We start from the raw sequence: 82,495 nt of genomic DNA on the forward strand, positions 1-82,495 counted from the left end.
CAGCAGCCGGCGGCCGGGCGGCAGGGCGCGCTGGGCGGTGAGGAAGAGGTGGTAGAAGGCGGTGGAGCCGCCCGCGACGGTGACGTGGTGGCGGCGGTAGGCGGCGAGCGAGCCGGGCAGCGCGAAGTGCTCCAGCAGGAGGGCGGGGATGCCGTGCAGGAGCAGCATGACGGTGTAGTCCGGGCCGGCCACATGGGCGTAGGGGAAGGCCATGGAGCCGACGTCCGAAGGGCCGATGCGCAGCGCGCCGGCCAGGCAGCGGCCGGCGGTGAGCAGGCTGCGGTCGGTGTGCAGCACGCCCTTGGGGCCTGCGGTGGTGCCGGAGGTCCAGTAGATCCAGCGGACCTCTTCGTCGTCGTCGGGCGGCGGGGGCAGGGTCGCCGGATCGGCCTCGGGGAGGGCGGCGCGGGCGTCGATGACGGTGAGCGGCCCGGGGATTTGCGTGGCCAGGCGGTGCGCCATCGCGGCGTGGTCGAAGCCGCGCCAGATGCCGGGGACGGCGAGGAAGGACGCCCCCGTACGCCGCAGCACCTGGCCGACCTCGTGGTCGCGGTAGAGCGGGACGACCGGGCTCTGGACGGCGCCGATGCGGGCCAGAGCCAGGCTGAGCACCACCGTCTCGATGCGGGTCGGCAGCTGCCAGACGACCCGGCTGCCGGGGCGTACGCCCCGTGCGTACAGGCCGGCGGCGACGCGTTCCGCGCGCCGGCGCAGGGCGCCGAAGGTGAGGCGGCGGTCGTGCCGTGCGGAGTCGGCTCCTTGGATGAGCGCCGGGGCGGACGGGGTGCGTGCCGTGCGCCACGCGACCAGGCCCCAGAGCGTGCTGCCGGCCATGCGGGCCTCCCCATGACTGACGGGCCGTCAGATGTGGCCCAGAGGGTAGCCGCGGACGCCTTGTCGGTCCAGGGGGGGCGGGGCTAGGCTACTTTCTGACGGTGCATCAGATATGGCTGAGGGGAACCGGATGGAGCCACCGCACGTCGACCCGACCTTCCCGGTGATGCGCGGCAGCGCCGTTCACATACCGGGCCCCGACCTCGACAAGCGCGCCGCGTAGCGGGCCCGGCATGGACCTGACCTGCACCGAGGAAGAGGAAGCCTTCCGGGCGCGGCTGCGCCGGTGGCTCGCGACGGTGCTGCCCCGGCTTCCCGCCAAGCCCGCCGCGACCGACTGGCCCGCCCGGCGGGCGTACGACGCGGCCTGGCAGCGCATGCTCCACGACGCCGGATACGCCGGTCTGCACTGGCCGCGAGACACCGGCGGGCAGGGCGCGACCCCCACCCAGCACCTGATCTTCCTGGAGGAGACCGAGCGCGCCGGGGCGCCCTACGTCGGCGCCAACTTCGTGGGTCTGCTGCACGCCGGGCCGACCATCGCCGCCGAGGGCACCGCCGACCAGCGCGCCCGCTGGCTGCCGCCGATCCTGCGCGGCGCGGAGATCTGGTGCCAGGGCTTCAGCGAACCGGACGCGGGTTCGGACCTGGCCGCGCTGCGCACCAAGGCGGTGCGCGACGGCGACACCTACGTGGTCAGCGGCTCCAAGATCTGGACCTCGCACGCGGAGGTCGCCGACTGGTGCGAGCTGCTGGTCCGTACCGACCCCGCGGCCCCCCGGCACCACGGCCTGAGCTGGCTCGCCATGCCGATGGACGCGCCGGGCGTGACCGTCCGGCCGTTGCGCACCCTGGCCGGGTCCACCGAGTTCGCCGAGCTGTTCCTCGACGAGGTCCGGGTGCCGGTCGGCAACCGCGTCGGGGCGGAGAACGACGGCTGGCGGGTGACGATGGTGACCCTCTCCTTCGAGCGCGGCACCGCCTTCGTCGGTGAGGTGGTGGCCTGCCGCCGGGTGCTCGGCGCGCTCGCCGGCGCCGCCCGCGCGAACGGCCGCTGGGACGACGCCGTACTGCGCCGCCGGCTCGGCCGGCTGAACGCGGAGTTCACCGCGCTGTGGCGGCTCACCCAGTGGAACGTGAGCGGCGCGCAGCGCAGTGGCGGCGTACCGGGAATCGGCGGCTCGGTCTTCAAACTGCGCTACTCGCACGCCCGTCAGGAGCTGTACGACGCGGCGGCGGAGGTGCTGGGAGCCGAAGCGCTGGACGCCGACCACGCCTGGGTCGCCGACCGGCTCTCCGCCCTGTCGTACACCATCGCGGCCGGTACCTCGCAGATCCAGCAGAACATCATCGCCGAGCGGATCCTCGGCCTGCCGAAGGGGCGGTGACCCACGCCGTGGACTTCCACCTCACCGACGATCAAGAGGCGTTGCGCGCCGGCACCAGGGAGCTGCTGGCGGGCCGGTTCGGCCGGGACCGGCTGCGCGCCGCCGTAGACGACCCCGCGCTGGACCGGACGCTCTGGCGCGAGCTGGGCGACGCCGGTTTCTTCGCCCTGCGGCTGCCGGAGGCGGCCGGCGGGGTGGGGCTCGGCCTGCCGGAGGCGGTGCTGGCCTTCGAGGAAGCCGGGCGGGCGCTGCTGCCGGGACCGCTGGCCGCCTGCCAGCTGCTGGCGGGCACGGTGGACGGCGCCGCGACCGGTGAGCGGATCGTGGGGCTGTGCGACGCCGCGGCCGCCCCGACGCTGTGGGAGCACCCGTGCGACTGCGATGAGTTGATCTTGGTGGACGGGTCGCCCGACGCGGGCCGCGACGGCGGGGCGTACCGCAGCGCCGCGCCGGCCGTGAGCCGTACCTCGCTGACGTCCGTCGACCCCCTCACGCCGCTCGCCCGCGTCACGGACCGCCCGCAGGGCACGCCGCTGCCGCTGGACGTGGCCCGGCTGCGCCGGGAGGCCGCCCTGCTCGCCGCCGCCCAGCAGCTGGGCAGCGCGGCCCGCACCGTCGAGATGGCGGTGGCGTACGCGCGGGAGCGTGAGCAGTTCGGTGCGGCGATCGGCTCGTTCCAGGCGGTCAAGCATCTGTGCGCCCAGATGCTGGTCCGCGCGGAAGTCGCCAGGAGTGCGGTCTATGCGGCGGCCGTGACGGAAGGGGCGCTGGAGGTCACCGGGGCGAAGCTGCTCGCCGACGACGCCGCGGTGCGCAACGCCAGGGACTGCCTCCAGGTGCACGGCGGGATGGGCTTCACCTGGGAGGCGGACGTCCATCTGCATCTCAAGCGTGCCTGGCTGCGGGCCGAGAGCTGGGGTACCGCGCGCGAGGCGGAGCAGCTGCTCGCCGAGGGGCTCGTGGCGTGACGACCGGCCACTGACCGCGGGTGGTGATGCCGAATGACCGTCCATGTCAGACTCACGCAACCTGTGTGCGAAATGTCGGACTCACTACACATAAGTGGTCACGGACAGTCGATATCGGGTTGTGTCCTAGGTGTGACTCGTCACAGGGGGGAGTCACGCCTTGCCTCGGGTACGCTCCGTTGGGTGCGAGTGGTTCTGTGGCGCAACGACCGCGGTGCCGTCGGTAGGACGGCTCCGGGATGCGGACTGCACACCGCTCGTTTCGGGCCGGGGCCCGGTATTTCCCCGTGTTCGACTCCCCGCAAAGTGCGTCGCACAGTATGCAGCACGCATACTCCCTTGCGCTGGAATATGCCCGAAGCGCTTGTTGCGGTGACTGAACGTCAACCATGCTGTGCTTCGCCGGGGTCACGCACCGTGACTCCGTGGAGGCGCGAGGCGATGTTTCCGCCGGTTCGGATGGTGTGAGCGGTGCAGGTGCTTCAGGTGCAGTTGGAGGTGCGGCCCGACCCCGCGGAGGTGGGGCGGGCCCGACGGTGGGCCCGTTCGCGGCTCGTGGGGTCCGGAATAGGAGCCGACGAGCCCTTGGCGGAGACGCTGATCCTGTTGATCTCCGAGCTCGTCACGAACGCCGTGGTGCACACCGGCTCCCCGGCCGAGCTGCGGATGTGCTTCTCCGGCTCGGGTGCCGTGGTCGGCACGGTCCGCGTCGAAGTGGCCGACGCCAGCGCCCGGCCACCACGCCAGCGGCACGCCGAGGGCGACGACACCAACGGCCGCGGCCTCGAACTGGTCGACGGACTCGCGGACCGCTGGGGCTGGCAGCACGAGGGCGCCGGCAAGCGGATCTGGTGCGAGGTCGACCGGGGGCAGCCGTTGCTGATGGCGGCGGGCGCGGATCTGGGGGCGTACGAAGCGCCTCGTGTCATGACGCGTCGCGCCTGAGGTGATGCGCCCGACCGGGCGTCGCGGGGTGTGCCCTGTGGCCCGGCGGGTCAGAGCACGGCGACGGGCGCGACGGGCGTGCCGGACCCCCCGACGAACGGTTCGGCCATCGCGGACAGGAAGAACGTGCCGCTGCCCCGCTCCGCGCAGGCCGTGGACAGCTCCTCCAGATTCCAGTTCTGACCCTGGAGCATGCCCATCTCGACCAGATGGAGGGCGTGCACCGGCAGCCACAGGTTCTCGATCTCCGGCGGGAAGATCTCGAAGGTCAGGGTGTCGTTGGCGACGGCCGCGACATCGCGGGAGTGGAACCACTCCGGGGTGCGCACCGACAGGCCGGGGGAAGGGAACGCGTACGCCTCGCGGTCGCCGGCGAGGTAGTGCTGCACCTGACCGGTCCGTACGAGGACGAGGTCGCCCGCGCGCACCGTGGTGCCCGCCAACTCCTCGGCGGCGTCCAGGTCTTCGGGGGTGACGGCGTGTCCGCCCGGCAGCCGGTCGCTGCCGTGGGCGCGCGCCACGTCGAGGAGGACGCCGCGGGAGGCGATCGGGGTGGCCTTCTCGATGCCGAGACGCGTGGCACCGGCGTGCGCGGTGACGGAGTCGGCCGGGCGGTTGTTGTAGAGCCGGCCGGCGTACGACACATGGGTGAGGCCGTCCCAGTGGGTGGCGGCCTGCAGGCCCATGGTGACCGCGTCGTCCGAGGTGGCGACCGTGCCGGGGCCGAAGATCTCCTGGTTGATGGCGGTCATGGTGTGCAGCGGATTGACCCGGCCCGGGATCATGCCGGTCTGTACGCCGTCCTGTCGGAGCAGCAGGGCGAGCGGGATGCGCCGGCCGGTGCGTACGCAGCCGACGGCGTCCCGTACGGCCTGCTCGGTGATCAGGTTCAGGGTGCCGATCTCGTCCTCGGGCCCCCAACGGCCCCAATTGTTCACGCGCTCGGCGATCTCGTGGAACTCCTGCGGCAGGGGCATGGGCCCTCCTTGGCGGGTTCGGCCCCGGGTCTTGTGTTCGGACCGGGTCTGCTCAAAAATCTAACGGTCCGTCAGAAACTGCGGGAAGGGGCGCGACATGGGGAACTTCTTGGCCGGCAAGGTGATCGCCGTGACGGGGGCGGGGCGCGGCATCGGCCGGGCGGTCGCCCTCGCCTGCGCGGCGCAGGGGGCGAAGGTCGTCGTCAACGACTACGGGGTCTCGATCGAGGGCGGCGAACCGAGCAGCGAGGTCGCCGAATCCGTGGTGAAGGAGATCGAGGCGGCCGGCCACATCGCGACGGCGGTCGCCGACGATGTGTCCACCATGGCGGGCGGGCAGCGGATCGTGGACACCGCGCTGGCGCAGTACGGCCGGATCGACGGGGTGGTGTGCGTCGCGGGGATCCTGCGGGAGCGGATGCTGTTCAACATGTCCGAGGAGGAGTGGGACCCGGTCGTCGCCACCCACCTGAAGGGCACCTTCACCGTCTTCAAGGCGGCGAGCGCGGTGATGCGCCGGCAGGGCTCGGGCACGCTGGTGGGCTTCACCAGCGGCAATCACCAGGGCAGCGTGTCCCAGGCCAACTACTCGGCCGCCAAGGGCGGGATCATCTCGCTGGTGCGCAGCGCGGCGCTGGGGCTGCACAAGTACGGCGTCACGGCCAACGCGGTGGCACCGGTCGCCCGCACGCGGATGTCGGCGAATGTGCCGATGGAGCTGACGGAGATCGGGGAGCCGGAGGACGTGGCGGCCCTGGTCGTCTATCTGCTGAGCGAGCGGGCCCGCGAGGAGGGCATCACCGGGCAGGTCTATACCGTCGCGGGCCCGAAGATCGCGGTCTGGGCGCAGCCGAGGGAGCTGCGGTCGGTGTACGCCGAGGGCGGCGGATGGACACCGGAACGGATCGGCGAGGTGCTGCCGGGGTCGGTCGGGACGGACCCGATGCCGATGCTGGCGCAGGTCGCGGCGATGGCGGCGGCCGCCGCGGAGAAGGCACGGCCCAACGCCTAGGGCGTGTCCGCGATGTCCATGCGCCCGCCGGAGGCGGCGCGGGGCCGCGGGAGGAGCGGGACCCGCGCAGAGCGCGGGCGGCGGCGGGAGGCCGACGTGGACTTCGGGTTCGCAGGTGAGGACGAGGAATTCAGGGGGGAGGCGCGGCGGTGGCTGCGCGAGCATCTCGTGGGCGCGTACGCGGACGCGGCGGGGCGTGGCGGGCCCGGCAGCGAGCACGAGGCCCCGCGGGCGCGCCGGGAGTGGGAACGCGAGCTGGGGTCCGGCGGCTGGATCGGACTCGGCTGGAGCGAGGCGTACGGAAATCGCACGGCGACGCTGACGCAGCAGGTCGTGTGGGCCGAGGAGTACGCCACGGCGCGAGCCCCGGGGCGGGTGGGGCACATCGGGGAGAACCTGCTGGCGCCCACTCTCCTCGCGTACGGGGACGACGCGCAGAAGCGACGCTTCCTGCCGCCCGTCGCGCGAGGTGAGGAGCTGTGGTGCCAGGGATACAGCGAGCCCGACGCCGGCTCCGACCTGGCCGGAGTGCGGACCGTCGCCGTCCGGGACGGCGACGTCTACCGGGTCACCGGGCAGAAGATCTGGACCTCGCTGGCCGCGGAGGCCGACTGGTGCTTCGTCCTGGCGCGGACCGATCCCCGCGAGCGGCGGCACCGGGGCCTGTCCTTCCTGCTGGTGGCGATGGACCAGCCGGGGCGGATCGAGGTGCGGCCGATCCGCCAGATGTCGGGGACGGCCGAGTTCAACGAGGTGTTCTTCGACGGGGCCGTGGTGCGGGCCGCGCATGTGGTCGGCGCGGAGGGGGACGGCTGGCGGGTGGCGATGGGGCTGCTGGCGCGGGAGCGCGGCGTCTCGACCCTCGTCCAGCAGATCGGATTCGCGGCCGAGCTGGGAGAGGTCGTCGAGGCCGCGATCCGCTCCGGGGCGGTCCGTGATCCGGTGTTGCGCGACCAATTGGTGTGCCAGTGGGCCGAGTTGAAGGTCATGCGGTGGAACGCGCTACGGACCCTGGGCGCGGCCGGTGACGCGGGAGCGCCGAGCGTGGCGAAACTGCTGTGGGGCGGCTGGCACCAACGCCTCGGGGAGCTGGCGATGCGCGTGCGCGGGGCTGCCGCCGCACTGGGGCCCGCGGACTGGACCGCCGGGACGCCGTACGCGCTGGACCCGACGCAGCGGCTGTTCCTGTTCACCCGGGCCGACACCCTCTACGGCGGCTCGGACGAGATCCAGCGCAACATCATCGCCGAGCGCGTGCTCGGCCTGCCCAGAGTGGAGCGGTGATGAGAGGCGTCATTTTCGACGGTGAGCAGCCCCGGGTCGTGGACGATCTGGAGGTGCGCGACCCGGGCCCCGGCGAGGTGCTCGTCGGTATCCGGGCGGCCGGTCTCTGCCACAGCGATCTGTCGGTGGTCGACGGGACGATCCCCTTTCCGGTGCCGGTGGTGCTGGGGCACGAGGGGGCGGGGGTGGTCGAGGCCGTCGGTGCCGGCGTCGGCCATGTGGTCCCCGGCGACCACGTCGCGCTGTCGACGCTGGCGAACTGCGGGGCCTGCGCGGAGTGCGACCGGGGTCGGCCGACGATGTGCCGGAAGGCGATCGGGATGCCGGGGAGGCCGTTCCGCCGGGGAGGGACGGAGCTGTTCCAGTTCGCGTCGAACTCGGCGTTCGCGGAGCGCACCGTCGTCAAGGCCGTGCAGGCGGTGAAGATCGCCCCGGACGTTCCGCTGACGTCCGCGGCGCTCATCGGGTGCGGCGTGCTGACCGGGGTCGGGGCGGTGCTCAACCGCGCGAAGGTGGACCGCGGCGACTCGGTCGTGGTGATCGGCACCGGAGGCATCGGGCTCAACGTGCTCCAGGGCGCACGCCTCGCCGGGGCGTCGACGATCGTCGCGGTCGACACCAACCCCGCGAAGGAGGCGGTGGCACGGCAGTTCGGGGCGACGCACTTCCTCGACGCGTCGGCGGTGGGGGACAGCGTCAGAGCGGTCCGGGAGATCCTGCCGACCGGAGCCGACCACGCCTTCGAGTGCGTGGGCAGCACGCGGCTGATCCGGCAGGCGATCGATCTGCTCGACCGGCACGGTCAGGCGGTGCTGCTGGGCGTGCCGCCGGCCACCGCGGAGGCGTCGTTCCTGGTCTCGTCGATGTATCTGGACAAGTCGATCCTGGGCTGCCGCTACGGCTCCTCGCGGCCACAGCGGGACATCGCGCTGTACGCCGCGCTGTATCGCGAAGGGCGGCTGCTGCTCGACGAGTTGGTGACCGAGACCTACCCCGTCGAGGACTTCGCGAAGGCGGCGGACGACGCGTACCACGGCCGGGTGGCGCGGGGGGTGCTCACCTTCGACTGAGGAGGCGCAGGGCCGGCCTCACCGCTCGGCCCCCGGGTCGAGCACGGGCTTCACATCGATGACGGGCGTGGCGTCCAGCGCCTCCAGATTCCGTACGCGCACCCGCAGGCCGTCGAACGCCGCGACAGTCACCCGGTGCAGCCCGACCGGGTTCGGCCGGTCGGGTGAGCGGGTGAGGAACACCCCCGTCTCCGGGCGCAGTTCCTCCCCGCGCGGGTGGACCACCAAAACGTCGCGATGCGCACGATCGAGCCAGGTCAGCACGATGATCTCCGCGCCCACCCGCAGATCGCGCAAGCCCTCGCGGACGCCGGGGGAGAACACCAGCCAGGCATCGGGCGCGCCCTCGTCGCCCTGCTTCGGTGCCGTGGCGCGGTCCGTCAACGGCGACTCGACCCACCCGATCGGCCGGAGCACGTACCCTTTCTCGTCCATCACGTCTCCCTCCCCTCCCACCTCTGCCGCTCCGTACCCTGTCGTTCTATCGTCCCCACCAGCCTCGGTCCGGCCACCTACTGGCCCGATCCTGGCGAACCATGGCCCTCTGGCCACTCGTTCCGGCCGGGCGCCACGGCCAAGCTGCTCGGGTGACCCAGATACCCGAACTGCCCCTGACCGTCGCGGGCTCGACGGAACGGGCGGCCCCCGACGCCACGGCTCCTGGCGCCGCGGCTCCCGAGGCCGCGGCTCCCGAGGCCGCGCCGCGCGTCCCGGCGCCGCGCCGCCGGCGCCCGCACCGGGCCTGGGCGGTGGCCGCCGTCACCTTCCTCACGATCATCGGGGCGGCCGGTTTCGCCTCCCTCCCCGGCCTCCTCGTCGAGCCGCTGCACGCCGAGTTCCACTGGTCGCGCGGCACCATCGGCTTCGCGGTCTCGGTGAACCTCGCGCTGTACGGCCTCACCGCGCCGTTCGCCGCCGCCCTGATGGACCGCTTCGGCATCCGGCGGGTGGTCGCCGCCGCCCTGTCGGTGATCGCGGCCGGCGCGGCGCTGACCGTCTTCATGACCAGCAGCTGGCAACTCGTCCTCTACTGGGGCGTCCTGGTCGGCCTGGGCAGCGGCTCGATGGCACTGGCCTTCGCCGCGACGGTCACCGGCCGCTGGTTCACCGAGCGGCGCGGCCTGGTCACCGGCATCCTCACCGCGGGCGGCGCCTCGGGGCAGTTGGTCTTCCTCCCGGTCCTGTCCTGGATCGTCGACCGGCACGACTGGCGCCCGGCCGCCGTGACCGTCGCCCTCGCGGCCGTCGCGGTCGTCCCCCTGGTGTGGCTGCTGCTGCGGGACCACCCCGCGGATGTGGGCCTCGCGCCGTACGGCGCGACGGAGTTCGTGCCGAAGCCGCCCCCGCAGCGGGGTGCGGCCCGGCGCGCGGTGCGGGCCCTCGCCTCGGCGGCCCTCCCCTCCCGGCTCCGCTCGGGCGGAGGGACACCGGCGGGCCCGTTCTGGCTGCTGGCCGGCACCTTCGCGATCTGCGGCGCCACGACGAACGGCCTGGTCAAGACCCACTTCGTGCCTGCCGCACACGACCACGGCATGCCGATGACGGCGGCCGCCTCACTGCTCGCGGTGATCGGTGTCTTCGACATCGCCGGCACGATCGCCTCGGGCTGGTTCACCGACCGCTTCGACACCCGCCGGCTGCTCGCCGTCTACTACGGCCTGCGCGGTGTGTCCCTGATGTTCCTGCCGCTGCTGCTCACGGACACCGTTCGTCCGCCGATGCTCTTCTTCATCGTCTTCTACGGCCTGGACTGGGTCGCGACGGTCCCGCCGACCCTCGCCCTGTGCCGCGAGTACTACGGCGAGGACAGCGCGATCGTCTTCGGCTGGGTCCTGGCCGCCCACCAGGTCGGCGCCGCCGCCATCGCCTTCGTCGGCGGCCTGGTGCGCGACACCTTCGGCAGCTACGACCCGGTCTGGTACGCCTCCGGTGCCCTGTGCGCCGTCGCCGCCCTGATGGCCCTGGTCATCCGGAGAAAGCGGGTGGAGGACGCGCGGTAGGTGCACGCGGAGGCTGCACCCGGGGAAGGTGAGCGGGTCGAGTTGCGGGCGGTGGGCGTGCCGGGTGTGCCGGTCAGGCGCTGAAGCGGCCGAAGGCGCCCCGGTGGAAGAGGAGCGGGCCGGCCTCCGCGGCGGCCGGGTCCGCGCCGAGAGCCTCGACGCGGCCGACCACGATGAGATGGTCGCCACCGGTGTGCACCGCCTGGATCGTGCAGTCGACCCAGGCGGGGACGCCCGGCAAACGGGGTGAGGCGGTCACCGGGGCCGCCACGTACGGGACACCGGCGAACTTGTCGCCCCCGCTGACCGCGAACCCGCGGCACAGCTCGCCCTGTTCGGCACCCAGAACATTGACGCAGAAGACGCCGGCGCGGGCGATCCGCGGCCAGGTTGTCGAGGTACGCGCCACCATGAACGTCACCAGGGGCGGGTCGAGGGAGAGCGAGGCGAACGACTGGCAGGCGAAGCCCGCGGGCCCGTCCGCACCCGGCGCCGTGATGACCGTGACGCCGCTGGCGAAGTGCCCGAGGACCGTGCGGAACTCACGCGGGTCCACGGGCGCCCGCTCGCCGTCGCGGACCGCGCGCAGCGCAGGCCGCGGCAGCGGGGTGGCGGAGGGTGCCGCCGATGGCGCGGCGGACGTGGTCGGCGCACCGACCGAGCGCAGATACCGCACGGCCGTGGCCGCCATTCCCGCGTGTCCCATCATGTCTTCATTGAATCTGATGCAGCGTCAGATGTGAAGGGAGGGGACCCGGGGAGGTGGCGAGGGGCGGGCGAGAAGGGCGCGTGGCAGAGGCGAGAAGGAGGGCCGGGGGAGGGCTCTCGGGCGCGGCCACCCGCAGGGGTGGTTTGAGGGTGCCCAGGGGGTGACCGGCGGCGGATGCGGAGGGGCAGGCAGCTCGGTTGCTGGTTGGCTGCCATCCGTACGGGTAGCTTCCACCCCGGCCGCGCCCGTAGCCAAGCACGGGGAGAGTTCCGGTTCATGGCCGATGCGACGCCGTCGTCACCCTCGTCCACCGCCTCACCCACCTTCGACGAGGTCTTCTGCGGGCTGTTGCCCCGGCTCTACCGGCGGGCGGTGATGCTGGCAGGTTCGAGACAGTCCGCGGAGGATGTGGTGCATGAGGCGTACCTCAAACTCGCCGCGCGTCCGCAGCGCTTCCTGGCCCATCCGGAGCCGTACGCCTACGCCTTCACCGCCGTGCTCAACGTCGCCCGCGATGCCTACCGCAAGGACCGCCGCCAGGTGCTGGTCGACACGCTGGAAGGCGTCGAAGAGGTCGGCGCGGGCGGGGTGTCCGGCGGTGCGGGAGCCGGCCTCGGCGCGGCGTCCGGTGGCTGGGACGGCGGCGTGGGCCGACGACAGGCCGAGCTGGAAGTGGTCCGGTTATTGGGGCGGTTGTCGCATCGCCAGGCCGGCATCGTCATCCTCGTGGACCTCGACGGGTACACCATCGACCAAGCCGCGAAGATCATGAAGGTGCACCGCGGTACGGCCGCCCGGCACCGGGCCCGCGCGTTGGACAGGCTGCGCGCCTACCTCGTTGAATCGGAGCACGGACGGGCGGGGAGGTGAGCGACACGGTGGGCGCGGGGCCGAGGTACGGCGGCGAGGCGAAGGGCGGCGCGAACGGGCCCGAGGGCGGTTCGGAGGCGGACGACGGCCTCGGTGGCGGCGGCGGAGCCCATGGCGGCGGGCGCCGGGGCTTCGACGGCGGTCAGGGAGACGGTTTCGGGGACGACGCCGAGGCGCTGCTGCGTGAGCGGTTGCGCCGCGCCGACGAGCAGATCGAGATGCCGCCGGGACTGTGGGCCCGCATCAAGGAGCCGGGCGTGGAGGCGGCGGCGCCCGCTGTGGTCACACTGCCGCGCCGCCACCCGTACGTCATCGCACTCACGGTCGCGGCGACGGTCGCTGCCGTGGCGCTGGGTGTGTGGTGGCTGGTGCGGGCGGGCGCCGGCACCTCCCAACCGGCTGCCACCGGTCCGACGGTGCCGCTCACCGTCTACAACAGCGAGTCGGCCTGCCGCGCGACCCGCTCCCTGGAGTGCGCGCTGCGGCTGGCCAAGGATCCGTACGCCAAGTACGCGGCGCGGGACAACGCCGCCGGCCGGGTCTGGCACGGCGATGCGCTCGCCGCGCGGTGTGTGATCACCGACGGCCGGCTGGTCCGTGACGAAGCGGGCGTGACCTCCACGCGCTGGTATCGGGTGCGCAGCGCGGAGGGCGTGGCGGGCTGGCTGCCCGGGGTGCGTACGCGCAACACCCGCGAGGTGCCGGTCTGTGGCGCCGAGGAGACGTGATCGCGGGGAAGCGAGGGCGAGGCGGGCGCGAGCACGGGGTGATCCGGGTCACCCCGACCGGTGTCATACGAGGGCGGGGCGTCATCCGTGTTCCGAGTGAACGGCTCCGGTGCGGGGCCGGCGGACACGGGAGTCGACGATGAAGTCAACTGACAGGCTCGGCGACGCCGTCCGGGCCGGCGTCCTCGCGGCCGGACTGCTGGTGTGGGCCGGCGCGGCCACGGGCAGCCCGGCGCCGACGAGCCACGGACAGGCGCGCGTGGCAGGCACACAGGGAGAAGAACGACCGTCCACGTCATCGTCGGCTGCGAGCCGGGGGAGCGAGGACGGCCGTGGGCGGGGGAGCGAAGGCGTCGGTGCTGATGTCGGTGGCCGATGACGGTGGGGGCCGTCCGTCCGCCTTCCCGGAGGGTTGCGCCGCCGCTTCCGGCCGTGCGACTCGGGCGCGTGCGCCGTCGGTGCGCTTCGGGCCCGTACGCCGTCGGCCTACTGCCCCCGGTACGTCGGAGAGCGGCGTTCGACGAAGGACGCCACGCCCTCCTGCGCGTCCGCGGTGGCCATGTTGATCTCCTGGGCGGTTGCCTCCGCGGCGAAGGCCGCGGCCCGGTCGGTGTCCAGCGACGCGTTGACCAGCTGTTTGGTGAGCGCGAGCGCACGGGTAGGGCCGGCCGCCAGCCGTTCTGCCCACTCCCGTGCGGTCTTCGCCAACTCACCATCCGGGACGGCCCGGTTGACCAGTCCCAGACGCTCCGCCTCGGCTGCCGGCAGTGCGTCGCCGAAGAACATCAGCTCCTTGGCGCGCTGCGGGCCGATCAGCCGCGGCAGGAGATAGGCCCCGCCGCCGTCCGGTACCAGCCCGCGGCGTACGAACACCTCGACGAAACGCGCCGATTCGGCGGCGAGCACCAGGTCGCAGGCGAACGCGAGATGCGCGCCGAGGCCGGCCGCGGTGCCGTTGACGGCGGCGATGACGGGCTTCTCGCAGTCCTGCACCGCGGCGATGAAGCGCTGGGCGCCGCGCCGGATCATCCGGGCGACATCGCCCGCCACCCGGTCACCGGTCGAGGGGGATCCGCGCAGGTCCGCCCCGGCACAGAATCCCTTGCCGGTTGCGGTGATCACGACGGCTCGTACGTCCGGGTCCGCCGAGGCGTCGGCCAGCAGGCCGATGATGCGTTCGCGCTGGTCCCAGGTGACGGCGTTCATCGCGGAGGGCCGGTTGAGCGTGATCCACGAGACGCCGTTGTCAGTGGCATGGAGTACCAATGAGTCGACGGGGGCGTTGTTCGGTCCGGGGGAGGGCGTCATGGGGGAGCGGCTCCAAGAGGTGCGGTCGGGGAGCTTGCGGTGGGGCTGTGCTCAGTCGTCAGCGCGCGTGGTGCGGGTGCTGCGGGCAGTGCGGGTGCGGTTGTCGCTTCTGCTGTCTCTGGTGCCTGTGAAGTGGCCGCGGCTGCCCTCCCGTCGGCGCGCTCAGTGGCAGATGGCGAGCGCGTCGAGAGCCACGGCGCCCTGCCCGCGCGGCAGTACGACCAGCGGGTTGATGTCCAGCTCCGCAAGGTCGTCGCCCAGTTCGAGTGCCATGCGCTGCACGCGCAGTACGACTTCGACGAGCGCGTCGACGTCCGCGGGCGGGGCGCCGCGTACGCCTTCCAGCAGGGCGTGGCCGCGCAGCTCACCGAGCATCGCGCGGGCGTGGTCCTCCCCGAAGGGCGGTACCCCCACCGCGACATCGCGCAGCACTTCCACCAACACCCCGCCGAGGCCGACCGTCACCGTCGGGCCGAAGAGGCTGTCGTGGGTGACGCCCACGACCATCTCGACACCCGGTTCGACCATCTGGCAGACCAGGACACCGTCCAGCGGGATGGCCTCGTAGCGGGCGATGTCGGTGAGTTCGCGGTAGGCGTCGCGGACCTGGCTGGCGGAGGTCAGCGCGATCTTCACGAGCCCGAGTTCGCTCTTGTGCCCCAGCTGCGGGCCCGATGCCTTCATGACCACCGGATAGCCGACCAGGCTCGCCGCCCGTACGGCCGCCGCGGCGCTGGTCACCAGCTGTTCGCGGGGGACGCGGATGCCGTAGGCGCGCAGCAGCTGCTTGCCCGCGTGCTCACTGAGCTGCCGGCCGGGACGGATCAGTGCCTGCGCCTTGCGGGCGGAGGGCGACGGCACGCGCGGGGCGTCGTCGAAGGGGGAGCGGTAGCCGGCGGTGAAGCGGTGGTGGTCGAGATAGGCGCGGACGGCGGTGATGCAGTTGCCGAAGGTGCGGAAGGTCGCCACCCGCGAGGAGCCCAGGAGGGTGGTGCGGTAGGCGTCCTCGGTGCCGACCGGCGAGCCCCACACCACGCACACCAGCTTGTCGGTCTGCTCCGCCGCCTCCACCAGATCCTTCGCGAGCTTGTCGCTCATGGGCGGGAACGGCCCGGTGATCGGGCAGATCAGCACGCCGATGGACGGGTCGGCGAGGATCGCGTCGATGATCTTGCGTCCTCGCCAGTCACCGACCGGGTGGCCGCCGTTGTCGATGGGATTGGCGACGTGCAGATAGTCCGGTATCCACTGGTGCAGCTCGCTCTGCTTGGCGTCCGGGAGGGCCGGCAGCCGCAGTCCCGCGGCGGTCGCCAGGTCGGCGAAGTGCGCACCGGTGCCGCCGGAGATCGAATAGACGGCGACGCCCTCGGCGGTGGGCTTCTTGGCGCGGGCCAGCAGCGCCGCGGTGTCCTGGAGTTCGTCGAGGCCGTCCACCCGGATCACGCCGAACTGCCGCATCGCGGCGTCCACCACACCGTCCGCGCCGGTGAGCTTGCCGGTGTGTGAGGCGGCGGTGCGGGCGCCGGTCTCGGTACGGCCGACCTTCACGGCGACGACGGGCACCTTGTTGCGGGCAGCGCGGTCGGCGGCGAGCAGAAAGCTGCGGCCGTCCTTGAGACCTTCCACGTATGCGGCGATGGCGCCGACCTCGGGGCGGGAGGCGAAGTAGGAGAGAAAGTCGGCGGTCTCCAAATCGGCCTCGTTGCCGGTCGGGGCCCAGTGGGAGAGGCGGATGCCGAGTTCCTGGAGCGTGAAGACCGGGCGGCCCTGGTGGCCGGACTGGGTGATCAGGGCGATGGCCGGACCGTCCAGGTCGTCGCGAAACTTCTCGAAGGCGTTGAGGTTGGTGTTCGGGCCGAGCAGCCGCAGTCCGGAGCGCTCGACGGCCTCGGTCAGCCGGGCCTGGGCGGCCGCACCGTCGGCGCCGGTCTCGGCGAAGCCGGAGGCGAAGGCGACCGCGAACTTCACCTTGGCCTCGGCGAGTTGCTCGATGACCGGCACGGGGTCGGCGACCAGTACGACGCCCAGGTCGACCGGTTCCGGCAGGTCGCCGACGGCGGCGTGGCAGGGCAGGCCGAAGACGTGGGAACGGCCCGGGTTGACAGGGTGGAGCCGGGCGCCGACGCGCTCCGCCCAGTCGATCAGCTGCCTGGTGATGCCGGCGTTGGGGCGGCCTTCGCTGTCCGAGGCGCCGATGACCGCCACCGAACCGGGCCGGAAGAAGCGGTCCAGATCGGGCACCACGGCGTGCAGCGGGCGGCCGCTGACGTCGAGGTCGACCGCTTCGTCGGCGCGCTGCCCGCCGCTACCGTCGAGCGGGTCGCGCACGCCATGGACGGTGTGTGGTGGTTGCTCCCCACAGGCCACGACGCGGGCCGGCCGGGAGTGCGTGGTGAGGGTGCCGTGAGTCGATCCAAGCATCGCAGACGCCCGCTCCTGTGTGACGGCTCTCATTACTTGACCTGACGCATAGTCAGATTACTGAACTGACGGCCCGTCAGGAATGGGGCTGCACGGTAAAGCTTTCCCGCGACGGGCGGGCGGCGGAACCCCCGGGCTGCGCTTGGTGGGACTTCGGGGGGCTTCGGGGGGTCCGGTCGTGACTCCGGGCGGCGCCCTTGGAGGTCCGGGGCGGCCGGTAGGGGGCGTGGGGGGTGATGCGGCTGCGCGTCGGGCCGGGCGTCGTGCGGCGTGTGTCGAGTGGCGGGAGGTGCGCTCCGCGAATCGCGGGACCGGGGTGGATTGGTGGGGTGGGTTGGCGGGGGTGGTGCGGGCTGCGCTTCAGGGCAGTTGGCGTGCGGGTGGTGGTGCTCGCCCTCTTGCGCAGCGCGACGGCTTCGGCTGAACTGACGTACCGTCAGAAACGAGCGGGTGGCATGGGCACTGTGTGGTTGTGCCATGTGGTTCCCAGTCTCGGGTGGGTCAGCGGGAAGGGCGTGCGGGATGCAAACGATCTGGCTCGACGGCGCCGAATGGCAGGCCGTGCTCCGTATAGGTCTCGGTCTGTGGTGGCTGGAGAGCTGGCGGCACAAGGACAAGAAGGACTGGTTCGAGGGCAAGGGCATCGCCTGGGCGGCGGAGGTGGCGGGTAAGCACCGCTGGGATGTCGTGCGCGGAGGTTTCGACAGAGTCGTGCGTCCGCGCCCGAAGGCGATGGCGTACGTCGTCGCCTACGCGGAACTCGCACTGGGGCTCGGCCTCGTGCTGGGCTTCCTCACGCCGGTCGCGCTGGTCGCCGGTCTGCTGCTCAATCTGATCTACCTCGTGCTGATGATCCACGACTGGGCGGAGCAGGGGCAGAACGCGATGATGGCGCTGATCTCCCTGGTGGCCCTCTTCGCGATGAGCTGGCAGGTCTGGTCGCTGGACGCCGTGGTGGGAACGTTCCTGTGAGCAGGCGCTCGGGGTGGGGAGATCCCGCGCGGGACGCCCCTGTCCGGGAGGCTCAGGCGACGGTCTCGGTGGTCGGTGTCGGCGGTCGGTGTCGGTGAAGGCGGGCGTCGGAGGAGGGCGAATGGGGAGTGCGGTGCGGTTCGATCTGCCGGAGGTGGATGCCTTCACCCGGCCGTACTGGGAGGCGGCGGCCGAGGGGCGGTTGTTGCTGCGCCGGTGCCATGCCCGAGGGTGCGGGGCCGCTCACCACTACCCGCGGGAATTCTGTCCGTACTGCTGGAGCGAGGACGTCAGCTGGGAGACGGCCGGGGGTCGCGCCACCCTCTACACGTGGTCCGTCGTGCACCGTAACGACCTGCCGCCTTTCGGGGGCCGGGTCCCTTACGTCGCGGCCGTGGTCGACCTTGCGGAGGGCCCTCGGATGATGACCGAGATCATCGACTGCCCGGAGGCGGACCTGCGGATCGGTATGCCGCTCGTGGTGTCCTTCCGCGCGGAGAGGGCGGAGAGGGCGGAGAGTACGGAGAGTACGGAGAGGGCGACGGTGAATGGCGGCGGGGCTGCGGCAGGCAACGGAGGGACTGCGGGCGAGGACGGGTTGGCAATCCCCGTCTTTCGGCCCGCGTAGAGATCACGGGCGATCCCGAGCGATCACGGGCGATCCGAGTGATCCGGAGCGAGCCCGAGCGATGCCGAGCGATCTGGAGCGATCCGAGTGATCCCGAGGCGGGGAACGTCATTCGTGAAGAGCCCACCGGCCGGTGGGTGCACCCGCGACCTCTGGCCCAGGCCCCGGCCGCGCTATGTCTGGCCTGGCCCCGGCCCGGGCGGCCAGGCCCCGGCCCCGGGGCGGTGCGAAATGGCGTTGGCGTGCCGTTCGTGTGCGCGGCATGCTGGGATGGTGCTGATTCGTGAAGCGACCGCGGCCGACTGGCCCGCCATCTGGCCTTTCCTCCACGCCATCGTGGCCGCCGGGGAGACCTACACCTACCCGCAGGACCTCGATGAGTCGACCGCCCGGGAGCTGTGGATGCTCCAGCCGCCCGGCCGTACGGTCGTCGCCGTCGACGAATCAGGCACGGTTTTGGGTACGGCCAAGATGAACCCCAATCACATGGGCCGCGCCTCGCACATCGCCGGCGCCAGCTTCATGGTCGATCCGCAGGGCGGCGGGCGCGGCGTCGGACGGGCTCTGGGTGAGCACGTACTGGCCTGGGCGCGCGCCGAGGGCTACCGCGCCATGCAGTTCAACGCGGTCGTGGAGACCAACACCGGCGCCGTCGCCCTCTGGAAGTCCCTCGGTTTCGAGATCGTGGCCACCCTCCCGGAAGGCTTCCTTCACCCCACCGAGGGCTATGTGGGGCTGCACATCATGTACCAGCAGCTGTGAAGCGCGCCGTGGCTCAAGGCCACAGCAGTTCCTGCTGCCAACCACCCTTCTCGCGAAGGTAGTTGAGGCGGATGTGCCGTCGCTGTGCGTCTCCCTGGAAGAACTCGACCTCTTCCGCGTGCAGGACGTAGAGCGTCCAGCTCGGGACGGGGGCGTCCGGCTCGCGCCGGGCACGGTCCCAGGCGGCGGCCGAGGCCCGGTCGAGCTCCTCGGTGGAGGAGAGCACCTCGCTCTGGTGTCCGACGAGCGCAGCGGCCAGTGCCCCCGTCGACCGGCGGTGGAGATCGGCCGCGCTCTCCTCAGGGCCCGCCGTAGTGACCGTGCCCCGTACGCGTACCTGGCGTCCGACCGCAGGCCAGTAGAAGCCGAGGGCGGCCCGCGGCCGGGCGGCGAGTTCACGGCCCTTGCGGCTGCCGCGGTGTGAGGCGAAGTGCCAGCCCTGCTCATCGGCGTCGTGCAGCATGAGCGTCCGCACGGACGGGTCGCCGGTCGCGTCGGCCGTTGCCAGTGTCATCGTGTGCGGCTCGGGAACCCCCGCCTCCGCGGCCTCCCGCAGCCACTGACGAAAGAGCGCCAGAGGCTCCGCCGGCGCACGGGACGGGTCGAACGCCGGCAACTCGTTCTCCCAGACCCGCAGCCCGCGCAGCAGGTCGTGGAACGCGCGGGCGGCAGCAGCGTCGGTGTGGCGGTCGGCGGCGCCGGCGGGGGCGTCGTCGTCCGGAGTGTCCTGGTGCGCGGGAAGATCGGTCATGTCAGGCAGCGTACGACGGGTCCTCCAGATGCCTGAGGGGTCCTCTCGGTGGCGAGCCCGCGACAGCAGGTGACGGTGCGGGCGATGCCGGTATCCCAGGACGCTGCTGCCGGCGATGCCCGCGTACGGCCTGGACAGCTGCCCGCAGGGGCCGGCCGGACCGCCCTCGACGCGAGCACGACCTCTCACTCTCGGGCAGCGGCCGGCGAGGGGCTGGGGCCGGGTCTCGATCCGGAGGCGGTGGCCCCTGCCGAACCCGGAGTCGGTGTCGCCGCGGAGGCCGGTGCCGCCGCGCGCAGCGGATAGTCCTTGAGCGTGATGGCGTGGGCGGCCCGCTGCACCTCTTCGGCGATCTTCTTCGCGATCAGCTTCTTCCACGGCAGGTGCGGCAGGATGCGCAGCATCAGATGCCGCAGCCGGATCTGCCATCGGGAATTCACGGTCATCTCCTTCGCGTACTTCCGCGCCAGCGCGTGATTGACCGCGACGTAGCCGCGCATCGCCGTCTCGTACCGCTCGAACGCCGCCACCGGGTCGCCGTCGGCCGCCGCCAGCTCCCCGGCCAGGATGTACGCGCCGACCAGCGCGATCCCCGTGCCCTGCCCCGAGGCCGGTGACGCGCAGTGCGCGGCATCGCCGAGCAGCACCACGCGCCCGCGTGACCAGCGGTCCATCTCGATCAGGCTCATGGCGTCGAAGTAGAGGTCGGGTGCCTCGCGGGCCGCTTCCAGCAGTCGCGGCACCTGCCAGCCGTCCCCGGCGAACGCGTTCTCCAGCAACGCCACTTGCTGCGTGCGGTCGCGGTGGTCGTACGACAGGCGCGGCGCGCGGAAGGCGAGCAGGCCCTTCGCCGCCGGGTCCCCGGCCGAGCTGTAGGCGCACACCATCTTGCCGGGGATCAGGTGGTACAACTCCTCTCGGTCCAGGGCGAGTTCGTTGGGCATGGAGAACGCCGAGATATACGCGCCCAAGTGGCGTACGAACGGCTCCTCCGGGCCGAAGGCCAGCCGCCGCACGGTCGAGTGCATCCCGTCCGCGCCGACGACGAGATCGAAGCGACGCGGCGCGCCGCGCTCGAAGGTGACCTCCACGCCGCCCTGCCCGGTGTCGCGGCCGTCGGCGCCGTCCTCGTGTTCGGTGAGTGAGGTGATCGAGTCGCCGAAGACGTACTCGACGTCCGCCTTCGTGCGGTCGTGCAGCAGACGCACCAGGGCGCTGCGCATGATCTCGTCGTCGCGGCCGACCCGGGCGCCGAAGATGTCGGCGGGGAGGGTCGCGATCCGTTCGCCGTCGTCGTTCACGTAGGCGCCGGTCTGCATGTCCGTGCCGGCGCGCCGGACATCCGGCAGGAGCCCCATCCGCTCGACGACGTCGATGGCCACGCCCCGGATGTCGACCTTGTAGCCGCCGGTCCGCAGCTCAGGGGCGCGTTCGATGACGGTCACCGCGAAGCCGTGGCGATGCAGCCAGAAGGCGAGAGCGGGCCCGGCGATGCCGGCGCCGGAAATGAGCACGGTCTGAGGGGTGCGCAGGGGTGAACCGGGTCCGGACATGGCGGTGTTCCCTTTCGTCGTGGTGCTCCTGGGTGGGGCGGGCCGTCAGTGGCGGCGCCCGTTCGGTGCTCGCGCCGCGGGGTGGATGCGCGCGTCGCGGAGGGGGTGCTCGCGCTTCCCGGCAGGGCCGGTGGCTCGCGCCGCCCGCCGTGGTGAACCGACTGTACAACCGTCCTAGACGCTTGTCTATGACAGCCGTATAGATTCGGGGGTGGGTCGGGCTGTCGCCCTCGGCGGGCCGGAGTCGGGCACCGCAAGGGGCCGGAATTGACCCGGGTCGCGGACCGGAACTGTCCTCGATGCTCTTTAGCGTGGTCTGTGTCCACGCGGATCCATCACCTCCGAGGAGCCTCTGATGAGCGAGGTCACCACCAACCAGCCGTACGGCACGCCCACGTGGATCGATCTCGGGGTGGCCGACATCGACCGGGCGAAGGCGTTCTACGGAGCACTGTTCGGCTGGACGTACGAGGAGAGTGCCTCGGCGACCGGGCCCTTCACGATGTGTCTGCTGCGCGGGCGGCGGGTGGCGGCGCTCCGGCCACGGTCCGTCGCGGACCCCGATGGCGAGTCGTGGTGGCACATGTACCTCGCGGCGGATGACTGCGACGCCGCGACCGAGCGCGTTAGGGCCGGCGGCGGATCGGTGCTCCAACCGCCACAGGACGTAGCGGAGTTGGGCCGCACCGCCGCTGTCGAGGACCCGGTGGGAGCCCGGTTCAGCCTGTGGCAGGGGCGTGCCCTCGCGGGCTGTGAATTCGTCAACGAGCCCGCCACGCTGGTCCGCAACGATCTGGCCACGTCCGCCCCCGAGCCCGCCCGGCGCTTCTACGGGGACACCTTCGACTTCACCCTCGACGGCAACAAGGACCTCCCGGACTTCGACTTCACCTTCCTGCGCCGGCCGGACGGTCACGAGATCGGCGGTGTCTTCGGCGATCCAGGGGCGGCGGCTTCACGCTGGCGGACGACGTTCGAGGTCGCCGGAACGGACGAGGCGGCCGCACGCGCGGTCGCCGCCGGCGGCACGGCATCGGCTTCGACGGACACCCCGTACGGGCGGATGGCCGATCTCACCGACCCCTTCGGCACGGCCTTCGGCGTCATCACCCGCCTGCCCGCCGGACGGGACGTGGCGGCCAGGGGGTAACGGGAGGGCGCACAGCGACTGTTGGGCAGGCGGCCAGGCGGGGCAAGGAGAGCAGACGGGCGGCCGACAGTCGGGCAGGCGGCTGCGGTAGCGCGTACACGGCGACGACGGCGACGGCAGGGACGGCGGCGGTTGGTCGGGGTAGCGGCAGCTCCCGGCCCGCCGCAGGGGCAGGCGCCGAGACCGGGCAGGGCGAGCGGCGAGCGGCAGAGCAGGGCGAGCGGTGAGCGGCGGAGGGCGCCGGCCCGGCCGGAAATAATCCCTTCGCCCGATCCCCGGCGCGCGTCTACTCTTCCCGTATGCAGTTTCTCCAGATCTACGGCTGAGACGCCCGAGGGCGCTCTTGCCGCCCCGCCGCCCGTACCCACCTGTGCCCTGCGCGCGACCGGCTCAGCCGTCGTCGTCGCCCTGGTTCCGCTCGGTCCGGGCTTCCGTCCTCATCCGCCGTAGCTCTGTACCGAAGGACATCCCATGATGCGTCGCATTCGTCCTGCCCACGACGTCCACGAGGCGCACAGCGCCTCCACCCGCCAGGCCCGTCAGGGCATCGGCGACTCCCACCGGCCGGCCGCTCACATCGCCATGATCGGTACGCCGATGGTCAGTCATGTGATGCCCGGTCTGGGCATCATCCGGGAGCTGGTGGCCCGCGGTCATCGCGTGACGTACGCCAACAGCGACCACGCAGCCGAGCTGATCGCGCCCACCGGCGCCGAGTTCGTCCCCCTCACCACCACCCTCCCGGTCGCCGACAACAACTGGCCGCAGGATCCGATCGCCGCGTCGTCGCTCTTCCTCGACGACGCGATGGCGATGCTGCCGCAACTGCGCGCCGTGTACGACGACGACCCCGCCGACGTGTACCTCTACGACGTCGGGGCCTACGCCGCCCGCGCCCTGGCCGAGGCCCAGGGCAGGGACGTCGTCCAGCTGTCGCCGACTTTTGTGGGCTGGGAAGGCGCCCAGGAGGAGTTCGCCGCGGCGTTCGCCGGGCTGCCGGGGGCCGACGTCTACCGCGCGCGGTTCGCGGCGTGGCTGGCGGAGTGCGGTGCGGTCACCACGGACGTGGACGAGTTCTCCGGGCGGCCGCGCCGGGCGCTGGCGATGATCCCGCGGGCCATGCAGCCGCATGCGGACCGGGTGGACGAGGAAGCCGTGACGTTCGTCGGGCCGTGCTTCGGTGACCGGCCGCGGGAGCAGGAACAGGGCGCCTGGACGCGGCCCGCCGGCGCCGAGAAGGTGCTGCTGGTGTCCCTGGGGTCGGCGTACACCCGGCAGCCGGAGTTCTACCGGAGTTGCGTGGCTGCCTTCGGGGAGCTGCCGGGTTGGCATGTGGTGCTGCAGATCGGCAAGTACACCGATCCGACGGAGCTGGGGGACGTACCGCCGAACATTGAAGTGCGCTCCTGGGTACCGCAGTTGGCGATCCTGGAGCAGGCGGACGCGTTTGTGACGCATGCGGGTATGGGAGGCAGCAGCGAGGGGCTGTACGCCGGTGTGCCGATGATCGCCGTGCCACAGGGCGCCGAACAGTTCCTCAACGCCGACCGGCTCGTCGAGCTGGGCGTCGCCCGCCGTATCGACACGGCGGATGCCACGGCGGAGGCGCTGCGTACGGCCCTGGAGGAACTCACCACGGACGAACGCGTCGCCGCACGCTCGGCCGAACTCCGAGCCGAGGCCCGCGCCGAGGGCGGTGCGAGTCGGGCCGCGGACCTCATCGAGCAGCGGATCGGGAGGCGCTAGCCCGGCGGGCAGCGGCCGGGTGGGCTGGGCGGCGCGGCGGGCGGCAGGTGGTCAGGAGAAGATCGCGTGCACCTGATCGACCGCTTCCGGCCCGTAGCCCACCGTCCCCACCGGGACCGCACCGTCGATCGCCTCGATGATGCGACCTGCCCACACCGGCCCGAACCCGCCGCACAGCTCGATCAGTTGCACGCCCTCGTCCACCAGTCGGCGCGCGACCTCGACGGCTTCCTCAGGCTTCGCCACCCCGACGAGCACGGTGCGGCACTCACCCGTGTCCACGGTGTTGACATCGCCTCCCGCGGCGCTGCCGGCCGCTGTGTAGATGAATCCCCAGTGCGTGAGCGCCATGCGCGAACCCCCTGTGTCCGTCGAAGCCACCAGCCAAGCAGAACCGGGCCGGGGCCGTACCGGATCGGGGGCGACCCGTGAGTGATCCGCGCCTCATGCCCGGAGCCGGGCTCGCGGTACCGGTCTGACCCGACCCGGCAACTAGGCACTGTCCGATGGATCGTGTGATCAGGCCGGCATTCACATCGCATCGTTCGGATGAGGCGCCGGTACCTGCCGGACAGTCCTTGGGCGCGTCCGTCAACGTCGGTCAGTAGCCGATGGTGAAGCGGCGTTGGACGAAGCGCGGCAGCTCGGCCTCGTCGACGAGGGCGACGGCGGCGTCCTCCATGGAAATGCGACTGAGCCCGTCGGCGTCGCGGACCGGCTGGTCGCCGCCGATGCGGAATCGGCCGGTTCGCTCACCGGGCGCTATGTCTTCCGCGGGGCTGAAGTAGGTCCAGAGCCGGTTGGAGGTGCGCAGGACGTTCAGGCCGTCCCGGGCGCCGCGCACTGAGGCTGCGTACCCCCTCGGCAAACCGACCAGATCGAGGGTCTTGTTCAACTGCTCGTCGGTGTCAGCCAGTACGAGTCCGGGTTCGACCTCCAGACTGCCGGCGCCGCCGATCACGATCAGCCGGGTCCGCGGGTGGCTGTCGAGCGCCTTGAGCAGCGCCCGTGCGGCGGTGACGTGGACCGTGGGATCGGCGATCGAGCGCTCCAGCGTATCCACGAGGTCCTTGGCCGCATTGCCGGGCTGGAATCCGCTGATCAGCACGTCCAGACCAGGTATCACCGCGGTGACGCTCGCGGCATCGAGGATGTCGACACTCTGCCAGGCGATGTTGTCCCGGTTGTCGCTGATCTTCGTGGCGTCGCGGCTGAAGGCCGTGACGTGGTGCCCCCGGCCGAGGGCTTCGGTGACGACGCGACTGCCGATACCACCTGTGGCCCCAATGACTCCGATGTGCATAGCTCTCCCCAGGTAGCTGTTCATATCGCCGCTCTAAATTCACGGCATGCAGAGACTATATGGTGTGCAGTTTGAATACGGCACCTAATATGTTTGACGCTGTAGAGTGCGTGGCCATGGGAAGCGAGGGAAGCATCAAGGGGCGTCGCGAGCGGTTGCGAGCCGAAACGACCGCCGAGATCAAGAAGGTTGCGCTGGAGCTGATGGCTTCGGGCGGGCCCGGCGCGATCACGCTGCGGGCCATCGCTCGAGAAATGGGCATGACGGCCAACGCCATCTACAGCTACTTCGCCACCCGTGACGACTTGGTCACTACGCTGATCGACGGCGTCTACACTTCGCTGGCCGACGCCGTGGACGCCGCGTGGGACGCCGCCCCCGCCGGGGACCCGGCCGCCCGGATCCAGGCATGGGCCTGTGCATTCAGGAACTGGGCGCTGGCCAACCCTGAGGGCTTCCGCCTCATCTACGGCGACCCTGTGCCCGGCTACCGGCCCCCCGAGGGCGGCGCCGCCCCCGACGCCGCCCACCGCCTATGCACCGGCATCACCGCACTCGCGGCCGCCGCGTGGGTGCACGCCGGCCCCCATAACGCGGACAGCGACTTCACCTGGTCCGACTTCGCCCCTGGCCTGCTGGACAAAGTCCGCCCGGCCTTCCCCGACCTGCCCCCAGCCGCCGTGGCTCTCGCCATGCGAATCTGGAGCCGCCTGCACGGCTTGGTGTCACTCGAGATCTACGGCCACCTGCAGGCCCAGTCCCTCAGCCCAGAAAAGCTCTTCCGCGAAGAACTGGCCCAGCTCATTCGGTCCCTGGGACTCGAACCGCAGAGGTAACGGCCGTGTGAAAGCGGCCAGATGTAGGGGTGCCTCGCCCCCGCCGACAAGCAGCCACTGCCAGGCTGTCGATTCCACCAGTCTGCTCGCGCTGGTACGAAGCGAGTCGGGGGCGCCCGCGCGATCAGCGCACCTTCGCCCGCTTGACGGACGAGACCCTCCGCAACTGCCTCCAACGTGGCGCCGGGCCACACGTCGCCGTCAGGCCCGACACGCACGACGCCTCGGGCAGGCCCTAACCCCGACCCAGCACCACCGTCCCCGACGAGCAGAACCAGCCGCCGGTGCCGGAGGCGACGGCCAGCTGGGGCAGGCTGCCGTCGGGTCGGTGGACCTGGCGGTCGGGCCCTGCCTCGCCGCGGAGTTGGCATACCGCCTCGACCAGGAGGAACAGGCCGCGCATGCCCGGGTGGCAGGCGGCCAGGCCGCCGCCGTCGGTGTTGACGGGCAGTGCGCCGGCCCGCAGCAGTCGGCCCTTCTCCACGAACGCCCCGCCCTCGCCCTTGGCGCAGAAGCCGAGGTCCTCCAGCGTCACCAGGGTCATGTAGGTGAAGGCGTCGTAGAGCTCGGCGAGGTCGATCTCCGACGGGCGGACGCCGGCGCGTCGGAAGGCGAGGCGGCCGGAGACCGCCGCCGGTGAGACCGTGAAGTCCGCCCACTCGGACATGGTGGTGTGGGAGACAGCGGTGCCGGAGCCGAGCACCCACACCGGGGGTTTGGCGAGGTCGGCGACGTAATCCGCGGCGACGAGCAGGACCGCGCAGCCACCGTCGGAGCGGATGCAGCAGTGCAGCTTGGTGAACGGGTCGGCGATCATCGGGCCGGACAGCACGTCATCGACGGTGATCGGGGCGCGGTACATCGCGTCCGGGTTGGCAGCCGCGTTGGCACGCGCCTGAACGGCGACCTCCGCCAACTGCTCCAGCGTGGTGCCGTATTGGTGCATGTGACGGCGGGCGGCCATGGCGTATTTGGCGATCAGGGTGTGGCCGTAGGGGACCTCGAACTGAAGGGGGCCGCGGGCGCCGAACGAGAGATTCGAGGTGCGTCGCCCGGCCTTGATGTCGGCGCGGGCCGTGGAGCCGTAGACGAGGAGGACGGCGTTCGCATGGCCGGCGGCGATCGCGTCGGCGGCGTGCGCGGCCATGACTTCCCAGGTGGAGCCGCCGACCGAGGTCGAGTCGACCCAGGTGGGGGCGAGGCCCAGGTATTCGGCGACCTCGACCGGCGCCAAAGTGCCGAGACCGGCCGAGGCGAATCCGTCGATCACCGAGCGGTCCAGGCCGGAGTCGGCGAGCGCGCGGCGGGCGGCCTGGGCGTGCAGGGCATAGGGGGTGGCGCCGTCCACGCGTCCGCAGTCGGACAGGGCAACTCCGGCGACGGCGACCTTGCGATTCCCGGAAGGGCTCCCTGAAGGCATCATCTGACGGTACATCAGATTAAGCAGGGTGGGCAGAGTGCTGCCAGGTGAGGGTGCCGGGAGGCGTTCCCCATAGATCTGCCGCCACCTTCGCGAGAGCCTAGGAAAGTGCGCAGGACATCCCTACGATGACGGCCCGTCAGTTCTGGCTGCCGCGTGACGTGCCACGAGCCGTGGCCGCGTACGGGTGGCCGCCGCGCTGACGGGCCTTTGTCGCACGGCCGGGAGGAGCCCGCCGATGGATGCCGCGTTCACCGAGGAGCAGGACGAGATCCGCCGCACTCTGCGCGAGCTGCTGCACAAACACTGCGGCCCGGACGAGATCAAGGCGGCGGTGCGTACCCCGCCGGGTCACGACGAGGGGCTGTGGCGCCGGCTCGCCCAGGAACTCGGGCTGCCCGGCCTCGCGCTGCCCGCCGCGTACGGAGGAGTGGGGTGCGGGCCCACCGAACTCGCCCTGGCCGGCGAGGAGACCGGCCGTGCGCTGCTGCCCTCGCCGCTGGTCGCGACCGCGGCGCTGGCCGCTCCGCTGATCCTGGCGCTGGGCACCGCACGGCAGCGCACCGCACTGCTGCCCGCCATCGCGGCCGGGCAGATGACCGGGACGCTGGTCGTGCCCGGCGGGCAGCTGACGACCGCGCTCGCGCTGACCGGGGCCAACGACGGCGACTGGGCGGGCGGCGGCCGGTCCGGCGGAATACAGGCACGGGCCGACGACGGGGGCTGGCGGCTGTACGGGGAGGCCGAGCAGGTCCTGGACGGTCATACCGCCGGCGTGCTGGTGGTGGCCGCTCGCACGGGCGGCTTCGCCCGCGGCCGCACGCTGCTCTTCCTCGTACGGACGGATGGCCGGGGTGCGGACCGGGACGCCCGCGGCGCCGTACCCGCCGAGGTGGCCGGCCTGTCGCGGACCCGGCAGACGGTGATGGACGAGACCCGGAGCCAGGCCCGGGTGGAACTCCGCGATGTAGCTGCCGAGTTGCTGGGGGAGTCCGGCGACGACGGAGCCGCGGTGGCCGCCGCGCTCTCGGCGACGGGGGCGGTGGCTGCCGCCGTGCTGGCCGCCGAGGCGGTCGGCGCGGCCGACGCGGCGCTGGCCCGCACCGTCGCCCACGTCCAGGCGCGCGAGCAGTTCGGCCGGCCCATCGGGTCCTTCCAGGCGATCCAGCACCGGCTCGCCGACCTGTACGTCACGGTGCAGGCGGCTCGCTCCGCGGCGTACTACGCGGCGTGGACGGTGGGTGGCGACCCGGCCACCGGGGCCCGCCGCGCCGCAGAGCCGGGCGTGTGCGGTCTGGCGCTCGCGCAGGCGCTGGAAACGCTGCGCACGGTGGCGGCGGAAGCGGTGCAACTGCACGGCGGCATCGGCTTCACCTGGGAACACGACGCGCATCTCGTCTTCAAGCGGGCCGCCTGCGACGAACTCCTGCTGGGGCCCGTACACCGGCTCCGGGCGCACGCCGCGCAGCAGGCCGGACTGTTCACGCCCGGCACACGAGAGGCGGTCGGAGCCTGATGCCGCCCGGTCTGCGGATGGTGCAGAAGGTCTCCTCGACCCGTACGTTCGCGCGGGTCGCGCCGCACCTCATCCCCGCGCTGGACCGCGCGGTGCACCGGCTGACCCGAGGCAAGGTCCTGCTCAGCGCGCAGATGCTGCCCGGGGTGATTCTGACCGCGACGGGCGCCAGGAGCGGGCAGCCGCGGCGTACGCCGCTGGCCTGCATGCCCGAGGAAGGGGGCAGCTGGCTGCTCATCGGCAGCAACTTCGGGCGGCCCGGACACCCTGCCTGGACCGGCAACCTCCTCAAGCAACCGGAGGCACAGGTGAGTTGGCGCGGCACGGACATCGCGGTACGGGCCCGGCTGCTCACCGGGGAGGAGCGGGAGCGGGCGTGGCGGGCGGCGCTGGCGTTCTGGCCGCCGTGTGCCGCCTATCAGGCGCGGGTCGAGCGGGAGATCCGGCTGTTCCGGCTGGAGCGGCGCTGACCTTCCCGGGCGATGAGGCGCCGGGTGGCGTGGCTCGCGGTCAGCGCCCTGCCGGGTGTGCCACAGCGGTGCCGGCGCACGCGCAGCAGGTGCCGTTCGAACCCCCGAGGGGCCGGACGGCACCCGCTGTGTGTGCAGCTGTGCGGCTATGGCAGGACGGACACAGGACGGATCGCGAACTGTCCCGGGTGGGCCGGGAGATCGGGGCACACCGTGTGAACACGATGGCGCCTCTTGTTACTTCGTCGGCTTCTTGCCGGTGACACCGAGGTGCACCAGCAGCGCCAGGTTCGGCTTGAGTTCCGCCTGCTTGACGCCCCAGCTCTGGAAGCCCTTCTGGTGCCCGGCAACCGCCGCGAGCATCGCGACGATCGAACCGGCCATGGCCGCCGGGCTCACGTCCTTGTCGACCTTGTTCTTGCTCTGGAGCTCCCGGATGGACTCCGCAAGGGAGTTGTTGACGGCGTTGAGGATCTTCATGCGGATCTTGTAGAACCGCTTGTCGCCCTCGGCCGCGCCCAGGTCCACTACGCGCAGAATCGCGTCGTGCTTGCGCCAGAAGGAGAGGAAGCCATCGACGAGCTCCTCCGCCGTCTGCCAACCGGACTTGCCCACCCAGGAGCGCCCGGCGACGAGATCGGTCAGAGTTGCGCCTTCTTTGGCCATCTCCTCGGCGATTTCGAGGACGGCGCCCTCCACATCCGGGAAGTACTGGTAGAACGTAGCGGGTGAAGTGCCCGCCTTTCGGGCCACATCGATGACCTTGACGTCCCGATACGGGGATGAACTGAGCATTTCGCTGAGGCAGTCGAGCAGCTTTTGCCGCGTTGCCTGCCCGCGGCGGCCGGCAACTCTGCCGTCGACGGTTCGCACTTGTCCTGTCATGCCGTCAGCTTACCGAGGGGTGATCGGAGCGCGATTTGGCTGCCTGCAAATGGGGATGCGTGGAGTTCATGGCGCCCCGGTCCGGCTGCCGCGCTGGTGGCAGCCCCGCGGGCGGTCATACCGGCGATCGCGGGCCTTCCGGCGGGGTGCTCCGCCCGCCCGTGACCGGCCCCTGAAGGGCGGTGCGCGGCGATTGGCCCGAACTGGTGAATGGTCTTATCAACAGGCTGTGGAAAACATCTGTGCGTAAGGCGCGGTGCTGCGCGACGCCCGCGCGGCAAGTGCGCGCCACGGGCCGTTCGTTGAGCGCCTGGCCGACCATTTATCGATCATGTGTACGAATAATTCGCCGGGCGGGGCTCCCGGACCGGCGCTAGCGTGGACGCATGACCGCACTCGTGGACGGTTGCGCCGTGCTGGGCGGACGCGCTGCTGCCCGACCTCGACGAGGGCGAGAGGTTCTACGGTGAGCTCCTCGGCTGGACCTTCTCCGAGAGCGTCCCGAGTTCGGCGGCTGCACCCAGGCGTTCCGTAGCGGCAAGAGGGCGGGACTGACCCCCAAGCCGGATGGGTCGATGCCCGCGACCTGGGGGCTCTACTTCGCGCCCGGCGGCATCAGGCGACCGGGGCCGCGATCCGCGACGCGGGCGGGGAGATCTTCTCGCCGCCGATGGTGGTCGGCGATCTCGGCTCGATGATGATCGCCGTCGACCAGGCAGGAGCACCCCCATGGAGAGCCCTGGCTTCCTGCCCTGGCGGGTCCCGGCCTGTCCGGTGGGATCGGTTGCCCCGGGGCGATGGACGCACCGCGACCCGTCTCGGCGGCAGCGTCATGGTCGCCCCGTTGCCCACCCCTGGCGGCTCGTTCGCGGTCCTCGGTGACAATCAGGGCGCCACCTTTGGCGTCATGGCCACGAAATAGCCTCCGGCACCGCAGAATTGAAGAAGCGTTCGCGCACGGACGCGGAGGTGCACGGGCAGGCGACGGCAGGGATGGCATGACCGGTAGGGGATGGGCGCGCGGCCGGAGGGCCGCGGCGGTGACGAGGCGGGCGGTACGGGCGGTGGCCCGCGGCGGGAGAGCGGCCGGCCGGCCGCCGCGCTACGGAATACCGGCGGCGGGCGCCCGGCCGGTGTGACGCCGGAGGCCGTCCGGGACGGTGAGTGCGCATGTTTTCGGCCACACCCGTCGGCTTCACCACCGCTGCGGGCGGGCGGTGAGGGTGTACGTATCGGGCACGGCGACATCTGCGGACGATCCACAACCGACCGGTAACCCCCTGGCAACCGCACCTCGGCGGACGTATCGGAGCACGTCAGGCGGGGGTGCGTTACGCCAGGTAACGACCTCGGTGCGTACCGCTGGGGGTGAGTCGTGACACGACGCATGGGCCCCGGGTTCGCAACCGTCGGCTCGGCCAGGAAGAATCAGCTCGCGTACGGCCGTTTCGGCCAGGCGATGAGACGCTGCACGGGGCGGTGGCTCTCGGCGGCAAGTGGCTATTGAGAGTCTTTTATTCGCCCCACGGGGAGGTGGCAGGCAAGTGGTGGAGCAGCTGACGCAGCTGACGCAGCACGATCCCCGGCGGATCGGCCCGTTCGAGGTGCTCGGCCGTCTCGGGGCCGGCGGCATGGGTCTGGTCTATCTGGCGCGTTCGGCGTCCGGCCGGCGCGTGGCGATCAAGACGGTGCGCACCGAGCTCGCGGAGGACCAGCTGTTCCGGGTCCGCTTCACCCGTGAGGTCGAGGCCGCGCGCGCGGTCAGCGGCTTCTACACCGCCGCGGTGGTGGACGCCGACCCCCGGGCGGCGGTGCCCTGGCTCGCGACCGCCTACGTCCCCGCGCCCTCCCTCGAGGAAATAGTCAATGAGTGCGGGCCGTTGCCGGCCCAGGCGGTGCGGTGGCTGGCGGCCGGGATCGCCGAGGCGCTGCAGTCCATCCACGGCGCCGGCCTGGTCCACCGCGACCTGAAGCCCTCCAACGTCCTGGTCGTCGAGGACGGCCCCCGGGTGATCGACTTCGGTATCGCCTCCGGGGTGTCCAACACCCGTCTGACGATGACCAATGTGGCCGTGGGCACGCCCGCCTACATGTCGCCCGAGCAGGCCCGCGACTCGCGCAGCGTGACGGGCGCGAGCGATGTCTTCTCCCTGGGCTCGACCCTGGTCTTCGCCGCTACCGGGCACGCGCCGTTCCACGGCGCGAACCCCGTCGAGACCGTCTTCATGCTGCTGCGCGAGGGCCCGGACCTGGCCGGACTGCCCGACGAGCTGCGTCCGCTGATGGAGTCCTGCATGCAGATGGAGGCGCCGCACCGGCCGTCTCCCGCCGACCTGCAGTCCCAGCTCGCCCCCCATCTCTTCGGGTCAGGCAGCGACGACAGCGGCACGGCCTCCGCCTGGCTGCCGGCCGGCGCGGTGGCGCTCATAGAGGGGCGCCGCGGCGGCCGTCCTTCCGTTCCCAAGGCCGCACCCCAGCGCGCCAACTCCGGCCAGGGGCGCGGCGCCGGCCGGGCTGCGCCCGCCGCGGCGGCCCCGATGCCGCCGCAGCCCGTGCAGCCCCCGCCGCGGCCCGACGGCCCGCCGCCCGCCGGTTGGCCCGACCGGATCGGCGCGGGCCCCGGTGCGCACCGCGGGGGCGACCCCCGTGGCGCCGCCCCCGGCCCGATGCCGCCGCAGGTCGCGTCGCTCGGCCCGGACGTCTCGACGGCCCGGATGACCCCGGTCTCCGCGCCGGCGCCGGCCACCGCGCTCTCCTCCGCGCCGGAGGGCCCCGGCGGCCCCGTACGGCTCGGTGGCTCACCCTCCCCGATCGGTCCGGGTCCGCGCGCCGCGGACGCCCGTGAGCCGCAGCCGCACGCCCATGCCGGCCCCGCGACGAACTGGGTGCGACCGCCCGGAGGCGGCCCGACGACCGGAGTTCCTCCGCAGGGCCCCTCGGCCAACCAAGGCCCCGCGGACGAGCCCGCGCGCCCCGACGCGGCGCCCACCGAGGCGCCCGCCGCGGAGCCGGGCCGCTGGCGCCCCTGGCGGTTCCGGATGTCGAACGACGTGTGGGGCACCCCCGCCGTCGCCGACGACCTGCTGTACGTCACCTCCTTCGAGGTGCACGCCCTCGATGTGGCCAGCGGGCGGCGGAAGTTCAAGACCCGCGACGTCGCCTGGGCGATGGCCGTCGCGGACGGCCGGATCCACGCCTCCGACGGCCCGAGCCTCTACGCACTCGACGCCGAGGACGGCTCCGAACGCTGGCGGCTCAACACCGAAGGCTGGGTCTACGCCCTCAAGGTCGACCGCGGGACGGTCGTCACCAGCACCCGCGGTGGCGGCGTCCAGGCGTGGGAGGCCGGCAACGGCGAGCTGCTGTGGGAGATCGGTGGCGTACAGACCGACTTCGAGACCGCCGAGGCCGCGCCCGTGGTGCACGACGGCACGGTGTTCGTCTGGGCCGATGCGCGGCTGAAGGCGCTGGAGGCGCGCACCGGCGCGGAACGCTGGTCGTACCCGGTGGGGGACGCGGCGTCCTGCGGCGGGGTGCCGATGCGGCTGCTGCCCGCACCGGACGGCGTGGTCTATGTGGTGGCCGGCACCCGGGTGCTGGCGATCGACATCGCGCGCGGCGATGTCCGCTGGCACTTCGAGGCGCCCGCGGCGTTCCTGAGCCCGCCGGCCTTCGCCCCCGGCCCGGCCGTCACCGGCGGCGGGGTCTATCTGGCGGACTACCTCGGTACGGTCTACGCGCTGGACGCGGCGGACGGCCGCGACCGCTGGCGCATCGCGACGGAGGCACGGCAGTCCACCGAGCCGGTGCTGGTCGCGCACGGCGCGGTCCACCTGGGCAGCGGCAAGGCGCTCTACACGCTGGACGCGGTGACCGGCACGCCCCGCTGGCGGTTCCAGGCCGGCGCCGAGGTGGTGGGCGCCCCTGTCGTCGCGGAGGGCCGGGTGCACTTCGGATCCGCCGACCACTGCCTCTACACGCTGGATGCGATGGGCGGTCAGCTGCGCTGGAAGCTGGCCACCGGCGGCGAGATCACCGGCTCCCCGGTGGCGGTCGGCGGCGTGGTCTACGCGTGCAGCAAGGACCGCTGTGTCTACGCGCTCGACGCGGCCAAGGGGACGGGGCTGGCCCGGCGGTCGTAAGGCTGCCGGTTGCCGGGAGGATCTGCCGCGGGTGCGGGTGCGGGTGCGGGTGCGGGTGCGGGTGACCGACCCTCGCCGCGCGCCCGTTGCCGGTGCCGTGCCTCCGTCGCCCCTTACCGCCGTTCGTCGTGCGGGTCTTGGCGCGGGTCGTGCGGGTGCGGGCGACGAGGTTGCCGATGTTCCTTGCCCCACTGCACCGGGGGCGTGGGCGGTTGGGGATGCGCCGGCCGGGTCGGCTGCTCCCAGGTCTGCTGCGGCGGTTCCGGCCACGGTGCGGTGGGTTGGCCCTGCGGCGGATACGCCCCGCCGGGCGGGGGCTCGGCGGCGGGCCCGGCGCCGGTGGGGTACGGCCGCTGACCCCGGTCGTCGGCCACCGGGTGGTCCTGGACCAGGGGTTGGGGGGCGGTCGGCCGCTCCTCGTCGTAACCGTCGTCCCGGCTGTACCGGTCGTCCCCGGCGTACTGGTCGTCCCGGGCGTACTGATCTTCCCGGCCGTATCGGTCGTCCCAGCCGTACTGGTCCCGCTCGGGCCGCCCGTAGTACCCGTCGTCGTAGCGGCCGTGGCCGTCGTCGACACGGTGGCGCCGCCCTCTCATGATCAGCGCGGCGAGCAGGAGCAGGGCGCCGCCCCCCAGGGCCGAGGCCGCGCCGACACCCAGACCGCCGTCGGTGCCTGCGGTGAGTTCGCCCGCGGCCTGGCCCTGGCGGACCATCCACAAGACGGTGAAGCCGAGCACCACCACACCGGCGAGCGCCACCATGAGGCGTGCGCGCAGCATGACGCCGATCAGTGTCAGCACGGCGGCGAACAGCATGGGCAGCAGCAGCGAGCCGAAGAGTTCGGCGCTGTCGCCGGTGATCCCTCCGAAGAGGTCGTCGATCCGGATGTCGCTGCCGTGACGGCCGTCGTACCAGGGACGGAAGGGGCTCCAGACGGCGGCCGCCGCTCCGATGAGGGCGACCAGGCCGCCGAGTACGTTACGCACCACTGGCGTCGCCTCGTTTCGCGTCGTCCGGTCGTCCTCCGTGACCGACGCTACGCCTGACCGCACCCTCTCGCTAGACATATGCCTCCTTATGCGGCATTCCCTGCACTTTAGGGGTGAGCGGGGCCTTTTTGCCTTCCCTTCGGCTGCTTCCGTCGCTTGCGCGCCACGCGTCGCAGGGCCTCCTCCGCGGCCGGGAGCGGTTACTCCTCAGTCGCCCCGGCGCCGTACGGGCGGGCCCCGCGCCCTTGCTATGGTGCCGTGCACGCGTCAAGTCGAGCGCCGGCGCGGCACATACGTTTTCACGGGGGACGGGCACGCGATGAACGAGCACACACGCACGTACAGGGGCTTCCGCAGAGGTACCCGGGCGGCCGTCGCGGCCGGCCTGGTGCTTGCCACGGTCGCCGTGGTCGGCGGCTGCGCGCGCGGTCACGGCCGGGGCGGGTTCATCGGCGGCATCGGCGGGGGCTCGGACCACACCGTCGCCGCGCCCTCCTACTCCTACTCGCCGACACCCGACCCGTACGAGACCCCGACGTACGAGCCGTCGTACTCGCCGTCGCCGACGCTGGAGACCTTCGACCCGGACGGCCGGTCGGACGTCGACGGCAGCGGCTGCGACTACTCCGAGTCGCTGCGCCAGTTCTCCTACTCGGTCTCGGTGACCAACCCGTCGAGCTCCGACACCTTCTCCTACGACATGGCCGTCAACTGGATGAAGGCGAAGCCGGCGGACGGCAAGGCCTACGGGCTGCACCAGCGCAGCATCGTCGTGGGCCCGGGCGACACCGAGACCTACACCGCCCGCTACACCATCAACCAGGCGTCCGTCGGGCAGTTCTGGTTCACCTGCCAGATCACGAGGGCGCAGAAGACCCGGATGTGACGCCGCCGGACTCGGGGGCGCCCCGGGGCGCGCGGGTCACCGCACCCTGACGTCCGTGGCCGCCGTGCCGTCCCGGCGCCGTGCGGCGAACAGCTCGGCCTGGCGCTCCGGCGGCAGATTGCCCAGGGCGATCAGCTGCGGCGCCTGGGCCAGGGCCTGCGACCTGGCCGCCTCCTTGGCCGCCCACAGGGCGCGCACGGTGCCCTGGACCGCCTCGGTCGGCTGCGCGGCGAGCACGGCCGCGCAGCGCAGGGCCGCCTCGGTCGCCGCGCCCGGCTCGGTCAGCTCGGAGACCAGCCCGATCTCGTACGCGCGCGGTGCGCCCAGCCGCTCCGCCGTCCCCATCAGCGACAGCCGGGCGATCTCCCCCAGGGGCATCCGCTGGGCCATGGCGATGGTCTCGTAGGCGCTGACCATCCCGTAGGTGGTGTGCGGGTCGAAGAAGGTGGAGGGCGTGGAGGCGATGATGAACTCGGCCTCGCCCAGGAGGTAGAAGGCGCCGCCGCAGGCCATGCCGTCCACGGCGGCGATGACGGGTTTCCACAGGTCGTTGGCCTTCGGCCCGATGCGGAGCAGCGGGTCGTCGAGTGAGTAGGGCGAGGTGGGCTGGGGGACGTCGACGGAGCGGTCGATGCCGGTGCAGAACGCCCGGCCGCCCGCTCCGGTGATCACCGCCGCCCGCACGGAGTCGTCGCAGCGCAACGCCCGCCAGGCGGACTCCAGTTCACCGGCCGTCCGCAGGTCGATGGCGTTGTGCCGGTCGGGCCGGTCGAGGGTGACCAGCGCGACCCCGGCCTTGATCTCGGTGCGCAGCGTCATGGCCGCTCCAGGAGCCAGCGCGGCACGGTGACGCCTCCGGGCATGGTGTGGAACGTGACCTTCACCGGGGCGCCGATGCGCAGCCGCGCCGGGTCGACGGAGTCGAGGGCGGCGTCGGCGGAGCTGACGAGGTTGCCGACGAGGCGGATGCGCGGGGCGTCGGCCAGCTCCACGACGATCGCGTTGTACGGCGCCTGGGCCGCGTAGGCGGGGAGCAGTGGCGGGTGCGGGACGACGTAGGACCAGATGCGGCCGCGGCCGCTCATGCGCTGCCAGTGGGCGGCGAAGGACTGGCAGTGCGGGCAGCAGGGGCGGGGCGGGAAGCGCGGCGCGTCGCAGTCGGAGCAGGTCTGGACGCGCAACTCGCTTCGCGCCGCGTACGACCAGAAGGGTGCGCCGTCGTCATCGGGGACGGGAAGCAGCAGGTCATCGCTGCCGTCGGGCTGGTTGTCAGTGGCGGGTGCCACGATCGTGACGACGGATTCACGACCGGACTCACGAACGGTTTCGCCGATGGATTCACGAGCGCTCATCGCGTATCAACTCCTCAGCAGCAGGGCCGAGGTGGGCACGCCCTCGCCCGCGGTGACCAGACAGGTGGCGGCGTCCGGAACCTGTGCGGTGCTGGTGCCGCGCAGTTGTTTGACGCCTTCGGTGATGAGGTTGAAGCCGTGGACGTACGCCTCGGAGAGGCCGCCGCCGCCGGTGTTGAGGGGCAGTCGGCCGCCGATCTCCAGGGCGCCGCCCTCGGTGAAGGCCGCGCCCTCGCCGCGTCCGCAGAAGCCGTAGCCCTCCAGGGAGAGCGGGATCAGGGGGGTGAACGCGTCATAGATCTGGGCCACGTCGACGTCCTGCGGTCCGAGGTCGGCGCCTTTCCAGAGGTGCCGGGCGGCGGTCCAGGCGGGGCCGGTGAGCGGGTCGTCGTTCCAGTAGTTGACCATGCCGTGGTGCTGGGCGGGCAGGCCCTGGGCCGCGGCGTGGATGTAGGCGGGCCGGTGGCGGCAGTCCCGGGCGCGTTCGGCGGAGACGACGACGCACGCCAGCGCCCCGTCCGTCTCCAGGCAGTTGTCGAAAAGGCAGAGGGGCTCGCTGATCCAGCGGGCGGTCATGTACATCTCGCGGGTCAGCGGGCGTTCGTACATGATCGCGGCCGGGTTCTGGTTGGCGCGGTTGCGGCAGGCGAGCGCGACGTTGAAGAGGTGGTCGCGGGTGGCGCCGTATTCGTGCATGTAGCGGCGGGCCAGCATGCCGATCTCATCGGCCGGGCGCAGCAGTCCGAAGGGCCGGGTCCACTGCCCCGGGGTCGGCAGCTGGGCCTGGGTGTTCTTCCAGGGGCGCGGTCCCGAGCCGCGTTTGCGCGACCGCCAGGCGACGCCGACGCTCGCCTGGCCGGTGGCGATGGCGGCGGCGAGATGGGCCACCGTCGCGCAGGAACCGCCGCCGCCGTAGCCGACCTTGGAGAAGTGGGTGACGTCTCCGGCCCCGATGGCCTTGGCGATCTCGACCTCGTCGGTCTCCTCCATCGTGTACGAGGCGAAGGCATCCACCTCGGAGGGGGCGATACCGGCGTCGTCGAGCGCCGCGAGGATCGCCCGGCAGGCCAACGTCTTCTCCGACTCGGGGAGTTGTTTGGCGAAGGGCGTCTGTCCGATGCCGGCTATCGCCGTAGCGTCCTTGAGGGTCGCCCCCATCGCCACCTCCGTGGTCGGTCGTCCGTGCTGACAGCGGAGGAGGCTACCGCTAATCTGACGGGTAGTCAGCTCTTTCGCGGGAGGTAGTGCGATGTGCGATGACCTGGAAGCGCGGGCGGACCTCGGGTACGGCACCCTCCCGCGGCTGGTGCGCGCGGCGGCCGAGCGGTACGGACCCCGCGAGGCGGTCGTCGACGGCCGCACCCGGCTGTCGTACGCGGAGCTGGGGGAACGGGTGGAGCGGGCGGCCGCCGCCTGTATCGCCTCCGGCGCCGCGCCCGGTGACCGCGTCGCCGTCTGGGCGCCCAACACCGTCGACTGGATCGTCGCCGCCCTCGGCGCCGTAACGGCCGGCGCCACCCTCGTTCCGGTCAACACCCGCTTCAAGGGCACCGAGGCCGCCTACGTCCTGCGCCGTACCCGCGCCAAGCTGCTCTTCGTCACCGGCACCTTCCTCGGCACCTCCTACGTCGCCTCGCTGCGCCGCGCCGCCCAGGAGGGCGAAGGGCCCGGCCCGCTGCCGGGGCTGCCGCAGCTGGAAAAGGTGGTGGTGCTCTCCGACGACGCCCCCGCCGACTTCGTGACCTGGCGGGACTTCCTCGCCGCCGGGGAGGCGGTGCCCATGACGACGGTGCGCGCCCGCGCCGACGCCCTGCGCCCCGACGCTCCCTCGGACATCGTCTTCACCTCCGGCACTACCGGCCATCCCAAGGGCGCGGTGATCAGCCACGCGCAGACACTGCGCGCGTACGACGTCTGGAGCGAACTGGCCGGCCTCCAGGAGGGCGACCGCTATCTCATCGTCAACCCGTTCTTCCACACCTTCGGCTACAAGGCCGGCGTCATCGCCTGCCTGCTGCGCGGCGCGACGATGATCCCCCAGCCGGTCTTCAGCGTGCCGGCCGCGCTCGCCAACATCGCCGCCGAACGGGTCTCCGTCCTCCCCGGGCCGCCCACCCTCCTTCAGCAGATCCTCGATCACCCCGACCGCGAGCGGCACGACCTCTCCGCGTTGCGCGTGGTGGTCACCGGCGCGGCCGTGGTCCCGCTGCAACTCGTCGAGCGGCTGCGCGATGACCTGAAGGTCGCCACCGTCCTGACGGCGTACGGCCTCTCGGAGAGCTCCGGCATCGTCACGATGTGCCGCCGCGGCGATCCCCCCGAGGTCATCGCCTCGACCTCCGGCCGCGCCATCCCCGGGACGGAAGTACGCGTCGTCGACGCGGCGGGCCGCGCGACGGCACCGGGCGACCCCGGCGAGGTGCTGGTACGCGGATACCACGTGATGTCCGGCTACTTCGAGGACCCGGCCGGCACGGCCCGCGCGATCACCCCCGACGGCTGGCTGCGCACCGGCGACGTCGGCGTCCTCGACGCCGCCGGCAACCTCCGGATCACCGACCGCATCAAGGACATGTTCATCGTCGGCGGCTTCAACGCCTATCCCGCGGAGATAGAGCAACTCCTGGGAAGCCACCCGGATCTCGCCGAGGTCGCCGTGATCGGGATACCCGACGCCCGGCTCGGTGAGGTCGGCAAGGTCTTCGCGGTCCGCCGCGCCGGCTCCTGCCTCACCGCCGACGACCTGATCGCCTGGTCCCGCCGGGAGATGGCCAACTACAAGGTCCCCCGGGAGGTCGTCTTCGTCCCGGCCCTGCCGCGCAACGCGAGCGGCAAGATCCTCAAGACCCGCCTGCGTGACGGCATCCCCGGGCCGACGGGCGCCACCGCCTGACCGCCTGACCGCCCGCCGGGGCCGTCCGGGGCCAGGCGCCTGCGCCCGGGTTCGCGCCTGCACCCGCCGTCGCGGCGCCGGGCACGCCCGCCGGGCAGGTGGCGTAGGGGCCGCGCTATGCCCCCGCGGGTGTCCAGCCGGGCCGGCGGCCGCTGAGCCCCACCACCCGGTCGAGGAGCGGCGCGTCGTCCGGGACCGGGACAGGCGGGCCGAACAGGGGCTCGTTGCCTTCGCCCTCCGACGAGGGCGCGAGCATCGCGTAGGAGACCTCAAGGCTCGCCCGGTCGGGCGCGTACTCCTGGCCGGTGGCGCGAGCGAGATCCCAGCCGTGCAGCACCAGCTCGTTGAGGGCGATCCGGCCGGCGATGGGCGCGGGCAGGGCGATGCCGCCCGCCTGGGTGTCGCCCTCCCAGGCGTCCGGGGCGCGCCATGCCTCCGTCAGCGCGGCGAGGTTGCCCTCCAGCGTGCCGCGCCAGCCGGGTTCCACGTCCGGCACGGTCTCGCCGGGGGCGGTGTTCGTCGACGGCCCGAGGTCCTTGCGTGCGGCGTCGCGGAAGGCGGCGGTCAGGCCCACGAGGTGGCCCAGCACCTGGCGCACCGCGTACTTCTCGCACGGCGTGGGCGCGTCGAGCTGTTCCTCGGTGGTGTGCTCCGCCAGCCGTGCCACCAGCCGGGCCTGTGCGTCGAAGTCGATGGTCTCGGTCATGTCGGGGTCCTTCCGTCCTACCGGGGCCGTCCGTATCGGGACGGGCCGCACGGGCATTCCGGCCCGTACTCAGTGAAGACTTCCGCGGCGAGCGGAACTCATCGCCTTTCACCGGGCCGGTCACCCCAGCGGGCGGCGCACGGCCCACAGCCGTCCCGGTCAGTGCCCAATCCGGCCCGGTCCGCGGTCGGCGCGCGGCGCCCACCGCGCTCGCTCCGCACGCCGCTGCGTCAGTCCGCGTACCTCGCGCGCAGCGCCGCCTTCAGCACCTTGTTCAGCGGGCCGCCGCGCGGCAGCTCCGCGACGGTCTCCAGCTGCTCCGGCAGTTTCTGCGTCATCAGCCCGGCCGCCCGGAGGTGCGCGGTCAGGCTCTCCGGTGTGGGCGGCGGGGCGGCCGGGTCGGCGAGCGTGATCACCGCGCAGACCCGCTCGCCCCGGACCGGGTCGGGCAGCCCGATGACCGCCGCGTCCGCCACCGCGGGATGGGTGCGTACCAGGTCCTCGATCTCCTGCGCCGAGATGTTCTCGCCCTTGCGGATGATGATGTCCTTGAGGCGCCCGGTGAGGACGAGATGCCCGTCCGGGCGCAGCAGGCCCAGGTCGCCGGTGCGGAAGTAGCCCTCGGCGTCGAAGGCGTCCGCGGTCAGCGCCGGGTCGGTGTAGCGGCGGAAGACCATCGTGCCCTTGAGCGTCACCTCACCGGTCTCCCCGGGCCCGGCCTCCGTGCCGTCCGCCCGGACGATCCGCACCCGCGCGCCCGCGACCGGCCTGCCCACGGTCCGCGACAGCTGCTCGTCGCTGTCGTACGGCGTCCCCATCGCGATCATCGGGCACTCCGTCATCCCGTACCCGTGCACGATGGCGCACTCCAGCTCCCGGCCGGCCGCCGTGTACAGCTCCGGCGGCATCGGCGCGCCGCCGCCGGAGAGCAGCCGCAGGGAGGGGATCAGCCGTCCCGCGTGCGGCTCTTCCTGCCGGTAGCGGCGCGACGCGTCCAGGAAGGCCTGGTAGAACGCGGTGCTCCCGCCCGCCATCGTCACCCCGCGCCGCCGGTAGACCTCCGCCGCGCGGCGCGGCTCAAAAGCGTCAAGGAGGACCGCGGGGAAGCCGCTGACCAGCATGGCGATGACGTAGTCCGGGCCGGCGATGTGCGCGTAGGGGAAGGCGATCGAGCCGATGTCGTCAGGTGACATGCCCAGCGCGGTGGCCAGTCCGACGCCGCCGGCGATGAGCGTGGCGTCGGTGTGCTCGACGCCCTTGGGGGACGCGGTGGTGCCGGAGGTGTAGTAGATCCAGGTGGTGGCGTCGTGACGGTCCTGGTCCCGGTCGCTGGCCGGTCCGCCGGAGCGTGCGCCCGCGGGCTCGTACGGCCGTGTGCCATCGCCGTCGGGGTCGGCCTTCGGCAGGCCGTCCTCGACGGAGATCACCCGTACCCCGTCCCCGGCCAGCTTCCGCACCATCGCGGTGTGGTCGAACCCCCGCCACTCGCCCGGTACGAGGACATACTCCGCGGCCGACTCGGCGAGGATGAAGCCGACTTCGCGCTCGCGGTGCAGCGGGATGATCGGTGTCTGGACGGCGCCGAGCCTTGCGAGGGCGAGCGAGGCGATGACCGTGTCGATCCGGGTCGGCAGCTGCCAGGCCACCCGCGAGCCGGCCTCGATCCCCAACTCCCGGAAACCGGCCGCCACTCGCAGCGCCTCGTCCCGCACCGCGTCGAAGGTCACGGTCCGCCCGTCCCCGTCGAGGAACATCGGTCTTCCGCGGGAGGCCCGCGCGCGGTACTCGACCAGCTCCCAGAGCGTCTGTATACGAGCGGAATCGAACACGGCGCGCCTCCTGGCTGCGAGCGGGGCGGAGCGGGGGCCGAGGCCCCCGGCGTGCCTGCCTGCACGGCAGGGCCGGGCGGCGCGACTCTAGCAGCGCAACTGACGCTCCGTCAGGAGGTGTGCGGGCCCGGAATTCCACGGACCCCGGACATGCCGCAGGGGCCGGCCTCGATGGCTCCCCTCCTGCCATCAAAGCCGACCCCTGCGATCCCCCGGATTCACCCGGTGAAACTGGTGACCGCGTGGTGCCGGTCTCAGTTCTTCGGGTCGCCCAAGGGAAGGTGCTTGTCCTTGGGCTTCACCGCGCCGTCGACCGGCGCCGCGAGCGTGCTGTCCGCCGCGGTCGCCTCGATGCCGACGATCGGGCGGTGGCTGTCGAGCGGTTTGAGGATGTCCTTGTCGTCGCCTGCCTGCTGAGCGAGGTTCTCGCTGCTCAACGCAATCAACTCCTGTATGTGGGCACTGATCGGTCCTCCCGGCCGGCAACTCCCCCGAGTATCGCCGGACGGGCGGACCTTGGCCGGGCACCATACGGTGGGGCCTCGTCACCGAGCCGCTTGCCCCCCGAGGCGGCGGATCGGTATGAGGAAGAGAATGGCCGGTGGCGATGAACGATCGATAAACGCCGTTGATTATGCCGTTGACCTGCGGTGATGCAGCTATGCCGCGGTGGCCACGGTCAGCAGCCGTTGCACTCTGACGCTCTCGGCCGAGCCGAGCCGCTCGTAGACAGCGAGCGCCTCCTGCCAGCACACCCGCGCCCGGCCGCTGTGCCCGACGCCGTTCAGTGCGCGCCCGAGGGCCGTCAGCGCGTTGGCACGCCACAGCTCACCACCGGTCACCCGGAGGGTGGCCAGCGCCTGTTCGGCGTGGTTGGCGGCCTGCGTGGGCCGCCCGGCAGCAAGGTCGACCTCGGCCAGCCGGAAGTACGTCATGCCTTCCCAGAACCTCTGCCGGCTGTCGCGGAAGATGTGCAGCGCTTCGAGGAGCTGCTGCGTGGCGTCGTCGAGGCGCTGCGCGAGGGTGAAGGCCACGCCCAGTGCGTACATCCCGTTGGCGAGCCGTCGGGTGGCGCCGATCTGGCGGTATATGGCGACGCCCTGCTCGGCGAGCTGGATGGCGCTCGCCACCCTCCCGGTGTCGAGGTGGACCCGGGAGAGGTTGCACAGCGCGCTGGCCTCGGACTGCTTGTTGTCGTCGTCCCGGAACGCGTCCAGCGCCTGGCTCAGATACCCCTCCGCGTCCGCGTGCCGGCCCTGAATGCTCGCGATGATGCCGCGGTCGTTGGGCGCATAGGAGGAGGAGAAGGGATCGTTGGTGGCCAGGCCCAGCAGCATCGCGTACTTGGCGTTCTCGTCCGCCCCGTCGAGCCGGCCCGCCAGGGTGCGGGCGTAGCTGAGGGCGGTGTGGATGCGTGCCTCGGCGTGCTGGTCCCCCAGCTCGCGGGCGGCGGCGAGCAGGGCCGTGTTGACCTGCTCGTACTGCAGGGCGTACGCACCGGACTCGGCGAGGTCCTTGGTGAGCAGGAGCAGGTCCGCGGCGCGGCGCAGGGTGTCGCGGCCGTTGGACTGCTTGGCGCAGGCGAGCAGGCAGCCGGCCTCGCTGAACAGCCACTCCAGGGCAGGGGTGCGGTCGGCGAAGACCAGCCCGGGGTAGTGGGTCGGCTCCATGTGGTCGACGAGCCGGTCACCGGGACGTTCGAGGAGGTACATATGGGCCGCGGTCGCGGAGTAGAAGTCCAGCAGCCGTGACAGTGCGGCGTCCCGCTCGGTCGGCGGGTGCTCGTCGCGCTCGGCGCAGGAGCGGGCGTAGAGCCGGACCAGGTCGTGGAAGCGGTAGCGGCCGGGGGCCGCGGATTCCAGGAGGCTGGCGTCGACGAGGGATTCGACGAGATCCTCCGCGTCGTCGAGGTCCATGTCGAGGATCGCGGCCGCCGCGGCGAGGGAGATGTCCGGGCCGTCGGCGAGCCCCAACAGGCGGAACGCGCGGGCCTGATGGGGCTCGAGCTGGCCGTAGCCCAGCTCGAAGGTGGCCTTGACGGCGAGGTCGCCGGCGCGCAGCTCGTCCAGCCTGCGGCGCTCGTCGGCCAGCTTGCGGGCCAGGATGGAGACCGTCCACGTCCGGCGGGCGGCCAGCCGGGAGGCGGCGATGCGGATGGCCAGCGGCAGAAAGCCGCAGGCGCCGACGACGGCCATGGCGGCCTGCCGTTCGGAGGTGACGCGCTCCTCGCCCACGATGCGGGTGAAGAGGGTCAGCGCCTCCTCGGGGCTCATCACATCGAGGTCGATGAGGTGCGCCCCGGCGAGGTCGATCATGCGGGCACGGCTGGTGATCAGAGCGGCGCAGCCCTCCGCGCCGGGGAGCAGGGGACGGATCTGCGCGGCGTCCCGTGCGTTGTCCAGTAAGGCCAGTACGCGGCGGCCGGCGAGGGTGGAGCGGTAGAGGGCGGCGCGCTCCTCCAGGCCGTCGGGAATGGAGGAGTCGGGCGTGCCCAGGGCGCGCAGGAACGCGCCGAGGACGGCTACCGGCTCGGACGGGGTGTGGCCGGCGCCCTGGAGGTCGGCGTAGAGCTGCCCGTCGGGGAAGTGCTCGCGGGCGGCGTGCGCGACGTGGACGGCGAGGGTGGTCTTGCCGACGCCGCCGATGCCGGTGAGCGCGGAGACCGCCATCACGCTGCCCCCGGCGGTGGCGAGCTGTTCGCCGAGTTCGGCGACGAACGGGGCACGGCCGGTGAAGTCGGCGACCGTGGCGGGGAGTTGCTGGGGTCGCACGACGACCTTGTCGGCGGCGTCCGGGTCGTCGTCGATGACCGGCGGTGCGTCCAGTTCGGTGTCGGCGCGCAGGATGCGCTGCTGGAGATCGGAGAGCGAGGCGCAGGGGTCCACGCCCAGCTCGTCGGCGAGCAGTCGGCGGGTGTCGGCGTAGACGGCGAGTGCCTCGGCCTGCCGGCCGCTGCGGTACAGCGCCAGCATGAGCAGTTCACGCAGTCGCTCGCGCAGGGGGTGGGCGGCGGTCAGCGCCGTCAGCTCGGAGACCACCTCGGCGTGGTAGCCGACCTCCAGGTCGAGTTCGAGGCGGGTCTCGACCAGGGAGATCCGCCACTCGTGGAGGCGGGTGCGCTGGGTTTCGGCGTACGGGCCGGCGAGACCGGCGAGCGGTTCGCCGTCCCACAGGGCCAGCGCGGTGTCGAGGAGTTCGCGGGCCCGGCCGCGGTCGCCGGCGGCCTTGGCCTTCTCCGCCTCGGCGGCGTACTGCTCGGCGTGGTCGTGGTCGAGGTCCAGCGGGTGGTTGTCCGCCGACCGGATCGCATAGCCGCCGGACTCGCTGACCAGCACGTCCGCGTCCTCGCCGAGCGCCTTGCGGAGCCGGGAGGCGTAGGTGCGCAGGGCGGCGAGCGCGGCGTGTGGCGGCTCGTCACCCCACAGTGCGTCGACGAGTTCCGCCGCGGTGGCGGTGTGCCCGCCGCGCAGCAGTAGGGCCGCGAGCAGCGCGCGCTGCTGCGGTGACCCCGCTGCCAGCGGCGTGTCGCCGCGCCAGGCCCGTACGGGACCGAGCACGGTGAAGCGGAGCCGCCCCCGCCCCTGCCCCGGACCGACGTCCATGGTGTCCCCCTGCCCTGTGCTGTCCGTTCGCGCTGATCGCACCGTTCGCATCGGCCAGTCTGCCTTGTCGCGGGTGCTTACGTCAGTAGGGGTCCGGAGCGTGCACAAAGCCTCCTCGGCTGATGGCGCCGGGGTGGGCGGCGCGCGGCGGGGCGCGGCGCACAGGCTTCGTGCGCCCCTCGCGCGCTCGTGCTACCGGAGTGCGCCCCCTTTTCCTCCGTCCCGCCGGCCCGTTGCTGCCTTCGGCGTTCACCGTGCGACCGCCCCGCACAGTTACTGACGGATCGTCAGATCGGCGCTACCGTGGGAAACATGGAGAGCTTTCCGAAGATCATCTCGGTGGACGACCACACGGTGGAACCCCCGCACGTCTGGCGGGACCGGCTCCCGTCGAAGTACCACGACGTCGGCCCGCGCATCGTCCGGGCACCCGTGCGGGAAATGACCTTCGTGGGCGGAAAGTTCGCCCCGAAGATGGGTGACGTGGGTGACGACGGGCCGATAGCGGACTGGTGGATCTATGAAGATCTGCACCGGCCGCTGACCCGGCTGGACACCGCCGTCGGCTACTCCCGTGACGACATCAAGCTCGAAGGCATCACCTACGAGCAGATGCGCCCCGGCTCGTTCAGCGTGCCGGAGCGGTTGGCCGATATGGACCTCAATCATGTCCAGTCGGCGCTGTGCTTCCCCACCTTCCCCCGGTTCTGCGGCCAGACCTTCACCGAGGCCAAGGACCGCGAACTGGGGCTCCTCGGGGTGCGCGCGTACAACGACTGGATGGTGGAGGAGTGGTGCGGGCCGCAGGCGGGGGGCCGGCTGATCCCGCTGACCCTCATCCCGCTGTGGGACGCCGAACTCGCCGCCGCCGAGGTGCGGCGCAACGCGGCCCGCGGGGTGCGCGCGGTCTGCTTCAGCGAGATCCCGCCGCACCTGGGGCTGCCCAGCGTCCACACCGACTACTGGGACCCGTTCCTGCGGGCCTGCGACGAGACCGGCACCGTCATCGCGATGCACATCGGCTCCTCCAGCAGGATGCCGTCCACCTCCGCCGACGCGCCCCCCGCGGTCGGCTCCACGATCACCTTCGCCAACTGCTGCTTCTCGATGGTCGACTGGCTGATGAGCGGCGCCTTCGACCGCTTCCCCACCCTGAAGATCATGTACGCCGAGGGCCAGATCGGCTGGATCCCGTACATCCTGGAGCGCGCGGACGTGGTCTGGGAGGAGAACCGCGGCTGGGGCGGCGTCGGCGACAAGGTGCTGCGCCCACCGTCCGAACTCTTCACCGAGCACGTCTACGGCTGCTTCTTCGACGACGCGTTCGGCCTGCAGAATCTCGACGCGATCGGCGTCGGCAACGTCCTCTACGAGACGGACTACCCGCACTCCGACTCGACCTGGCCTCGCTCCAAGGAGGTCGGCGAATCCCAGATGGGCCACCTGGCCCCCGACGTCGTCGAACGCATCGTCCGCGGCAACGCCATCGAACTGCTGGGACTCACGGCGGAGGGACTGTGGGGGCCGGGGGTGGTGGGGTGACTGGGTGCGGGGGCGGTCCGTGCAGGGCGGCGCCATTGCGGAGTGAACTCGTACGAAGAGCTGCGGGTCATCCGATCCCGATCTCGTAGCGGAGCCGCTGAAGGTGTCCGGGCATCGCCATCCTGTCGACCTGAATGGGCCGTTCGCTGCCGTCCAGCGTGACGCGTGTCAGCTGCAGCAACGGATCGTCCCGGCCGACCTGGCCCTCACGCCCGCACAAGGCAGCGGAGGGTGCGCCTCCGTCGGAGGTCGCACCAGTTCATGCAACAACACGCATAGTCGCGAGAGTGCATGGACGCGCCCCGCCGGACGCTCCTACCGTCGTGTCCAACGGTCCAACAGGGGCCACGGACCCGGGGGTTTCAGCATGGCGCGCGAGGAACTGACCCGACTTACCGGAAGTGGAAGCGGCAACGGCGAGTGCGGAGAGGACGACTGCCCGAACGTGTACCGCACGGAGCGCGGAACCTTCGTCGTCCAGGGCGACGCGTCCGAAGCCTTCGCGGCGCCGCAGGGAGAGGGACTCGTAGAGATTCCGGAAAGCGTTCTTCGGGAGGCATTTCGTGCTCTTGGATGGTGACGAGTGGCGGGCGACTCTTCGCCAATTCCGGTCGGAGGCATGGCGACTGGAAACCCTGCCGCAGTATCTCGTTCCGCAGGAGTCCGAAGAGATCGAAGCGTTCCGGGCCGGTAGGCGAATCGACCCGTACGCCTACTCGTCCCCGTATGCCGAGAACCTGAAGCGGTTGCGAGGAGAGGGGCGGCGTAAAGGGCGGGTGCACATCGTGACGCAGCCGCTGTCCGAATACCTGCGTTTCGAGTTCTCTCGGTACTACGCCCCGCACTCGCTGGCCGGCGAGGATATCCGAGTCCTCGACGTCACCGGCCGAGAGAACCCGTTGCCGGGAGTCCAGGACTTTTGGATGTTCGACCGGACGACGGTTGTTCTCATGCACTACGAAGAGGACGGAACGCAGATCAGCCGCGAACTGCACGAAGGTGACCCGGCGCCGTTCATCGCGTACCAGCGGATCGCGGTTGCCGAGTCGGTGCCCTTCTTGGAGTACGCGAGAGAGTGACGTTCGAACCCGAGCAGCTCGGCCGGTCCGGTCAAGAACTGGCCTCGATGCTCCGCGAGCTACGCAAGCGAGCCGGACTCTCCGGGGTCCGGTGGTCTCGGCACGGTCATGCGATCCCGATCTCGTAGCGGAGCCGCTGAAGGTGTCCGGGCATCGCCATCCTGTCGACCTGAATGGGCCGTTCGCTGCCGTCCAGCGTGACGCGTGTCAGCTGAAGCAACGGATCGTTCGAGCCGGTCCGCAGGGCGGCGCATTCCTCGGCGCTGGGCAGCCGGGCGATGACGTCCTCCTGGACCCGGGCGCCGACGTGCCCGAGTGAGGTGAGCAGGGAGACCGCGCCGCCAGGAATCTTGGCGGTCCCGGCCAGGCGGGTTCCTCGTGCGATCTGGGCGGGGTAGTAGGTGTCGGTCAACTCGCAGGGCACGTCATCGAGGAACATCACGCGGCGGCGTACGACGACGCCCTCGCCCCCGGCGACCCCCAGGAGTTCCGCGATGTCGGCCGGTGCCGGGACCTCCCCGGCGTGAACGATGCGTTGAGTGCCCCGGCGGCCCCGGGCGGCAGCCTCCGCGCCCCAGGCGTCGGGCTGCCCCTTCGCCGTCGGGGTGAGGTACGGAACTGAGCTGCTGACCCACTCGCCCATGCCCATGGCGTCCTCCTGCGCGGTTGGCGATCTCAACCTGTTGCATGCACGGTAGGAGCCGTCCGTCCCACCACGTCGCACCCGGTTGCCTTGCGAGTGGTGGCGTGTCCTGGCCCGGTGTGGGGCCCCACAAGGGATCACCAACTGAGGCCTCGCGCCGTACTCTGAACAGTGACGTGCTGTCCAGAGAGGGGCAAGGCCGTGTCTTCAGATGCTACGCCGGACCCGTTCGCCGAGCCGGTGGCATTCGGTCAGCGGATGCAGATCCTGCGGATCCGTCGAGGTATGAGCCGCAATGTGCTGGCCGGCTTGGTGGGAAAGTCGCCAAGCTGGGTCAAGCAGGTTGAGGGCGGGCGCCTGCAGATGCCCAAGCTGCCCATGGTCCTGCGCATCGCGGAGGCTCTCAGGGTTCAGGACCTTTCCGACCTCGCGGGTGATCAATCGAGGCCGATTGCCCTGTTCACGGGCCCCGGGCATGCGCGCCTGCCGCAAGTGCGGGCTGCCGTCGACGCGTTCCCCTTGACCACGCAGCGGGAGGCACCCGCCCCCCAGCACGTTCGGGAACGGCTCGCCCGCGCATGGGGTGCCCGGCATTCCGCGCCGCATCACCGGGATGTCATCGGGGCCCTCTTGCCGGACCTCATCCGGGACGCGCAGCTCGCGGTACTTCAGGCCGACTCGGCGAGCGAGCGGCGCGAGGCCCAAGCGTTGCTGTCCGAGGCGTACAGCCTGAGTCAGTTCTTCCTCGCGTACCAGCCGGACTCGTCGCTGCTGTGGCGGGTCGTGGAGCGCGGGATGATCGCTGCACAGGAATCCGAGGACCCGCACACCATCGGAGTCTCTGCCTGGTTGGCGACGCAGGCGCATCGCGACAGTGGGCACGCACACTTCGACGCTGCCGACGCGGTGAACCTGGCGACGATCCGCTACCTGGAAGCGTTCTTGCCGAACGCGGGTAACGATGTGCTCGCCATCGCCGGAGCGCTGCAGTTCGAGGCCGGTTACACCGCTGCGCGGCGGGGGGACACCGGAGCGGCTTGGCGGTACTGGGACACGGCGCGCGGCGTGGCGGACCGCTTGCCCATGGACTATTTCCACCCCGTGACCTCCTTCTCCCGGGCCGTCATGGGAGCGCACGCGGTCACTGTCGCGGTCGAACTGCACGCGGGGGGCGAGAGCGTCCGCCAGGCGGCCGCTGCGGATGTAACGACGATTCCTTCCCGGCCCCGGCGGGCACGGCACCGGATCGAAGAAGCCCGCGGCTATCAACTCGACGGACAGGCCGAGGCGGCACTGGCCGCGCTCGACAAGGCGTACCAGGCGGCACCGGAGACCGTTCGCTACAACGGTTACGCCCGGCGCATCGTCCTGGAAGAGGTGGAGTCGAAGAGTCCGTCCCAGCGGCGCCGGGCAAGTGAACTCGCCATGAAAATCGGCACATTGGCAGCATGAACGAGGGGGCACAAAGTGTGCCCCCTCTTCCTGTTCAGGGGCCCTACGGTCAGTCGTCAAGTGACTACCGATGACCCCCGTGGCCGCGCGAACGGCCCAGGGGCATGGCCAACCTGAAGGAAGCAGGTCAACGTGCCGGACTTTCTCTCCCGAACCTTGGAGCGGCTGCTGCGGTTCCTGCAGTCGCCGCTGAACCGCCGTCGGTTAGCAGCCACGGACCTCATCATCGAGTCCCGGGAGGCCGTTTCGTCCGGGGCGCTGTCCCGCGTACCGATGCTGCGCGGTGAGGACACCGTCATGGTGCGCCCCTACCTCGTGGCGCACGAGCGTCGGCAGGCCCTGCGGCATCGGCTCGCCCATCCGCATGCCTCTCGGGTCGTTGCGCACGGCGTGGAGCTCGGCCCTTGGTCGGGCCTCGGCATGCAGGTGGTCGCGCGATGACTGCACCGCAGGGAACGCGGCTGCTGCCATGGTCGACGCCGGAGGGTAAGACCTGCCTCCTGGTGGGTGACGGCTCGGGGCTCGTCTCCCGTGTCGCGGACAGCGTCGAATCCGTTCAGCTCGGCATGGCGGACGAACTTCTCGGCCATGCGGCCGACATGCTCGGTGATTGCAAAGCCACTGCCGAGGAGCTGCGTTTCCTCGCGCGTCGCCTGACCGAGGCGCTGCAGGACGTATGCCGCGTGGCCGAGAGCAGGGGCGCGCGGTTGCCCGTACCGAACCGGGGTCAGTGCGACGGGGATGCCACGAGCGCCGCATCCGTCAGCGGCGCAGCAAATCCGCGTCCGTAACCCGCCGGTGTACCTGCCGTCTCTGAGCGGTGCTGTGGGTGGCGAGGCGTGGGGCTACGTGCCCCCTGCCCCTTGCCTCATGGCTCGGCAGGCAGCACGATGACCGCACTCGTTATTTGACGGTGCGTCAGATCAAGGGGGTCCGGCATGTCACAGGTGCTGCCGCAGAGGCGACTGGCGTACGGCATGCAATTGCCCGTGCAGTCGCAGAGCACCCTGTACGCGGAGAGCTGGGAGGCCGCGGCCGGGCCCGCCGATCTGGTGGAGGTGGCGCGGGTCGCGGACCGGTGCGGGTTCGCGTACATCGCCTGCTGCGAGCACATCGCGATACCTCGGCGGCTGGCCGACTCGATGAGCACGGTCTGGTACGACCCGGTGGCCACTCTCGCGCATCTGGCGGCCGTCACCGAGCGGGTCCGGCTGCTCAGTCATGTCGCGGTCGTCGGACTCAAGCACCCGTTGGTCAGCGCCAAGCAGTACGCGACGCTGGACCGGCTTTCCGGCGGGCGGCTGATCCTCGGTGTCGGCGCCGGGCATGTGCGGGAGGAGTTCGAGGCGCTGGGTGTGCCGTTCGCCCGGCGCGGTGCGGTGCTCGACGAGACCATCGACGCGCTGCGGGTGGCGCTCGGCCCGGCGGAGTTCCCCGAGTTCAAGGGCGCGCGGTTCGAGTTCTCCGGCCTGGGGCAGGCGCCGCGGCCGGTGCAGGCGCCGCCGCCGGTCTGGGTGGGCGGCTCCTCGCCCGCCGCCGTGCGCCGGGCCGCGCTCCGCGGGGACGGCTGGCTGCCGCAGGGCGACCGGCGGGAGCAGCTGCCGGCGCAGATCGGGACGCTGCGGCGGCTGCGGGAGGAGGCGGGCGTCGAGCGGGCGGTGGAGATCGGGACCATTGCCGAGCCGCTGTACGTGGGCGATCCGTCCTGGCACGTCGGGCGGCGGACCCTCTCGGGCGCCCCGGAGCGGATCGCGGAGTCGCTGCGGGAGTACCGCGCGATGGGCGTGACGCAGCTCCAGGTGCGGTTCCGCAGTCGCAGCAGAAGTGAACTGACCGACCAGATGGCCGCGTTCGCCGATGACGTCGCGGTGCATCTCGGCGGCTGAGCAGGGCTCCCGGTGCGGGAAGGGCCGGGCCGGCGGGGCGGAACGCACGGACCGGGCGCGCGCGGTCGCGCCGCAGGAGAGCGCGGGGAGACGGATATGGGCAAGCTGGACGGGCGAGTCGTCATCGTCACGGGCGCGGCGCGCGGGCAGGGCGAACAGGAGGCGCGGCTCTTCGCCGCGGAGGGCGCGCGGGTCGTGCTCGGTGACGTCCTGGACGGGCCCGGCGAGGCGCTGGCCAAGGAGCTGGGGGAGGACCGGGCCCGGTACGTCCCGCTGGACGTGAGCCGGGAGGCGGACTGGGAGGCCGCGGTCCGCACCGCCAAGGCGGCGTTCGGCAAGGTCGACGGGCTGGTCAACAACGCCGGGATACTGCGCTTCAACGAGCTGGTTTCCACCCCGCTGGAGGAGTTCCAGCAGGTCGTCCAGGTCAATCAGGTCGGTGCGTTCCTGGGGATGAAGGCCGTCGCGGCGGAGCTGGCGGCGTCCGGCGGCGGGACGATCGTGAACACCGCGTCGTACACCGCGTTGACCGGCATGGCCTTTCTGACGTCCTACGCGGCGACGAAGGCGGCGATCGTCGGGATGACGCGGGTCGCGGCGATGGAGCTCGCGGGGCAGGGGATCCGGGTCAACGCGATGTGCCCGGGTGCCGTCGACACCCCGATGACGAACCCGGACCGGGTCGCCGCGGACGGCGGCCCGAAGGCGCCCGACGAGGCCGGCAGCGCGGCGCTGGACGAGTTCTACGGGAAGGTCGTCCCGATGGGGCGGATCGGGCAGCCGGAGGAGGTCGCCAGGCTGGCGCTCTTCCTGTCGTGCGAGGACTCCTCCTACATCACCGGTCAGCCGTTCGTCATCGACGGCGGGTGGCTGGCGGGGGTGTCGGTCCTCTGACACGGCGCGCCCTCCGCGACGTCAGCTGACGCGTCATCAGGTATTGACGACGCGTGCGGCCGGTGCGAGAGTCGCGATCTGACGGTACGTCAGGTATCCGGCGGGCCGGACCGGGCCAACCGGGTCAGCTACATCGGCCACGTCGGCCACTTCGGTCACATCGCGGCGGTGACACGGACACCCATCTTCCGGGGGGCGACCCCCGCACCCCGAAGGAGTGAACACCCATGGAATTCGGGCTCTTTGTGCAGGGCTATGTGCCGGCGGCGCGGGCGGAGGTCGACCCGGAGGCCGAGCACCACGCGCTGATGGAGGAAACCGAGTACGTCATCCAGGCCGACAAGTCCGGCTTCAAGTACGCCTGGGCCTCCGAGCACCACTTCCTGGAGGAGTACTCCCACCTCTCCGCCAACGACGTCTACCTCGGCTACCTCGCGCACGCCACCGAACGCATCCACCTCGGCTCCGGCATCTTCAACCCGCTGGCCCCGGTCAACCACCCGGTCAAAGTCGCCGAAAAGGTCGCCATGCTCGACCACCTCTCCGAAGGGCGCTTCGAGTTCGGATCGGGGCGCGGCGCGGGCAGCCACGAGATCCTCGGATTCATGCCGGGCGTCACCGACATGAACCACACCAAGGAACTCTGGGAGGAGACCATCGCCGAGTTCCCCAAGATGTGGCTCCAGGACGAATACGTCGGCTTCAAGGGCAAGCACTGGGAACTGCCGCCGCGCAAGGTCCTCCCCAAGCCGTACGGGAAGTCGCACCCGGCCATGTGGTACGCCGCCGGCTCCCCCTCCTCCTACGCCATGGCCGGCAAGAAGGGCCTCGGCGTGCTCGGCTTCAGCGTGCAGAAGGTCTCCGACATGGAGTGGGTCGTCGACTCGTACAAGACCGCCGTGAAGGAAGCCGAGGCGATCGGCGACTTCGTCAACGACAACGTCATGGTCACCTCGACCGCCATCTGCGCCGAGACCCACCGCAAGGCCGTCGAGATCGCCGTCGGAGGCGGCCTCAACTACCTCCAGTCCCTGCTGTTCCGCTACCACGACACCTTCCCGCGGCCGGACGGCATACCGGAGTGGCCCGAGCTGCTGCCCGAGTACACCGAGGAGATCATCGAGCTGCTGATCTCCGAGGAGCTGATGATCTGCGGCGACCCGGACGAGGTACTCCAGCAGTGCAAGCGCTGGGAACAGGCGGGCGCCGACCAGCTCTCCTTCGGTCTGCCCATCGGCGTCAGCCGCGAGGACACGCTCAATTCGATCAAGCTGATCGGTGAGCACGTCATCCCGAAGATCGACACCGACCCGGTGCACCGCACCACGCGCTTCCGCCAGGCAGCGGGCCACTGAGCCGGAGCACCGAGGCGGGCAGGGAGCGGCGCCCCGGCCGGGCCGGGCGCGCCCCCCTCCCCGCACCCAGCGAGAAGGGATCCACGTCATGCTCGACCACCTGATCAAGGGCGCAACCGTCGTGGACGGGACGGGCGCCCCCGGCCGCGCCGCCGACCTCGGCATCCGCGACGGACGGATCGCCGTCGTCGCCGCCCCCGGCACGGTCACCGAACCCGCCCGCACCAGCGAGGACGCCACCGGCCTCATCCTCGCCCCCGGCTTCGTCGACCCGCACACCCACTACGACGCGCAACTGTTCTGGGACCCCTACGCCACCCCCTCGCTGAACCACGGCGTCACCACCGTCGCGGGCGGCAACTGCGGATTCACCCTCGCTCCCCTGCACCCCGACCGCCCCGACGACGCCGACTACACCCGGCGGATGATGAGCAAGGTCGAGGGCATGTCGCTGGTCGCGCTGGAGGAAGGCGCGCCCTGGAACTGGCACGGCTTCGGCGAATACCTCGACGCCCTCGAAGGCCGTATCGCGGTCAACGCCGGCTTCATGGTGGGCCACTGCGCGCTGCGGCGGTACGTCATGGGCGCGGACGCGATCGGCGGGCAGCCGACCGAGGAGCAACTGGCCGCCATGCTCGCCCTGTTCCACGACGCGATGGACGCCGGCGCCTGGGGGCTGTCCACCACCCAGTCCGCCACCCACTCCGACGGCGACGGCAACCCCGTCGCCTCCCGGCACGCCCGCCCCGCCGAACTCCTCGCCCTCTCCCGGGCCGTCGCCGACCACGAGGGCACCCAGCTCGAAGCCATCGTCGCCGGCTGCCTCGACCAGTTCGACGACGACGAGATCGACCTCCTCGTCGAGATGTCCGCGGCCGCCGGACGCCCCCTGAACTGGAATGTGCTGACCATCGACGCGGCCGTACCGGAACGGGTGCCCCGCCAGCTCATCCCCAGCGAACGGGCCCGCAAGGCCGGCGGCCGGATCGTGGCACTCACCATGCCGATCCTCACGCCCATGAACATGTCCCTCGGCACGTTCTGCGCGCTGAACCTCATCCCGGGATGGGGCGACATCCTCGGCCTGCCGATACCGGAGCGGACAGCCGCACTCCGCGACCCGGACGTACGGGCGGACATGCTGCGCCGCGCCGCAAGCAAGGAAGCAGGCGTCTTCCGCCGGCTCACACACTTCGACCGCTACGTCATAGGCGACACCTACTCCGCGGCGAACGACGGCCTCAGCGGCCGGGTGGTCGGCGACATCGCCGCCGAACGCGGGCAGGAAGCCTTCCACTGCCTCGTCGAGATCTGCGCCCAGGACGAGCTGCGCACGGTGCTGTGGCCCATGCCCACCGACAACGACCCGGCCAGCTGGGCGCTGCGCCAGGAGACCTGGGAGCACGAGGACGTGCTGCTCGGCGGCTCGGACGCCGGCGCGCACCTGGACCGCATGTGCGGCGCCCCCTACACCACCCGCTTCCTCGGGGACTGCCTGCGCGGACGCAAGCTCGTCGGCCTGGAACGGGCCGTACAGATGCTGACCGACGATCCCGCCCGGCTGCTCGGCCTGCGTGAGCGCGGCCGGATCGCCGAGGGCCACCACGCCGACCTGGTGCTCTTCGACCCCGAACGGATCGACGCCGGCCCCGCGACGCTGGTGCACGACCTGCCCGGCGACAGCCCGCGGCTGGACTCGCGGGCACTGGGCATCGTGAGCGTACGGGTCAACGGGGTGGAGACGATCCGCGAGGACGTGGTGACCGGCGCGGTACCGGGCACCGTACTGCGGTCGGGACGGGACACCGAGACCGTGAGCACCCGGTGAGCGGTCGCGAGGCGGCGGAGCGGCTGTTCATCGGCGGCGAGTGGATCGAGCCGGAACTCGGTCACTACGCGGTGCGCAACCCGGCCACCGAGGAGGTCGTCGGCAGGGCCCCGGAAGCGAGCCCCGCGCAGGTGGCGGCGGCGGTGGCAGCGGCCCGCGACGCGTTCGAGAGCTGGTCGCGCACCGCCCCGGAGGAGCGGGCGTCGATCCTGGACCGTGCCGCGGAGGTGATGCGCCGCGAATTCACCGGCTACGCCGCGCTGGCACAGGCGGAGAGCGGCGCGACGACCGGCACCGCGCGCGCCATGCAGGTGGGCGTGGCCGTGGCCCGCTTCAAGCGCTACGCGCGCGGCGCCCTGGAGCCGGTGGAGACCGGACTGCCGCCGCAGATCAACGAGGCGGGGCCGTTCGGGAAGGCGGGCGTCCTCGGGGCGCTCGCGGTACGCCGCCCGGTCGGCGTGGTCACCTGCATCACCTCGTACAACAACCCGTGGGCGAATCCGGCGGGCAAGGTCGCGCCGGCGCTGGCGATGGGCAACACCGTCGTGGTGAAGCCCGCCCCGCAGGATCCGCTGTCGGTCTTCCGTATGGCGGAGGCGCTGGCCGAGGCCGGGGTGCCGCCGGGGGTGGTCAATGTCGTCACCGGGGCGCGGCCGGAGGTCGGCGAGGCCGCGGTCGCGGCGGACGGTGTGGACATGGTCAGCTTCACCGGTTCCACCGCCGTCGGACAGCGGATCGCCCAGGAGTGCGGCCGGGGGATGAAACGGCAGCTGATGGAGCTGGGCGGCAAGGGCGCGGCGCTGGTCTTCGACGACCTGGACGACCAGGGGCTCGCGGCGGCGGTGGCCGGCATCGGCACCACCTTCTCCTTCTACAGCGGCCAGATCTGCACCGCGCCGACCCGGGTGCTGGCGCAGCGCGGTGTCTACGAGCGGCTGGTGGACGGGCTCGCGCGGTACGCGTCCGCCCTGAAGGTCGGGGATCCGACGCGGCCGGACACGGTCGTGGGGCCGGTGATCTCCGCCGCGCACCGGGACCGCGTCGAGTCCTATGTGGAACTGGCCGCGAAGGAGGGCGCGCGGCTGGTCACCGGGGGCGAGCGGCCGGGGTGCGAGCGGGGCTTCTATGTGGCGCCGACGCTCTTCGCGGACTGTACGCACACGATGCGGGTGGTCCGCGAGGAGATCTTCGGCCCGGTGGTGGTGGTCGTGCCCTTCGACGACGAGGAGGAGGGCATCGCACTGGCCAACGACAGCGACTACGGGCTGCTGGACTACGTCTGGTCCGGCGACGCGGCCCGTGCCTTCCGGGTGGCCGGGCGGTTGCGGGCCGGCGGGGTCGGGATCAACACGGTCGGGCGGAACATGGAGGCGCCGTTCGGCGGCTTCAAGCGCAGCGGGGTGGGGCGTGACGTGGGCTCGTACGCGCTGCACGCCTATAGCGAGCTGCAGTCGCTGGTGTGGCCGGGGTGAGGCGGATGCGGCAGGGGTGAGGCGGGGGGGCGAGGCCCGGGAGAGGCGGGGGGGGGGTGAGGCCCGGGAGAGGCGGGTGGAAAACCGGATGGGAAAATTTTGAACCTGGACAAAACGGACGGTGCTGCGGTTCTCGCAATGCGGAAAACGTGCATCAGAGTGGGTAAGTTGAAGGTGCTGGGTGCGATTGACCTAGCTATTGGTAGATCAACTTCGCTGAATTGCCTGCATGTTAAAGGTCACTCCGGCGGAGGATCACCTTCCGGATACGGAAACAGCAGCGCTTAACGTCCTGTTCATGGTTCAGGTAGACGCCCGGCCCCAGACCGGAGACACGGTAAGGAGCGTCGGCAACAGCGGCGGCGACACCCGCAACGGCGACACCCGCAACAAGGGGCTCAGCGGCAACTCCGTCGGCTTGCTCGGCAGCGCGGTCATCGGCGTATCGACCGTCGCACCCGTCTACTGCCTCACCTCCACCCTCGGCCCCACCGTCGGGGAGGTCGGGCTCCAGATGCCCGCCGTCTTCCTCGCCGGCTTCCTGCCGATGCTGCTCGTCGCCTTCGCCTACCGCGAGCTCAACAAGGCGGTGCCCGACTGCGGCACCTCCTTCACCTGGACGGTCAAGGCATTCGGGCCGCGCGTCGGCTGGATGTGCGGCTGGGGGCTGGTGATCGCGACGATCATCGTGCTCTCCAACCTCGCCGGCGTCGCCACCTCGTTCTTCTATCTCCTGCTCGGCGAACTGACCGGCAGTCAGTACATCGCAGACCTGGACGGCAACCGGGTCGCCCATGTGGCCACCTGCCTCGCCTTCATCGCCGTCGCCACGGCCATCAGCTACCGCGGCATGACCGCCACCAAGGGCGTGCAGTACGCGCTGGTCGGCCTGCAGCTCGCGGTGCTCGCCGTCTTCGTCGTGATGGCGCTGATCAAGGCGCAGTCCGGCGACTTCGCCGGCTCCATCGACTTCTCCTGGACCTGGCTCGACCCGTTCGCCGTCCAGTCCTTCTCCGCCTTCACGGCCGGCCTGTCGCTCTCGATCTTCATGTTCTGGGGCTGGGACGCCTGCCTGACGGTCAACGAGGAGACCGCCGGCAGCGCGAAGACTCCCGGCCGCGCCGCCCTGCTGGCCATGATCGTGCTGATCGGCTCCTACCTGCTGACCGCCGTCGCCTCGCAGATGTTCTCCGGCGTCGGCGACAAGGGCGCGGGGCTCGGCAACCCGGACACGTCCGACAACGTCTTCGCGGCCCTCGCCAACCCCGTCATGGGGCCGGTGCTCGGTGTGCTGCTCTTCGTCGCGGTGCTCGCTTCGGCCGCCGCCAGCCTCCAGACCACCTTCATCCCGGTCGCCCGTACGGTCCTGGCGATGAGCGCGTACGAGGCGCTGCCGCCGTCGTTCTCCAAGATCCACCCGCGGTTCCAGTCGCCGGGCAAGGCGACCATCGCGGCGGGTGTCGCCACCGGAGTCTTCTACTCCGTGATGAGCTTCCTCAGCGAGAACGTGCTCATCGACACCATCTACGCGCTCGGCCTCATGATCTGCTTCTACTACGCGATCACGGCCTTCGCCTGCGCCTGGTTCTTCCGCCGCGACCTGCGGAACTCGTTCCGCGACCTGATGTTCAAGGGCGTCTTCCCGGCGCTCGGCGGGGTCCTCCTCGCGGCCGTCTTCTTCAAGACGCTGATCGACATGTGGGACCCCGCCTACGGATCGGGCAGCGCGGTCTTCGGCGTCGGCTCCGTCTTCGTCATCGGCGTCGGCCTGCTGCTCGTCGGCTTCGTGATCATGCTGGTGATGCAGCGCCGCAGCCCGGCCTTCTTCCGCGGCCAGGTCCTGACGCGCTCGACGCCGGCGCTGGTGGTCGAGGACTAGGCGGGCTGGTCACGGGGCGCGAGGAGTGGTCGCGCAGGCCGTCCTCGCCGTGCGCGCACCAGCGGGAACAGCAGTTGGTCAGGCAGTGGCGCGATTCCCCGACCTCGGCAGCGACGTGCCTGATCGGCCGGCCGGCCGGGTTCACAAGGCTCCCGCGTGAGCGACTGCGCCTGGCGTCACCGCGCGAACTTCTCGATGGCCGTTGCGGTGACGGGGGTGAAGAAGTTGACGAGGTTGCCGTCGGGGTCGCGGAACAGCAGCGACCGGTTGCCCCAGGGCATCGTGGTGGGCTCGGTGACGAACTCGGTGACGAAGCCCGTCAGGTTCTGGTGAACACGGTCCACGTCGTCGACGCGGAACTCGGTGATCACGCTGCGGTTGTCCGCCGGGCGGGCAGAGCCCGGGGCGAACAGCGGGACGGTCCGGGTGCCGGCGATCGCGAGGGTCGCGTGGGGCGTCTTGAGTTCGGCGAAGTCCTCAGTGGCCCACCTCGCCGGCACCCCGGTGACGCGCTCGTAGAACTCGACGAGGCGCGCGACATCGCTGGTGATGATGCGAATCGAGACGAAGTCCATGGTGATCTCCTTGGCTGATGGAGTTGCTCCACGCCGCACGCTAGGAGAAATAGGGGACAGAATCCGTCCTGTATTCGCCATAGGCTGTGCACATGTCCCGCCCCACCGGCCGTGTGCTGACACTCCTGGAGCTGCTGCAGTCGGGCGGCACCCGGACCGTGGCCGAACTCGCCGACCGACTCGGCGTTGATGGGCGCACCGTGCGGCGGTATGTGGACCAGCTGATCGACCTCGACCTGCCCGTGGAGTCGGTGCGCGGCCGCTACGGCGGATACCGGCTCGCCCCTGGGCACCGTCTGCCTCCGCTCATGCTCAGCGACGACGAGGCGCTGGCCGTGCTGCTCGGCCTGGTCGCCGGCCGCCGAGCAGGGCTGATGACGGCGGGTCATACCGCGAGTGAGACGGCATCGGCCAAGATCCGGCGGGTACTTCCCAAGCACCTCGCCCGTCGGCTCGACACACTCCTGGAATCTCTCGCCTTCACGGATCAGCCCGGTGAGTTCGCCACCCCGGACGCCGGGGTCCTGCTCACCATCGCCGACGCGGTACGCCACCGCCGGCCGGTCTCGATCAGATACACCGACCGCGACGGCCGCCGCAGCGAACGCACGCTGCACGCGTACGGGATCGTCGCCCACGCGGGCCGGTGGTACGTCACGGGCAACGACCCGGAGATCGGCGAGGACCGAACCTTCCGGCTCGATCGCATCGCGGACGCGAGGACCCTGCCCGGCTCGTTCGAGGCGCCCGTGGGTCCCGATCCGGCACAGCAACTGTTGTCAGGGTTCGCCACGGCTGAGTACCGGCATGAGGTGACCTTGCGGATCCACGGGACCGTTGAGCAGATCCGCGCCCACCTTCCCGCCGGCGTCGCGCGCCTGGAGGAGCATTCGCCCACGGCGGACGAGGACCGGGCGACCGAGCGCTGGCTGCGCGTCGAACTACGGGCGGAGCGGCTCGACTGGTTGCCTCCGGCACTCGCCTCACTAGACCGGCCGTTCGTCATCGAGCGCCCCGATGAACTGCGCGACCTCGTCATCGCGCACGCCGAACGCCTCGCGTCCCACGCCCGCCAATCCTGACGGTGAGGAGCCGGTGCCATGAGAGGGCACCGCAACCCCAGATCGCCCCGCGTCACCCCGGACTGTCCCCCCCCCGCTGCGCCCCCGCCTCACGCCCCGTCGAGGAAGACCGGGTTGGTCAGGGCCGCCATCGGGCCGGGCAGTCCAGGTGTCGTCGGTGGATGGCGGACCTCCGCGCGGACGTACGCGGCGTTGTCGGGGGTGGTCTGCCAACTGACGGTGCCCGTGCCGGATTCCGGCAGTGGCGCCGTGAACAGGCGGCCCTGGTCGGTGACGAAGGAGGCCGTGCAGCCCGGGGCGCCCCGGACCCGCAGCCGGGCGGTGACCTTCGACGAACGGGGGGCCGCCAGCCGCTCACCGATACCGGCGACCTGGCCGCGCTCCCCGATGACGGTGAACTCCACGTCGACCGCGGACGACTCGGCGATCCATACCCGGCCCGCCCGTATGCCCTCCAGCAGCGCGCGCCGGGACAGATCGTCGGCCAGTACGACGGTCTGGGGGAGGCCGATGACATCCGGGTCGCGGTGGGCGTCGCTGTGGCCGACGGCCGGCAGCCAGGCCCCGCGCCCGCGGGTGTGGGCGACGAGGGTGTTGTCCCACTCGGCGAGGGTGACCTCGTCGTCGGGGGTGTACGGGCCGTTCCACACCTCCACCGCATCGGCGTCGTTGAGGCCGAACTTCCAGTTGCAGCCGATGCACGTGGCGTGCGGGTGCGCCGGGATGACCAGGCCACCGGCCCGCCGGATGGCGCGGGCGTACTTGCCGAAGGCGTTGTCGCGGGCACGGTAGCGCCAGTCGATGAAGACGCCGGGGTCGGTGCCCATCGCCACGACGTGGCCGTTGCGGGTGGTGACCTCCTCGCCGGTCAGGATCAGCAGGTCATCGCCCCACAGTCCCTCCCAGGCGCGGTGCGAGGACGTGGTGTTGTGCTCGGAAGTGGTGAGGAAATCCAGCCCGGCGGCGCGGGCCAGCGCCGCGATCTGCGCGGGAGTGCGCTTGCCGTCGGAGTGGACGGAGTGCAGATGGTTGTCGCCGCGGTACCAGGCGCGGCCCCGCCCCCGGGCGCGCTCGGGTGGGTAGCGGGGAGGCGGGGTGTGCCCCGGCGGGCCGTGCCGCAGCGTGACGGTCACGTCGTAGGACAGCCCCTGCGGGGCTACGGTGTACGGGCCGAGGGCGATATGCCAGGTGCCGGCGTTGACGGGGCCGGGAAGATAGCCGGGGGTGGCGTCGTCGGCGCGCAGGAAGAACTCCGTACGCGCCCCGCCCGACCAGCCGCGGAAGCCCGCCCCACCGAGATCCGTACCGCGTTCGTCGAAGATGCCGATGTCGCAGGCGTTGCCTGCCGTGCCCTCCGGGACGGTGGGCTTGTCGTAGGTGTAGGAGACGGCGATCTCGCGGACACCGCGCGGTACTTCGACCGGGAGGTAGACGAAGTCCGGCGCGCCCGTGGGCAGATGGCCGGTGATCCGGCGGGTCTGCTCGGCCCGGTCGTCCCCGGGCCGGCCGTCTGCGGGTGCCGCGTCGGCGAAGCTCACAGGTCCGAGCGTAAGCGCGCCCGTGGCGCCCGCAACCGCCGAAAGTCTCAGAACATCGCGTCGTTCCATCCCGCCCCCTGGCCGTCGGTTCCCCTGGTGTCACTCTCGTGTCGCTGTCGCCGTCACTTCTGTGGTACGTGTCGGCCGGTGGTGGTGCCGCCGGCGCCGTGCTTGGCGCCATGGGTGCCGCTTCGCCGTGGTGGGTCTGCGGGGGCCGGCACGGGCCCCGTCCGCTTCTCGTCCGTGTGGTGCGGCCTGCGGTTTCGCAGCGCCGGTGGGGCCTCGCGCCGACTCCGTCCTTCGACGCGCCCCGGTTTCTCCGTCTCGCCGTGTGTCGCTTCGTTTCGCCGTGTGAAAACTGTTGTACGCGGCCGTGACACGGAGGGAAAGCCCTGTGGATAACCGCCGGTCGGTACGGCAACATTCGGTCCCCCATACGCCTGACGCGGAGGTGCGCCCATGCGGATCGCGACCACGATCTTCCTGACCGACGAGACGATCCGGCCCGACCGGCTCGCCCGCGAGCTGGAGCAGCGCGGCTTCGCCGGTCTCTATCTGCCCGAGCACACCCACATCCCGGCGAGCCGCGACACCCCCGCGCCGATGGGTGAGCCGCTGCCCCGCGAATACGGCCGCACGCTCGACCCGTTCATCGCCCTCGGCCAGGCGGCCGCCGTCACCGAGCGGCTCGGCCTGGGCACCGGCATCACCCTCGTCACCCAGCACGACCCGGTCGACCTCGCCAAGCAGGTCGCCACCCTCGACTTCCTCTCCGGTGGCCGCTTCACCCTCGGCGTCGGCTACGGCTGGAACGTCGAGGAGGCCGCCGACCACGGTGTGCAGTGGTCGACGCGGCGCGAGCTGACCCGTGACCGGGTGGCGCTGATGCGGGCCCTGTGGGCGGCGGAGCCCACCGCCTACAAGGGGGAATTCGCGTCCGTGCAAGCGTCCCTCGCCTACCCCAAGCCCGCGCACGGCGCGCCGCGCACGCTGCTGGGCGGCGCAGCCGGGCCCAAGCTCTTCGCGCAGATCGCCGAGTACGCGGACGGCTGGCTGCCGATCGGCGGGCGGGGACTGACCGAGACCGTGCCGGTGCTGCGGCAGGCGTGGCAGGACGCGGGGCGCAGCGGCGAGCCGGTCGTCGTGCCGTACGCGGTGCGCCCGTCGGCCGGGAAACTGGCGCACTATCGCGAGCTGGGAGTGTCGGAGGTGGTGCTGCAACTGCCACCGGCCGGGGAGGCGGAGGTGCTGCGGACCCTGGACGACTTCGCCCAGTTCCTGTGACCGGCGGGGCGGGATGGCTGCTGAGCGGCCGAGGCAGGGTGGTGGTTTCGGCCAAGGTTCCGGCGTGGCGTAGGACGACCGCCTAGGACCATCGGCGTACGGACAGCGGGGCGGGTCGGTCCGGAAGACCGATCCACCCCGGCCCCGGGCCGCCCTAGCGTCGAGGGGGACAGCACCCCCAGACCGACGGTCCAAGGAGAATCCCATGCCGCGACTCGACCACACGATCGTGCACAGCACCGACCGCTTCGCCTCCGCACGCTTCCTGGCCGGGCTGCTGGACGCCCCCGAGCCCAAGGCGTTCGGCCCGTTCGCCGTGCTGAAGCTGGACAACGGCGTGGCGCTCGACTACGCGGACAGCCTCGCCGCCGGGCAGCGATTCGTCCCCACGCACTACGCGTTCCTGGTCACGGAGGACGAGTTCGACGCGATTCTGGCCCGCATACAGGCCCGGAGCCTGCCCTACTGGGCCGACCCCCGCCACACGCAGCCGCAGTCCGTCAACCGCCTGGACGGCGGCCGAGGCATCTACATCGACGACCCCGACGGCCACAACCTGGAGTTCTTGACCCGCACCTACTCCGACGAACTCCTGGCCGGCTTCTAGCGTGTGCGCCGCCGCAGCCGGGAAGTGCCCGGTCGCTGCGCGGAGGGAACCTCCGTATGACGTGACCAGTGGCACACCACCCCGCCGGTTTTCACGGCGGCGCTGTCGGCGGGCGCTCGTATGCTCGGAGGATGACTTCCAGCGCGCAGGGACCTGACCAGGGATCCGACCGAGGCATCAACCGGCAGACCACCCCGGTCGCCGACTGTCCCGTGCCGCCGACGGCGAACGCGATGCGCCGTGCGCTCAAGCGGGCCCGCGACGGCGTGGCGCTGGACGTCGGCGAAGCCGCGGTGCTGCTCCAGGCCCGCGGCGACGACCTCAAGGACCTGTGCGCCTCCGCGGCCCGGGTCCGGGACGCCGGCCTGGAGGCCGCGGGCCGCCCCGGCGTCATCACCTACTCCCGAGGGGTCTTCATCCCCCTCACCCGCCTGTGCCGCGACAAGTGCCACTACTGCACCTTCGTCACCGTCCCCGGCAAGCTGCGGCGCGACGGACACGGCATGTTCCTCTCGCCCGACGAGGTCCTCGACATCGCGCGGCGCGGCGCCGAAATGGGCTGCAAGGAAGCCCTCTTCACCCTCGGCGACAAGCCGGAGGACCGCTGGCCCGAGGCCCGCGAGTGGCTGGAGGCCCACGGCTACGACGACACGCTTTCCTACGTCCGCGCCATGGCCATCCGTGTCCTGGAGGAGACCGGGCTGCTGCCCCACCTCAACCCCGGGGTGCTGTCCTGGACGGACTTCCAGCGCCTCAAGCCCGTCGCGCCGTCCCTGGGCATGATGCTGGAGACGACCGCCGAGCGGCTGTGGAGCGAGCCCGGCGGCCCGCACCACGGCTCGCCCGACAAGGAACCCGCCGTCCGACTGCGTGTCCTGGAGGACGCCGGACGGTCCAACGTCCCCTTCACCACCGGACTCCTCATCGGCATCGGCGAGAACTACGAGGAGCGCGCCGAGTCCCTCTTCGCCCTGCGTCGCGTCCAGCGGGCGTACCACGGCATCCAGGAACTCATCATGCAGAACTTCCGCGCCAAGCCGGACACGGCCATGCGCGGAATGCCGGACGCCGAACTGGAGGAGCTGGCCGCGACGATCGCGGTGGCCCGGCACGTCATGGGCCCCTCGACCCGCATCCAGGCGCCGCCCAACCTGGTCGACGGGGAGTTCGCGATGCTCATCGCCGCCGGCATCGACGACTGGGGCGGGGTCTCCCCGCTGACCCGCGACCACGTCAACCCCGAGCGCCCCTGGCCGCAGATCGACGACCTGGCCGCGCACACCGCCGCGGTCGGCTTCGAGCTGCGCGAACGGCTGCCCATCTACCCCGAGTTCATCAAGCGCGGCGAGCCCTGGCTCGACCCCCGGCTGCTGCCGCACGTCCGCGCCCTGGTCGACCCGGAGACCGGGCTGGCCCGCGAGGACGCTGTGGTCGAGGGCCACCCCTGGCAGGAGCCCGACGAAGGCTTCTCGATGAGTTCCTCGGGCCGCACGGACCTGCACCACACGATCGACACCGAAGGCCGCACCGCCGACCGCCGCGACGACTTCGACGAGGTCTACGGCGACTGGGAGGCGCTGCGCGAGGCCGCCGCCCCCGGGATGGTGCCCTCCCGCCTCGACGCCGACGTCCGGCAGGCGCTGACGCAGGCCGCCGACGACCCCACCAAGCTCACCGACGCCGAAGCCCTGGCACTGCTGCACGCCGACGGCCCCGCCCTGGACGCCCTCTGCAAGATCGCCGACGATCTGCGGCGCGCCACCGTCGGTGACGACGTCACCTACATCGTCACCAGGAACATCAACTTCACCAACGTCTGCTACACCGGCTGCCGCTTCTGCGCCTTCGCGCAGCGCCGCACCGACGCCGACGCCTACACCCTCTCCCTCTCCCAGGTCGCCGACCGCGCCGAGCAGGCGTGGGACGTGGGCGCGGTGGAGGTCTGCATGCAGGGCGGCATCCACCCCGACCTGCCCGGCACCGCCTATTTCGACATCGCGCGCGCCGTCAAGGAACGCGTCCCCGGCATGCATGTGCACGCCTTCTCGCCGATGGAGGTCGTCAACGGCGCCACCCGCACGGGGATGTCCATCCGGGAGTGGCTGACCGCCGCCAAGGAGGCCGGTCTCGACACCATCCCCGGGACGGCCGCCGAGATCCTCGACGACGAGGTCCGCTGGATCCTCACCAAGGGCAAGCTGCCGACCGCCACCTGGGTCGAGGTCGTCAAGACCGCCCACGAGCTGGGCATCCGCTCGTCCTCGACGATGATGTACGGCCATGTCGACCAGCCCCGCCACTGGCTCGGCCACCTCCGGCTGCTGGCGCAGATCCAGCAGGAGACCGGCGGCTTCACCGAGTTCGTCACCCTCCCCTTCATCCACACCAACGCCCCCGTCTACCTCGCGGGCATCGCCCGCCCCGGCCCCACCACCCGCGACAACCGGGCGGTAACCGCCATGGCCCGGGTGCTGCTGCATCCGCACATCACCAACATCCAGACCAGCTGGGTCAAGCTCGGTACGGAAGGCGCCGCCGAGATGCTCCGCTCGGGCGCCAACGACCTCGGCGGCACCCTGATGGAGGAGACCATCTCCCGGATGGCCGGATCGAGTTACGGCTCCTACCGCTCCATCCAGGACCTCATCTCCATCGCCGACGCCGCGGGCCGCCCGGCCAGGGCCCGTACGACGACCTACGGCCCGGTCGCCGACGAACGGCACTCCGCCGCGCTCGCCTCGGACGGCCACCTGCCCGAGCTGCTGCCCGTGCTGGAGTAGCCGGTCCGGCGACCGGCCGGTCCGCCGCTCCCGCCCTGCCCGCCGCGTACGCATGCCGTACGAGCAGGCAGGGCGGTGTGCGTACGGCGCCGCGAGGAGTCGGTCCAGGACTCAACGACCTGCCTTTCAGCCATGTCTGCCGCCCGCTGGTTTTGTTCACCGAGCAGATGCCTACATTTCCGCTATGACTGACGGGCCATGTGCGTCCCCTGTGTCCGTACGGGCACCCGATGCCGTCCCGCCGGCCGGACGGCACCCCGAGGTACGGGCCGCATCGGCCGCGCCGGTGGACGTGGCGACGCCCGGACTCGTCCTGGTGGCCGGGGCGTACTCGGTCGATCTGGTCTTCCGGGAGCTGGCAGGCCCGGTCGCCTACGGGACCGAGGTGTGGGCCGAGGGCTTCAGCATGGTGCCCGGAGGGGCGTTCACCCTCGCCATGGGGCTGCGGCGACTGGACCACGACGTCGTGTGGGCCGCCGACTTCGGCAATGACGCCTTCAGCCGGCACGTCCTCGCGACCGCCCGGGACGAGCATCTCGACGAGCGAGCCTTCAGACACCACGACCGCCCCGTACGCAACATCACGGTCGCGCTGTCCCACCCCGGGGACCGCGCCATGGTCACCTACGAGGACCCGGTGCCGCCCCGCCCGCTCGCGGAGCTGATCGCGGCATACCGGCCCGCGGCGCTGATGCTGCCGTATCTCCAGTACGGCCCCGAGGTGTCCGAGGCCCTGGACATCGCCGCGCGGACGGGGACCCAGGTCCTCATGGACTGCCAGGACCGCCCCGGCAGCGTCGACATGCCCGAGGTGCAGAAGGCGCTCGGCAAGGTGGACGTGTTCGCTCCCAACGCCGCCGAGGCGCTGCGGATCACCGGGACGCACACCGTCGACGACGCGCTGGAGGTGCTGGCGGGCCTGGTGCCGACGGTGGTCATCAAGCAGGACCGGGAGGGCGCCGTCGCCGTCGGGAACGGCGAACGCGTCGCACAGCCTTCACCACCGGTCGAGGTGGTCGACACCACCGGCGCCGGCGACTGCTTCAACGTGGGCTTCCTGCACCGCCGCCTGGCGGGCGGCACGCTCGCCGCATGCCTCGCCGCCGGCGTCGCCTGCGGAACGGCGTCCGTCACCGCCGCGGGATCGAGCGCCGCACCGGACACGGCCGGCCTGCGGCGCTGGCTCGCACGCGTCACGGCCTGACGCCGCGAACCCGAACCCGGCCCGGAGCCACTGCCCGGCCGACCAACCGACCCGACGCGAGACCGCACAGCGCCACCTGTCCGACACCGACACCCATCCGACGACAACGGGGGAAGCATGGCGTGGACACCGGGCGAGCAGACCGAGCCGAGGCCGGCACCGACCCTCCTGGACACGAACCCGAAGGTACTGGTGACCGACCTGGACGGCACGCTCCTGGGCGGCGACGACACGGATCGCCGCCTGCTGCGTGCGGCGCTGGACCGGCACCCCGAGGTGACCGTCGTCTTCGCGACCGGCCGCGGACTGCCCTCCGTCGAGCGCATCCTCAGCGACGACCCGCTCGTCCCCCGGCCCCGGTGGATCATCGCGGATGTCGGTGCGAGCGTCATCGACGGCGTCGGCATGAGCCGGGTGGACCTCCTGGAGAGCCGGCTGCGGGCGGGCTGGCCGGGGCAGCGCCGCGTACGCTCCGCCCTCGCCGGGTTCACCGAACTCGTCCACCAGGACGCGGTGGCGCAGGACGGCCGCTGCTCCTTCTACCTCCGCCCCGAGCAGCTCTCCCGGCAGCTCACCGACGCCGTCCGGGAGCTGGACTGCGGCTGGACGTACTCCGCGGACCGCTACTTCGACGTCCTCCCGGCCGCGGCGAGCAAGGGCAACGCCCTGGCCCTGCTGGCCCGTAAGCACCAATGGCCCATGGACTCGGTGCTGGTGGCCGGCGACTCCCTCAACGACCTCTCCCTCTTCCGGCTCGGCGCCCACGGCGTCCTCATGGGGAACGCCGAGCCCGCGCTGGGCGAGCAGTTACCGGACGGCGCCGCCGTCCACCGGCCGGACCGACGGGGAGCGGCGGCGATCCTGTCCGCCCTGGAAGACCTCGGCTGGGTGGAGCGCACCGCGGCCGTCGTTGTCGGCTACCACCGCCCGCCGGTACGACGGGCCGACGGGGGCTGGCGCCGGCCATTGAGCCCGAACGGAATCCTGCCGACCCTGCGCAGCATGTTCGCCACCACGGACATGGACGCCGTCTGGGCGACGTCCCTCGTCGGCGGCGAGGCACTCCACGGCGAGGCGCCCCCCGGCGAACCGCTCGGCGGCGCACCGGTCCACGACGCTTCACGCCACGGCGCTTCACGCCACGGCGCTTCACGCCACGGCGCTTCACGCCACGACGCTTCACTTCACGCCGCGTCACTCCGCTCCGCGTCGCAGGAGACGGGCCTCCCGCTGGCCATCCTGCCCGTGACAGCCGCCCAGTGGACGGGCTACTTCCACCGGGCGTGCAAGGAGACGCTGTGGCCCGTCCTGATGTCGCAACCGGAGCGGATGCGCCACGACCCGGCGGCCTGGACGCACTACGAGACGATGAATAACCGTTTCGCCGACCACATCAGCGCCCACGCGGCCCGCGACGCCACGGTCTGGCTGCACGACTACAACCTCTGGCTCGTCCCCGGAATCCTGCGCGCGACACGGCCAGACCTGCGCCTCGGACTCTTCCACCACACTCCCTTCCCGCCGCCGGAAACCTTCGCCCGCATCCCCGACGCCGCCCGGATCCGCGGCTCCCTCGCCTGCCTGGACTGGGCCGGATTCCACACCGCCGTCTTCGCCGACCACTTCCGGCGGACCCTCGCCGACGGCCCCCGCACGCCCCGTACCGGCATCCACCCTCTGGGCATCGACCGCCCCATGGTCGAAGCGCTCGCCCGGTCCCGCGCCCCGCACCCCCGCACCGACGACGCGGCCGCGCTGGTCCTGTCCGTGGAGCGCCTGGACTACGCCAAGGCCCCGCTCCAGAAGATCCGGGCCCTGTCCACCTTGCTCACCGAGCGGCCGGAACTGCGCGGACGGTTACGCTTCCGCCTCATCTGCCCGCCCCCCGAACCGGGCATCCGTGCCTACGACTCCACCCGCGAAGCCCTCGAACGCGACATCACTGCCCTCAACGACACCTGGCGCACCGACAGCTGGCAACCCGTCGACTACATTCCCCGGGCCCTGCCCTTCGCCGAGGTTGTCGATCACTACCTGGCGGCCGACGTCCTCTGGGTGACCTCGCTCCAGGACGGCATGAACCTCACGGCCAAGGAGTTCATCGCCGCGCAGGCGGCCACCGGCCGGTCCGGAGTGCTCGTCCTGTCCCGCTCCACCGGAGCCGCCGCCCAACTCGCCCCCACCGCGCTGCTCACCGACCCACGCTCACCCCGGGACCTGGTCGACACCTTGCACCGCGCCCTCACCATGCCTCCGCGCCGGCGCCGCACCCGCATGGCCCGCCTCGCCGCCCTCCTCGATGACCCGAGCCCCGCCGTCTGGGCGCACCGGATCATCACCGCCATTCGGCAGGACTGAGCCGGCGCCGGTGGGGGAGCGCGCCATGTCCCGGCCCGCGTGGGGGCGGCGGCGGAGGTCCTCTCACCAGGAGGGGCGCCGTCATTCCCCCTCGTACTCCGCCTCGTGCTGCAGGATGCACTGCTGCCACTGCGACAGTGCCTCCTCGCGGTCGCCTCCACTGTCCTGGGCTGCGGCGATCAGCGCGTCGGCGGCCATGGCGGCCAGCCGTACGGCGATATGGCAGACGTCGCGCTGCGGGAGCGGCCGGAGGAGTTCCACCGCGCCGTCGCTGTCGCCGGAGAGCGCGGAGGCGACGACGGCCATGGTGGTGCGATCCCACTCGTACTCGGACATGGAGGGAGCATGCCCATCAGGCGCCACCGCCAGTATCGAACTTGCGAGCGGGACGAGAGGCGCGAGCGGCGGGCCCCGGCCTGCCCGGCCTACCCCAGGCGCCGTACCGGCGTGCCCGCCAGGTATGCGGTGATGTTCTCGACGGCCTCGGAGAAGTACCCCTCGTAGTTGCGGCGGGTGACGTAACCCAGGTGCGGGAGGGCGAGGACGTTGGGGAGGGTGCGCAGCGGGTCGTCGGCGGGCAGCGGCTCGTGGTCGAAGACGTCCAGGCCGGCGCCGGCGATCCAGCGTTCGCGCAGCGCGCGGAGCAGCGCGTCCCGGTCGACGATGCCGGCCCGGGAGGTGTTGACGAGGTAGCTGGTGGGCCGCATCCGGCGTAGCTCGTCAGCGGCCAGCAGCCCCCGGGTGCGGTCGCTCAGGACGAGGTGCACGGAGACGAAGTCGCTGGATTCGAGGAGTTCTTCCTTGTCGGCGGTGGCGTGCACCCCATACTCCGCGGCACGCTCGGCGGTCAGGTTCTGGCTCCAGGCCGCGACGTCCATGCCGAAGGCCTGACCGATCCGCGCGACGCGGGTGCCGATCTTGCCCAGGCCCAGCAGCCCGAGCCGGCGGCCGTGCAGATCTGCGCCGAGGGTGCTCAGCCAGGGGCCGTTGCCACGCATCGCCGCGCTCTCGGTGGCGACGTTGCGCGCGAGGCCGAGGAGCAGTGCCCAGGTCAGTTCGACGGGCGGTTCGATGTTGCTGCTCGTGCCGCAGACGGTGACGCCGAGCCGGGCGGCGGCTTCGAGGTCGATGGCGGCGTTGCGCATGCCGGAGGTGATCAGGAGCCGGAGGCGGGGCAGCCGGTCGAGAAGCGTGGCGGGGAAGGGGGTGCGCTCGCGCATCGCGACGACGATCTCGCAGTCGCCGATCGCGTCGACCACCTCGTCCTCGGAGCGGAACGGCTGCCGCAGGGTGCGGACGTCCACCACGCCGGCGAGGGGCGACCAGTCGGCCATCGAGAGGGCCACGTCCTGATAGTCGTCGAGCACGGCGCAGCGCGGAGTCATGCGGGTTTCTCCTGAGGCGGTAGGGGGGTACGGCAGGGGCTGATGATTTGTGTGGGGCGGCAGGTGCGTACCGGTCGTGGCCTGGGCCGTTCGATTGGGGCCGTACCGGTCATAAGCCTCCTCGCGGATGACTGTTCACAATACGAACCTGGTCTCAAATTGATCATTCCTGGTCGATTACAGTGCTGCGGCAGGGGGCCCGCAAGGCCCCGGGACGTTGTGAGCTTCAGGAGGGGCGCAGTGAGCGCAGCGGCAGGCAACACCGCTATCTGGGGCCGCGCCGAACAGCAGGACTTCCGCAGCCGGGTCCGCGGCTGTCTGCTCGGCGGTGCCATCGGCGACGCGCTCGGCGCCGGCATCGAATTCGATTCGCTCGATGCGATCCGCAAGGCACACGGCCAGGAAGGTGTGACCGACTTCGTGCCCGCTTACGGGCGGCGCGGCGCGGTCACCGACGACACCCAGATGACCCTCTTCACGGTGGACGGGCTGATCCGCGCCCAGGTGCGCCGGGACACCGGAGCCTGGCATCCGCCCACCGACGTGCACCGCGCCTACCTGCGGTGGGCCGTCACCCAGCGCGACTGGGGGCCCGACGAGCGCAAGACGGACGACGGCTGGCTCGCCCGTGAGGAGTGGCTGTACTCCCGGCGGGCGCCCGGCAGGGCCTGCCTGAGCGGTCTCGGTGACGAGGCGATGGGCACCCTGGACAAGCCCAAGAACCCGGACTCCAAGGGCTGCGGCGCCGTGATGCGCTCCGCGCCGTTCGGGCTGCTGGTCGGCTGGGAGCCGCAGCTGGTCTTCCAGCTCGCCGTCGAGTGCGCGGCCCAGACCCACGGCCACCCCACCGGCTACCTCGCGGCCGGCGCCTTCGCCGTCATCAGCCATTCGCTGGCACGGGGCGAGCACCTCGACGGCGCTGTCCAGAAGGCGATGGCGCATCTGGGCACCCGCCCGGGCCACGAGGAGACCACCGACGCACTCAAGCGCGCGCTCGGCGCCGTACGGCAGGGGATGCCGACACCGGCACGGGTGGAGTCGCTGGGACAGGGCTGGACGGCGGAGGAGGCGCTGAGCATCGGCGTGTACTGCGCGCTGGTGGCCGAGGACGTCCGGCACGGGCTGCTGCTCGCGGTCAACCACGGCGGCGACAGCGACTCGACCGGCGCCATCTGCGGCAACCTCCTGGGCACCCTGCACGGTGAGACGGCGCTGCCGCCCGTGTGGCTGGTCGAGTTGGAGGGCCGGGACACGATGCTCCAGCTCGCCGACGACTTCGCGATGGAGATGACACAGGGCCCCGCACTGCACGGCCCCGCCGGCTCGGCACCGGGCTGGCTCGCCCGATACCCACGGGCATAGCGTCCCCGGGGCGGGCGCGCCCCCACGCGCGCCGGCCCCGAGGACGGCCCCACCCGGCCCGGACCACCCCACGAGGCTCAGAGGGGCTTCGGTGCCTCCCCCGCCGCGTCTCCCGCGACACCACCGGGGACCGCCTCCCGCTCCGCCCCGTCCCCCTGCTCCGGGACGGGCAGCGCGGCCGCGGAACCGTCGTCGTCCTCCCCGGAGTTGATCCGCGCCAGCAGCGCGTCCCGCTCCGGCGTCGCCTCGGGCTTGATGAGGCCGATGAGGACGAACAGGATCAGTGACGTCGCGACCGGCGAGACGATCTGGATCTGGAGCTGGACATCGCTCAGGCCGTAGTTGGTCAGCCAGAAGGCGAACAGCCCGGCCGCCCAGGACGTCAGGGCCGCCGTCGGACCGCACTTGCGGAACGCCGGCAGCAGGCCGAGCAGGAACGGGATGGAGATCGGCCCGACGAGCCCGGCCACCCACTTGATGACGACGGTGATGATGTCCTTGAACGTGGGGGAGTTGACCTGCGTCGCGATGGCCATCGACAGCGCCAGGAAGGACACCGTGGACAGCCGCGCGGCCAGCAGGCCCGCCCGGTGGGACCAGTTGCGCGCCTTCTCGCCCAGCTTCGGCAGTGCGGGGGCGATATCGCGGGTGAAGACCGCGGAGATCGCGTTGGCGTCCGAGGAGCACATGGCCATCGTGTGGGAGAAGAAGCCGACGATGACCAGACCGAGCAGGCCGTGCGGCAGCAGGTGTTCGGTCAGCAGCGCGTAGGAGTCGGAGGCGTCCGGCTTCTGCGCCTTGACCAGCAGCGGTGCGACCCACATCGGGAAGAAGAGGACCAGCGGCCAGATGAACCACAGGGCCGCCGACAGCCACGCGGAACGCTTGGCCTGCCGGGCGTTGCGGGTGGCCATGTAGCGCTGGGCCTGGTTCCACATGCCGCCGCTGTACTCGAAGGTCTTGATGAAGAGATAGGCGAGCAGGAACGTCAGGGTGTACGGGCCGACGGTCGGCTGGGTGTGGGTGTCCGGCAGCTTGTCCCACACGGTCCACAGCGAGCTGATTCCGCCGAGTTCGCCCATGACCGTGACCAGCATGGCGACACCGGCCAGCAACTGGATGACGAACTGACCGAGTTCGGTGAGCGCGTCCGCCCACAGCCCGCCGACCGTGCAGTAGATGCCGGTGATCACGCCGGTGATGAGGATGCCCTGGTTGAGGGACATGCCGGTGAAGACGGACAACAGGGTCGCGATGGCGGCCCACTTGGCCCCCACGTCCACGATCTTCAGCAGCACGCCGGACCAGGCGAGGGCCTGCTGCGTCGGGAGGTTGTAGCGGTTCTTGAGGTACTCCAGCGGCGAGGCGACACCGAGCCGCGAACGCAGCCGGTTCAGCCGCCCCGCGAACAGCTGGGCGCCGATGGCGATGCCGATGGCGATCGGAAAGGACCAGGTGACGTAGGAGGTGACACCGTATTGGTAGGCGATGCCGGCGTACCCGGTGAACATCACCGCGCTGTAGCCGGACATGTGGTGGGAGATGCCGGACAGCCACCACGGCATCTTCCCGCCCGCGGTGAAGAAGTCGCTGACATCGTCCACGCGCTTGTGCGACCACACGCCGATAGCGATCATCACGCCGAAATAGCCGATGAGTACGGCCCAGTCGAGACTGTTCATGCCCCCTCCAGGGGTCCGCCTTGTGAACGAGGAATCACTTCGCCGTGACGTCCTGTAGGGCGGTTCCCCGTGCGGGAGCGGGGACTTCGGGGATTGAACCGTCCAACGCGCAGTCCGGTCAAGAGCGAATGCGATCACAGATGTGAACCAGGATCAGCAAAGCGAACGATTTTGCCGTCTCTTGACCTGCTGGGCCGTTGTCCCGCACATGACGCCGAACACACGATGAGCGGACACTTCGCCGGGCGCCATTGCCCGAACGCACGCCATCCACCGAGCAGGGAGGCGCACCGAACGCACCGAACGTGCCCACTGCGCCACCCGAGACGCCGGACGGCGTCATCGCGCGGGAGCGGGATCCCGGGCGGAGGAGAAGGATCGGAAAGGAGGCACGGCCAGGGGCGGCTAGCGCATCAGCTCGCCCGCGTTGACCAGCAGCGACTGGCCCGTGATGGCGCGCGCCCGGTCGGACGCCAGGAAGACGGCGCTTTCGGCGACATCGGCGTCCGTCGCCAGTTCCGGCAAGGCCATGCGCTCCGTGAGTCGGCCCAGCACCTCGGACTCCGGAACGCCCTCGTTGTGTGCCGCGAACCGCACGTAGGACTCGACCGGCGGGCCCCACATCCACCCCGGCTGCACGGTGTTGACGCGTATCCGGCTCGGCCCCAACTCATGCGCCAGCGAGTACATCGCCGACACCAGCCCGCCCTTCGATGCCGCGTACGCGGCCTGCTGCACCTGAGAGGGCGCGGCGAGCGAAGACTGGGTGCCGATCATCACCACCGACCCGCCACCGCGCGCCGTGAGGGCGGGAAGGCAGGCGCGGGTCATCCGCAGGGTGCCGAAGAGGTTGACGTCCGCGACCTCGTGCCAGGCGTCGAAGTCGGCGTCGCGCAGGCCGCCGAAGAGGGAATCCAGTGCGGCGACATGGATCACCGCGTCGATCCCGCCGAAACGCTCCACGGCCAGCGCCGCGAGCGCCTCACATTGGGCCTCGTCGCGGATATCGGTCACCTGCCAGGCCGTACGTTCGCCTGAAGGGTCGATCTGTGCGGCCGACTTGGCGAGGTTGCCCGCGGTGCGGGCGCCCAATGCCACGGTCGCACCGTCCCGCACGCACGCCGCCGCGACCTGATGACCGAGCCCCGCTCCGACGCCTGAGACGACAACCGTCTTGTTCCGCAGCAGCATGTGCGCCTCCCGACCCCGCTCGCGCTGGACTGCGTCGCGACCCTCGGGGGTCATGACGCCCATGGCGTGGTGGCCCGAGGTCGCGTCGCAGAGCATTGCCTGACGAGGCGTCAGATTACGATGCGCGTGCGGGATTGGCCAGAGGAGCGCGGTAGGGGAATGACCGACCGGGAGCGGGCGTCCGCGCGCCGGAACCGACCTGGGGCGGCGCTGGGTGCAGGCCCTGTCCGCCCCAGCGCTCGCGCCCAACCGCCCTTCACGTTTCCTTCTGGGCGCTCCCCAGTGCCGTCGCCAACCGGGCCAGGCCCTCGCGGATCTCGTCCGGGGAGTGCGTCACGAACGACAGGCGGATGGCCGCCGCGTCCGGCGGGCCGGCGAAGAACGGCGCGCCGGGGACGTAGGCGACGTCATGCCGCACGACCTCGGGCAGCAGCGCCGTCGCGTCGTAGCCCTCCGGCAGCGTCGCCCAGACGAACATGCCGCCCGCCGGACGGTTCCACCGCGAGCCCTCGGGGAGCGCGACGGCCAAGCCGTTCACCAGCGCGTTGCGCCGGTCGCGATACGCGCCGCGCACTCGCTCCAGATGCGCGTCCAGGTCCGAGACCGACAGGTACCGTGCCGCGGCGGCCTGGTCGACGGTCGAGGTGTGCAGGTCGGCAGCCTGCTTGGCGATGATGCAGGCGCGCCGCAGCGCGGCCGGCGCGCGCAGCCAGCCCAGGCGCAGGCCGGGCGCCATCACCTTGGAGAACGACCCGAGCAGCGCCGTACGGTCCTCCGCGCCGGGGAAGGCGGCGACCCACGGCACCGGCTCGCCCTCGAAGCGCAGTTCGCCGTACGGGTCGTCCTCGGCGATCCACAGTCCGCGGCGGGCGGCGACCGCCGCGACCGCGGCCCGGCGCTCGGCGGACAGCGTCCGGCCGGTCGGGTTCTGGAAGGTCGGCACGACGTAGAGCAGCTTGGGCCGCTCCCGCGCGGCGATCTCGTCCAGCGCCTCGGGGAGCAGACCCTCGTCATCGGTCGGCACCGGAACCACCCGGGCGCCGGCGAAGGAAAATATCTGAAGTGCCGCGAGGTAGCAGGGATCCTCGACCAGGACCACATCGCCTGGCTCCAGCAGGGCGGTGGCCAGCAGCGAGAGGCCCTGCTGGGAGCCGGTGGTGACGATCAGGTCGTCGGCGGCCGTGGCCAGCCCCCGTGCGGTGGTGCGCGCCGCGACGGCCGCCCGGAGCTCCGGGTTGCCCTCGCTGGTGGAGTACTGCAGTGCCCGCCGAGGCTCCTCCGTCAGCACATGCTGGAACGCGGCCGCGATGCCCGCTGCGTCGAACAGCTCGGGGGCGGGCAGCCCGCCGGCGAACGAGATGACTTCCGGGCGCGCGGTGAGCGCCAGGATGTCGCGTACGGGCGAGCTGCCGGTCTGGACCGCGCGCGCGGCGAGGGCGGGTGTGGGGGTGACGGCGTCGGCGAGGGTCGCGTCCGGCATGGCGGCTCCAATCGGTCATCGTCTGCGTTAACCGGCGTTAGCTGCAGATGCCGCGCAGCTTAAGCGGCGGGTGCCCCGGTGCGCAGCCCTGCCCGCATGATGAACCGGACGGCGAGCGGCGAGCGGCGAGGGTAGAGGCCGACGGGTCATCCGGCGGCGGGCGGCGTGGGGGTGGTCCGGTCGGCGACGCCGGGTGGACGGCGAGCGGCCGGGCGCTCCCCACCCCTCCCCTTCTGACGCCCCGTCAACTACACCTGTCTCATGACCGAGGACATCGCACATCCACCGGAAGGGCCGGGCACCGCGCACCGCGCATCGGCCACGCAGCGCCCAGAGGCCGCAGGCGCCACGGATGCCGCGGACGGCGCGGAAACCCACAGTGCCGCCTACGCCGCCCTCGCCGCCGTCGGCCCCTACGGCGTGCACCCCGGGCACGCGCTGATCACCATGGTCGAACCGCACCCGGGCCACGAGTACGCGTACAACCGCTGGTACGAGGACGACCACTACATCGCGGGCGCCATGGCGATGCCCTGGATGTTCGCCGGACGCCGCTGGGTCGCCACCCGGGACCTGCAACTGCTGCGCCGCCCGGAGAAGTCCGCCGTCGCCCTGCCGGTCACGGCCGGCTGCTACCTCTCCACCTACTGGATCACCGAAGGTCGCTACGACGAGCACATGAAGTGGACCGTCGGCATCAACAAGCGCCTCAACCGGGACGGCCGGGTTCACCAGGACCGTACGCACGTCTTCACGGCCTTCCAGGACCACGTCGCGACGGTCTACCGGGACGGCGCGGCCGGCCCCCGGGACTTCCACGCGCTGGACCACCCGTACGCCGGGCTGGTCCTGGAGGTGATCGACACGGACGGGCCCGAGCAGCGTGCGGCGCTGGCGGAGTGGCTGCGGGACCGGCACCTGCCGGGACGGCTGGCGGGTTCGCCGGCGGCCATGGTCACCGTCTTCCGGCCGACTCCGCTGCCGGGCGACCGCATGGCGTATGTGAAGCAGGTCGAGGGCGTCGACACCCGGCTGACGCTGCTGTGGTTCCTCCAGGAGGACCCGCGCGACCGCTGGGCCACCCACTTCGCCGACCGCGTCACCGCTGTCGCGGACTCCGGGCTCGGGCGGGTGGAGCTGGTGGCGCCGTTCATCCCGACGATTCCCGGGACGGACCGGTACGTCACCGAACTGCGCTGACTTCCGGGGCTGCGGAGGTGTGCGACGGGCGGCGCCGGCGGGGAGGGCGGCGCCGCCCGTCGCATGGCCGAGCCCCCTCGGCCAGGACGGCGATCCAGTCGAGAGGGCTCGTATCTACGGTGTTGCGGTGGTGCGGATGCTGCCCTGTCGGCGGCAGCGGTGGCGCGGACGGCGGCGGTGCCGGTCCTGCCGGGCCCGCCGCCCCGTGGCCGTGCAGCCAGTGACCTGTGGTCCGTGGCCTGCGTCCGGTCAGCTCACGCCAGGTCGTACGAACCGCCTGCGACGTCCGACACGAAGCTGCTCCAAGCGGAGTTGTCGAACGTCAGTCGCGGGCCGTCCGGGTCCTTGGAGTCGCGTACCGCGATGGCTGCGGTGGTCGGCACGGCGATTTCCACGCATGCGCCGTTGCCACCTGAGTACGAGGACTTCGTCCAGGAGAACGCGGAATTGGGCTGAATGGCCATGTTCACTCCGACTCACTCTGAGTTGCCGTGGATTTCGGTAGTGCTGACGCTACGCGCCAACATCACTTGCCACAGAGGCCGTTCACCCGTCCGAATGGCATATTCCTTGATCTCTTTTCAAGGAAGACGGCCCAGGTGTACCGTGCGAACCCAGTAACCGGAATGTCTGATTCCGCAGCTGAAGACCTGCTTTTCCCCTCCCCAGCTCCTCCTCGTCGACCGCTTTCGGATCGCGTCGGGCAACCTGTTCATTGCCCCGCGGCAGCCTTCATCCCACGGCGTCCGCATGCGATTTGGCCGCTGCGGCGATGAACTCCCGACTTTGGTCAGCATTCAACGCTTGGGCGCGCAGATGCTCGTACATGATCGTGTACTTGTGGACATCGTTGGTCTTCTCCAGATACAGATCGCTGGTGACCCCCTCGATGTACACCACGCTGGAATCGGCGGCGTCGTCGAATTCCAGGATCGAGAACGTCCCCGACATTCCGGCATGCGCACCGGTGTCGTACGGCAGCACCTGCACCGTGACATGCGGCAGATGACTCACCTCGACGAGGTGTTCCAGCTGCTCGCGCATGACCAGGTGGCTGCCGACCACCCGTCGCAGGGCGCTCTCGTCCAGCACCACCCACAGGCGCAGCTGCCGCTCCGGGTCGTTGACCCGCTCCTGGCGGCGCATGCGGACCTGGATGCGCTTTTCCAGCTGATCGGGCGCGAGCTCGGGGACCGTGCCGGGAATGACGGCTTCGGCATACCCGGGTGTCTGCAGAAGTCCGGGCACCAGCAGGGACTCGTAGACGCGTAGCGAGGCCGCCTCGGTCTCCAGGCCGATGTAAACGCTGTACGGGATGTCGCCGAAGGCGTGCCACCAGCCCTGCTGCCGCGAATCCTTGGCCATCTGCATCAGCGAATCGACGATGCGGTGATCATCGACTTCGTAGACGCCGCACAGATCGCGGACATCGCGCTGGCTGATGCTGCGGCGGCCGTTCTCCAGCCTGCTGATCTTCGACTGGGAGACGAGCAGACGCTCGGCCACCTCTTCCGCCGTCATGCCCTTGAGCTCCCGGAGCCTTCGCAGCTCCTGGCCCAACCGGCGTCGCCTGACGGTGGGATTGACATTGGACGCCACGGGACGTGCACCTCCGGCTCCGTACTGCTGTCGTTTCCTGCTCAGCAGAGTGCCACCCCAGGTCGACGCCGCGCAGTGGAATGCACACAGAAGGCGATCGCGCATGCGCGCGGGGTGGCGGGGGGGGGGCGCCGCCGCCCCCGGCCGCCCCCCCCCCCCCCCCCCGCGCCGGGGGCCCCCATGTTTGAATAACCCGCCGGGGGGGGCCCTGGGGGGGGCCGAGGCGGAGGCGC

71 protein-coding genes (1 of these 71 running past the window's edge) are annotated in these 82,495 nt (G+C 71.6%); 40 read left to right on the top strand and 31 right to left on the bottom strand.

Going from position 1 to position 82,495, the window contains the following annotated elements; translation table 11 throughout:
- Nucleotides 1-834: the 5' portion of a class I adenylate-forming enzyme family protein gene (locus ACH4FH_RS01395; protein ID WP_398553654.1), read on the bottom strand. Its footprint begins 696 nt before the window's first position; only the first 834 of its 1,530 coding nucleotides appear in the window; the start codon lies at nt 832-834; its stop codon lies beyond the left edge, outside the window.
- Between the two features lie 233 nt (nt 835-1,067).
- Between ACH4FH_RS01395 and ACH4FH_RS01400 the strand changes: the two genes are divergently transcribed.
- From ACH4FH_RS01400 to ACH4FH_RS01410, 3 genes are all read left to right on the top strand, one after another.
- Nucleotides 1,068-2,222 (top strand): acyl-CoA dehydrogenase family protein, encoded by a 1,155-nt coding sequence (locus ACH4FH_RS01400; protein WP_398553655.1) that lies wholly within the window; start codon nt 1,068-1,070, stop codon nt 2,220-2,222.
- 8 nt (nt 2,223-2,230) lie between these two features.
- Nucleotides 2,231-3,190 carry an acyl-CoA dehydrogenase family protein gene (locus ACH4FH_RS01405; RefSeq protein ID WP_398553968.1) on the top strand — a complete coding sequence of 320 codons (960 nt, stop codon included), beginning with the start codon at nt 2,231-2,233 and terminating at the stop codon, nt 3,188-3,190.
- Between the two features lie 471 nt (nt 3,191-3,661).
- Nucleotides 3,662-4,135, top strand: a complete 474-nt coding sequence (locus ACH4FH_RS01410) for an ATP-binding protein (RefSeq protein ID WP_398553656.1) — start codon at nt 3,662-3,664, stop codon at nt 4,133-4,135.
- 50 nt (nt 4,136-4,185) lie between these two features.
- On the opposite strand, the gene ACH4FH_RS01415 is transcribed toward ACH4FH_RS01410, so the two are convergent.
- Nucleotides 4,186-5,112, bottom strand: a complete 927-nt coding sequence (locus ACH4FH_RS01415) for a cyclase family protein (RefSeq protein ID WP_398553657.1) — start codon at nt 5,110-5,112, stop codon at nt 4,186-4,188.
- A gap of 97 nt (nt 5,113-5,209) precedes the next feature.
- Here ACH4FH_RS01415 and ACH4FH_RS01420 point away from each other — a divergent pair, with 97 nt between their 5' ends.
- The 3 genes from ACH4FH_RS01420 (at nt 5,210) to ACH4FH_RS01430 (ending at nt 8,478) form a co-directional block, all read left to right on the top strand.
- Nucleotides 5,210-6,124 (top strand): SDR family oxidoreductase, encoded by a 915-nt coding sequence (locus ACH4FH_RS01420; RefSeq protein ID WP_398553658.1) that lies wholly within the window; start codon nt 5,210-5,212, stop codon nt 6,122-6,124.
- A 96-nt stretch (nt 6,125-6,220) separates the two neighbouring features.
- Nucleotides 6,221-7,408 carry an acyl-CoA dehydrogenase family protein gene (locus ACH4FH_RS01425; protein WP_398553659.1) on the top strand — a complete coding sequence of 396 codons (1,188 nt, stop codon included), beginning with the start codon at nt 6,221-6,223 and terminating at the stop codon, nt 7,406-7,408.
- Entirely contained in the window at nt 7,408-8,478 is a 1,071-nt protein-coding gene (locus ACH4FH_RS01430; protein WP_398553660.1) for a Zn-dependent alcohol dehydrogenase, read from the top strand. Before ACH4FH_RS01425 ends, ACH4FH_RS01430 begins: the two co-directional genes overlap by 1 nt.
- An 18-nt stretch (nt 8,479-8,496) precedes the next feature.
- Here ACH4FH_RS01430 and tsaA read toward each other — a convergent pair whose 3' ends face one another.
- Entirely contained in the window at nt 8,497-8,913 is a 417-nt protein-coding gene (tsaA, locus tag ACH4FH_RS01435) for a tRNA (N6-threonylcarbamoyladenosine(37)-N6)-methyltransferase TrmO (protein ID WP_398553661.1), read from the bottom strand.
- Between the two features lie 152 nt (nt 8,914-9,065).
- On the opposite strand from tsaA, the gene ACH4FH_RS01440 reads away from it, so the two are divergent.
- Nucleotides 9,066-10,478 carry an MFS transporter gene (locus ACH4FH_RS01440; RefSeq protein WP_398553662.1) on the top strand — a complete coding sequence of 471 codons (1,413 nt, stop codon included), beginning with the start codon at nt 9,066-9,068 and terminating at the stop codon, nt 10,476-10,478.
- A gap of 73 nt (nt 10,479-10,551) precedes the next feature.
- Here ACH4FH_RS01440 and ACH4FH_RS01445 read toward each other — a convergent pair whose 3' ends face one another.
- The gene (locus tag ACH4FH_RS01445; RefSeq protein ID WP_398553663.1) at nt 10,552-11,187 is read right to left on the bottom strand and encodes a flavin reductase family protein; all 636 of its coding nucleotides are present in this window, start codon (nt 11,185-11,187) and stop codon (nt 10,552-10,554) included.
- A gap of 276 nt (nt 11,188-11,463) precedes the next feature.
- On the opposite strand from ACH4FH_RS01445, the gene ACH4FH_RS01450 reads away from it, so the two are divergent.
- Together ACH4FH_RS01450 and ACH4FH_RS01455 are read left to right on the top strand one after the other, a co-directional pair.
- Nucleotides 11,464-12,057: an RNA polymerase sigma factor gene (locus ACH4FH_RS01450; protein ID WP_398553664.1), complete on the top strand. Its 594-nt coding sequence runs from the start codon at nt 11,464-11,466 to the stop codon at nt 12,055-12,057.
- Nucleotides 12,054-12,785 (top strand): hypothetical protein, encoded by a 732-nt coding sequence (locus ACH4FH_RS01455; protein ID WP_398553665.1) that lies wholly within the window; start codon nt 12,054-12,056, stop codon nt 12,783-12,785. Before ACH4FH_RS01450 ends, ACH4FH_RS01455 begins: the two co-directional genes overlap by 4 nt.
- A 486-nt stretch (nt 12,786-13,271) precedes the next feature.
- Here ACH4FH_RS01455 and ACH4FH_RS01460 read toward each other — a convergent pair whose 3' ends face one another.
- Nucleotides 13,272-14,093 (bottom strand): enoyl-CoA hydratase/isomerase family protein, encoded by an 822-nt coding sequence (locus ACH4FH_RS01460; RefSeq protein WP_398553666.1) that lies wholly within the window; start codon nt 14,091-14,093, stop codon nt 13,272-13,274.
- Between the two features lie 162 nt (nt 14,094-14,255).
- Nucleotides 14,256-16,514, bottom strand: coding sequence for an acetate--CoA ligase family protein (locus tag ACH4FH_RS01465; RefSeq protein ID WP_398553667.1), 2,259 nt, complete (start codon nt 16,512-16,514; stop codon nt 14,256-14,258).
- Nucleotides 16,515-17,036: 522 nt separating this feature from the next.
- On the opposite strand from ACH4FH_RS01465, the gene ACH4FH_RS01470 reads away from it, so the two are divergent.
- The 3 genes from ACH4FH_RS01470 (at nt 17,037) to ACH4FH_RS01480 (ending at nt 18,876) form a co-directional block, all read left to right on the top strand.
- Nucleotides 17,037-17,486, top strand: coding sequence for a DoxX family membrane protein (locus ACH4FH_RS01470; protein ID WP_398553668.1), 450 nt, complete (start codon nt 17,037-17,039; stop codon nt 17,484-17,486).
- 121 nt (nt 17,487-17,607) lie between these two features.
- Complete coding sequence (locus ACH4FH_RS01475) at nt 17,608-18,114, top strand: Zn-ribbon domain-containing OB-fold protein (RefSeq protein WP_398553669.1); 507 nt, start codon at nt 17,608-17,610, stop codon at nt 18,112-18,114.
- Between the two features lie 270 nt (nt 18,115-18,384).
- Nucleotides 18,385-18,876, top strand: a complete 492-nt coding sequence (locus ACH4FH_RS01480) for a GNAT family N-acetyltransferase (RefSeq protein ID WP_398553670.1) — start codon at nt 18,385-18,387, stop codon at nt 18,874-18,876.
- Nucleotides 18,877-18,889: 13 nt separating this feature from the next.
- Here the strand turns inward: ACH4FH_RS01480 and ACH4FH_RS01485 are convergent, their stop codons facing one another.
- The gene (locus ACH4FH_RS01485; RefSeq protein WP_398553671.1) at nt 18,890-19,627 is read right to left on the bottom strand and encodes a pyridoxal 5'-phosphate synthase; all 738 of its coding nucleotides are present in this window, start codon (nt 19,625-19,627) and stop codon (nt 18,890-18,892) included.
- A gap of 185 nt (nt 19,628-19,812) precedes the next feature.
- Nucleotides 19,813-21,180, bottom strand: a complete 1,368-nt coding sequence (locus ACH4FH_RS01490) for an FAD-dependent monooxygenase (protein WP_398553672.1) — start codon at nt 21,178-21,180, stop codon at nt 19,813-19,815.
- A gap of 355 nt (nt 21,181-21,535) precedes the next feature.
- Between ACH4FH_RS01490 and ACH4FH_RS01495 the strand changes: the two genes are divergently transcribed.
- Nucleotides 21,536-22,330, top strand: coding sequence for a VOC family protein (locus ACH4FH_RS01495; RefSeq protein ID WP_398553673.1), 795 nt, complete (start codon nt 21,536-21,538; stop codon nt 22,328-22,330).
- 582 nt (nt 22,331-22,912) lie between these two features.
- On the top strand, nt 22,913-24,076 hold the full coding sequence (locus ACH4FH_RS01500; RefSeq protein WP_398553969.1) for a macrolide family glycosyltransferase: 1,164 nt from the start codon (nt 22,913-22,915) through the stop codon (nt 24,074-24,076).
- A 51-nt stretch (nt 24,077-24,127) separates the two neighbouring features.
- Here ACH4FH_RS01500 and ACH4FH_RS01505 read toward each other — a convergent pair whose 3' ends face one another.
- Entirely contained in the window at nt 24,128-24,427 is a 300-nt protein-coding gene (locus tag ACH4FH_RS01505) for a DUF6506 family protein (protein WP_398553674.1), read from the bottom strand.
- A 250-nt stretch (nt 24,428-24,677) separates the two neighbouring features.
- Entirely contained in the window at nt 24,678-25,403 is a 726-nt protein-coding gene (locus tag ACH4FH_RS01510) for an NAD(P)-dependent oxidoreductase (protein WP_398553675.1), read from the bottom strand.
- A gap of 92 nt (nt 25,404-25,495) precedes the next feature.
- On the opposite strand from ACH4FH_RS01510, the gene ACH4FH_RS01515 reads away from it, so the two are divergent.
- A complete protein-coding gene (locus ACH4FH_RS01515; RefSeq protein ID WP_398553676.1) occupies nt 25,496-26,215 on the top strand; it encodes a TetR/AcrR family transcriptional regulator in 720 nt (239 codons plus the stop codon).
- A gap of 235 nt (nt 26,216-26,450) precedes the next feature.
- Here ACH4FH_RS01515 and ACH4FH_RS01520 read toward each other — a convergent pair whose 3' ends face one another.
- Nucleotides 26,451-27,635: a thiolase C-terminal domain-containing protein gene (locus ACH4FH_RS01520; protein ID WP_398553677.1), complete on the bottom strand. Its 1,185-nt coding sequence runs from the start codon at nt 27,633-27,635 to the stop codon at nt 26,451-26,453.
- 238 nt (nt 27,636-27,873) lie between these two features.
- Between ACH4FH_RS01520 and ACH4FH_RS01525 the strand changes: the two genes are divergently transcribed.
- Together ACH4FH_RS01525 and ACH4FH_RS01530 are read left to right on the top strand one after the other, a co-directional pair.
- Nucleotides 27,874-29,151, top strand: a complete 1,278-nt coding sequence (locus ACH4FH_RS01525; RefSeq protein ID WP_398553678.1) for an acyl-CoA dehydrogenase family protein — start codon at nt 27,874-27,876, stop codon at nt 29,149-29,151.
- Nucleotides 29,151-29,621 (top strand): nitroreductase/quinone reductase family protein, encoded by a 471-nt coding sequence (locus tag ACH4FH_RS01530; RefSeq protein ID WP_398553679.1) that lies wholly within the window; start codon nt 29,151-29,153, stop codon nt 29,619-29,621. Before ACH4FH_RS01525 ends, ACH4FH_RS01530 begins: the two co-directional genes overlap by 1 nt.
- A gap of 237 nt (nt 29,622-29,858) precedes the next feature.
- Here the strand turns inward: ACH4FH_RS01530 and ACH4FH_RS01535 are convergent, their stop codons facing one another.
- Nucleotides 29,859-30,506 carry a TetR family transcriptional regulator gene (locus ACH4FH_RS01535; protein WP_398553680.1) on the bottom strand — a complete coding sequence of 216 codons (648 nt, stop codon included), beginning with the start codon at nt 30,504-30,506 and terminating at the stop codon, nt 29,859-29,861.
- Between the two features lie 1,556 nt (nt 30,507-32,062).
- Here ACH4FH_RS01535 and ACH4FH_RS01540 point away from each other — a divergent pair.
- A complete protein-coding gene (locus tag ACH4FH_RS01540) occupies nt 32,063-34,648 on the top strand; it encodes a PQQ-binding-like beta-propeller repeat protein (protein ID WP_398553970.1) in 2,586 nt (861 codons plus the stop codon).
- 113 nt (nt 34,649-34,761) lie between these two features.
- Here ACH4FH_RS01540 and ACH4FH_RS01545 read toward each other — a convergent pair whose 3' ends face one another.
- Nucleotides 34,762-35,637, bottom strand: coding sequence for a hypothetical protein (locus tag ACH4FH_RS01545; RefSeq protein ID WP_398553681.1), 876 nt, complete (start codon nt 35,635-35,637; stop codon nt 34,762-34,764).
- 319 nt (nt 35,638-35,956) lie between these two features.
- Here ACH4FH_RS01545 and ACH4FH_RS01550 point away from each other — a divergent pair, with 319 nt between their 5' ends.
- Nucleotides 35,957-36,523: a hypothetical protein gene (locus ACH4FH_RS01550; RefSeq protein WP_398553682.1), complete on the top strand. Its 567-nt coding sequence runs from the start codon at nt 35,957-35,959 to the stop codon at nt 36,521-36,523.
- Between the two features lie 36 nt (nt 36,524-36,559).
- Here the strand turns inward: ACH4FH_RS01550 and ACH4FH_RS01555 are convergent, their stop codons facing one another.
- Genes ACH4FH_RS01555 through ACH4FH_RS01565 form a run of 3 tightly spaced genes read right to left on the bottom strand, consistent with a single transcriptional unit; the run spans nt 36,560 to nt 39,033 of the window.
- Nucleotides 36,560-37,342 (bottom strand): enoyl-CoA hydratase/isomerase family protein, encoded by a 783-nt coding sequence (locus ACH4FH_RS01555; protein ID WP_398553683.1) that lies wholly within the window; start codon nt 37,340-37,342, stop codon nt 36,560-36,562.
- Nucleotides 37,339-37,875, bottom strand: coding sequence for a Zn-ribbon domain-containing OB-fold protein (locus ACH4FH_RS01560; RefSeq protein ID WP_398553684.1), 537 nt, complete (start codon nt 37,873-37,875; stop codon nt 37,339-37,341). Before ACH4FH_RS01560 ends, ACH4FH_RS01555 begins: the two co-directional genes overlap by 4 nt.
- Before the next feature lie 6 nt (nt 37,876-37,881).
- Complete coding sequence (locus tag ACH4FH_RS01565; protein WP_398553685.1) at nt 37,882-39,033, bottom strand: lipid-transfer protein; 1,152 nt, start codon at nt 39,031-39,033, stop codon at nt 37,882-37,884.
- 91 nt (nt 39,034-39,124) lie between these two features.
- Between ACH4FH_RS01565 and ACH4FH_RS01570 the strand changes: the two genes are divergently transcribed.
- Nucleotides 39,125-40,768, top strand: a complete 1,644-nt coding sequence (locus ACH4FH_RS01570) for a FadD3 family acyl-CoA ligase (RefSeq protein ID WP_398553686.1) — start codon at nt 39,125-39,127, stop codon at nt 40,766-40,768.
- Between the two features lie 115 nt (nt 40,769-40,883).
- Here ACH4FH_RS01570 and ACH4FH_RS01575 read toward each other — a convergent pair whose 3' ends face one another.
- The 4 genes from ACH4FH_RS01575 to ACH4FH_RS01590 form a co-directional block, all read right to left on the bottom strand.
- Nucleotides 40,884-41,474: a TIGR03086 family metal-binding protein gene (locus tag ACH4FH_RS01575; RefSeq protein ID WP_398553687.1), complete on the bottom strand. Its 591-nt coding sequence runs from the start codon at nt 41,472-41,474 to the stop codon at nt 40,884-40,886.
- 230 nt (nt 41,475-41,704) lie between these two features.
- The gene (locus ACH4FH_RS01580; RefSeq protein WP_398553688.1) at nt 41,705-43,303 is read right to left on the bottom strand and encodes a class I adenylate-forming enzyme family protein; all 1,599 of its coding nucleotides are present in this window, start codon (nt 43,301-43,303) and stop codon (nt 41,705-41,707) included.
- Nucleotides 43,304-43,557: 254 nt separating this feature from the next.
- Nucleotides 43,558-43,740 (bottom strand): hypothetical protein, encoded by a 183-nt coding sequence (locus tag ACH4FH_RS01585; RefSeq protein WP_398553689.1) that lies wholly within the window; start codon nt 43,738-43,740, stop codon nt 43,558-43,560.
- Between the two features lie 222 nt (nt 43,741-43,962).
- Entirely contained in the window at nt 43,963-46,905 is a 2,943-nt protein-coding gene (locus ACH4FH_RS01590) for a BTAD domain-containing putative transcriptional regulator (protein WP_398553690.1), read from the bottom strand.
- 312 nt (nt 46,906-47,217) lie between these two features.
- Between ACH4FH_RS01590 and ACH4FH_RS01595 the strand changes: the two genes are divergently transcribed.
- Nucleotides 47,218-48,447: an amidohydrolase family protein gene (locus tag ACH4FH_RS01595; protein ID WP_398553691.1), complete on the top strand. Its 1,230-nt coding sequence runs from the start codon at nt 47,218-47,220 to the stop codon at nt 48,445-48,447.
- Between the two features lie 67 nt (nt 48,448-48,514).
- On the opposite strand, the gene ACH4FH_RS01600 is transcribed toward ACH4FH_RS01595, so the two are convergent.
- The gene (locus ACH4FH_RS01600) at nt 48,515-48,667 is read right to left on the bottom strand and encodes a hypothetical protein (RefSeq protein ID WP_398553692.1); all 153 of its coding nucleotides are present in this window, start codon (nt 48,665-48,667) and stop codon (nt 48,515-48,517) included.
- 147 nt (nt 48,668-48,814) lie between these two features.
- Between ACH4FH_RS01600 and ACH4FH_RS01605 the strand changes: the two genes are divergently transcribed.
- Nucleotides 48,815-49,027: a hypothetical protein gene (locus tag ACH4FH_RS01605; protein WP_398553693.1), complete on the top strand. Its 213-nt coding sequence runs from the start codon at nt 48,815-48,817 to the stop codon at nt 49,025-49,027.
- Nucleotides 49,011-49,526, top strand: coding sequence for a DUF6879 family protein (locus tag ACH4FH_RS01610; protein ID WP_398553694.1), 516 nt, complete (start codon nt 49,011-49,013; stop codon nt 49,524-49,526). The genes ACH4FH_RS01605 and ACH4FH_RS01610 overlap by 17 nt, the downstream gene beginning before the upstream one ends.
- Nucleotides 49,527-49,632: 106 nt before the next feature.
- Here the strand turns inward: ACH4FH_RS01610 and ACH4FH_RS01615 are convergent, their stop codons facing one another.
- Nucleotides 49,633-50,175 carry a UTRA domain-containing protein gene (locus ACH4FH_RS01615; protein ID WP_398553695.1) on the bottom strand — a complete coding sequence of 181 codons (543 nt, stop codon included), beginning with the start codon at nt 50,173-50,175 and terminating at the stop codon, nt 49,633-49,635.
- 195 nt (nt 50,176-50,370) lie between these two features.
- On the opposite strand from ACH4FH_RS01615, the gene ACH4FH_RS01620 reads away from it, so the two are divergent.
- From ACH4FH_RS01620 to ACH4FH_RS01660, 9 genes are all read left to right on the top strand, one after another.
- Nucleotides 50,371-51,621, top strand: a complete 1,251-nt coding sequence (locus ACH4FH_RS01620; RefSeq protein ID WP_398553696.1) for a helix-turn-helix domain-containing protein — start codon at nt 50,371-50,373, stop codon at nt 51,619-51,621.
- A gap of 132 nt (nt 51,622-51,753) precedes the next feature.
- Nucleotides 51,754-52,062, top strand: a complete 309-nt coding sequence (locus tag ACH4FH_RS01625) for a hypothetical protein (RefSeq protein ID WP_398553697.1) — start codon at nt 51,754-51,756, stop codon at nt 52,060-52,062.
- Complete coding sequence (locus ACH4FH_RS01630) at nt 52,059-52,412, top strand: hypothetical protein (RefSeq protein WP_398553698.1); 354 nt, start codon at nt 52,059-52,061, stop codon at nt 52,410-52,412. The genes ACH4FH_RS01625 and ACH4FH_RS01630 overlap by 4 nt, the downstream gene beginning before the upstream one ends.
- Before the next feature lie 147 nt (nt 52,413-52,559).
- Entirely contained in the window at nt 52,560-53,507 is a 948-nt protein-coding gene (locus ACH4FH_RS01635; protein ID WP_398553699.1) for an LLM class F420-dependent oxidoreductase, read from the top strand.
- Between the two features lie 96 nt (nt 53,508-53,603).
- Nucleotides 53,604-54,401 (top strand): SDR family NAD(P)-dependent oxidoreductase, encoded by a 798-nt coding sequence (locus ACH4FH_RS01640; protein WP_398553700.1) that lies wholly within the window; start codon nt 53,604-53,606, stop codon nt 54,399-54,401.
- 227 nt (nt 54,402-54,628) lie between these two features.
- A complete protein-coding gene (locus tag ACH4FH_RS01645; protein ID WP_398553701.1) occupies nt 54,629-55,756 on the top strand; it encodes an LLM class flavin-dependent oxidoreductase in 1,128 nt (375 codons plus the stop codon).
- 88 nt (nt 55,757-55,844) lie between these two features.
- Nucleotides 55,845-57,584 carry an amidohydrolase family protein gene (locus ACH4FH_RS01650; protein WP_398553702.1) on the top strand — a complete coding sequence of 580 codons (1,740 nt, stop codon included), beginning with the start codon at nt 55,845-55,847 and terminating at the stop codon, nt 57,582-57,584.
- On the top strand, nt 57,581-59,056 hold the full coding sequence (locus tag ACH4FH_RS01655; protein WP_398553703.1) for an aldehyde dehydrogenase family protein: 1,476 nt from the start codon (nt 57,581-57,583) through the stop codon (nt 59,054-59,056). Before ACH4FH_RS01650 ends, ACH4FH_RS01655 begins: the two co-directional genes overlap by 4 nt.
- 298 nt (nt 59,057-59,354) lie before the next feature.
- Nucleotides 59,355-60,935, top strand: a complete 1,581-nt coding sequence (locus tag ACH4FH_RS01660) for an APC family permease (RefSeq protein WP_398553704.1) — start codon at nt 59,355-59,357, stop codon at nt 60,933-60,935.
- Between the two features lie 176 nt (nt 60,936-61,111).
- Here the strand turns inward: ACH4FH_RS01660 and ACH4FH_RS01665 are convergent, their stop codons facing one another.
- Nucleotides 61,112-61,510 (bottom strand): VOC family protein, encoded by a 399-nt coding sequence (locus tag ACH4FH_RS01665; RefSeq protein WP_398553705.1) that lies wholly within the window; start codon nt 61,508-61,510, stop codon nt 61,112-61,114.
- A gap of 92 nt (nt 61,511-61,602) precedes the next feature.
- On the opposite strand from ACH4FH_RS01665, the gene ACH4FH_RS01670 reads away from it, so the two are divergent.
- Nucleotides 61,603-62,592, top strand: coding sequence for a helix-turn-helix transcriptional regulator (locus tag ACH4FH_RS01670; protein ID WP_398553706.1), 990 nt, complete (start codon nt 61,603-61,605; stop codon nt 62,590-62,592).
- 89 nt (nt 62,593-62,681) lie between these two features.
- Here the strand turns inward: ACH4FH_RS01670 and ACH4FH_RS01675 are convergent, their stop codons facing one another.
- Nucleotides 62,682-64,199 (bottom strand): CehA/McbA family metallohydrolase, encoded by a 1,518-nt coding sequence (locus tag ACH4FH_RS01675; protein WP_398553707.1) that lies wholly within the window; start codon nt 64,197-64,199, stop codon nt 62,682-62,684.
- A gap of 390 nt (nt 64,200-64,589) precedes the next feature.
- Between ACH4FH_RS01675 and ACH4FH_RS01680 the strand changes: the two genes are divergently transcribed.
- The 5 genes from ACH4FH_RS01680 (at nt 64,590) to ACH4FH_RS01700 (ending at nt 72,363) form a co-directional block, all read left to right on the top strand.
- Nucleotides 64,590-65,414 (top strand): TIGR03619 family F420-dependent LLM class oxidoreductase, encoded by an 825-nt coding sequence (locus ACH4FH_RS01680; RefSeq protein WP_398553708.1) that lies wholly within the window; start codon nt 64,590-64,592, stop codon nt 65,412-65,414.
- A gap of 205 nt (nt 65,415-65,619) precedes the next feature.
- Nucleotides 65,620-66,021, top strand: coding sequence for a VOC family protein (locus ACH4FH_RS01685; protein ID WP_398553709.1), 402 nt, complete (start codon nt 65,620-65,622; stop codon nt 66,019-66,021).
- A gap of 131 nt (nt 66,022-66,152) precedes the next feature.
- On the top strand, nt 66,153-68,801 hold the full coding sequence (locus ACH4FH_RS01690; protein ID WP_398553710.1) for a bifunctional FO biosynthesis protein CofGH: 2,649 nt from the start codon (nt 66,153-66,155) through the stop codon (nt 68,799-68,801).
- Between the two features lie 184 nt (nt 68,802-68,985).
- Nucleotides 68,986-70,005, top strand: coding sequence for a carbohydrate kinase family protein (locus tag ACH4FH_RS01695; RefSeq protein WP_398553711.1), 1,020 nt, complete (start codon nt 68,986-68,988; stop codon nt 70,003-70,005).
- A 117-nt stretch (nt 70,006-70,122) separates the two neighbouring features.
- A complete protein-coding gene (locus ACH4FH_RS01700) occupies nt 70,123-72,363 on the top strand; it encodes a trehalose-6-phosphate synthase (protein ID WP_398553712.1) in 2,241 nt (746 codons plus the stop codon).
- Nucleotides 72,364-72,444: 81 nt separating this feature from the next.
- Here ACH4FH_RS01700 and ACH4FH_RS01705 read toward each other — a convergent pair whose 3' ends face one another.
- Nucleotides 72,445-72,699: a hypothetical protein gene (locus ACH4FH_RS01705; protein ID WP_393892596.1), complete on the bottom strand. Its 255-nt coding sequence runs from the start codon at nt 72,697-72,699 to the stop codon at nt 72,445-72,447.
- An 89-nt stretch (nt 72,700-72,788) separates the two neighbouring features.
- Complete coding sequence (locus ACH4FH_RS01710; RefSeq protein ID WP_398553713.1) at nt 72,789-73,748, bottom strand: D-2-hydroxyacid dehydrogenase family protein; 960 nt, start codon at nt 73,746-73,748, stop codon at nt 72,789-72,791.
- Nucleotides 73,749-73,988: 240 nt separating this feature from the next.
- On the opposite strand from ACH4FH_RS01710, the gene ACH4FH_RS01715 reads away from it, so the two are divergent.
- Nucleotides 73,989-75,110 (top strand): ADP-ribosylglycohydrolase family protein, encoded by a 1,122-nt coding sequence (locus ACH4FH_RS01715; RefSeq protein ID WP_398553714.1) that lies wholly within the window; start codon nt 73,989-73,991, stop codon nt 75,108-75,110.
- 77 nt (nt 75,111-75,187) lie between these two features.
- Here the strand turns inward: ACH4FH_RS01715 and ACH4FH_RS01720 are convergent, their stop codons facing one another.
- From ACH4FH_RS01720 to ACH4FH_RS01730, 3 genes are all read right to left on the bottom strand, one after another.
- Nucleotides 75,188-76,792, bottom strand: a complete 1,605-nt coding sequence (locus ACH4FH_RS01720) for a sodium:solute symporter family protein (RefSeq protein ID WP_398553715.1) — start codon at nt 76,790-76,792, stop codon at nt 75,188-75,190.
- A gap of 405 nt (nt 76,793-77,197) precedes the next feature.
- Nucleotides 77,198-77,983, bottom strand: a complete 786-nt coding sequence (locus tag ACH4FH_RS01725) for an SDR family oxidoreductase (protein WP_398553971.1) — start codon at nt 77,981-77,983, stop codon at nt 77,198-77,200.
- A 256-nt stretch (nt 77,984-78,239) separates the two neighbouring features.
- Nucleotides 78,240-79,463, bottom strand: a complete 1,224-nt coding sequence (locus ACH4FH_RS01730) for a PLP-dependent aminotransferase family protein (RefSeq protein ID WP_398553716.1) — start codon at nt 79,461-79,463, stop codon at nt 78,240-78,242.
- 261 nt (nt 79,464-79,724) lie between these two features.
- Between ACH4FH_RS01730 and ACH4FH_RS01735 the strand changes: the two genes are divergently transcribed.
- Nucleotides 79,725-80,663 (top strand): hypothetical protein, encoded by a 939-nt coding sequence (locus ACH4FH_RS01735; protein WP_398553717.1) that lies wholly within the window; start codon nt 79,725-79,727, stop codon nt 80,661-80,663.
- A 254-nt stretch (nt 80,664-80,917) separates the two neighbouring features.
- Here the strand turns inward: ACH4FH_RS01735 and ACH4FH_RS01740 are convergent, their stop codons facing one another.
- Both ACH4FH_RS01740 and ACH4FH_RS01745 read right to left on the bottom strand, forming a co-directional pair.
- Entirely contained in the window at nt 80,918-81,127 is a 210-nt protein-coding gene (locus ACH4FH_RS01740; RefSeq protein ID WP_398553718.1) for a DUF397 domain-containing protein, read from the bottom strand.
- Between the two features lie 268 nt (nt 81,128-81,395).
- Nucleotides 81,396-82,262: a helix-turn-helix domain-containing protein gene (locus tag ACH4FH_RS01745; protein ID WP_398553719.1), complete on the bottom strand. Its 867-nt coding sequence runs from the start codon at nt 82,260-82,262 to the stop codon at nt 81,396-81,398.
- Between the last annotated feature and the right edge of the window lie 233 nt (nt 82,263-82,495).

It is taken from the genome of Streptomyces sp. NPDC017993 (genome assembly GCF_044328065.1).
Lineage (GTDB): Bacteria > Actinomycetota > Actinomycetes > Streptomycetales > Streptomycetaceae > Streptomyces.

Coding starts and splice junctions, on each gene's coding strand:
- ACH4FH_RS01480 (WP_398553670.1), top strand. CDS start 18,385: ATGGTGCTGATTCGTGAAGCGACCGCGGCCGACTGGCCCGCCATCTGG.
- ACH4FH_RS01665 (WP_398553705.1), bottom strand. CDS start 61,510: ATGGACTTCGTCTCGATTCGCATCATCACCAGCGATGTCGCGCGCCTC.
- ACH4FH_RS01740 (WP_398553718.1), bottom strand. CDS start 81,127: ATGGCCATTCAGCCCAATTCCGCGTTCTCCTGGACGAAGTCCTCGTAC.
- ACH4FH_RS01490 (WP_398553672.1), bottom strand. CDS start 21,180: ATGTCCGGACCCGGTTCACCCCTGCGCACCCCTCAGACCGTGCTCATT.
- ACH4FH_RS01680 (WP_398553708.1), top strand. CDS start 64,590: ATGCGGATCGCGACCACGATCTTCCTGACCGACGAGACGATCCGGCCC.
- ACH4FH_RS01550 (WP_398553682.1), top strand. CDS start 35,957: ATGAACGAGCACACACGCACGTACAGGGGCTTCCGCAGAGGTACCCGG.
- tsaA (WP_398553661.1), bottom strand. CDS start 8,913: ATGGACGAGAAAGGGTACGTGCTCCGGCCGATCGGGTGGGTCGAGTCG.
- ACH4FH_RS01520 (WP_398553677.1), bottom strand. CDS start 27,635: ATGCCTTCAGGGAGCCCTTCCGGGAATCGCAAGGTCGCCGTCGCCGGA.
- ACH4FH_RS01525 (WP_398553678.1), top strand. CDS start 27,874: ATGGATGCCGCGTTCACCGAGGAGCAGGACGAGATCCGCCGCACTCTG.
- ACH4FH_RS01565 (WP_398553685.1), bottom strand. CDS start 39,033: ATGGGGGCGACCCTCAAGGACGCTACGGCGATAGCCGGCATCGGACAG.
- ACH4FH_RS01725 (WP_398553971.1), bottom strand. CDS start 77,983: ATGCTGCTGCGGAACAAGACGGTTGTCGTCTCAGGCGTCGGAGCGGGG.
- ACH4FH_RS01590 (WP_398553690.1), bottom strand. CDS start 46,905: ATGGACGTCGGTCCGGGGCAGGGGCGGGGGCGGCTCCGCTTCACCGTG.
- ACH4FH_RS01730 (WP_398553716.1), bottom strand. CDS start 79,463: ATGCCGGACGCGACCCTCGCCGACGCCGTCACCCCCACACCCGCCCTC.
- ACH4FH_RS01530 (WP_398553679.1), top strand. CDS start 29,151: ATGCCGCCCGGTCTGCGGATGGTGCAGAAGGTCTCCTCGACCCGTACG.
- ACH4FH_RS01595 (WP_398553691.1), top strand. CDS start 47,218: ATGGAGAGCTTTCCGAAGATCATCTCGGTGGACGACCACACGGTGGAA.
- ACH4FH_RS01700 (WP_398553712.1), top strand. CDS start 70,123: ATGGCGTGGACACCGGGCGAGCAGACCGAGCCGAGGCCGGCACCGACC.
- ACH4FH_RS01685 (WP_398553709.1), top strand. CDS start 65,620: ATGCCGCGACTCGACCACACGATCGTGCACAGCACCGACCGCTTCGCC.
- ACH4FH_RS01445 (WP_398553663.1), bottom strand. CDS start 11,187: ATGATGGGACACGCGGGAATGGCGGCCACGGCCGTGCGGTATCTGCGC.
- ACH4FH_RS01575 (WP_398553687.1), bottom strand. CDS start 41,474: ATGACCGAGACCATCGACTTCGACGCACAGGCCCGGCTGGTGGCACGG.
- ACH4FH_RS01695 (WP_398553711.1), top strand. CDS start 68,986: ATGACTGACGGGCCATGTGCGTCCCCTGTGTCCGTACGGGCACCCGAT.
- ACH4FH_RS01475 (WP_398553669.1), top strand. CDS start 17,608: ATGGGGAGTGCGGTGCGGTTCGATCTGCCGGAGGTGGATGCCTTCACC.
- ACH4FH_RS01705 (WP_393892596.1), bottom strand. CDS start 72,699: ATGTCCGAGTACGAGTGGGATCGCACCACCATGGCCGTCGTCGCCTCC.
- ACH4FH_RS01675 (WP_398553707.1), bottom strand. CDS start 64,199: ATGGAACGACGCGATGTTCTGAGACTTTCGGCGGTTGCGGGCGCCACG.
- ACH4FH_RS01500 (WP_398553969.1), top strand. CDS start 22,913: ATGATCGGTACGCCGATGGTCAGTCATGTGATGCCCGGTCTGGGCATC.
- ACH4FH_RS01420 (WP_398553658.1), top strand. CDS start 5,210: ATGGGGAACTTCTTGGCCGGCAAGGTGATCGCCGTGACGGGGGCGGGG.
- ACH4FH_RS01605 (WP_398553693.1), top strand. CDS start 48,815: ATGGCGCGCGAGGAACTGACCCGACTTACCGGAAGTGGAAGCGGCAAC.
- ACH4FH_RS01465 (WP_398553667.1), bottom strand. CDS start 16,514: ATGCTTGGATCGACTCACGGCACCCTCACCACGCACTCCCGGCCGGCC.
- ACH4FH_RS01535 (WP_398553680.1), bottom strand. CDS start 30,506: ATGACAGGACAAGTGCGAACCGTCGACGGCAGAGTTGCCGGCCGCCGC.
- ACH4FH_RS01505 (WP_398553674.1), bottom strand. CDS start 24,427: ATGGCGCTCACGCACTGGGGATTCATCTACACAGCGGCCGGCAGCGCC.
- ACH4FH_RS01690 (WP_398553710.1), top strand. CDS start 66,153: ATGACTTCCAGCGCGCAGGGACCTGACCAGGGATCCGACCGAGGCATC.
- ACH4FH_RS01670 (WP_398553706.1), top strand. CDS start 61,603: ATGTCCCGCCCCACCGGCCGTGTGCTGACACTCCTGGAGCTGCTGCAG.
- ACH4FH_RS01485 (WP_398553671.1), bottom strand. CDS start 19,627: ATGACCGATCTTCCCGCGCACCAGGACACTCCGGACGACGACGCCCCC.
- ACH4FH_RS01650 (WP_398553702.1), top strand. CDS start 55,845: ATGCTCGACCACCTGATCAAGGGCGCAACCGTCGTGGACGGGACGGGC.
- ACH4FH_RS01640 (WP_398553700.1), top strand. CDS start 53,604: ATGGGCAAGCTGGACGGGCGAGTCGTCATCGTCACGGGCGCGGCGCGC.
- ACH4FH_RS01635 (WP_398553699.1), top strand. CDS start 52,560: ATGTCACAGGTGCTGCCGCAGAGGCGACTGGCGTACGGCATGCAATTG.
- ACH4FH_RS01450 (WP_398553664.1), top strand. CDS start 11,464: ATGGCCGATGCGACGCCGTCGTCACCCTCGTCCACCGCCTCACCCACC.
- ACH4FH_RS01555 (WP_398553683.1), bottom strand. CDS start 37,342: ATGACGCTGCGCACCGAGATCAAGGCCGGGGTCGCGCTGGTCACCCTC.
- ACH4FH_RS01515 (WP_398553676.1), top strand. CDS start 25,496: ATGGGAAGCGAGGGAAGCATCAAGGGGCGTCGCGAGCGGTTGCGAGCC.
- ACH4FH_RS01460 (WP_398553666.1), bottom strand. CDS start 14,093: ATGACGCCCTCCCCCGGACCGAACAACGCCCCCGTCGACTCATTGGTA.
- ACH4FH_RS01660 (WP_398553704.1), top strand. CDS start 59,355: ATGGTTCAGGTAGACGCCCGGCCCCAGACCGGAGACACGGTAAGGAGC.
- ACH4FH_RS01720 (WP_398553715.1), bottom strand. CDS start 76,792: ATGAACAGTCTCGACTGGGCCGTACTCATCGGCTATTTCGGCGTGATG.
- ACH4FH_RS01570 (WP_398553686.1), top strand. CDS start 39,125: ATGTGCGATGACCTGGAAGCGCGGGCGGACCTCGGGTACGGCACCCTC.
- ACH4FH_RS01735 (WP_398553717.1), top strand. CDS start 79,725: ATGACCGAGGACATCGCACATCCACCGGAAGGGCCGGGCACCGCGCAC.
- ACH4FH_RS01510 (WP_398553675.1), bottom strand. CDS start 25,403: ATGAACAGCTACCTGGGGAGAGCTATGCACATCGGAGTCATTGGGGCC.
- ACH4FH_RS01560 (WP_398553684.1), bottom strand. CDS start 37,875: ATGAGCGCTCGTGAATCCATCGGCGAAACCGTTCGTGAGTCCGGTCGT.
- ACH4FH_RS01495 (WP_398553673.1), top strand. CDS start 21,536: ATGAGCGAGGTCACCACCAACCAGCCGTACGGCACGCCCACGTGGATC.
- ACH4FH_RS01400 (WP_398553655.1), top strand. CDS start 1,068: ATGGACCTGACCTGCACCGAGGAAGAGGAAGCCTTCCGGGCGCGGCTG.
- ACH4FH_RS01645 (WP_398553701.1), top strand. CDS start 54,629: ATGGAATTCGGGCTCTTTGTGCAGGGCTATGTGCCGGCGGCGCGGGCG.
- ACH4FH_RS01415 (WP_398553657.1), bottom strand. CDS start 5,112: ATGCCCCTGCCGCAGGAGTTCCACGAGATCGCCGAGCGCGTGAACAAT.
- ACH4FH_RS01470 (WP_398553668.1), top strand. CDS start 17,037: ATGCAAACGATCTGGCTCGACGGCGCCGAATGGCAGGCCGTGCTCCGT.
- ACH4FH_RS01430 (WP_398553660.1), top strand. CDS start 7,408: ATGAGAGGCGTCATTTTCGACGGTGAGCAGCCCCGGGTCGTGGACGAT.
- ACH4FH_RS01630 (WP_398553698.1), top strand. CDS start 52,059: ATGACTGCACCGCAGGGAACGCGGCTGCTGCCATGGTCGACGCCGGAG.
- ACH4FH_RS01615 (WP_398553695.1), bottom strand. CDS start 50,175: ATGGGCATGGGCGAGTGGGTCAGCAGCTCAGTTCCGTACCTCACCCCG.
- ACH4FH_RS01710 (WP_398553713.1), bottom strand. CDS start 73,748: ATGACTCCGCGCTGCGCCGTGCTCGACGACTATCAGGACGTGGCCCTC.